Source organism: Leisingera sp. F5 (assembly GCF_001593695.1).
The window spans coordinates 1-115,343 of sequence record NZ_LUKH01000016.1 but is presented as its reverse complement, the minus strand read 5'-3'; the positions used below and the strand labels follow the sequence as shown (position 1 = coordinate 115,343).

At 62.6% G+C, this 115,343-nt stretch carries 97 protein-coding genes and 1 pseudogene (1 of these 98 running past the window's edge); 60 read left to right on the top strand and 38 right to left on the bottom strand.

Features of this window, described 5'->3' with window-relative positions:
* A protein-coding gene (locus tag A2I95_RS13325) for an AMP-binding protein (protein WP_291730308.1) crosses the window boundary here: on the top strand, positions 1–676 show its 3' end. Its footprint begins 1,865 nt before the window's first position; the window shows 676 of its 2,541 coding nt (coding positions 1,866–2,541); its start codon lies beyond the left edge, outside the window; it ends in the stop codon at positions 674–676.
* Here A2I95_RS13325 and A2I95_RS13320 read toward each other — a convergent pair.
* The 3 genes from A2I95_RS13320 to A2I95_RS13310 form a co-directional block, all read right to left on the bottom strand.
* Positions 673–1,881 carry a pyridoxal phosphate-dependent aminotransferase gene (locus tag A2I95_RS13320; protein WP_291730307.1) on the bottom strand — a complete coding sequence of 403 codons (1,209 nt, stop codon included), beginning with the start codon at positions 1,879–1,881 and terminating at the stop codon, positions 673–675. The genes A2I95_RS13325 and A2I95_RS13320 overlap by 4 nt on opposite strands.
* A 204-nt stretch (positions 1,882–2,085) precedes the next feature.
* Positions 2,086–2,973, bottom strand: a complete 888-nt coding sequence (locus tag A2I95_RS13315) for a LysR substrate-binding domain-containing protein (RefSeq protein WP_291730306.1) — start codon at positions 2,971–2,973, stop codon at positions 2,086–2,088.
* Between the two features lies 1 nt (position 2,974).
* Positions 2,975–3,865 carry a LysR substrate-binding domain-containing protein gene (locus tag A2I95_RS13310; protein ID WP_291730305.1) on the bottom strand — a complete coding sequence of 297 codons (891 nt, stop codon included), beginning with the start codon at positions 3,863–3,865 and terminating at the stop codon, positions 2,975–2,977.
* Positions 3,866–4,018: 153 nt separating this feature from the next.
* Here A2I95_RS13310 and A2I95_RS13305 point away from each other — a divergent pair, with 153 nt between their 5' ends.
* Both A2I95_RS13305 and A2I95_RS13300 read left to right on the top strand, forming a co-directional pair.
* Entirely contained in the window at positions 4,019–5,521 is a 1,503-nt protein-coding gene (locus A2I95_RS13305) for an aldehyde dehydrogenase family protein (RefSeq protein ID WP_291730304.1), read from the top strand.
* Positions 5,511–6,782, top strand: coding sequence for an FAD-binding oxidoreductase (locus A2I95_RS13300; protein WP_291730303.1), 1,272 nt, complete (start codon positions 5,511–5,513; stop codon positions 6,780–6,782). The genes A2I95_RS13305 and A2I95_RS13300 overlap by 11 nt, the downstream gene beginning before the upstream one ends.
* 31 nt (positions 6,783–6,813) lie before the next feature.
* Here A2I95_RS13300 and A2I95_RS13295 read toward each other — a convergent pair whose 3' ends face one another.
* Positions 6,814–7,887 (bottom strand): zinc ABC transporter substrate-binding protein, encoded by a 1,074-nt coding sequence (locus A2I95_RS13295; protein ID WP_291730302.1) that lies wholly within the window; start codon positions 7,885–7,887, stop codon positions 6,814–6,816.
* A 112-nt stretch (positions 7,888–7,999) separates the two neighbouring features.
* Here A2I95_RS13295 and A2I95_RS13290 point away from each other — a divergent pair, with 112 nt between their 5' ends.
* The 3 genes from A2I95_RS13290 to A2I95_RS13280 are packed head-to-tail and all read left to right on the top strand — an operon-like array spanning position 8,000 to position 10,034.
* Positions 8,000–8,482 (top strand): Fur family transcriptional regulator, encoded by a 483-nt coding sequence (locus A2I95_RS13290; protein WP_291730301.1) that lies wholly within the window; start codon positions 8,000–8,002, stop codon positions 8,480–8,482.
* A complete protein-coding gene (locus A2I95_RS13285; RefSeq protein WP_291730300.1) occupies positions 8,479–9,231 on the top strand; it encodes a metal ABC transporter ATP-binding protein in 753 nt (250 codons plus the stop codon). The genes A2I95_RS13290 and A2I95_RS13285 overlap by 4 nt, the downstream gene beginning before the upstream one ends.
* Complete coding sequence (locus A2I95_RS13280) at positions 9,228–10,034, top strand: metal ABC transporter permease (RefSeq protein ID WP_291730299.1); 807 nt, start codon at positions 9,228–9,230, stop codon at positions 10,032–10,034. Before A2I95_RS13285 ends, A2I95_RS13280 begins: the two co-directional genes overlap by 4 nt.
* Before the next feature lie 96 nt (positions 10,035–10,130).
* Here the strand turns inward: A2I95_RS13280 and A2I95_RS13275 are convergent, their stop codons facing one another.
* Both A2I95_RS13275 and A2I95_RS13270 read right to left on the bottom strand, forming a co-directional pair.
* On the bottom strand, positions 10,131–12,413 hold the full coding sequence (locus A2I95_RS13275; protein WP_291730297.1) for a response regulator: 2,283 nt from the start codon (positions 12,411–12,413) through the stop codon (positions 10,131–10,133).
* Positions 12,414–12,430: 17 nt separating this feature from the next.
* Positions 12,431–13,327: a PhnD/SsuA/transferrin family substrate-binding protein gene (locus A2I95_RS13270; RefSeq protein WP_291730296.1), complete on the bottom strand. Its 897-nt coding sequence runs from the start codon at positions 13,325–13,327 to the stop codon at positions 12,431–12,433.
* A gap of 410 nt (positions 13,328–13,737) precedes the next feature.
* On the opposite strand from A2I95_RS13270, the gene A2I95_RS13265 reads away from it, so the two are divergent.
* From A2I95_RS13265 to A2I95_RS13245, 5 genes are all read left to right on the top strand, one after another.
* Positions 13,738–17,595 carry a PEP/pyruvate-binding domain-containing protein gene (locus A2I95_RS13265; RefSeq protein WP_291730315.1) on the top strand — a complete coding sequence of 1,286 codons (3,858 nt, stop codon included), beginning with the start codon at positions 13,738–13,740 and terminating at the stop codon, positions 17,593–17,595.
* Positions 17,596–17,777: 182 nt separating this feature from the next.
* Positions 17,778–18,014 (top strand): type II toxin-antitoxin system ParD family antitoxin, encoded by a 237-nt coding sequence (locus A2I95_RS13260; RefSeq protein WP_291730294.1) that lies wholly within the window; start codon positions 17,778–17,780, stop codon positions 18,012–18,014.
* Positions 18,007–18,309: a type II toxin-antitoxin system RelE/ParE family toxin gene (locus tag A2I95_RS13255; protein WP_291730292.1), complete on the top strand. Its 303-nt coding sequence runs from the start codon at positions 18,007–18,009 to the stop codon at positions 18,307–18,309. Before A2I95_RS13260 ends, A2I95_RS13255 begins: the two co-directional genes overlap by 8 nt.
* Before the next feature lie 93 nt (positions 18,310–18,402).
* The gene (locus A2I95_RS13250) at positions 18,403–19,314 is read left to right on the top strand and encodes a MurR/RpiR family transcriptional regulator (RefSeq protein WP_291730290.1); all 912 of its coding nucleotides are present in this window, start codon (positions 18,403–18,405) and stop codon (positions 19,312–19,314) included.
* A 92-nt stretch (positions 19,315–19,406) separates the two neighbouring features.
* Positions 19,407–20,015: a LysE family translocator gene (locus tag A2I95_RS13245; RefSeq protein WP_291730314.1), complete on the top strand. Its 609-nt coding sequence runs from the start codon at positions 19,407–19,409 to the stop codon at positions 20,013–20,015.
* Positions 20,016–20,033: 18 nt separating this feature from the next.
* On the opposite strand, the gene A2I95_RS13240 is transcribed toward A2I95_RS13245, so the two are convergent.
* From A2I95_RS13240 to A2I95_RS13230, 3 genes are all read right to left on the bottom strand, one after another.
* Positions 20,034–20,468 (bottom strand): GFA family protein, encoded by a 435-nt coding sequence (locus A2I95_RS13240; protein WP_291730288.1) that lies wholly within the window; start codon positions 20,466–20,468, stop codon positions 20,034–20,036.
* A 66-nt stretch (positions 20,469–20,534) separates the two neighbouring features.
* Positions 20,535–21,809: a Vi polysaccharide biosynthesis UDP-N-acetylglucosamine C-6 dehydrogenase TviB gene (gene tviB / locus A2I95_RS13235; RefSeq protein ID WP_291730286.1), complete on the bottom strand. Its 1,275-nt coding sequence runs from the start codon at positions 21,807–21,809 to the stop codon at positions 20,535–20,537.
* 105 nt (positions 21,810–21,914) lie between these two features.
* Positions 21,915–22,598 carry a DnaA N-terminal domain-containing protein gene (locus tag A2I95_RS13230; RefSeq protein ID WP_291730284.1) on the bottom strand — a complete coding sequence of 228 codons (684 nt, stop codon included), beginning with the start codon at positions 22,596–22,598 and terminating at the stop codon, positions 21,915–21,917.
* A 551-nt stretch (positions 22,599–23,149) separates the two neighbouring features.
* Between A2I95_RS13230 and A2I95_RS13225 the strand changes: the two genes are divergently transcribed.
* Positions 23,150–24,454 carry an AAA family ATPase gene (locus A2I95_RS13225; protein ID WP_291730282.1) on the top strand — a complete coding sequence of 435 codons (1,305 nt, stop codon included), beginning with the start codon at positions 23,150–23,152 and terminating at the stop codon, positions 24,452–24,454.
* Complete coding sequence (locus A2I95_RS13220) at positions 24,451–25,551, top strand: ParB N-terminal domain-containing protein (protein WP_291730280.1); 1,101 nt, start codon at positions 24,451–24,453, stop codon at positions 25,549–25,551. The genes A2I95_RS13225 and A2I95_RS13220 overlap by 4 nt, the downstream gene beginning before the upstream one ends.
* 582 nt (positions 25,552–26,133) lie before the next feature.
* On the opposite strand, the gene A2I95_RS13215 is transcribed toward A2I95_RS13220, so the two are convergent.
* A complete protein-coding gene (locus A2I95_RS13215; protein WP_291730279.1) occupies positions 26,134–27,174 on the bottom strand; it encodes an OmpA family protein in 1,041 nt (346 codons plus the stop codon).
* 174 nt (positions 27,175–27,348) lie between these two features.
* Here A2I95_RS13215 and A2I95_RS13210 point away from each other — a divergent pair, with 174 nt between their 5' ends.
* A complete protein-coding gene (locus tag A2I95_RS13210) occupies positions 27,349–28,848 on the top strand; it encodes a caspase domain-containing protein (RefSeq protein WP_367151498.1) in 1,500 nt (499 codons plus the stop codon).
* Between the two features lie 262 nt (positions 28,849–29,110).
* Here A2I95_RS13210 and A2I95_RS13205 read toward each other — a convergent pair whose 3' ends face one another.
* From A2I95_RS13205 to A2I95_RS13180, 6 genes are all read right to left on the bottom strand, one after another.
* Positions 29,111–30,667 (bottom strand): DUF4384 domain-containing protein, encoded by a 1,557-nt coding sequence (locus A2I95_RS13205; protein WP_291730276.1) that lies wholly within the window; start codon positions 30,665–30,667, stop codon positions 29,111–29,113.
* Entirely contained in the window at positions 30,664–31,071 is a 408-nt protein-coding gene (locus A2I95_RS13200) for a biopolymer transporter ExbD (protein ID WP_291730274.1), read from the bottom strand. The genes A2I95_RS13205 and A2I95_RS13200 overlap by 4 nt, the downstream gene beginning before the upstream one ends.
* Positions 31,068–31,478 carry a biopolymer transporter ExbD gene (locus A2I95_RS13195; protein WP_291730272.1) on the bottom strand — a complete coding sequence of 137 codons (411 nt, stop codon included), beginning with the start codon at positions 31,476–31,478 and terminating at the stop codon, positions 31,068–31,070. The genes A2I95_RS13200 and A2I95_RS13195 overlap by 4 nt, the downstream gene beginning before the upstream one ends.
* Before the next feature lie 16 nt (positions 31,479–31,494).
* Positions 31,495–32,112 (bottom strand): MotA/TolQ/ExbB proton channel family protein, encoded by a 618-nt coding sequence (locus A2I95_RS13190; RefSeq protein WP_291730270.1) that lies wholly within the window; start codon positions 32,110–32,112, stop codon positions 31,495–31,497.
* A gap of 3 nt (positions 32,113–32,115) precedes the next feature.
* Positions 32,116–32,535, bottom strand: coding sequence for a hypothetical protein (locus A2I95_RS13185; protein ID WP_291730268.1), 420 nt, complete (start codon positions 32,533–32,535; stop codon positions 32,116–32,118).
* Between the two features lie 61 nt (positions 32,536–32,596).
* Positions 32,597–33,442 carry a hypothetical protein gene (locus A2I95_RS13180; protein WP_291730266.1) on the bottom strand — a complete coding sequence of 282 codons (846 nt, stop codon included), beginning with the start codon at positions 33,440–33,442 and terminating at the stop codon, positions 32,597–32,599.
* 181 nt (positions 33,443–33,623) lie between these two features.
* Here A2I95_RS13180 and tssA point away from each other — a divergent pair, with 181 nt between their 5' ends.
* From tssA to A2I95_RS13070, 22 genes and pseudogenes are all read left to right on the top strand, one after another.
* Entirely contained in the window at positions 33,624–34,697 is a 1,074-nt protein-coding gene (gene tssA / locus A2I95_RS13175; protein ID WP_291730264.1) for a type VI secretion system protein TssA, read from the top strand.
* A 70-nt stretch (positions 34,698–34,767) separates the two neighbouring features.
* The gene (tssB, locus tag A2I95_RS13170) at positions 34,768–35,283 is read left to right on the top strand and encodes a type VI secretion system contractile sheath small subunit (protein ID WP_027233793.1); all 516 of its coding nucleotides are present in this window, start codon (positions 34,768–34,770) and stop codon (positions 35,281–35,283) included.
* A 15-nt stretch (positions 35,284–35,298) separates the two neighbouring features.
* Positions 35,299–36,795: a type VI secretion system contractile sheath large subunit gene (gene tssC, locus A2I95_RS13165; protein WP_291730256.1), complete on the top strand. Its 1,497-nt coding sequence runs from the start codon at positions 35,299–35,301 to the stop codon at positions 36,793–36,795.
* Positions 36,796–36,862: 67 nt separating this feature from the next.
* Positions 36,863–37,363, top strand: a complete 501-nt coding sequence (locus A2I95_RS13160) for a type VI secretion system tube protein Hcp (RefSeq protein ID WP_027260173.1) — start codon at positions 36,863–36,865, stop codon at positions 37,361–37,363.
* A 91-nt stretch (positions 37,364–37,454) separates the two neighbouring features.
* A complete protein-coding gene (locus A2I95_RS13155) occupies positions 37,455–38,258 on the top strand; it encodes a type VI secretion system accessory protein TagJ (RefSeq protein ID WP_291730252.1) in 804 nt (267 codons plus the stop codon).
* Complete coding sequence (gene tssE / locus A2I95_RS13150) at positions 38,251–38,748, top strand: type VI secretion system baseplate subunit TssE (protein ID WP_291730250.1); 498 nt, start codon at positions 38,251–38,253, stop codon at positions 38,746–38,748. Before A2I95_RS13155 ends, tssE begins: the two co-directional genes overlap by 8 nt.
* A complete protein-coding gene (gene tssF / locus A2I95_RS13145) occupies positions 38,748–40,625 on the top strand; it encodes a type VI secretion system baseplate subunit TssF (protein WP_291730312.1) in 1,878 nt (625 codons plus the stop codon). Before tssE ends, tssF begins: the two co-directional genes overlap by 1 nt.
* The gene (gene tssG, locus A2I95_RS13140; RefSeq protein ID WP_291730247.1) at positions 40,589–41,644 is read left to right on the top strand and encodes a type VI secretion system baseplate subunit TssG; all 1,056 of its coding nucleotides are present in this window, start codon (positions 40,589–40,591) and stop codon (positions 41,642–41,644) included. Before tssF ends, tssG begins: the two co-directional genes overlap by 37 nt.
* A gap of 1 nt (position 41,645) precedes the next feature.
* Positions 41,646–44,369, top strand: a complete 2,724-nt coding sequence (gene tssH / locus A2I95_RS13135; RefSeq protein WP_291730246.1) for a type VI secretion system ATPase TssH — start codon at positions 41,646–41,648, stop codon at positions 44,367–44,369.
* 17 nt (positions 44,370–44,386) lie between these two features.
* Positions 44,387–45,484: a hypothetical protein gene (locus A2I95_RS13130; RefSeq protein WP_291730244.1), complete on the top strand. Its 1,098-nt coding sequence runs from the start codon at positions 44,387–44,389 to the stop codon at positions 45,482–45,484.
* A gap of 47 nt (positions 45,485–45,531) precedes the next feature.
* Positions 45,532–46,392: an ion transporter gene (locus tag A2I95_RS13125; protein ID WP_291730242.1), complete on the top strand. Its 861-nt coding sequence runs from the start codon at positions 45,532–45,534 to the stop codon at positions 46,390–46,392.
* A pseudogene (tssB, locus tag A2I95_RS13120) lies at positions 46,385–46,876 on the top strand (type VI secretion system contractile sheath small subunit); the annotation flags it as partial. The gene A2I95_RS13125 and the pseudogene tssB (A2I95_RS13120), both read left to right, overlap by 8 nt.
* Positions 46,877–47,386: 510 nt before the next feature.
* Entirely contained in the window at positions 47,387–50,914 is a 3,528-nt protein-coding gene (locus A2I95_RS42545) for a type VI secretion system contractile sheath large subunit (protein ID WP_367151508.1), read from the top strand.
* A 64-nt stretch (positions 50,915–50,978) separates the two neighbouring features.
* On the top strand, positions 50,979–53,090 hold the full coding sequence (locus A2I95_RS13110; protein ID WP_291730240.1) for a type VI secretion system Vgr family protein: 2,112 nt from the start codon (positions 50,979–50,981) through the stop codon (positions 53,088–53,090).
* A 9-nt stretch (positions 53,091–53,099) separates the two neighbouring features.
* Complete coding sequence (locus A2I95_RS13105; RefSeq protein WP_291730239.1) at positions 53,100–53,708, top strand: hypothetical protein; 609 nt, start codon at positions 53,100–53,102, stop codon at positions 53,706–53,708.
* 15 nt (positions 53,709–53,723) lie between these two features.
* A complete protein-coding gene (locus A2I95_RS13100) occupies positions 53,724–54,023 on the top strand; it encodes a PAAR domain-containing protein (protein WP_291730238.1) in 300 nt (99 codons plus the stop codon).
* An 8-nt stretch (positions 54,024–54,031) separates the two neighbouring features.
* Complete coding sequence (tagH, locus tag A2I95_RS13095) at positions 54,032–55,507, top strand: type VI secretion system-associated FHA domain protein TagH (RefSeq protein WP_291730237.1); 1,476 nt, start codon at positions 54,032–54,034, stop codon at positions 55,505–55,507.
* A 47-nt stretch (positions 55,508–55,554) separates the two neighbouring features.
* Entirely contained in the window at positions 55,555–56,895 is a 1,341-nt protein-coding gene (gene tssK, locus A2I95_RS13090; RefSeq protein WP_027260160.1) for a type VI secretion system baseplate subunit TssK, read from the top strand.
* Positions 56,896–56,909: 14 nt separating this feature from the next.
* Positions 56,910–58,337 carry a type VI secretion system protein TssL, long form gene (gene tssL, locus A2I95_RS13085; RefSeq protein ID WP_291730233.1) on the top strand — a complete coding sequence of 476 codons (1,428 nt, stop codon included), beginning with the start codon at positions 56,910–56,912 and terminating at the stop codon, positions 58,335–58,337.
* Positions 58,334–61,906 carry a type VI secretion system membrane subunit TssM gene (tssM, locus tag A2I95_RS13080; protein ID WP_291730231.1) on the top strand — a complete coding sequence of 1,191 codons (3,573 nt, stop codon included), beginning with the start codon at positions 58,334–58,336 and terminating at the stop codon, positions 61,904–61,906. The genes tssL and tssM overlap by 4 nt, the downstream gene beginning before the upstream one ends.
* Complete coding sequence (gene tagF / locus A2I95_RS13075; RefSeq protein WP_291730229.1) at positions 61,906–62,586, top strand: type VI secretion system-associated protein TagF; 681 nt, start codon at positions 61,906–61,908, stop codon at positions 62,584–62,586. Before tssM ends, tagF begins: the two co-directional genes overlap by 1 nt.
* Positions 62,586–63,308: a protein phosphatase 2C domain-containing protein gene (locus A2I95_RS13070; RefSeq protein WP_291730226.1), complete on the top strand. Its 723-nt coding sequence runs from the start codon at positions 62,586–62,588 to the stop codon at positions 63,306–63,308. The genes tagF and A2I95_RS13070 overlap by 1 nt, the downstream gene beginning before the upstream one ends.
* 78 nt (positions 63,309–63,386) lie before the next feature.
* On the opposite strand, the gene A2I95_RS13065 is transcribed toward A2I95_RS13070, so the two are convergent.
* Positions 63,387–65,549, bottom strand: a complete 2,163-nt coding sequence (locus A2I95_RS13065; protein WP_291730225.1) for a serine/threonine protein kinase — start codon at positions 65,547–65,549, stop codon at positions 63,387–63,389.
* Positions 65,550–65,593: 44 nt separating this feature from the next.
* Positions 65,594–66,169 (bottom strand): OmpA family protein, encoded by a 576-nt coding sequence (locus A2I95_RS13060; RefSeq protein WP_291730222.1) that lies wholly within the window; start codon positions 66,167–66,169, stop codon positions 65,594–65,596.
* Positions 66,170–66,351: 182 nt separating this feature from the next.
* On the opposite strand from A2I95_RS13060, the gene A2I95_RS13055 reads away from it, so the two are divergent.
* Positions 66,352–67,194: a M15 family metallopeptidase gene (locus A2I95_RS13055; RefSeq protein ID WP_291730220.1), complete on the top strand. Its 843-nt coding sequence runs from the start codon at positions 66,352–66,354 to the stop codon at positions 67,192–67,194.
* Positions 67,195–67,216: 22 nt separating this feature from the next.
* Here A2I95_RS13055 and A2I95_RS13050 read toward each other — a convergent pair whose 3' ends face one another.
* The 8 genes from A2I95_RS13050 to A2I95_RS13015 all read right to left on the bottom strand — a co-directional run bounded on the left by A2I95_RS13050 (position 67,217) and on the right by A2I95_RS13015 (position 73,765).
* The gene (locus A2I95_RS13050) at positions 67,217–68,716 is read right to left on the bottom strand and encodes a caspase family protein (RefSeq protein WP_291730218.1); all 1,500 of its coding nucleotides are present in this window, start codon (positions 68,714–68,716) and stop codon (positions 67,217–67,219) included.
* 129 nt (positions 68,717–68,845) lie between these two features.
* A complete protein-coding gene (locus A2I95_RS13045) occupies positions 68,846–69,172 on the bottom strand; it encodes a hypothetical protein (protein ID WP_291730216.1) in 327 nt (108 codons plus the stop codon).
* Positions 69,173–69,174: 2 nt separating this feature from the next.
* Entirely contained in the window at positions 69,175–69,561 is a 387-nt protein-coding gene (locus tag A2I95_RS13040) for a response regulator (protein WP_027260150.1), read from the bottom strand.
* A gap of 34 nt (positions 69,562–69,595) precedes the next feature.
* Positions 69,596–70,459: a protein-glutamate O-methyltransferase CheR gene (locus A2I95_RS13035; protein WP_291730213.1), complete on the bottom strand. Its 864-nt coding sequence runs from the start codon at positions 70,457–70,459 to the stop codon at positions 69,596–69,598.
* A complete protein-coding gene (locus A2I95_RS13030; RefSeq protein ID WP_039186445.1) occupies positions 70,456–70,938 on the bottom strand; it encodes a chemotaxis protein CheW in 483 nt (160 codons plus the stop codon). The genes A2I95_RS13035 and A2I95_RS13030 overlap by 4 nt, the downstream gene beginning before the upstream one ends.
* On the bottom strand, positions 70,928–73,105 hold the full coding sequence (locus A2I95_RS13025) for a chemotaxis protein CheA (RefSeq protein WP_291730208.1): 2,178 nt from the start codon (positions 73,103–73,105) through the stop codon (positions 70,928–70,930). Before A2I95_RS13025 ends, A2I95_RS13030 begins: the two co-directional genes overlap by 11 nt.
* A 1-nt stretch (position 73,106) precedes the next feature.
* The gene (locus A2I95_RS13020; protein ID WP_027260146.1) at positions 73,107–73,481 is read right to left on the bottom strand and encodes a response regulator; all 375 of its coding nucleotides are present in this window, start codon (positions 73,479–73,481) and stop codon (positions 73,107–73,109) included.
* A complete protein-coding gene (locus A2I95_RS13015) occupies positions 73,478–73,765 on the bottom strand; it encodes an STAS domain-containing protein (RefSeq protein ID WP_027260145.1) in 288 nt (95 codons plus the stop codon). Before A2I95_RS13015 ends, A2I95_RS13020 begins: the two co-directional genes overlap by 4 nt.
* A 412-nt stretch (positions 73,766–74,177) precedes the next feature.
* Here A2I95_RS13015 and A2I95_RS13010 point away from each other — a divergent pair, with 412 nt between their 5' ends.
* The 7 genes from A2I95_RS13010 (at position 74,178) to A2I95_RS12980 (ending at position 81,873) form a co-directional block, all read left to right on the top strand.
* Complete coding sequence (locus tag A2I95_RS13010; RefSeq protein ID WP_291730204.1) at positions 74,178–76,550, top strand: methyl-accepting chemotaxis protein; 2,373 nt, start codon at positions 74,178–74,180, stop codon at positions 76,548–76,550.
* A gap of 165 nt (positions 76,551–76,715) precedes the next feature.
* Positions 76,716–77,660 carry a CheB methylesterase domain-containing protein gene (locus tag A2I95_RS13005; protein WP_291730202.1) on the top strand — a complete coding sequence of 315 codons (945 nt, stop codon included), beginning with the start codon at positions 76,716–76,718 and terminating at the stop codon, positions 77,658–77,660.
* 26 nt (positions 77,661–77,686) lie between these two features.
* Complete coding sequence (locus tag A2I95_RS13000) at positions 77,687–78,250, top strand: chemotaxis protein CheD (RefSeq protein WP_291730199.1); 564 nt, start codon at positions 77,687–77,689, stop codon at positions 78,248–78,250.
* Between the two features lie 146 nt (positions 78,251–78,396).
* Entirely contained in the window at positions 78,397–79,134 is a 738-nt protein-coding gene (gene modA / locus A2I95_RS12995; protein ID WP_291730197.1) for a molybdate ABC transporter substrate-binding protein, read from the top strand.
* Positions 79,131–79,835, top strand: coding sequence for a molybdate ABC transporter permease subunit (modB, locus tag A2I95_RS12990; RefSeq protein WP_291730194.1), 705 nt, complete (start codon positions 79,131–79,133; stop codon positions 79,833–79,835). Before modA ends, modB begins: the two co-directional genes overlap by 4 nt.
* A complete protein-coding gene (gene modC, locus A2I95_RS12985) occupies positions 79,835–80,920 on the top strand; it encodes a molybdenum ABC transporter ATP-binding protein (protein WP_291730192.1) in 1,086 nt (361 codons plus the stop codon). Before modB ends, modC begins: the two co-directional genes overlap by 1 nt.
* A gap of 122 nt (positions 80,921–81,042) precedes the next feature.
* Positions 81,043–81,873 carry a bifunctional allantoicase/(S)-ureidoglycine aminohydrolase gene (locus tag A2I95_RS12980; protein WP_291730190.1) on the top strand — a complete coding sequence of 277 codons (831 nt, stop codon included), beginning with the start codon at positions 81,043–81,045 and terminating at the stop codon, positions 81,871–81,873.
* A 51-nt stretch (positions 81,874–81,924) separates the two neighbouring features.
* On the opposite strand, the gene bhcR is transcribed toward A2I95_RS12980, so the two are convergent.
* The gene (gene bhcR / locus A2I95_RS12975) at positions 81,925–82,758 is read right to left on the bottom strand and encodes an HTH-type transcriptional regulator BhcR (protein WP_291730188.1); all 834 of its coding nucleotides are present in this window, start codon (positions 82,756–82,758) and stop codon (positions 81,925–81,927) included.
* 198 nt (positions 82,759–82,956) lie between these two features.
* Here bhcR and bhcA point away from each other — a divergent pair, with 198 nt between their 5' ends.
* The 5 genes from bhcA (at position 82,957) to A2I95_RS12950 (ending at position 87,941) form a co-directional block, all read left to right on the top strand.
* A complete protein-coding gene (gene bhcA / locus A2I95_RS12970; protein ID WP_291730186.1) occupies positions 82,957–84,147 on the top strand; it encodes an L-aspartate--glyoxylate aminotransferase BhcA in 1,191 nt (396 codons plus the stop codon).
* Complete coding sequence (bhcB, locus tag A2I95_RS12965; protein WP_291730184.1) at positions 84,147–85,115, top strand: beta-hydroxyaspartate dehydratase BhcB; 969 nt, start codon at positions 84,147–84,149, stop codon at positions 85,113–85,115. Before bhcA ends, bhcB begins: the two co-directional genes overlap by 1 nt.
* Before the next feature lie 16 nt (positions 85,116–85,131).
* On the top strand, positions 85,132–86,295 hold the full coding sequence (gene bhcC, locus A2I95_RS12960; RefSeq protein ID WP_291730182.1) for a 3-hydroxy-D-aspartate aldolase BhcC: 1,164 nt from the start codon (positions 85,132–85,134) through the stop codon (positions 86,293–86,295).
* Between the two features lie 72 nt (positions 86,296–86,367).
* Positions 86,368–87,333: an iminosuccinate reductase BhcD gene (gene bhcD, locus A2I95_RS12955; RefSeq protein ID WP_291730180.1), complete on the top strand. Its 966-nt coding sequence runs from the start codon at positions 86,368–86,370 to the stop codon at positions 87,331–87,333.
* A 95-nt stretch (positions 87,334–87,428) separates the two neighbouring features.
* On the top strand, positions 87,429–87,941 hold the full coding sequence (locus A2I95_RS12950) for an AmiS/UreI family transporter (RefSeq protein ID WP_291730178.1): 513 nt from the start codon (positions 87,429–87,431) through the stop codon (positions 87,939–87,941).
* Between the two features lie 62 nt (positions 87,942–88,003).
* Here the strand turns inward: A2I95_RS12950 and A2I95_RS12945 are convergent, their stop codons facing one another.
* The 3 genes from A2I95_RS12945 to puuE form a co-directional block, all read right to left on the bottom strand.
* A complete protein-coding gene (locus A2I95_RS12945) occupies positions 88,004–89,440 on the bottom strand; it encodes a nucleobase:cation symporter-2 family protein (RefSeq protein ID WP_291730176.1) in 1,437 nt (478 codons plus the stop codon).
* Positions 89,441–89,508: 68 nt separating this feature from the next.
* Complete coding sequence (locus tag A2I95_RS12940) at positions 89,509–90,000, bottom strand: ureidoglycolate lyase (protein ID WP_291730175.1); 492 nt, start codon at positions 89,998–90,000, stop codon at positions 89,509–89,511.
* Positions 89,997–91,412 (bottom strand): allantoinase PuuE, encoded by a 1,416-nt coding sequence (gene puuE / locus A2I95_RS12935; RefSeq protein ID WP_291730174.1) that lies wholly within the window; start codon positions 91,410–91,412, stop codon positions 89,997–89,999. Before puuE ends, A2I95_RS12940 begins: the two co-directional genes overlap by 4 nt.
* 150 nt (positions 91,413–91,562) lie before the next feature.
* Here puuE and uraH point away from each other — a divergent pair, with 150 nt between their 5' ends.
* On the top strand, positions 91,563–91,919 hold the full coding sequence (gene uraH / locus A2I95_RS12930; protein ID WP_291730173.1) for a hydroxyisourate hydrolase: 357 nt from the start codon (positions 91,563–91,565) through the stop codon (positions 91,917–91,919).
* 65 nt (positions 91,920–91,984) lie between these two features.
* Here the strand turns inward: uraH and A2I95_RS12925 are convergent, their stop codons facing one another.
* Entirely contained in the window at positions 91,985–92,893 is a 909-nt protein-coding gene (locus tag A2I95_RS12925) for a LysR family transcriptional regulator (protein ID WP_291730172.1), read from the bottom strand.
* Positions 92,894–92,997: 104 nt separating this feature from the next.
* Between A2I95_RS12925 and A2I95_RS12920 the strand changes: the two genes are divergently transcribed.
* Together A2I95_RS12920 and A2I95_RS12915 are read left to right on the top strand one after the other, a co-directional pair.
* Positions 92,998–94,257, top strand: coding sequence for a urate hydroxylase PuuD (locus A2I95_RS12920; protein ID WP_291730171.1), 1,260 nt, complete (start codon positions 92,998–93,000; stop codon positions 94,255–94,257).
* 302 nt (positions 94,258–94,559) lie between these two features.
* Positions 94,560–94,763 carry a hypothetical protein gene (locus A2I95_RS12915; RefSeq protein WP_291730169.1) on the top strand — a complete coding sequence of 68 codons (204 nt, stop codon included), beginning with the start codon at positions 94,560–94,562 and terminating at the stop codon, positions 94,761–94,763.
* 57 nt (positions 94,764–94,820) lie between these two features.
* On the opposite strand, the gene A2I95_RS12910 is transcribed toward A2I95_RS12915, so the two are convergent.
* Positions 94,821–95,738: a LysR family transcriptional regulator gene (locus A2I95_RS12910; protein WP_291730168.1), complete on the bottom strand. Its 918-nt coding sequence runs from the start codon at positions 95,736–95,738 to the stop codon at positions 94,821–94,823.
* Between the two features lie 205 nt (positions 95,739–95,943).
* On the opposite strand from A2I95_RS12910, the gene xdhA reads away from it, so the two are divergent.
* From xdhA to guaD, 5 genes are all read left to right on the top strand, one after another.
* Complete coding sequence (gene xdhA, locus A2I95_RS12905; RefSeq protein WP_291730167.1) at positions 95,944–97,407, top strand: xanthine dehydrogenase small subunit; 1,464 nt, start codon at positions 95,944–95,946, stop codon at positions 97,405–97,407.
* Between the two features lie 12 nt (positions 97,408–97,419).
* Positions 97,420–99,738, top strand: a complete 2,319-nt coding sequence (xdhB, locus tag A2I95_RS12900) for a xanthine dehydrogenase molybdopterin binding subunit (protein WP_291730166.1) — start codon at positions 97,420–97,422, stop codon at positions 99,736–99,738.
* 3 nt (positions 99,739–99,741) lie between these two features.
* Positions 99,742–100,635, top strand: a complete 894-nt coding sequence (xdhC, locus tag A2I95_RS12895) for a xanthine dehydrogenase accessory protein XdhC (protein ID WP_291730165.1) — start codon at positions 99,742–99,744, stop codon at positions 100,633–100,635.
* A 31-nt stretch (positions 100,636–100,666) separates the two neighbouring features.
* On the top strand, positions 100,667–102,262 hold the full coding sequence (locus tag A2I95_RS12890; protein ID WP_291730164.1) for a xanthine/uracil/vitamin C permease: 1,596 nt from the start codon (positions 100,667–100,669) through the stop codon (positions 102,260–102,262).
* A gap of 63 nt (positions 102,263–102,325) precedes the next feature.
* Positions 102,326–103,630 carry a guanine deaminase gene (gene guaD, locus A2I95_RS12885; protein WP_291730163.1) on the top strand — a complete coding sequence of 435 codons (1,305 nt, stop codon included), beginning with the start codon at positions 102,326–102,328 and terminating at the stop codon, positions 103,628–103,630.
* Between the two features lie 161 nt (positions 103,631–103,791).
* On the opposite strand, the gene A2I95_RS12880 is transcribed toward guaD, so the two are convergent.
* Positions 103,792–105,126: a uroporphyrinogen decarboxylase family protein gene (locus A2I95_RS12880; protein ID WP_291730162.1), complete on the bottom strand. Its 1,335-nt coding sequence runs from the start codon at positions 105,124–105,126 to the stop codon at positions 103,792–103,794.
* A 122-nt stretch (positions 105,127–105,248) separates the two neighbouring features.
* Here A2I95_RS12880 and A2I95_RS12875 point away from each other — a divergent pair, with 122 nt between their 5' ends.
* Positions 105,249–106,739 (top strand): PLP-dependent aminotransferase family protein, encoded by a 1,491-nt coding sequence (locus A2I95_RS12875; protein WP_291730161.1) that lies wholly within the window; start codon positions 105,249–105,251, stop codon positions 106,737–106,739.
* Here the strand turns inward: A2I95_RS12875 and A2I95_RS12870 are convergent.
* Both A2I95_RS12870 and A2I95_RS12865 read right to left on the bottom strand, forming a co-directional pair.
* The gene (locus A2I95_RS12870; RefSeq protein WP_291730160.1) at positions 106,736–108,094 is read right to left on the bottom strand and encodes a HAMP domain-containing sensor histidine kinase; all 1,359 of its coding nucleotides are present in this window, start codon (positions 108,092–108,094) and stop codon (positions 106,736–106,738) included. The two genes, A2I95_RS12875 and A2I95_RS12870, sit on opposite strands and share 4 nt — an antisense overlap.
* On the bottom strand, positions 108,084–108,755 hold the full coding sequence (locus A2I95_RS12865) for a response regulator transcription factor (protein WP_291730158.1): 672 nt from the start codon (positions 108,753–108,755) through the stop codon (positions 108,084–108,086). Before A2I95_RS12865 ends, A2I95_RS12870 begins: the two co-directional genes overlap by 11 nt.
* A gap of 135 nt (positions 108,756–108,890) precedes the next feature.
* Here A2I95_RS12865 and A2I95_RS12860 point away from each other — a divergent pair, with 135 nt between their 5' ends.
* Positions 108,891–110,009 (top strand): trypsin-like peptidase domain-containing protein, encoded by a 1,119-nt coding sequence (locus tag A2I95_RS12860; protein WP_291730157.1) that lies wholly within the window; start codon positions 108,891–108,893, stop codon positions 110,007–110,009.
* Between the two features lie 127 nt (positions 110,010–110,136).
* On the opposite strand, the gene phnY is transcribed toward A2I95_RS12860, so the two are convergent.
* Genes phnY through A2I95_RS12845 form a run of 3 tightly spaced genes read right to left on the bottom strand, consistent with a single transcriptional unit; the run spans position 110,137 to position 114,055 of the window.
* Positions 110,137–111,585, bottom strand: a complete 1,449-nt coding sequence (gene phnY / locus A2I95_RS12855) for a phosphonoacetaldehyde dehydrogenase (RefSeq protein ID WP_291730156.1) — start codon at positions 111,583–111,585, stop codon at positions 110,137–110,139.
* A 15-nt stretch (positions 111,586–111,600) separates the two neighbouring features.
* Positions 111,601–112,848, bottom strand: a complete 1,248-nt coding sequence (gene phnA, locus A2I95_RS12850; protein ID WP_291730155.1) for a phosphonoacetate hydrolase — start codon at positions 112,846–112,848, stop codon at positions 111,601–111,603.
* 19 nt (positions 112,849–112,867) lie between these two features.
* Positions 112,868–114,055, bottom strand: a complete 1,188-nt coding sequence (locus A2I95_RS12845; RefSeq protein ID WP_291730154.1) for a 2-aminoethylphosphonate--pyruvate transaminase — start codon at positions 114,053–114,055, stop codon at positions 112,868–112,870.
* Between the two features lie 115 nt (positions 114,056–114,170).
* Between A2I95_RS12845 and A2I95_RS12840 the strand changes: the two genes are divergently transcribed.
* Entirely contained in the window at positions 114,171–115,073 is a 903-nt protein-coding gene (locus A2I95_RS12840) for a LysR substrate-binding domain-containing protein (RefSeq protein WP_291730153.1), read from the top strand.
* The last annotated feature ends 270 nt before the right edge of the window (positions 115,074–115,343 follow it).

The following is a 115,343-nucleotide window of genomic DNA, read 5'->3' as shown; positions in this document are numbered from 1 at the left end:
TCCTGAAACCCATCTGATGCTGCCGTATTTGTACTGGTTCATCGAGGCCTACCTGCAGATAACCCTTTTGGTGGCGCTGCCCTTTGCCCTGCCGCCCCTGCGCCGCTGGCTTGCGATCCAGGGCGCTTTCCGGACCGGCCTGTGTTTTCTGGCGTTTGCCGTGGCAATCCGCCTGATAGCACCCGAGGTCTGGCAAATCGGCGGACGGGCGCAGTTCACCGTGCCGTGGGTCTTCTACCTGTTTGCCTTGGGATGGTGCATCACTGCCGCGGGTACGCTGGCGCAACGGCTGCAGGTGCTGGCCGCAGCCTGCGTAATCATGCCTGCGGCGGCCTATCTTGGCGGCAACTGGTACGGCGGCTGGATCAAATACATGTGGCTGCTGGCGCTGATTGCCGGGCTGCTGTTCGTCACCCGCCTGCCGATGCCGCGTTTTGCGGCCCGCCCGCTGATGCGGCTGGCGCAGGCCGCCTTCCCGATCTACCTGCTGCACCGCTTCGTGCCGGAACTGCTGATGCCGATGATCGGGCTGGAGGGCCGCAGCCCGCTGAACGACGCGCTGGCAATCTTCGGCGGTCTCGCCCTGGGTCTTGCCGCCGCCGCCCTGCAGCGCCAGCTGATGCAGGCTTGGACCAATGCCCGGAACCGCCGCCAGCCGGCGGTGGCACAGGCCTAAACCAACGCCGCTGCCGCACCGGCAATCCGGCTCAGCGCCTCGCGCAATTCCGCCTCGGACGTCGCATAGGAAATCCGGAAATAGGGCGAGATGCCAAAGGCCCGGCCCGGCACCACTGCCACATGGTGCTGATCCAGCAGATAGGCGCAGAAATCCGCGTCCGTCTCCAGCACAGCCCCCTGCGGCGTTCGCTTGCCCAGCACCCCGGCGCAATTGGCAAAGGTGTAGAACGCGCCCTCCGGCACCGGGCAATCAATGCCGTCGATACCGTTCAGCGCTTCCACCACAAGGTCGCGCCGCGCCTGAAAGCCGGCCCGCCGCTCTGCCAGCACCTCCTGCGGCCCGTTCAATGCCGCCACCGCTGCCGCCTGCGAAATCGAGGACGGGTGCGAAGTCGATTGCGACTGCACCACTTTCATCGCATCAATCAGCGCCTTCGGCCCGCCCGCATAGCCCAGCCGCCAGCCCGTCATCGCATAGGCCTTGGAGACGCCATTGACGGTCAGCACCCGCTCCTTCAGCCGCGGCTCCACCTGCGCAGGCGTGGCAAATTCAAACCCGCCATAGGTGATGTGCTCATACATATCATCCGCCATCAGCCAGACATCCGGGTGCCGCAGCAGCACCTCCAGCAGGGGGTGGTAGTCACTGGCGCTGTAGCCGGCGCCTGCCGGGTTCGAGGGGGAGTTCAGCAGCAGCCAGCGGGTACGCGGGGTGATCGCCGCCTCCAGCTTTTCCGCGGTCAGCCGGAATCCCGTGTCGTCACCGCAGGGCACCAGTACCGGCTCGCCGCCTGCGATGCGGATGATGTCGGAGTAGGAGGTCCAGTAAGGCGTGGGCACAATCACCTCATCACCGGGGTTAAGGCTGGCCATGAAGGCATCAAACAGGATTTCCTTGGCACCGGTACCAGCAATGATTTCATCCAGCGCATAGTCCAGCCCGTTGTCGCGCCGGAACTTCGCCTGGATCGCCTGCCGCAGCACCAGCGTCCCGCCGAGCGGGGTGTATTTGGTCTCCCCCGCCCGCATCGCGGCCACGGCGGCGTTCTTGATGTGGTCCGGCGTGTCGAAATCCGGCTCTCCGGCGCCAAGGATGATCACCGGCGCGCCCTGGCGCTTCATCTCTGCCGCCTTGGCGCCGATGGTCAGGATTTCGGAGACCTCAAGCGGGTCAAGACGGGCGGCGCGGCGGAATTGGGCCATGGCGGAGGCTCCCTGCTGGATCTGCTTCGCCAGCATGAAGCAAATGCTGCACTTCGGAAAACCGGCACTTTGCGACACAACCCATTCCGGTTTGGCATTGGTCCCGTTTCTGCCACAAAGGGCTGTGCCTGCCTGGGTAGGTGCGAATGCACCTGCCGGGGGGGCAGGCAGGTGCAGCCCGGCCTATCGGCCGGGTAACAGGTCTCAATCACACTTTGTTCGCAGTTGCTTCTTCAGCCACCGTTCAAACTTCTGCACCGCTTCCGGCACCGGTCCATGCGGGCGCACCAGGTAATAGCGCTTGCGCGAAACCAGCGCAGGCCCGGGAATCCGCTTCAGATCCCCAGCGGCAATCTCCCGCGCCACCATGTCAAAGGGCACAATCGCCGCCCCCAGCCCTGCCGCCGCTGCCGCAATCACCATCGAATGCTGATCGAAATAGCGCCCGTCCTGCCGCGGCGCGCCTGCCAGCCCGGCCCGCTCAAACCACTCCGCCCAGGACCCCGCCCGGCTGTCCAGGTGCAACAGCGGCGCCTGCGCCAGGTTGGCCGCCAGCTCCAGCTGATGCGCGGCATAAAACCCCGGCGCGCAAACCGGCACCATCTCCTCGCCGAACAATGGCGCCATATGGGTGCCCGGCCAGTTGTCCAGCCCGTAGTGCACCGCCAGATCAAAGTTTTCGCGGGCAAAATCAAACGGCTCCAGCCGGGTGGAGAAACTCAGCTCCACCTCCGGATGGCGGGCAAAGAAATCCGGCAGCCGCGGGATCAGCCACAGGTTGGCAAAAGCCGGCAGCACCGCGATCCGCAAGGCCGAGCGGCCCGCACCGGCAGCAGCAGCCTTTTGCAGCGTCGCCCGCAAACCTGCCAGATCCAGCTCCAGATCTGCAGCCAGCCCCTGCCCTGCGGGCGTCAGCACCACACCCCGTCCCGAACGCTGGAACAGGTCGAAGCCCAGATCCGCTTCCAGTTCCTTTACCTTTTTGCTGACGGCGCTTTGCGTGAGGCCCAGCTCCTCCCCCGCAGCGGTGAAGCTTTGATGCCGTGCAGCGCTCTCAAAGCAGCGCAGATGGGTCAGGCCTGGCAAGCGCATCTCAACCCTCCCCCAGCTGCGACAGCAGCCACTCGCGGAATTTGATCAGCGGATACTCCTCTGCCTGATCCGCAGGCCAGACCAGAAAATACTCACCCAGACTCACCGCCGCTCCCTCCATCGCCAGCGCCAAACGGCCTTGCGCAATTTCATTCTCCGCCAGGAAATCAGGCAGCAAGGCCACGCCCAGCCCATGCACCGCCCCCTGCGTCATCGCGGAAGACTGGTCAAACAGCATCCCCCGCAGCTTGGCAGCCGGCACATCATGCAGGTGAAACCACTGCTCCCAGCAATCGGGATGGGTCTCCAGATGCAGCAGCGGATAGTTCAACAGGTCTGCAGGCGAGGAAACCGGCCCCGCCATCAGCCCCGGCGCGCAGACCGGCAGCACATGTTTCGGCATCAAAGACAGATACGCCACCCCTGGCCAGTCCCGCGTGCCATAATGGATCGCCGCCTGCGCCGTACCGGCCTCAAAACTGAACGGCAGATTATGCGTATGCAGGTTCACCGTGATGCCGGGATGGGAGGCGGCAAACTCTTTCAGCCGCGGCGCCAGCCAGTGCAGGCCGAATGACGGCAGGATCGACAGGGTGAAACTGCCCCCGTCCGGATTGGCCCGCAGCTTGACCGAGGCCTGCGCCAGCCGGGTCAGGATCGCCCTGGCCTCCTTGGCAAATCCGGTCCCCGCCGGCGTCAGCTGCATCCGCATCTGGTCGCGGGCAATCAGATCCACCTCCATCTGCTCTTCCAGCTGCTTCAGCTGGCGGCTGATGGCGCTTTGCGTCAGCGACAGGTCCTCTGCCGCGGCCGAGGCGCTGCCCAACCGGTCCACCGCCTCCAGGGCCAGCAGCGAGGGGATCGAGGGCAGGAAACGGCGCGGCGCAATCATATGATGTTAACTCATGGGTTCAGGATTTAGTTTCAATAGCAATCCGGGCCGGGTGGTGCAAATCCTATATCAGACAAACGCCCGGCGGGACATTTGCGAAATTCACCCTAAAGTTTTGCTCATGACCTGCCCTCGCATCAAAAGGACACCGATATGCCCCATTCCGATATCCTCGCCGCTGCCGGCCTGACCCAAGCCGAACTCACCGGCGGCAGCCTTTCTGTCACTACGCCTGTGGACGGCAGCGAAATCGCCCGGCTGAAAACCCACACCGCGGCTGAGGCCGAAGCACAAATTACTGCGGCCAAAGCCGCCTTCAAATCCTGGCGTCTGGTCCCCGCCCCGCGCCGCGGCGAACTCGTCCGCCTGCTGGGCGAGGAACTCCGCCGCGAAAAGGAAAACCTGGGCCGCCTCGTCACCCTGGAATGCGGCAAGATCTACCAGGAAGGCCTGGGCGAAGTGCAGGAGATGATCGACATCTGCGACTTTGCCGTCGGCCTCTCGCGCCAGCTATACGGTCTCACCATCGCGTCTGAGCGCCCCGGCCACGCGATGCGCGAAAGCTGGCATCCGATGGGCACCTGCGGCATCATCACCGCCTTCAACTTCCCCGTCGCCCCGTGGTGCTGGAACGCAGCGCTGGCGCTGGTCTGCGGCGATCCGGTGATCTGGAAACCGTCGGAGAAGACCCCGCTCACCGCCCTCGCCGTGCAGAAAATCTGCGACCGCGCCATGGCGGCATTCGGCGAAGATGCGCCGCAAGGCCTGATCCAGGTGCTGATCGGCGAGCGCGATCTGGGCGTGGTGCTGACCGCCTCCAAGGACGTTGCCATCATCTCCGCCACCGGCTCGGTGCCAATGGGCAAGGCGGTAGCGGCGGATATGTCGAAACGCCTGGGCCGCACTATTCTGGAGCTTGGCGGCAACAACGCGATGATCGTGGCCCCCTCTGCCGATCTGGAAATGGCCCTGCGCGCCATTGTGTTCTCTGCCGTCGGCACCGCCGGTCAGCGCTGCACCAGCCTGCGCCGCCTGATCGTGCATGAAGACATCTATGACTCGCTGATCCCGCGCCTGATCAAGGCCTACGCGGGCCTGCCCATCGGCGATCCGCTGGCGGACAGCACCCTGGTCGGCCCGCTGATCGACCGCAACGCACTGGACGCCATGACCAGCGCGCTGCAGCGTGCACAAAGCGAAGGCGGCACCGTGCATGGCGGCAGCCAAACCTTGACGGACACCTACAGGGATGCCGCCTATGTGCATCCGGCCATCGTCGAGATGCCCGCCCAGACCACGATCATGCACACCGAAACCTTCGCCCCGATCCTCTATGTGGTGAAATACAGCGATCTGGACCAAGCCATTGAAATGCAGAATGAAGTACCGCAGGGCCTGTCATCCTGCATCTTCTCGACGGACGTGCGCGAATGCGAATATTTCCTCTCGGCAGCGGGCTCGGACTGCGGTATTGCCAATGTGAACATCGGTCCCTCCGGCGCTGAAATCGGCGGCGCTTTCGGGGGCGAGAAAGAGACGGGCGGCGGCCGCGAAAGCGGTTCCGACGCCTGGAAAGGATACATGCGCCGGCAGACCAACACGGTGAATTATTCACGCGAGCTGCCGCTTGCACAGGGGATCAAGTTTGACATCTGATCTGGCGTCCTGCCTCTGGCACCAAACCTGCCAGGAAAATCCAGCCTTCCCGGAATTCACCGGGGAGGCAGAGGCAGACCTCGTCGTAATCGGCGGCGGCTACACCGGCTGCTCTGCCGCGCTGAAGGCCGCGGAAACGGGCGCCTCGGTCCGTCTGATTGAGGCAGACGAAATCGGCAGCGGCGGCTCAGGCCGCAACGTGGGGCTGGCAAACGCCGGCCTCTGGCTGCCGCCCGAAGACATCAACGCCGAACTGGGCACGGAAACCGGCAGCCGCCTCTCCCAGCTTCTGGGCTCCGCACCGCAGATGGTGTTTTCGCTGATCAAAAAACACGCCATCCAGTGCGAACCCGAACGCAACGGCACCCTGCACTGCGCCCATGCCCCTTCCGGCTTGAAAGACCTGCAGCGCCGCCACGCCCAGCTCACCGCCATTGGCGCGCCGGTGGAGATGCTCTCCCGCGACGAAGCCGTTGCGCGCACAGGTTCAGATACCGTGCATGGTGCCCTGTTCGATCCGCGCGCCGGCACCATCCAGCCACTGGCCTATGCGCGCGGCCTCGCCCGCGCCGCCGCCGCTGCAGGCGCGCAGCTGCACAGCCAGTCCCCGGCCAGCGCCATCAGCCGCGAGGGCAGCAGCTGGCATGTGGCAACCCCCAAGGGCAGCATCCGCGCCAAACACCTGATCATGGCCACCAATGCCTATGCCCGCGACATCTCCGGCTATGACGCGCCACAAGTGATCCCGGTGCATTACTTCCAGGCCGCCACCGATCCGCTGCCTCCCGCCCTGCTCGAAAAACTTCTGCCAAAGAAAGAAGGCTGCTGGGACACCGCGCTGGTGATGTCCTCTTGGCGGCTGGATCAGGCCGGGCGGCTGGTGATCGGCGGCATGGGTGCGCTCAACCATTTCGGCAGTACCCTGCACCGCAACTGGCTGCCCCGCAAACTGGCCGCGCTTTACCCCGAATTGAAAGACGCGACGCTGCACAGCCATTGGCACGGCCGTATTGCCATGACCACCGAACACCTGCCCAAGATCATTGACCTGAACGGCGGCCTCGCCTGTTTCGGCTACTCAGGCCGCGGCATCGGCCCCGGCACTCTGTTCGGCACCGCAATGGCCGAGGCAGTTCTGACAGGCGACCAATCCTGCCTGCCGGTCCCGCCCGCGAAAAGCCACGCGATCCCCTTCGCAGGCTTGCGCAGCGCCTATTACGAAACCGGCGCCACGCTCACCCACCTGATCAGCGACAGATGAAAAAGGCGGGCCGCACCGGCCCGCCCGCCCCTCATTCGCAGCCGGCAATCGCCGCGCCGATATCCTGCAGCAGCGCCGGGTAGAACTGCGGCCCTGCCTCCAGCTTGGCGCCCAGCGGATCCAGCACCGCGGTGCCCGCTCCGGTGCCATCCAGCACCGTGGCGACCATGCCCGGGTTGAACTGCGGCTCCGAGAAGACGCAGGCCACCTTCAGATCCGCCACCACATCACGCACTTCGGCAATCCGCGCCGGGCTTGGCTTGGAGGCATCACCGATCGAGATTGCCCCGGCGGCATTCAATCCAAATCCGCGCTCGAAATACTGATAGGCATCGTGGAACACGATGAATTGTTTGCCCTGGAACGGCTCCAGCGCAGCCGAAACGCTGGCAACAGTGTCCGCAATCTCCTGCTTTCCGGCTTCGGCATTGGCCTTGTAAGCGGCGGCATTGCCGGGGTCATGCTCTGCCAGCTCCTCCGCGATCACATCCAGCCAAGCCTGAGCATTGGCCGGCAGCAGCCAGGCATGCGGGTCGGCACCGTCATGGTGATGTCCATGGGCATCAGCATGATCACCGTGATCGCTGTGGCCATCCCCTTCAGCATGGTCTTCATGAGCCTCATGATCGTCGTGATCATCATGGCCCTCAGCATGCTCTGCATGACCGTGATCATCATGATCTTCACGCGCATCGTGACCGTCATGATCCGCATGATCCTCTTCATCGCCATCATGCGCATGCGCCTCAAACCGCGCGCCCTCACGGAAAGGCATCACCACCGTGCCTTCAGCCTCCAGCAGTTCTACCCGGTGTGCGTCGCTGGCCAGCTCCTCCAGCGGCCCTTCCAACCACGGAGTCAACGCCTCACCCAGCCAGAACACCACATCCGCCTGATCCAGCGCGCGCGCCTCCGAGGGGCGCATCGAATAGCCGTGCGGCGAGGCACCCGGCGGCACCACAAGGGCCGGTTCGCCCAGGCCCTGCATCACCCGCGCCACCAGCCCGTGCACCGGCGTGATATCCGCCGCCACACGCGGCACCTCCGCCCAGGCCGTCCCGGTTCCCGCCAGCAAGGCCAGTACCGCCGATCCACTTCTCCACATGCCGGAATTCCGCATATCACGCCTCATGTAATCTTATAACATCACGCGGTTGATAAACGTCATAACATAACATATCAAGAGGCAAATCAGTCTCCGCCCAAAGGACCCCGCAATGGACTCCATCGGTTTTGAACCGCATGATCACAGCAGCTGCATTCACGATTGCATCGCAGCGGTGGACGCCCAGTGCCGGACGGCCGGGCTGCAATTCACCCCTGTGCGCCGGCGGGTGCTGGAGATCCTGCTGCAGGAACACCGCGCGCTTGGGGCCTATGAAATCCTTGACCGGCTGCGCGAAGAAGGCCTCGGCTCGCAGCCGCCGGTCGCCTACCGGGCTTTGGATTTCCTGGTGAAAAACGGCTTTGCCCATAAGATCGAACGCCTGAATGCCTTCATTGCCTGCACCCATCCCGGCGAGCATCACGCGCCGGTCTTCCTGATCTGCCGCGCCTGCGATGCGGTGGCTGAATCGCAGCGGGAGCCGACCCAGGGTCAGCTCGGCCAAGCCGCCCGCGAGGCGGGATTTGTCATCGAACGCGCGGTGATCGAGGCCGAGGGCCTATGCCCCAAATGCCAGCACGCGGGCGCTGCATGAGCCTGATTTCCCTCGAACACCTGACGGTCTCTTATGGCGGAAAGACAGTGCTGTCCGGCGTCAACCTGGCCATTGAATCCGGCGAGATCGTCACCGTGGTCGGCCCCAACGGGTCCGGTAAATCCACCCTTCTGCGCAGCGTGATCGGCGCGCTGAAACCCTCGCGCGGTGCGGTCAACCGCGCGCCCGGCCTGCGCATCGGTTATGTACCGCAGAAACTGCACATCGACCCGACCCTGCCGCTGACCGTGCGCCGGTTCCTCAGCCTGCCCGCGCGGGTATCCGACGCCCGCGCGTCCGAGGCGCTGGAGCAAGCCGGCGCCGGCGATCTGGCGGCCCGGCAGATGTCCGCCCTGTCGGGCGGTCAGTTCCAACGGGTTCTGCTAGCGCGTGCCCTGCTGACCGATCCGCAACTGCTGATCCTCGATGAAGCCACCCAAGGCCTGGACCAGCCCGGCTCCGCCGCCTTTTACCAGCGCATCGAGAAGGTCCGGCAAGAGGTCGGCTGTGCGGTGCTGATGGTCAGCCACGAACTGCATGTGGTGATGGCGGCCTCGGACCGGGTGATCTGCCTCAACGGCCATGTCTGTTGCGAAGGCGCGCCCGAACATGTCGCCTCGGCACCGGAATACCGCGCCCTGTTCGGCACCGGCACCCAGGGCGCGCTGGCGCTCTACCGGCACGAGCACAATCACAGCCATGATCAAGATTGCAATCATGACCATCATCATCACGAGGCCGCGGAATGACCCTGCTCGACGATTTCCTGATCCGCGCAGCCCTTGCCGGCATCGGCGTAGCGCTGGCCGCGGCACCTTTGGGCTGTTTCGTGGTCTGGCGGCGGATGGCCTATTTCGGCGATGCCACGGCGCATGCGTCGATCCTGGGCGTGGCGCTGGCGCTCAGCTTTGATGTGTCGGTCTTTGCCGGCGTGCTGGCCACAGCGCTGGCCATGGCCACCACTGTGTCGGCCCTGGCCGGGCGCGGCTTTGCGATGGACACGCTGTTGGGCGTGCTGGCGCATTCCTCGCTGGCTTTCGGCCTGGTCGCGGTGTCTTTCCTGCAGGGCGTGCGGATTGATCTGATGGCCTATCTGTTTGGCGACATCCTGGCGGTGGGGCGCAGCGATCTGGCGGTGATCTGGGGCGGCGCAGCTCTGGTTCTGGCGCTGCTCTGGTGGCGCTGGTCCGCGCTGCTGACCGCCACGCTGAACCCGGATCTGGCCCATGCAGCGGGCATTGATCCCCGGCGCGAACAGATGGTGCTGACACTTGCCCTGGCCCTGGTGGTGGCGGTTGCCATCAAGGTGGTCGGAGTTTTGCTGATTGCCGCCATGCTGCTGATCCCAGCTGCGGCCGCCCGCCCCTTTGCCGCAACGCCAGAGCGGATGGCGGTGATTGCCGCGCTGCTGGGGATGCTGGCGGCCTCTGGCGGGCTGCAGCTGGCGTTTGTGTTCGACACCCCCGCCGGTCCCAGCATCGTTTGCCTGGCGGCGGCTCTCTTTGCCGCGTCCAGCCTGGCCGGCCTGGTGCTGCAGCGGCATCGCGGCTGACCGCCGCCAGTGACAGCAAAGAGCTTTAGTCCGGGCAATAGCCCATAAGCCGGGCCTGCCTGCGGCAACACCCTTTGCCGGCCCGCGCTGGTGGCCTCAGCTGCCAGTGCGCTGCAGGTCATCACCGCAGGTCCATTTGCTGACCGCTTCGGTGAGCGCCTTCTTGTTGATCGGCTTGCTGAGGAAATCATCCATCCCCGCCTCCAGGCATTTTTCCCGGTGGCTCTGAAGCGCATTGGCGGTCAGCGCCACGATCGGGCATTTTCGGCCGCCGGTCTCCACTTCGATCCGGCGCATCTCGGCCGTGGCCTCAATCCCGTCCATCTCCGGCATCATCATGTCCATCAGGACAAGGTCGGGCCGCTCTGCCTGGAACTGCGCAACAGCCTCCACACCGTTTTTAGCAACGCTGATTTTCAGCGGCGCATCTTTCAGCATCTTGGTGACGACCAGCTGGTTGGTGCGGTTATCCTCGGCCAGCAGAACTTTCAGCAGCCGGCCCTGCGGCGCTTCGTCTCTGCCGCCGCTGTCAGCAATCGCCGGTTTTTGGTCCTGAACGCTCAGCACCCGGGTGATCACCTGCCGCAGCTGTACTGCCCGCACAGGTTTCAGCGCAAACTCGCAAACCCCGATGGTCTCGCAGTCCGAACGGCTCAGCGCGTGTTCCACCGAAGACAGCACAATCAGCGGCACAGCTTCAAAACCCGGCATCGCGCGGATCCGGGCCGCCAATTCCCGCCCGTCCATCGTCGGCATCTGGTAGTCCAGAATGATGAAGTCAAACTGGCGCCCGTCCAGCTGCGCATCCGACAGGATCTCCAGCCCCTCATGCGCCGAGGCTGCCAGCGTGCAGGTCACCCCCCAAGAACTCAGCCGTTCAGACAGGATCACCCGGTTCAGCTCCAAGTCATCCACCAGCAAACCGTTGAGCCCGGCAAAGCTGAGCGGACTGCCCGCCCGTGCGGAGGCGACATGGCCGCCGGCCTGCAATGGTATCTCGATGGTAAATACAGAGCCTTTGCCCAGCTCCGACTGCACCTGCACCGAACCGCCCATCAGCTCCAGCAGCCGTGCCGAGATTGCCAGCCCCAGACCAGTGCCCTCGAAATTGCGGGTGGCGGCATTGTCGGCCTGCTCAAAGGCGCGGAAAATCTGTCCTGTCCGCTCCGGCTCAATGCCTATGCCGGTATCGGTGACCTGCAGCGTCAGCATATGCCGGCCGCCCTGTTCGCGGCCGGTTAAGTCGATGTAGACATAGCCTTTGCGGGTGAACTTGACCGCGTTGCCGGCGATATTGGTGATCACCTGGCGGATCCGCCCGGCATCACCCTCAAAGATTTCCGGCAGCGCGGGATCGTACCGCATGGTAATCTCGACCCCCTTTTCCGCCGCCTTGGGCGACAGCAGGGTGACCACATCCTCCAGTGCCGTCTGCAAGTTGAACGGAGCAAGGTTAAGTTCGACCTTGCCGGCCTCAATCTTGGAGAAGTTCAGGATGTCGTTGATAATCGTCAACAGCGCGGTGCCGGATTTGGCAATGGTCTCTGCATACATCCGCTGGTCTTCGTCCAGCGCGGTGTCCTGCAACAGCTCTGCCATGCCGATCACCCCGTTCATCGGCGTGCGGATCTCATGACTCATATTGGCCAGGAATTCGGACTTGGCGCGGTTTGCAATATCTGCGGCCTCACGCGCCTGCTCCATTGCAAATTCCCGCTCATCGCGCTCGGCGAACGTGTCTTCCAGCACACCGACCGAAAAATCCAGCGCCCGGAATTCCCGGGATGCAAACCAGGGCAGCGGCCGCAGCGGACTGCGCAGCCCTGCAATGGCGTCAGACATCCGGTTATGGATCATATGCAACGGCCGCAGCGCCAGGATATGCACCAGCAACAGCACCAGAAGCGACAGCGCCAGCACCGGCACAACTGTCCAAATGATGATCTGGCGCACTTTGGCCGCGACCAGCGCTTGACCGTCCTGGGTCGACCAGTCCACCACCATGGTGCCGAAGGAGGCGCCTTCAAGTTCAATCGGCCGTTCATAGATCACATGCGCGTCCGGCGGCGGGGCACCCGGCGCGCTGGCCGCAGCCAGCAGCTTGCCCGCGGGGCTGCGGATCTGGATCGACACGATCTGCGGGTTCCGGGCGACGGCCTCGATCAGCCCGGTCTCCAGGACCGGAACATCCTCCACAATAATCGATTCCAGCATCAGCCCGCTCAGCAGGGAAACCGTCAGGTCGGCCTGACCGGCAAGCTGCTCTTCAAGCCGCTGCACCTCCTGGCGCTGCGCCATGTTGCCAACTGCAAAGCCAACCGCCGAAGCAGCCAGCAGCAGCGACAACACGATCTGAAAAAGGATGCCTGTACGTTTCATATCTTCACTGCGGCGCCTCAGAAGGCCAGGCTTCGCTCCATCGCCCGGCGGATGATGTCATAGTCGTCATCAGCCCCCAGCAAGAAGCCGTTCTTTGAAATCCGGCGCACGATTTCCTCGTTGTCCGAGGACAGCATGACCTTGCGCATCGCTTCCAGCACCGCTTGCGGCATCGCCTCTGAGGCCAGCCAGGGTTTGGTCACATTGTCAAAGGAAGCCAGCACCCGGATCGGCACGCCTTTGGCGACCAGCTTTTTGAACGTGCTTTCCTTGAGGGCGCCCGCGGAAAATTTTCCGGCGCCCACTGCTTCGCCGACCAGATCGTGACGGCCGAGATACGCGTATTCATGCAGATCGGCGCTGCTGATGCCGGCCTCCAGCAGGTATTCCTGCGCCAGGTAGCGGCCGATCGTCGACAACTCGTCGCCGAAGGCAAAGCTGAGCCCGGCCAGATCTTCGACCGACAGCACACTGCTGTCCTTGTGCACCACGATCACCCCCTTGAACCGCTTTCCGCCGTTCTTGGATTCCATCGCGACAATCCGGATTTCCGGATTCTCCTTCATCACATGCACATAAGACGCCGGGCCGAAACGGGCAAAATCCACCTCGCCGCTGGCCAGCTGGCGGATGCCCTCGCCATACTCCTTGGCGATCTTCAGCCGGATGGAAACCGGCTCGCCCAACTCTTCGCTCATCCGGCTGGACAGGAAAGACAGGAAAGGCTGGTATTTTTTGACCGTTGCGGTAGGTTTATCCGCTGCATAAGTGCCAAATACCAATTCGGTCCCGGCCTGACCCGCACCGGGCAGAAGGGCTGCAAGTCCAACCGCCAGAACAGCCCCAAGGGCTGCTGCCCGCAGGCGTGTCCTGAAAAGCTCAATGATACCAAAGGTCCACTCAAAAAGTGTCACGGTTCTAGCCTCCTGACTGCGATCGGCTGGCACGGCAGGCGGGCCGCCATACTTCGTTACATGGCACATGGTTAAGAATACAATGTTAACGCACCTGCAATTCATTAAAAAATTTTACGGTTCTTTTATTCTCCGCCCGCTATGTTAACCCTTCAGTAAGTTTTTCGTAATCTTTTAGGCAAATTCGCCATAATGTCAGAATATCAGCCTCAACTGGCTCAACAGGAACTGCCGTGAAGAATAGCACTTTGCCCTCCAGGACCTCCCGGTCCTTTCGCCACTCAGCACAAGTCACTGTGCTTGCATCGCTTTTTCTAGCGCTTCCCGTCGCGGCCCTAGCCATTCCATCGCCGGAACTGGTGATCGGCTCGGTGTCTTCGCTATCGCAGGTTCTGGCCGTAGGAATTGCCATGATTTCCGGCCTTGGCGCAGTCATTGCAGCGAAACTGGGTTTTACCCCCAAACCGGGCGGCTCTCCACGCCGCTACCCGGTCAAGCTGATCTCCGTCCTCGTGCTGGCGGCCATTGCACTGGCTGCAGGAAACTATTGGCAATACTCCTCGCATGCGCAGGCCGAGCTGACAAGGCTGCAGGCCACTTTGACCCGGCCGGCGCAGTTTGACGGCACCACCATTAAGGACGCCACCCTCAAGGAGACCAGTTTTTCCAAGCAGGAAGACCACCCGCTGGCGATGAGCACCACCGACGCCGCCGCGGCGCTGGAGGACGGCTCAACCCTGTTCTACGACATCCGCGAGACCGGCGAGAACGCCATGGGCACCCTGCCCGGCGCCACCCATATCCGGTTCCCGGACTTCCTGCAGAGCCGCCCGGTGCAGCCGGGCCAGAAGGTCGTTTTGTTCTGCCACAACGGCAACCGCAGCTCGGAAACCTGCGCCAAGCTGGCTGCGATGGGCATCGACTGCAGTTTCATTGCCGGAGGTATCGAGAAATGGATCGTCGAGGGCCGCGACTTCTCCGACAAGGACGTGAAAACCCTCTCCGACCTGCGCGCCATTCCGCAATACCCGGGCAAGGACGTGCTGCTCAGCACCGCTGATTTCGAGGCGCTGCTGACCACCGAAGACCTGCAGGTCGTCGACACCCGCTATCCCGGCGACTTCGATGCCGGCCACCTGCCCGGTGCCGTCAACATCCCGATCCGCAAGATGACCACCGCCGACCTGATGGACCGCATTGCGCAACTGGACCCCGGCAAGCCCACTATCGCCGCCTGCTATGACCGCCGCAGCTGTTTCATGAGCCAGGTGCTGGGGCTGGAACTGTCGCAGCAGGGCCTCGATTTCCGCGGCCGTTACACCCTGCCCTGGGAATATTTCGTCGCACCCAAGCCGAAGCCGCATGTGCAGGACTGGCTGGCCGACCAGCAGACCGGCCTGTGGGACAAGGCGATTTCCGCCCTGGCAACCGCCCTCCTGTGGGTGCATGAGCGCAGCCATATCCTGTTGGGCCTCCTGGCACTGTCGATCGTGACCCGCATCCTGGTGCTGCCTGTCGCGCTGAAATCCGAACGTGATCAGATCATCACCAATGACACCGCGGATGAGATGAAGGCGCTGAAGGCAAAGCTGGCCCATGACCCGGTGCGCAAGGCGCGCGCGGTGCAGGCTTTCTATGCCGACAAGGGCCTGACCCCGATGAAGAACCTCACTGCGCTGCTGTTCCTGCCGGTGATGATGCTGGGCGTCTCTTCCGCACAGGAAGCCAGTGCCAGCTTGCAAACGCCTTTCCTCTGGATGGCTGACCTGGGCATGCCCGATCCGCTGTTCATCATGCCGGTACTGTTCTGCGCCCTGGCCGCCGTCTACCTCTTGTGGGCCGTCGCCAAGACCAAGCGCCAGAAACTGCTGTGGATGCTGCTGGGCATGCCTGCGCTCTTTGCCATGGTGTTTTCCCTGACAGCCGCCGCCAATGCCTATCTTTGCTTCAGCCTGACCCTGCTGCTGGTGCAGCGCGCCTATGTCACCGGCATGCACCGCAATCTGGCCGAAGCGCTGTCGCTGCGCGCCCATAAGCGCAAGCTCGCCAAACTGCCGCGCGGTGTGATCCCGATGGGCTACACCGAGGAGCTGGCAGAGGCCGGCAACAAGGCCCTGCGCCTGTCGATCCTCAAGAATGCAGGCCTGCCGGTGCCCGGCGGCGTGATCGTGCGCTCGGACGCAATTCACGATTACCGCGCCATGTCTGATGCACAGAAAGATGCATTTGCCGCACAAGTATTCACGCTCGCAGGCGGCAAACCCGTCGCCGTGCGCTCCTCTGCCAGCAACGAGGACGGCGCCGATCAAAGCTTTGCAGGCGTCTTTGAATCCGTGCTCGACGTGACCGCCGGCACCATGCGCGCCGCACTGGACGAAGTGGTGGAAAGCTTCTCCTCCGCGCGTGCCGCCAGCTATTCAGGCGAGGGCGACAGCACCGATCAAGGCAATATCGTGGTGCAGGAAATGGTGCAGGCCGAATACGCCGGCGTCCTCTTCACCCAGGACCCGATGGCGCCCGGCATGGCGATGATCGAATGGGTCGAAGGCTGCGGCGAGGATCTGGTTTCGGGCCGCGTCACCCCGACCTCTCTCCGTTTTGGCCGCTACACCGGCCTGCCCGCGGCCGAGGATCAGGACCAGACGCTCGACATGGCGCCGCTCCTTGCCCTTGGCAAACAGATCGAGGCGGCATTCGGTGCCCCGCAGGACGTGGAATGGGCCTATGCCAACGGTGAATTCCAGATCGTGCAAAGCCGCGACATCACCACCTTGTCGCTTGGCACCAAGCAGGAGCAGACCCGCCTGGCCGAATGGCGCGACGTGCTGGACCGCTACGGCGATGCGGACCCGGATCAGATCATCCTGGAACAGGACGAAATGTCCGAAGTCCTGCCCCGCCCCGCCCCGCTTTCCTTCTCGCTGATGAGCGATCTGTGGGCGCCGGGCGGCAGCGTTGACCTGGCCTGCCGCGAGCTGGGTGTTCCCTACGGCCTGCCTGAGGGGCGTGACGGCCATCTGGTCAACCTGTTCGGCAAGACTTACGTCGATGTGGCGCTGAAACAGGGTATGACCCTGAAACTGACGGCCTCCAAGGCCAAGCAGCTGCGCAAGCAGGCGCATCCGATGATCACCCGTTTCCGGGCTGAGGTGATGCCGGAGCTGAAGAACAAGCTGGCGATCTGGCAGGCCGTGGATTATGCCGCCCTGCCGCAGGACAAGCTGCTGGAGGCGATCTCAACCCTCAAGGAGCTGTTCATCCGCGAGGTCTATCTGGAGGCCGAGAAGATCAATATCCTGGCCGGCTTCACCATGGGCGAAGCCGGGACTGCCACCGCAGGCGATCCCGCCCTGCGCGCCCATCTGATGCACGCCGAGCTGCCCAATGCGCCGTCCAGCCTGATTGCCTCCTGCACCGGCAAGGACGCCCAGACGCGTGCCATGCAGCTGATGGGCCATCGCTCGATCTTCGATTACGAGCTGTCCTCGCCCCGCTACGCCGAGGCGCCCGCACTGCTGCACTCCCTGCTCGGCAACTCAGTGGAGCCGATCGGCGCAGTGCCGGTTCCGGCCAACCTGCCGGATGAGCTGGACGATACCATCGGCATCGCCATCGCCTATCAGGACCTCAAGGAACAGGCCAAGCACGAAGCCCTGCGCGTCGTTGCCGAGCTGCGCCGCGCCCTGCTGGCACTGGGGCAGATCAGCGGGCTGGAGGATCTTGTGTTCAGCCTCACCTTCGACGAGGTGCTGGACAGCAACTGGTCCACCCCCGACGCTCTGCGCGACCTGGCCGAGACCCGCGCCGAAAAAGAAACCCTGCGCAAGAAATCCGCGCCCACGGCGGTCACTCTTACCCTGCGCGACTGCGAAATGCTGTCGCTGGGCGCCCAGGCCCATGCCGGCGACGGCACCATGGGCGGCACCTGCGTCGCGGGCAGCGGCAGCGCCACCGCCCGGGTGTTCTGGATGGAAGACGACAGCGACATCAGCCCCGAGGCCTTTGCCGGCTTCCAGGACGGTGACATTCTGGTCTGCCGCATGGTCAATCCGGCCTGGCTGCCATGGGTCCAGCGTTCCGGCGCGGTGCTGTCTGAGGTCGGCGGCTGGCTCAGCCACATGGCCATCGTCGCCCGCGAAAAGGACGTCCTGATGCTGGTCGCCTGCAAGGGCCTCGACAGCCTCAGCCACGGCGAACGGGTGACCGTCAGCGAGGACGGCTCCATCCAGCCGCTGGAGGAAAAAGGCCTCAAGGCGGTCTCCGCCTGATCCGGCCAAACAAAACTTGAAACACCCGCGCCTTACGGTTGCGGGTGTTTTTCTGTGTTGAGCGGAATGGCCCATAATTCGCGGGGCGGGCGAAATCGCCCAGCATTCCCCCTGGCCAGTCCCCCTCCCTTGCACTATTGGCAAAGATTGCCATATGCTGGTCCAGCAAAAGGAGACCGCCTATGGCCACCATGAACGTATCCCTGCCGAACCAGATGAAAGACTGGGTCGAAGAACAGGCCCGCACCGGCACCTATGCCAATTCCAGCGATTACGTCCGCGACCTGATCCGCCGCGACCAGGCCCGCACGGCCGCCATAGGTGAACTGCAATCCGCCATCGACGCAGGCCTCGCCAGCGGCCCGGCAGAGGCGCTGACAGCCGAAGGTTTCAAGGCCGCCATGCGCCGCAATGGCTGAGCCGCGCTGGCGGATCCGCCCCGCCGCCCGCGCCGATCTTGCTGCCATCTGGCGCTTTGGCCTGGAAAGCTGGGGTGAAACACAGGCGGATGCCTATGCCGACAGTCTCTTTGCCTTGTTCGACCTGCTGGCCGACTTCCCGGAATTGGCCCGTGAACGGGCTGAATTCACTCCGCCCGTCCGCATCCACCCATCGGGCGCGCATCTGGTGATTTACCGGCTGGAGAACTCCCGCCCCGAGATCATCCGCATCCTGCACGCCCGCCAGGACCTGATGGCCTTCTTGTCCGAGTAGGGTGGGCAATCTGCTCATCACTCCTTGCCGGAACCTATGCAAAACACCCGTTCCGCTCTTGCCATTTTCCGCACATATGATCTGATACGTTGTATGGACCCGCATCTCGCCCCCCGGAAAACCGCCCGGCTGATCCAGCACCTCAAGGACCAGATGGAGCAGCTGCCGCCCAAGCTGAAGGCGGCGGCGAAATACGTGATCGATAATCCCGGCGACTTCGGCCTTGATACCGTCCGGTTCTCGGCGCAGAAAACCGGCATCAGCGCCAATGGATTTGTCCGCCTCGCCCAGCATCTGGGCTATGACACATTCGAGGCCTTCCGCGCCCCCTTCCGCGCCGCGCTGACCACCGCGCACGATGCGGACCTCGGCCAGGACTGGCTCGACCGGATGCAGGACGAAGGCCCCGCCGGCGCACTGCAGGCCGCAGCGGCCCGCAACCAGCTCAACATCACCTCCCGCTCTTTGCGGCTGATGACGGCGGAACGCACGCAAGCGATTACCGAAACGCTCCTTTCCGCCCGCCGCTGCTTCGTTACCGCCACCCGCTCGTCTTATGCACTGGCCTATTACTTCCACTACGTCGGCCGCATGGCGCTGCCGGGGCTGGAGCTTGTCCCCCGCCACATGGGCGCCGCGCTGGATGATCTCCTAGAATTAGGCGCTGAAGACTGCCTGATCGCCCTCACATTCGCCCCCTACTCCGCCGGCACCATCCAGGCGCTGCGGTTCGCGGCTGACCGCGGCGCCAAGGTGATCCTGATCTCCGACAGCGAAGTCATCGCCCCCGGCATCCGCACCGATCATGTGCTGGCGGTGGCCGCCAACTCGCTGCACCCTTTCGGCGCCATCGGCGGCGCCATGGCGGTGCTGGAATGCCTGCTCACCCATCTAGTCAAAGCCGGCGGCGAGGACGCCCTGCGCCGGATCGAGGCCTATGACACCCTGCGCCAGGACAGCGGCGCCTATTGGAGCGGCCCGAAACTGCCGCGGGTCAGCCGCTAGGGAACTAGCGTGAAGCGGTTCGTCAGGGCTTGCCCGCCGCCGCATTCGCGCGTCTTATGCCTGTATAACGAATGGAGGATCCCGCCGTGGATATGATGATGGCATTGGCGCTTGCGGGCGCAACCGCGCTGCTGGTCGCCGTGCCAGGGCCGAATGTGGCGCTGATCATCGCCAATACGCTGGCCCGCGGCTTCCGCCTTGGGGCGGTCACGGTGATTGGCACCACCGCAGGCGTGGCCCTGCAGCTTGCCGCTGTGGTGCTGGGGCTTGCAGCCGTGCTGGAATTTGCGGCCTCCGCCTTCCTGTGGCTGAAATGGGCCGGCGTGGCCTATCTGCTCTATCTCGGTGTGCGCTCCTGGCGGCAAGGCGTTGCCGGCATGGAAGAGGCCAAGGCCAGCCGCAAACCGCTGCGCATCATTTTCTGGCAAGGGCTGCTGCTGGCCATCATCAACCCGAAAACCCTGCTGTTCAACGCGGCTTTCCTGCCGCAGTTCGTCGCCCCCGGCGCAGGTTCAACCGCCCTGCTCACGGCAGCGATGATCTACTTGGCAGTGATTTTCGCAGGCGACATGCTCTGGGCCGCTTCGGCGCAATCCGCGCGGCCCGCGATCCTCCGGCTGGGCCGCCTGCGCCACCGGCTGACCGGCGCGCTGTTCGTCACCTCCGGCCTTGGCCTGGCACTGGCGCGCACGGACCGCTGAGGGACGATACCTTTTCCCTCAGACATCACCGTCAATGAACGGGTTCTGAGCCTCATATTCGTCCCGGGTGGCCCGCTTGTGATCCCCTTCCAGCCGCACCGCAGCCATCGCCCGGTCCGTATAAATCTCCGATCGCAACGGCCAGCTCAGAGCCGCCTCAAACAGCCCCGGCATCAAGTCATAGCCTTCATCTTCGCCATCCGTGTCCCGCATCCACAGATGCGATCCGCAGGTGCTGCAAAACGCCCGTTCCGCAAAGGCCGAGGATTGATACCGGGTCACCGGCCCTTCAACCGAAACGGCCTCCGCAGCGGCCTCAAAGCACAGGAACAAACCGCCGCTCCAACGCTGGCACATCCGGCAATGGCAGGCGCCGGGGCGCGGATCATGCGCGCCTTTTACACCGATCTTAACTGCACCGCACAGGCAGCGGCCTTCCAGAACATCACGCATCACTGAACTCCTTGCCAACGCCGGCAAGGATACAGCACTTCATGTTTCAGCGGGAGTATTTCCCGGCTACAGCCGCAGATCCGCCTGATCCGGCGCAAGCACATATTTCAGATCATAGACCAGTGCGTCCTGCGTCCCGAGACCGCGGATCGCTTCCGATCCCATCTCCCGGAACTCGGAATGAGCAACCGCCAGCACCACCCCGGTATAGGCGCCCTGCCCCGGCTCGGACAGCAGCGAAATGCCGTATTCCTCCTGTGCCTCCGCCGGATCGGCATGGGGATCAAACACATCCACCTTTGCGCCGTATTCCTCAAGGCTGCGCACCACATCGATCACCCGCGTGTTGCGCAGGTCGGGGCAGTTCTCCTTGAACGTCAGCCCCATCACCAGAACCCGCGCGCCCGAAACCGGCAGGCCCCGCTTCAGCATCGCCTTCACCATTTCGCCGGCCGCATAGGCGCCCATGCCGTCATTCAGCCGCCGCCCGGCCAGCAGGATCTCGGGATGATAGCCCAGCTGTTCCGCCTTGTGGGTCAGGTAATAGGGATCCACGCCGATGCAATGCCCGCCAACCAGACCGGGGCGGAACGGCAGAAAATTCCATTTGGTTCCAGCGGCTTCCAGAACAGCCTGGGTATCAATCCCCATCTTGTTAAAGATCTTGGCCAGCTCATTCACCAGCGCGATATTGATGTCCCGCTGGCTGTTCTCGATCACTTTGGCGGCCTCTGCCACCCGGATGCTCGCGGCCTTATGGGTGCCCGCCGTGACCACCTCGCGGTACAGCGCATCCACCCGTTCCGCCACCTCCGGCGTGGAGCCTGACGTGACCTTCACTACATCTTTCAGCCGCCGATTCTTGTCGCCGGGGTTAATCCGCTCCGGGCTGTAGCCGGCAGTGAAGTCCCGGTTGAAGACCAGCCCCGAGCGCACCTCCAGAATGGGCACGCAATCGTCCTCGGTGGCACCGGGGTAGACAGTGGATTCATAAATCACCAGATCGCCGGGCTTGAGCACGCCCCCCACGATGGCCGAAGCCGCCTTTAGCGGGCCAAGATCGGGACGGTGGCTGCTGTCCACCGGCGTCGGCACGGTGACAATATAGATGGAGCTATCGGCAATCTCAGCCGGGTCGGAAGTAAAGCTCAGAAACTCTGCTTCGGCCAGTTCCTGCGGTTCCAGCTCGCGGGTGCGGTCCGCGCCCTGGCGCAGCTCCGCGATACGGCCCGGATCGATGTCAAATCCGACAACTTTCCGGTGCTGCCCGAATGCAGCCGCCAAGGGCAGCCCCACATAGCCAAGGCCAATGACACAGATCTTATCCTGCACGCCGCTCATCCGGGCTGCTCCTTGCTTTTGCGGGGCGTCCTAAGCCAAGCCCCCTGCCCGCCCACATAATGCCGCGCCGCACATGGGTTCAACCGCTGCAGCGCAGATTAGGCTTCACGCCTCAACAACAATCGCCGAAACCCCGCCATCGACATCCCGGCAGGCCGCCAGCAGCCGCGGCATCAGATGCGACATCACGTAATTCGCATGGAACCGGCTTGGCGCCTTCAGTACCAGCCGCCCCCCTGCCCGGCCTGCGCGTTCCAGTCCCTGCACCCAGGACGCATAATTCGCCGGGTCCTCCGCATGCAGCACCGCCTTGGCCAAGCTCCATTCGCTGCCGTCCGAGATATCCGGAGCAGGCGGTGCAGCACCTGGACGCAAAGGCACCACATTCGGCGCCGGCTCATCATTGTTTTGCATCCGGTGTTCAAAGTCCGGCCCCACAGCCCCCCACCGCTCTTGCGTGTCCGCCAGCAGCCGCTCCAGGTCGATGCCGTATTCCGTGACCCGCCCGCGCGCGCCCTGGCGTTTCACCACCAGCCAGCCCCAGCCCCGCAGCTTGGCCATCTCTCGTTTCACCGTGCGCTCGTCCACGTCCCACAGCCGGGCAATTTCGCGCTGGCCCACTGCCAGCTCATCACGCTGCCAATTGTAGCGCGCCGTCATCAATGTCATGAACCGCAGCACCAGCTTCTGCGCCCCCTTGCCCTGGCCAAGCGCATACGCCCCCATCGCCGTGAGGATGTCATACTTCAATGCAGAGGCGTTGCGCCCCGCAGGCCGTTTGGCAAGCATTGCTGCCCCCGTTTCTCCCTCCCTGCCCTCCCGGGCCGGGATATGCTGCCTCAAGTGCTCTCAGCTTGTTTGCTGAGAATTGCGCTGGCCGGTTTGCCTGGAACTCAACGCTATTCGTTTGTTGTATCTGATTTGCGTCCGGAATTCCGATTCTGTCAAGCGCTGCTGCGAATTGAATTCCGACCCAATCCCTTTTTCGAAAGAAAAATTGGTATCAATGGTATGGGGGGACATTCAGTGTGTCCCCTATTTCAGCAGAAATGTCCCCCAATCTGCTGTGTCCGGCGCGGGGGTGTCCCGCTAAATCTGGCCCCCAAACGCCAGAAAAATCCAATGAAACGAATCGTTTGGCCGTCACCTTCCGAATCGGTTCCGCCCTTGTATTGCTGGGCCTTTTGCAGATGTGTCCCCGCGGGGACAGGACGCTGTTCCCAACCATATTTGCTTTTGCGTTTTTTGCAAATTCGGCGTAAATGAGTATTGAGGCTGAATTAGCGTCCGCAAGAAATGGACGCTGCCAAATAGAAAACGTGTGAGGCTAAGGAGCAGCGATGTTTACGCACGAAGACCTGTCAAAAATGCAGGCCCAATCTCTCAAGATGCAAAGCTGGATCCGCCAGCAGACCTTCTCCCCCGAAATGGAAAAGACCCTGCGCCGGTTCTCCTCCTGGGAGGTGGCCGAGCTGATCTTCCGCGTCAACCAGTCGACCCTGCGGGGACGGCTGTCGGCGGACCCCTCCCTGCCCCAGGGCCATGTCGAGGAAGACGGCCGCCAGCGCTGGTATTCGCTGGAGGAGATCAACGAGCTGCGCCGCCGCATCAAGATCAACCGCAAATCCCTGCTGCCCAAACGCCCCGCGGGGAAACGGGCGCTGCGGGTGGCGATCTCCAACTTCAAGGGCGGCGCCGGCAAATCCACTGTGGCGCTGCACTTCGCCCATGCCGCGGCGCTGGACGGCTACCGGGTGCTCTGTGTCGACTTCGACCCGCAGGCCACACTCTCGCACTCCATGGGTCTCAGCGATGTCACCGAGGATTACACCGTCTGGGGCATCATGGCCCGCGACCTGGTGCGCGAAACCGAGCGGATGAACGCCGTCCCGCAGGGCGCCGAGTCCGGCACAGCCCTGCCCCGGCGCCAGCTGCCTGACGCCATCACCGGCATGGGGCTGCAGGACCTGCGGGTCAGCGACTTTGTCAAACCCACCAGCTGGCCGACCATCGACATCATCCCCTCCTGCGCCAATGCGGCGTTTGTCGAGTTTGCCTCTGCCCAGTACCGCCACCTCAATCCGGAGTGGTCGTTCTTTGCTGCGGTTTCCCGCTACCTCGACCAGCTGCCGGCTGAAGACTACGACCTGATGATCTTCGACTGCCCGCCCGCCATCGGCTACCAGTCGATGAATGCGGTTTTTGCGGCTGACATGCTCTATATCCCTTCCGGTCCCGGCTATTGGGAATATGACTCCACCACCTCCTTCATCGGACAGCTGTCCGAGGCGCTGGAGGATTTGTCGGCCTTTAACGGCGTTGTCCCCGCGGGGACATTCACCTTGCCCAAGGTGTTCCAGGACGTCCGCTTCCTGCTGACCCGTTACGAATCCGGTAACGATTTGCACCGTGCGATGCGTTCGGCATTTATGAAGGTGTTCGAGGGTAGGATGACTGAACACCCGATCGAGATGACCCGCGCAGTCGAACAATCGGGCAGGTTCTTAAGTTCCATCTATGAAATCGATTACCGGGATATGACACGCGAAACCTGGCGGCGCGCACGTGCGTCGTTTGATCAGGCCTATGACGAATTCAGGTCTTACGCGCTGGAAGCCTGGGAAAACCTGGAGGATGAGGCATGAGCAAACGCAGAGTCTTCGACATCGACTTCCCGTCTGAACCAGAGGTGTTCCCCGCGGGGACAGCCGCAAAAAATCCCGACGACAAACCGTCCGAATCCCGTCGCGGGCCGATGGCCACCGCGATTTCCGAAAACGCCGATGCGTTGCGCACCCGCGCTGAGGCCGAGCAGAACATCCGCGCCGAAAACGACCGGCTGGCGCATGAGTTTGTCCGCCTGAAAAAGCTGGGCCTGGTGGTCGACCGGATCCCGCTTGGCATGATCCGCATGGATAAGCTGATCCGTGATCGCAAGGATGAACGCGATCCGGACCTGGGGGAACTGAAGGAGTCGATCAAGGCGGTTGGCCTGTCGAATCCGATCCGGGTCGAAGAACGCGGCGACGGAAAATATGAGCTGATCCAGGGCTACCGCCGGATGCGCGCCTATTTTTCGCTGCTGCAGGAAACTGGCGACGAAAGCTATGCCGCGATCCCCGCGGGTTTGGTGGCCAAGGGCGACAGCTTGCAGGCTCTCTACCGCCGGATGGTGGATGAAAACCTGGTGCGCCGCGATATCTCCTTTGCCGAGATGGCCCAGCTGGCACTGCGCTATGCCGAGGACACCCAGACCGGGGCCGAGACCACCGAGGATGCGGTCAATGATCTTTATGCCTCTGCCGGGCGTCAGAAGCGGGTCTATATCCGCCATTTCGCCCAGGTGCTGAAGGCGGTGGGCGAGGTGCTGAAGTTCCCGGAGGCGATCCCGCGGGCGCTGGGGCTGGATCTGAAGAAACGGCTGGAGGCGGATGCGATGAACGCCCAGGTGCTGCGCGATACGCTGGCGCGGGTGCAGCCGCAAACCGAAGAGGGGGAGCTGGATGTGCTGCGCAGTTTTGCCGAGGGCAAGCGCAAGAACGCCCCCCGCACCCCCGCCGCCCCGCGGGCCGGTGTTGCCAAGACCACCCTGCGCTGCACTGTCCCCGCGGGGACAGTCCGCTGCCAGGCGCGCGACGGCAAGATCGAGATGGCGATGGAGCGCGACTTCTCCGAGATCGACCGGCACAAGCTGGAGGACGCCATTGCCGCGTTTTTTGAAGCATTGGAACTGGAAGACTGACGGGCTTGTCCCCGCGGGGACAGCACCGGAAAATAGCGAAGGCCCGGCAGAGATGCCGGGCCTTTTTTGCGTCTGCTGCACCTGCCCGCCGGAGTTTTCAGCACCTGTCCCCGCGGGGACAGATGCAAAAAGCGGATCGTTTTCCCGCCGGACGGCCGGTGGTGATCCCAACCCTGCGGCTTTATTCCTGCCGGCCTTGTCTCCGGAAATTCCGGACTGTCCCCGCGGGGACAAAGGTGCAAATCCGCGGCGGCGGCCTGCAGAGGCCAGCCTGGTCCAGCGGAATTTCCGTCGCCGAGTGTAAAAAGACCGCGTGTCCCCGCGGGGACAAATCTGCGGGGGGAGCGGATGCAGTGCGCAATAACGCCTGGTGTTCGCGTTGGAAATGAAACCTGCAGTGCAGGCAATCAGGCCAGTCGGAGGGCCGGAATTCCCGCCTGTCCCCGCGGGGACAGAGGCGCAAATGATCCGCGGAAGAAAGGCGCTTGGCGGCAAAAAAAGACCCGGCGCGGGGCCGGGTCCTGGGAGTGTCAGGCGCTGTCCCCGCGGGGACAGGCAGGTATTTTCAGGATCAATGGCGGTTCAGTTCAAAATCTTGAACTCAATCCGCCGGTTCTTGGCCCGGTTCTGCACCGTGCTGTTGGGCACCAGCGGCGTGGTTTCACCATAGCCGACGGCCACCAGGCGGTCGTCCGGAATGCCCGTTTTCTGCAGATACCCGTTGACTGCCGCGGCGCGTTTTTCGCTCAGCTTCATGTTCCAGGCGGCTTTGCCCTGGCTGTCGGTGTGGCCGCCGACCTCCACCACCATGCCGGGGCAGCGGCGGATGATGTCCGACAGGCTCTCCAGAAAGTCGCGGGAGCTGGCATCCAGCCGGGCGGTGGAGGGCGCAAAGTTTACGCTGCGCCCTTGCGACAGGATTTCAAACCGGCCGGCACAGGCCTCGCGGCTGAAGTCGCCGCTGGATTCCAGCGCGGTGGAGGCGCCTGCGGTGGCTGTCCCCGCGGGGACAGATGCACCGCCGGGGGCGGAGCGGTCAAACATCAGGTCCATGCTGACCAGCCCGACCGGGGTAATGGTGACACCTGCGGCTTCCTCCAGCTTTTCGCGGCCCGGGTTCAGATTGAAGGCCTCCAGCTTGAGGATGACCGGCTGCACAGTGGCAACGGCGACGCGGTCGTTGCCAAGCAATGTTACCGCTACAGGTACGGTCAGATCTGCCGTGACCCCGTGCAGCGACAGGGTGACCGGCAGGTCAATCTGTTTCCGCTGCAATGCAGCAAGATCCGAGATCATGGCCGGATCGATCCGGGCGGTGATCTCGGCCTCGGGGTAGGTGAAGGTCTCAAAGAACAGGAACCGCATCCGCACGTTGCGCAGGTCGATGGAGGTATCAACAGAATCCAGCGCGATGTGGATCTTGGCATCGCCCTGTTCGGAAATACTGCCGGAAAAGGCGGCAAAGCGGCTGGATTCCGCAATGCTGCCCTTTTTGATCGATATAAAGCGGATGGCAGAGGATTCGGGATTGAGCTGCCAGCCGTGTTCAAACGGGCCGGCGGCCAGGGCCGGGCGGATGAGGAGAAAAAAAACTGTTAAAAACGAAAGGGTTATACGGAGCATGCGCGATCCATTTGGGTTGCCAGCGTGAAATCCCTGCCGGCAGGCAGGGACAAAAGAGATGGGCCCAGACTAACAGCACACTTGCTGCCGGGCGCAAGGGCACGATAGTTTCGTAACCAAATACCCTTAACAATTGGGAAGCTGCCCTGAAGGGGCGAGAATTGGAGCAGGTGCGTGCGTGGTTTGATGATCTGGGTCCGGCTGGTGCTGCTGGCTGTTGCGGCGGCCTGCTGGGGTGCCAAAGTTCTGGCGGAAGAGCGGCTGGCGCTGGTGATCGGCAACTCGGCCTATGGGTCGGTGCCGTCGCTGGACAATCCGGTGCGCGATGCCCGGCTGATTGCGCAGACGCTGGAGGGGCTGGGCTTTGATGTCACCCTGGCGGCGGACGCCAAGCAAATCGAAATGAAGCGCGCCATCGGCCAGTTCGGGCGCAAGCTGCGCGGGGCAGGGGAAGACGCGACCGGCCTGTTCTATTATGCCGGCCACGGGGTGCAGAGCTTTGGCAGCAACTACCTTTTGCCAGTGGATGTGGCGCTGGCGGATGCGGCGGATCTGGACCTGATGGCGGTGGAGGCGCAGTCGGTTCTGCGGCAGATGGCCTCGGCCCGCAACCGCACCAACATCGTGATCCTGGACGCCTGCCGCAACAACCCGTTTGAGGCGGTGGCGGATCTGAATGCAAGCGGTTTGGCGGAGATGAAAGCGCCGACCGGCACGTTCCTGGCCTATGCCACCGCACCGGGGGATGTGGCGCTGGACGGCACCGGGGAAAACAGCCCGTTCACCGAGGCGCTGGCGCGCGAGATCGTGGTGCCGGGAGCGCCGGTGGAGCAAGTGTTCAAACAGGTGCGCCGGGCGGTGCTGGAGCAGAGCGGCGGCGGCCAGACACCCTGGGACACGTCCTCGCTGGTGAGTGATTTTGTCTTCGCAGAGGGTGAGCCCGAGGTGGTGATGAGCGCCGCAGAGGTGCAGGAAACGCAGATCTGGGCCTCGGTCAAGGCATCGCGCGATGCGATGCAGATCATGCTGTTCCTGCGCGGTTACGGCGATGGCAAATATGCGGATGAGGCGCGGGGGCTGCTGTCTGATCTGATGGCGGAAGAGCTGCAGGGCGGAGCGGCCCCGGCAGCGGCTTCGGCGGCTTCCGCACCGGCGGTTGCGGATGCTGAAACGGCCATGTTCGAGGCCGCACAGGGTGATGGCAGCAAGGCAGCGTATGAGGCCTACCTGATGGCTTATCCCGAAGGGCAGTTTGCCGAGATGGCGGTGGTAGAATTGGCCGCGATGCGCACCGGGGCAAGCCAGGATCCGGAGGCCGGCGGCGAGGCGGTTGCCGCGGCGCCGAAGGCTGACCCTGCGCCGGCGCCGCTGGCCGAAGCAGGGCCGGTGACCTACGCCAGTCCGCTGCACTCGGAAACGCCGCAGATTGCTGGGCTGACCCTGGCCGAAGCGGTCACCCGCTCACCGGCGTTTCCGCCCATTGAGGGCCTGCCGGAAAGCTATTGGAAAGACCAGACCTGCAGTTCCTGCCATCAGTGGACGCGCGCGCGGCTTTGCACCCAGGGGAACACCTATCTCAGCCTCAATATGCAACGCTCGCTGGGCAAGCAGCATCCCTTTGGCGGCGCGCTGAAACAGGCGCTGAAGAGCTGGGCGGCAGGCGGTTGCCAGTAGCGGCTGAGGGTCTGCTGAAACAGGGCAGGGGGCTCCCGCCTGCTCCGGTGCATTTGAAAATGCACCTTTGCCAAGGATAATCCGCCCTTTTCCGCATCAAGGGTGAACCGCGCAGGATGCGTGGCTGCTGCGCAGCCCTTGACCCGGAAAAGGGCGGGAAGGCGCTGTGCGTCAGCGCAGCGCCGGGCCCAAACCCGCCAAGGCCTGGCGGCGTCAGCCGCGGGCCTGCGGGCGCGGGAGTGCCGCCGCTGCTGACCTGGGGTTATTGGGCGTGGGTGGTGATCAGGAAATAGACCCATTCGCCCTTGAAATCAGGGTGTTGAGCGCGGGCCCGTGCCACTTGGGCGCGCAGGAACGCAAGGTAGGGTTCTGCGGGTTCGCTGAGCGGCCTGGTGCCCTCATACAGCGGGTGCGAGGCGGCAAAGGCCACCGCGATTTCCTGGCCGTAGGGCGGGGCGACGGTGATCTGCAGGCCGGGGTCCCCGGCCTTTTTGGCACCGACCCGCAGGGCGCTTTTGGGCGTGGTCTGTGCCAGCGGCACCAGTTCGTTGGGCGCAAGATGCAGCACCGCGCCGCCGGCGTCGAAATAGTCCACATAGACATAGGCCGGGTAGTCCGGCGCGGTGAGGTCGAAGAACAAGCGCTCACCGCCGGAATAGTCGAGCACCCGGGCATGGGCGTCGGCGCCGACCAGCAGCGGATTGGTGATCTGGTCGGTGCTTTGCGGCAGGCCGACGTTCGAGATCCCGGCCAGCGCGCCGCATTGCGGGCGGGGCAGCAGGCGCATCTGATCCGAGACCGTGATATCGGCGCCCATCTGTGCTTGCAGCGCCGCGAGGACGGGGGGGCGCAGCCCGTCCTCGGGCAGGTGGCCGCGCACCTCCAGCGTGGCGGTTTCCGGAACAAAGGCGACTTGCAGGCGGGAGCAGGGGACGGCGGCGAGGATGCCGGAGACACCGTCGCGCAGCGGGTCGCCCTCAGCCAGGGCGTCGCCGGGCTGCACAAAGCTTTGGAAGGCCGCGAGGGAGGCCGGGTCGATGTCGCCGCGGTCTGTGCCTTGGAAGGCCAGTGCCGCTTTGATGCGGGCGGCATCGGGAACGGCGGCAGGGGTCTGCAGCGGATTGGGGGCGGTGTCCGGAAGCGCAGCGCTTTCAGGCTGTGCTTCCGGGCTGGGCAAACTGGCCGGGGGTGTTTGCGGCAGCGCTGCGGGGGTTGGTCGCGCGGTGGCGGCTGGGATCAGCGGAGCTGTTACGGTTGCAAGCGGAATTGCAGCCTCCTGTGCTGCGGCCAGCAGGATTGGAGAGGCCGCGGCGGCCTGCGCCTGCTGCGGGGCTGCTGCTGCGGGTGCCGCCTTTTCTGAGGCAGGTTCGGATGTTTGAACCTGCTGGGGTTCAGGGGCGTAGCCGGGAAGGCCGGCCGCCGGAACATTGGCGCTCGCCAGCTTGTTTCCGGCAACTTGCGCTGCGGCCACCGCGACGGCTGGGGCTGCGGCGGACGGGAGGCTGGCCGCAGCGGGCACGGCAGAAGCAAGCGGGTCCGCCTGCGGTGCTTGCGGCCTGGCGTTTGATTGCGGGATGGCACCGGCAGAGAGGCCCTGGCTTTTTGCCTCGCTTTCAGGGGCTTGTTCCCCTTCTGCCGCTTGCGGCACGGCCTGGGAGCGCGGGATGCGGTGGGCCTGCAGGTTGAGGCTGCTTTCGGGATTGGGCTGTTGCGGCACCGGGTCCGGTACCAGGGAGATGAGCAACGCGCCGGCGCCTGCCGCGTGGACCAGCGCAGAAGCCGCAAGACCCAGCGCCCATATGCCCGGAGCGCGGCTCACCCGTCCGTTTCCGGGGTGACCACCAGCACCACGTCCCTAAATCCCAGTGCCTCGCCCTGGGCCACCAGCGGCAGCACCCGGCGCAGCTCAGCCGCGCGGTGGGCGTTGATGCGCAGGCGCAGGTCCGGGTTGTCCGACAGCAGGGCGGAAAGGGCAGGGGAGAGGGCGCCGCGGGCGATGGCATCGCCGTCCAGCGCCAGATCCCCGGTGGCCGAGATGGCCAGGGTGATGCCGCCCGCAGGCATGTCGCGGCCGGCGACGGCGGTGGCGGGACGCACATCAAACGGGGCGGTGGCGTCCATCCGGCCGATCAGCATGAAGAAGACCAGAAGGAAAAACACCACGTCGATCAGGGCGATGATAGTTTCCGAATGGGGGCTGGGGGCGGGGCGCTTGAGCTTCATTGCGCTGCCTCCAGCCGCAGCACGCGCAGACGGGTGACGTCGGCCAGGGCGGCGCTGTCCATCACGGTGATCAGCGCCTGGGTTTGGGCGGCGCCGGAGGGCAGGATGACGACCTGGGTCAGAGGTTCTTCGGCGACGGCTGAGGCGAGGACTGCACGCAGGGATTCACCGTCCAGCGCGGTCCCGCGCATTACCGGCACGCCGTCGGCGCCGAGGCGGATCATCAGGGTGCCGGCCGGGGCCTGGATGTTGCCCGCGGCGCCTTTGGAAGGTTTCACCGCCGGGATCATGTCAAGGTTCAGATAGGTAGAGGTCACCATGAAGAACACTAGGAGGATCAGCATGACGTCGATCATCGGCACCAGCGATATCAGGGCGCGGGGGCGGGCGGGCCGGTTGATCATCATGGCATCCTCTCCCGTGTCAGCGCGACCCGTCGATCAAGAGCAGGCGGCCGGCGGCGCTTTCGATGGCTTGCGCCGCGGCGTCGATGCGGGCGGCAAACAGGCCTGCGGCGACAGCGGCGGGGATGGCGACCAAGAGGCCCGCGGCGGTGGTCAGCAGCGCTTGCCAGATACCGCCGGCCAGCACCGAGGCGTTGGCGGCGCCCTGCGCCAGCTCCAGTTCCTGGAACGATTGGATCATGCCGAGCACGGTGCCGAGAAGGCCGAGGAGGGGCGAGACCATGGCGATCAGTTCCAGCAGGCGGATGAGGGAATTCATCCGGCTCACTTCCTCGTTGCCGCGGCGCTGCAGTTCATCCTGCAGAAGCGGGCCGCGCAGGCCTTCCTGCAGGGCTTGCATGGCGTAGGCCATGACCCGGTCGGCGGGGGATTTTCCGGCTGAAACACTGCTCTGCGCCTGCGTGCGGTCGCCGTCCTTCCACAGGGTCAGAGCCTGTTCACGGGTGTCCTGGCCGGAGCGGACCGGCCAGAGCTGGATCAGTTTGACGGCGATCACGGCGAGCGACAGCAGCGACATCAGCGCCAGGAGCGCAATCACCGGGCCGCCGGTACCGAGTATATCCCAGGTGCCGGCCATGGCTTATTTCACCAGCGGGGCGGCGGCGCGGGAGCCCAGTTCGAGGACCGGGAAACAGTCCATCTGCGCCTCGTTCTGCGGCTGGCAGGAGGTGATGTCATGCAGCAGAATTTCGGAGATGTTGCTGCAGGCGATTTCCGGAATCTCAAACAGTTTCAGCGTGGTGCGCTGAACGGGCAGAGGGGCGGCGTCGATCGACAAGAGCCGGTCGATCACCCCCTGGCCGTCGAGGATCGCCAGCGACATCTCGAATCCCTCGAAGCTTTTGCCGGTCTGGTTGCGGAACAGGAAGAACGCGCGGCAGCCGCCGGTGTCGATCTCCTCGATCTTGTTCAACTCGACCCGCAAGGGGCCGGTTTCGGCAGCCGCCGCCAGCGGCAGGGCCGCGAGGGCGAGGGCAGATAGCGCGTGTTTCAAAGGCATCACTGTCTCCGGGTTCCGGTTATCGTCGGCCAGCCCGCGGCGCGCGGATTGGGGTGTTTGGTCAGACCAGGGCGGTCAGCGCCTTTTCGATCTTGTCCATGGCGTCGCGGGCCGAGTCGAGGTCGCGGCGTTTCAAATGGCGGGCGGCCACATGCAGGGCGCGGCCGAGACGGTCGCGGACCTTGCCTGGCGCGCGGGCGACATTGGCCTGCAAGGATTGCGCGCGTTTGACCTGGGCGCCCAAAGAACGCTGGTCCATCTCGCGCTGGCCGCGTTTCAGGGTCTTGGCCTCGTCCTCGCGGTCCTGGCCGATGCGGGCGACGGCGCGTTCGATCACCACAACCATCGTCTCGGCCTCCTGCAGACGGCCATCGTTGATCAGGCTGACGGATTTGGCGAGGGCGCGTTTGAGTTTCAGCTCGAGAGGGCCGGGTGCCAGGCCGATACGCGGCTGGATGCGTTTCAGCCGCCGTTTCAGCGGTGCGATGGCGCTGGCGTCGATGCCGGAGGCGGAAATGTCGGAGGTGTCCTCTTCTGTCACCTGGCCTTCGGGTTTTTCCGGTTTGAGACTGTCGAGCAGGTTGCCGCCGTCATCGTAGAACAGCACGTTGACCTGGGGCTTGTTGCGTTTAAGAAAATTCTTCAGTTCGGTGACCATCCGCTGCGGCGCGGTTTCGCAGGTCATTTCCATCTCGCCGGAGCGCACCACATAGGTGCCCCAGGCCATCGGCGGGCCGCCGCCCTCCTTTTTCATCGGGTTCTTCAGGGTTTCGGGTTTCTTGCCCGGCTGGATCATCAGCAGCGGATCTTTGCCTTGGTCCAGACAGAAGGCGAAACTCATCCGTTTCTTGGCCCCTTCGCGAACCATCGCTTTGACTTCCTTGCCGGAAATGCGCTCAATACTCATTATTCGCCCGCCGCAAAAAGCTGTGAAAACATTTGACTTTAGGATGCCGATAAGGCTCTCTTGGGGTCAAGTTTTAGTTTGAGATTAGGGCAACCTTAACCACCGGACCTGAAAAGGGTGGGGGTTTGCTTGACGTTACGTCAATAAGGCCGCAAAACCGGAAAAAACGGGGGGCACATACATGGATCCAGCAGCATTACTGCAATCCAAAGGGGGCGACGCACCCAGCGGCGAGAACCTCGAATACGATCCAGCCTTCACGGAGATGGAGCTGGCCGCCCAGCCGGGTGAAGAATCGGTTGTGGGCAACGAGACGATCGAGGCGACGGATCCGGATTACCGCGAAGTTCAAAAGAAAGCGCTGGAAGTGCTGGAGCGCAGCCATGACCTGCGCGCTGCAGTGTTCCTGGGCGATGCGCTGCTGCATTCCGAAGGGCTGACCGGTTTTGCCGATGTGACAGCCTATGTCCGCGGCTGCCTGGAGGAGTTCTGGGAAAGCTGCCATCCGGAGCTGGATGAGGACGACGGCGATCCTACTATGCGGATCAACGCGGTGCAGGATCTGTGCGGCCAGCCCGACGGCATGGCGGGGGCATCGCCGCTGTACCGCTCGCTGCGCCGGGCGCCGCTGTCCGAAAGCCGCGGCTTCGGGCGGTTTTGCCTGCGCGACATCGAGATTGCCGAAGGGGTGATGACCGCCCCTGAAAGCATGGAGCACATTCCGGACACCGCGACCATCGGCGCCGCGTTCCAGGACAGCGACGAAGATATTGTGGCGGAACGTCTTGCGGCGATTGAAGCGGCAGAGGAGAATGTCCGGGCGATCTCGGCGGTATTTGACGAGCAGACGCCGGGGCAGGGACCGGATCTGAGCGGGCTGATCAAACTGTTGCAGCAAATCGCCAAGCGCATTCGTGACTATGGCAATATCAGCACAGGGTCAGAGGCCGCTGATGAAGAGGCTGCCGAAGACGGCGCCGCCGAGGACGGCGGGGCGGATGCACCGACGGCAGGCGGGCGGGCGGCGCCCGGCGCGCCCGGGGTGATCAATTCGCCCGCGGATGTGTCCAACGCGCTGGACCGGATCATCGGCTATTACCGGCGGGCGGAACCCTCAAGCCCGCTGCCGATCCTGCTGCACCGGGCGAAAAAGCTGGTGGGGGCCGACTTCCTCACCATTATGAATGACATGGCGCCGCAGGGGGTGGAGAATGTCCACCTGATCGGCGGGATCGACGAAGATGACGACGACTGACGGACGCGGGATCTGCAGCGGCGGAACGGGCCGCGGCAACCGTGAAAGCAAGACGAGTAAGGAGACCTAGATGGCCGGAAGTTCACAGAAATTCATTGCCCGCAACCGGGCACCAAGGGTCCAGATCGAATATGACGTGGAGCTGTACGGCGCCGAGAAGAAGGTGCAGCTGCCGTTTGTGATGGGCGTGATGAGCGACCTGGTGGGCAAATCCGAAGTGGAGCAGCCCGCCGTTGCGGACCGCAAGTTCCTGGAAATCGACGTGGACAACTTCGATGACCGGATGAAATCGATGGCGCCGCGCGCCGCCTTCACCGTGCCCAACACGCTGACCGGCGAGGGCAACCTGGCGGTCGATATCACGTTCGAGAGCATGGACGATTTCAAGCCCGCCGCGATTGCCGCCAAGGTGGAGCCGCTGCGCGAGCTGCTGGAAGCCCGCACCCAGCTCAGCAACCTGATGACCTATATGGACGGCAAGACCGGCGCCGAGGATCTGATCTCGAAGATCATTCAGGACCCGAGCCTGCTGAAGACGCTGGCAGCGCAGCCGAAACCCGGCGGCGACGCCGAGAGCGAAGAATAAGAGAGGAGGACAAAGATGGCTGAAGAAGAACTCCAGGCGGAAGCCGCTGGTGGTGAAGCCGCCTTTGGCTCTGCCGAATTCGCGAGCCTGCTGCAAAAGGAATTCCGCCCCAAATCGGACCAGGCCAAGACAGCCGTTGAAAGCGCGGTCAAGACCCTGGCCGAGCAGGCGCTGGCAAACACTGCGCTGGTGTCCGATGACGCGCTGCGCTCGATCGAGAGCATTGTGTCGGCGATTGACGCAAAGCTGACCGAGCAGGTCAACCTGATCCTGCACAACGAGGATTTCCAGCAGCTGGAAAGCGCCTGGCGCGGTCTGCATTACCTGGTCAACAACACCGAGACCGATGAGCAGCTGAAAATCCGGGTGATGCCGATCACCAAAAAGGAAATGTCCAAGACCCTGAAGAAATTCAAGGGCACGGCATGGGATCAGTCGCCGCTGTTCAAGAAGATCTACACCGAGGAATTCAGCCAGCTGGGCGGCGAGCCCTATGGCTCCCTGGTGGCGGATTACCATTTCGACCATTCGCCGCCGGACATCGAACTGCTGGGTGAAATGTCCAAGATCGCCGCAGCCGCGCATGCGCCGCTGATCACCGGCGCCAAGCCGACGCTGTTCCAGATGGACAGCTGGGCGGAATTGTCGAACCCGCGCGATCTGACCAAGATTTTCCAGACCCCGGAATATGCCGCCTGGCGCAGCCTGCGCGACAGCGAGGATGCGAAATACGTCGGCCTGGCCATGCCGCGGTTCCTGGGCCGTCTGCCCTATGGCTCCAAAACCGATCCGGTGGACGAGTTTGCCTTTGAGGAAGACACCGCAGGCGCCACCAGCGAGAAATACGGCTGGGTCAACGCGGCCTATGGCATGGCGGTGAACATCACCCGGTCGTTCAAGATGTACGGCTGGTGCTCGCGGATCCGCGGTGTGGAAAGCGGCGGCACGCTGGAAAACCTGCCCTCGCATACCTTCCCGACCACCGATGGCGGCGTCGATCAGAAATGCCCGACCGAGATTGCCATCGACGACCGGCGCGAGGCGGAACTGGCGAAGAACGGCATGATGCCGCTCATTCACCGCAAAAACACCGATGTCGCCACCTTTATGGGCGCGCAATCGCTGCACAAACCGGCCGAATATGACGATCCGGACGCCTCTGCCAACGCCAATCTGGGCGCGCGGCTGCCATATCTGTTCGCCACATGCCGGTTTGCGCACTATCTGAAGTGCATGGTGCGGGACAAAGTCGGCTCGTTCAAAAGCCGTCAGGACATGGAGTCCTGGCTGCAGGACTGGATCAACAACTATGTTGATTTCAACGCGGATATCTCTTCGGAGAACGAGAAGGCGCGCAAACCTCTGGCCGCAGCCGAAGTGGTTGTGGAAGAGGTCGAGGGCAATCCGGGGTATTATACCTCAAAATTCTTCCTGCGCCCGCATTACCAGCTTGAGGGGCTTTCTGTCTCGCTGCGGCTGGTATCCAAACTGCCCTCGGAAAAGGGAGGCTGATTTTCCACTCCCCAGCCTCAAACGATCATAGTGCAGTAGAGATCTTAGTTATTGAAAGGATAGAAAAATGGCTGCTAACATGTTTGTGCAAATCTCGGATGTCGAGGGTGACGCCACCGAAGAACAGCACAAGAAATGGATCGTCATCCAGTCCGCAAGCTGGAATGTCGAGCGTGCCGTTGAAATGACCGATCTGGGGTCGACCCAGCGGATGCATGCGAACTCGAACTTCGGCAAGATCGAGCTGACCTCGCAGATGGGCAAAGCGTCCAACGGTCTTGCGCTGTCGGTGGCCAACGGCACCGTGCGCCCGGAAATCATCATGCATTGGTGCCGGTCCGGCGACAGCGCCAGTGCGGGCCTGCTGGTCTATTCGGTCTGGAAGCTGAAAGACGTGGTGATCGACAGCTATTCAATTTCGGGCAGCGAAGACGGCATCCCAGAAGAGACTTGGTCGCTGGCTTATGCCTCGATCGAGCATGAGTACAAATCGACCAACCAGAAAACCGGCAAACTGACCACTGAAGGCACCTTCAAGTGGAACGTTCAGACCGGCAAGGTCGAGTAAAACCAATGGCTGGCCCCGGGCGTATTTGCGGCCGGGGTCCGTTTTTTCCGGCGTATTTGCAGCATCCACCCTAGTTTCGGAGTAGACCCCCATGACACCCGAAGAGCATCTGAAAGCTGGTGATCCCAGGGCGGCGCTGGAGGCGCTGCAGCAAAAGATCCGGGGTGATGCGAGCAACGCCAAACTGCGGGTTTTCCTGTTTCAGCTGCTGTGTGTGCTGGGCGACTGGAACCGGGCGATTGCGCAGCTGAAGGCGGCCGCAGGGTTGGATGAAGGCGCCACCGTGATGGCGCAGGCCTACCGCGAGGCGATCATCTGCGAGGTTTACCGCGAAAAGGTGTTTGCGGGTGAAAAGTCGCCGCTGATCCTGGGCGAGCCTGAGGAATGGCTGGCGCATTTGATCGAGGCGCAGAAACTTCTGGCGCAGGGCAAGGCGACGGAAGCCGCTGAACTGCGCACAAAAGCGTTTGATGCAGCCCCGGCCAGCTCTGGCGAGGTCAACGGCAAGAAATTCGATTGGATCGCCGATGCCGACATGCGGCTGGGTCCGGTACTGGAGACCGTGGTCAACGGCAAATACTACTGGCTGCCGTTTTCCCAGATCGTCTCGTTTGAGGCGGAGGAGCCGAGCGATTTGCGCGACGCCGTCTGGACGGCCGGCACGCTGACCCTGGCGGGCGGCGGTTCGGTGGCGGCGATGATCCCGACGCGCTACCCCGGCTCGGAAAAAGCCGACGGGCTGTCGATGCTGGCGCGTGCCACCGTGTGGGAGGATGCCGGCGCGGAAACCTACACCGGTCTTGGCCAGCGGCTGCTGGCGATCGGCGATGAAGATATTGCCATCATGGATGTGCGCACACTCCGGATGGATGGGCATGACATAGAGAATGGCTGACAAAACTCTGGCCGAACGCCTGCAGCCATCGCTGCTGGACCGGCTGACAGACAATGCACCAGGCGATCAGAAGGAAACCCGCGAGAGCCGGGTTATCGATCTGTCGCGCCTGCGGGAAATCATCCAGCGCGATCTGTCCTGGCTGCTGAACACACAGAATGTCGAAAGCCATTTTGACGCGCAGAAGTATCCATCGGTGTCGGCGTCTGTGCTGAACTACGGGCTGATCGAAGTGGCCGGCGAAGCCTCGACCAGTGAAAAGGCCGAGGCGATCCGCCAATCAATCAAGCAGGCGATTGCCACCTATGAGCCGCGGATCATCGAAGGCTCGGTGGATGTGCGGCTGCAGGATGGCACAGATGCCACCGAGATGACCGTAGGGCTGGAAATCCGCGCCGACATGTGGGCGCAGCCGATGCCGCTGGAGCTGTATTTGCGCAGCAAGGTCGATCTGACCACTGGCGAAGTGCAAATGGAAAGGGCCATGTGATGGATACACGGCTGCTGACCCATTACGAGAACGAGTTGAACTACCTGCGCGACATGGGCGGGGAGTTTGCGGCGGCCTATCCCAAGATCGCCGCGCGGCTGGGGATGGAAGGGGTTGAGGTTCTTGACCCCTATGTGGAACGGCTGCTGGAGGGGGCGGCGTTTCTGACTGCCCGTGTCCAGCTGGAGCTGGAACTGCAGTATCCGAACTTCACCTCGAATCTTCTGGAGATCATCTATCCGCATTACCTGGCGCCGACGCCGTCGATGATGATTGCGTCGTTTGAGCCGGATGTGGCCAATTCGGCGGTTAAAAGCGGTTACGTGCTGAAACGCGGATCGACCCTGCGGTCGCGGCTGACCGAGGGCGAGCAGACGCCTTGCGAATTCCGTACCTCCGCTGATCTGACCATGTGGCCGATCCAGATCACCGAGGCGCAGTATATTGACGGGCGCGGCGAGCTGGTCGCGGCGGGGGTTGCTGCGGGATATGATGCCCGCGCTGGCATCCGGTTGCGGATCAAGCGGATTGATGGCGATCCGATCAGTAAGCTGGGGATGGATGATCTGTCGCTGTATCTGACCAGCGAGGCGGGCAACAGCTGGCCATTGCTGGAGCTTTTGTGCACCCAGGTGCAGGGAATTGTCGCGCGATCCACCGACCGGCGCGCGGATTGGCAGCTGCCGCTGCGCGGTGCCAAAGTGGTGCAAAAGGGCTTTGGCCCGGAGGAGGCGCTGCTGCCGCTGCCGCGCCGGGTCTATGACGGCTACCGGTTGCTGCAGGAATATTTTGCGATGCCGGAGCGGTTCCGGTTTGTTGAACTGCAGGGGCTGCAGGCGGGATTGGCGAAATCCGCTGGCGATGAGGTGGATCTGTATATCCTGCTGCGTGAAGGGATGCCGGAGATCGCCCCGATCGTGGTGCCGGACGTGTTCAAGCTGAACACGGTGCCGGCCGTGAACCTGTTCGAAAAACGCTGCGACCGGGTGCGGATTGCGCCGATTGATACCGAACACCACGTGATCCCGAACCGGACCGCCGGTTTGGATTTTGAAATTTACGGGCTGAACAGCGTGACCGGGATCAGCGGCGAGGGGGAGGAAGATGTGATCTTCCGCCCGTTCTATTCCGCCAATGATTTCACTGCTGCGGGCGAAAGCCACCCGGCCTATTACACCGTCAAACGGCGGATGCGGCAGCGCTCGGAGAAAGAGCGCTTGCGCGGGGTGCGCAGCTCCTACCTGGGGTCGGAAGTCTACCTGACGCTGGTGGACCGGTCGCAGGTGCCCTATTCCTCGGGGCTGGAGCAGCTGGCGGTCAACGCGCTGTGCACCAACCGCGACCTGCCGATGCTGCTGGCCACCGGCAATGACGATGTGTTCCACCTGCCCGAGGGCGGCCCGGTGCGCAAGGTGACGCTGCCGGTGTCCCCGACCCGTCCGCACCCCACCCTGGCACAGGGCGATACCGCCTGGCGTCTGATCTCGCACCTCAGCCTCAACTACGTGTCGATTGCCGAGACCGGCAAGGGCCAGTCTGCGGAGGCGCTGCGCGAGCTGGTCGGGCTGTATGCGCCCTTGGGCGACCGGGTGACGGAGAAGCAGCTGGAGGGGATCCTGTCGGTGGGTGCACGCCCCATCGTGCGGCGGATGAGCGACGAGATCCTGTCGACTGCGGTGCGCGGGCTGGAAATCACCCTGGGCTTTGATGAGAGCTATTTCGAGGGCAGCAACATCTATGTGCTGGGGGCCGTGCTGGAGCGGTTCTTCCGCGGCTATGCCAGCATCAACTCATTCACGGAGACAGTCCTGAAGACTGAAAAACGCGGGGAAATTGCCAGATGGCGACCGGAAAAGGGCCTCGGCCGGACGATCTGAGCCTGTATGGCCGATTGGCCACGGCGCCTGAAAAGCACCATGTTTTTCAGGCCCTGCGGGTATTGGAGGCGCATTTCAATGACGCCCCGCGCCTTGGCGAAAGCCGCCGCCCGCGCGAGGACAAGCTGCGTTTGGGGCAAGAGGCCGAGCTGGCGTTCCCGCCCTCGACCATTGCGGATTTCAAACCGGCCGAGGGTGGCAAGCCGGCGGTTCTCACCAACCGGTTCTTCGGGTTGTTCGGCCCGCAGGGACCGCTGCCGCTGCATCTGACCGAATATGCCCGCGACCGCAAACGCAACCACCGCGACCCGACGATGGTGGCCTTTGCCGATATGCTGACGCACCGGCTGATGAGCCTGCTGTACCGGGCTTGGACGCAGGGGTCTCCGGCGGTCAGTTTTGACCGGGCGGATGATCCGATGGCGCGCAAGGTGTCGTCGCTGATCGGCTATAACGGATTTAAGTTCGGCGACCGGGACGACATGCCCGATCTCGCCAAGCTGCATTTTGCCGGCCATCTGGCCAAGGGTGCCAAGAATGCCGAGGGGCTGGTGTCGATCCTGTCGGCGTTTTTCGAGGTGCCGGTGCAGCTGGAGGAATTTGTCGGCAGCTGGCTGGAGCTGGAGCCGGACGACCGCTGGCAGCTGGGCTATGGCGGGCTGGGGCAGACCACCAGCATCGGCGACCAGGTCTGGAGCCGCTCGGCTAAGTTCCGCATCCGGATCGGGCCGTTGAAACTGGAAGATTACGAACGCCTCTTGCCGGGCGGCGAGGCGTTGAAACGGCTGCGCGCGATTGTGCGGTCTTATGCCGGCGATTTTCTGGATTGGGATGTGAACCTGATCCTGGCAGGCGACGAGGTGCCGCGCGCATCCTTGGGCGGCACCACCCGGCTGGGGCATACCAGCTGGGTCCGGTCGCGCCCGGACCCGGATGCGGACCAGCCGGACGTGAGTGATTTATACCTGTACCCGGGATTTGGCGCCGGGGCTGAAGAGCGAGTAGAGGGAGGGATTTAAGATGACCGAGATCAGCCGCGTGGCGCTGTTTGGCAAGCTGAACAAGCTGGGATACCAGGCCGTGGAAAGCGCAACCGTGTTCTGCAAGATGCGGGGCAACCCCTATGTGGAGCTGGTGCATTGGCTGCATCAGCTTTTGGCGCAGCAGGACAGCGACATTCACCGGATCATCCAGCATTACGATCTGGATGCGGGAAAGATTGCCACCGAGCTGACCCGGGCACTGGATATGCTGCCGCGCGGGGCCTCGACGATCTCGGACCTGTCGGATCATTTGATGGATGCGATGGAACGCGGCTGGGTCTGGGGGTCATTGCTGTATTCGGCTGGGCAGGTGCGCAGCGGCCATTTGCTGCTGGGGATGCTGAAGACGCCTGCGCTGCGGAACATCCTGTCGAACATGTCGCCGGAGCTGGCGACGATCGGCGCTGATGATCTGGCGGATAACTTCAATGATGCCACTGATGGCTCGCCCGAGGAACGGCTGGGCGCGCAGGATGGCACGAACGTCACCGGCGGCGGCGCGGAACCGGGGGAGGCTTCCGGCTCGATGGCGCCGGGCGCGATGGGCAAGGGCGAGGCGCTGGAGCAATTCTGCACCGATCTGACCGAACAGGCACGCAATGGCGAGATCGATCCGATTGTCGGCCGCGATGAGGAAATCCGCCAGATCGTCGATATTCTGATGCGCCGCAGGCAGAACAACCCGATCCTGACCGGCGAGGCCGGGGTGGGTAAAACGGCTGTGGTCGAAGGCTTTGCGCTGCGGATTGCCCGCGGCGACGTGCCGCCCAGCTTGCAGGACGTGCGGCTCTTGGTGCTGGATGTGGGCCTCTTGCAGGCTGGCGCCAGCATGAAAGGCGAATTTGAAAACCGTCTGCGCCAGGTGATTGACGAGGTGCAGGCCAGCCCGGTGCCGATTGTGATGTTTGTCGATGAGACCCACACGCTGGTGGGCGCGGGCGGTGCGGCCGGCACCGGCGATGCGGCCAACCTGCTGAAACCAGCGCTGGCGCGCGGCACGCTGCGGACTATCGGCGCAACCACCTGGGCCGAGTACAAGAAATACATCGAGAAAGACCCGGCGCTGACCCGGCGTTTCCAGGTGGTCAAGATCGACGAGCCGGACATTCAGAAGGCGATCCTGATGATGCGCGGCATCGCCTCGATGCTGGAAGGCCATCACCGGGTGCAGGTTCTGGACGAGGGGATCGAGGCTGCCGTCAGCCTCTCGGCCCGTTACATCCCGGCGCGGCAGCTGCCGGACAAATCGGTGAGCCTTCTGGATACCGCCTGTGCCCGCGTGGCGGTCAGCCAGCACGCAGTGCCGGCCGAGGTGGATGACAGCCAGCGCCGGATTGAGGCGCTGACCACCGAACTGGAGATTATCGGCCGCGACGAGACCGCAGGTTACGAGGTCGCAGACCGGCGCGAAGCGGTGCAGGCCGCCAAGGCCGCAGAGGAGGAACGGCTGGCCGGGCTGACCGAACGCTGGGACAAGGAAAAGGCGGTTGTCGAGGGCATTCTGGACCTGCGCGCCAAACTCCGGGAGGGGGCCGCGCCCGTGGACGCTGACCCGGATGCTGGGGATGACGCAGCGGAGGGCGCTGCCGATAGCCCGCTGTCCGATGAAGACCGCGCCAAGCTGATGCAGGAGCTGAAAGACAAGAATGCGGAACTGGAAGCACTGCAAGGCGACAGCGCGCTGATCCTGCCGATTGTCGACCATCAGGCCGTGGCGAGCGTGGTGGGCGACTGGACCGGTATTCCGGTCGGCCGCATGGTCAAGGACGAGATCGAGACGATCCTGAACCTGGAGGAACATCTGGCGAAACGGGTGATCGGCCAAGATCATGCGATGAAGATGATCGCCAAACGCATCCAGACCAGCCGCGCCGGGCTGGACAACCCGAACAAGCCGATCGGGGTGTTCATGCTGGCGGGCACCTCAGGCGTGGGTAAGACCGAAACGGCGTTGGCGCTGGCTGAGGTTCTGTATGGCGGCGAGCAGAATGTCATCACCATCAACATGTCCGAATATCAGGAAGCCCATACCGTCAGCAGCTTGAAAGGCGCGCCTCCGGGCTATGTCGGCTATGGCGAAGGCGGGGTGCTGACCGAGGCGGTGCGGCGCAAGCCCTATTCCGTCGTGCTGCTGGATGAGGTTGAGAAGGCGCATCCGGATGTGCATGAGATCTTTTTCCAGGTGTTCGATAAAGGGGTGATGGAAGACGGTGAGGGCCGGATTATCGACTTTAAGAACACGCTAATCCTGCTGACCTCAAACGTTGGCACCGAAACGATCATGGATCTGTGTTCGGACCCGGATCTGATGCCGGAACCGGAGGGTATGGCGAAAGCCCTGCGCGACCCGCTGGTCAAAGTGTTCCCGCCAGCGCTGCTGGGGCGCCTGGTGGCGATCCCCTATTATCCGCTCAGCCCTGACATGATCGGCGAGATCACCAAGCTGCAGCTGGGCCGGATCCAGAAGCGGGTGCAGGAAACGCATGGGGTGCCGTTCGAATACTCGGATGCGGTGGTCGAGGAAATCGTCAACCGCTGTCAGGAGCTGGACAGCGGCGGCCGGATGATCGACGCGATCGTCACCAACACCATGCTGCCGGATATCTCGAATGAGTTTCTTAAGCGCCTGATGGAAGGCGAGGAAGTGCAGAAGGTCGGAGTAGACGTCAAGGACGGGGAGTTCACATACGCATTCGATTGAGATGAGGAGGCTATGCTATGCAATTTGTAATGGAAACAACCGGTTATAAGATCGTCGAGAAAATGAAAATGACGAGCTCGAAGAAGTATGTCGAGCTCAAGGGAGACGTTGCGTTTAGCTGGAAGAACGGTGGCCTGACGAAGATCGGCAGCCAGAGCAAAGACACATACCTGGTTGAAGTCGGGAAGACGATCCAGGCAGCGTACAAGAAAGCGCTGGCTAGCCTTATCAAGTCGATCCAGAAGCTGATTGATGGCGTCGAAAAGAAGATGATCGCGCTGGAAAAGGCGTTTGAGAAGAAATACGCAAAGACTCCGCCAACTGGCAAACAAGTCGAAACGGCCACAAATGAAATGAATGCCTTCAAGGACAGTGAGCTGCTGAAAATTCAGCAGCAAGCGCAAAATCTGTATCAGGAGGCCATTGCCAAGCTGACCAAGCCCGCACATGAGGCGGGCTGCAAAAAGATTCAGGAAGGCGCCAAGATAAAGAAAGATAACGGCAAGCTGATTTGGACTATCATCAAGTTCGTCGTGGTGGCGACGGCGATCGCCTTTGCGGTGGTTGCAACGGTGGCAACCGCCGGCGCAGCGACCCCGCTGCTGATCGCGACGATTGTTGCCGGGGTGGCGCTGCTGACAAAATCTGTCTCGCTGGTGGTCTCCACCGCCAAGGATATAGCCGAATGGGCCAAGCAGTACCGGGCCAACGTCAAAATCGCCGCCGAAGAAGTCTCAAATGCGGAAAGTGCAATCGACAAAGCGCTGACAGCTATTGAGGCTGCCAACAAGAACCACGAGGCGATGACCCTGAAAGTTGGTCAGATGAAGGAAGAGTTTCTGACTGCGATTTCCAAGCTCAGCGGCGACAAAAGCGGCGACAAGAAAATTCAGGAGGCGCGCAAGGACCTCGAGAAAGGTCAAGCCGATCTTCTGAAGTTCGAAACCCAGTTGGGGGGTAAACCTGTCGATGTGCTGGCGGCGCTGAAGAAGGCCAAAACCGATCTGGTCAAGGCGCAGCCCAAGAAAATCCCCAACCTTGATACGTCCAACCGCTGGGCGGACTTTTTCAAGAACGCTGCTGACGTCGCCTCAAGCGCAGTCAAAGCATTCTGACAGTCGGCAAGACGGCAGCTGCAGGACCAAGGAGGAAAACCCGCAAAGTGGAACAGCAAATTGACAGCCGGACAGACACCAGCCTGCGGAAGCGGGCCCGGTTGTTTGTTGAACGCCAATGGGTAACCAATACCATTCTGGGCATCATCATCTTCAATGCAATTACTCTGGGCCTAGGCACCTCTGCTGCGGTGCGGGCGCATGCGGGCGGTCTGCTGGATGTTATCGACACTGTTGTTCTGGGCATTTTTGTTCTGGAACTGGCGCTGAAGCTCTTTGCCTATGGCCTGCGCTTCTTTGCGTCGGCTTGGAATATCTTTGATCTGATTGTGGTCTCTTTTGGCTTGTTCCCCGACAGCCAGGGCCTGTCGGCACTGCGCGGGCTGCGGGTGGTTCGGGCGCTGCGGCTCTTGTCGGTCATCCCGCAGATGCGGGCCGTGGTGCAGGCGCTGCTGGATGCCTTGCCGGGCATGGGCGCGGTGATCGTGATGATCTCTATCGTGTTCTATGTCTTCGGCGTGATGGCGACGATGATGTACGGACAGGCCTTTGATGAATGGTTCGGCACCCTGGGGCGGTCGCTGTATTCGCTGTTCCAGATCATGACCTTGGAAAGCTGGTCGATGGGCATCGTGCGGCCGGTGATGGAACAGTTTCCCTTTGCCTGGTCGTTCTTTGTGCCGTTCATCGTGATCACTGCGTTTTCGGTTCTGAACCTGTTCATCGGCCTGTTGGTCAACACCATGCAGACCGCAGTGGAGGCGGACGCCGAGGCCGAATTCGAGAAACTGCGCGATCTGGTGAAATCGGAGACCGATGTGGTGGACGCGCATGTGATGGAGCTGCATGAGGAGATCAAGGCGTTGCGGTCGGAGATTGCGCAGCTGAAAGGGCATGGAAATGGCTGACAGCTCGCAAAAGTTCATTGCCCGCAACCGGGCGCCGCGCGTTCAGATCGAATATGACGTGGAGCTTTATGGCGCCGAGAAGAAGGTGCAGCTGCCCTTTGTGATGGGTGTGATGAGCGATCTGGCGGGCAAATCCACAGTTGAACAGCCTGGTATTGCCGACCGCAAGTTTCTGGAAATCGACGTCGACAATTTTGACGAACGGATGAAAGCATTGGCGCCGCGCGCCGCTTTTACAGTGCCCAACACGCTGACCGGCGAGGGCAATCTGGCGGTCGACCTGACGTTTGAGAGCATGGCGGATTTTTCGCCCGGCGCCATTGCCGCCAAGGTGGATGCGCTGCGTCCGCTGCTGGAGGCGCGCACCCAGTTGCAGAACCTGATGGCCTATATGGACGGCAAAACCGGCGCCGAGACGCTGATCGAGACGATCCTGAACGACCCGTCGCTGCTGGCGGCAGTGTCGGCGCCGGCGGGGGACGCTGGCAGCGCGGCCGCTTTGGACAGCCTGCGCAATCTGGAACTGCCCGCGGAAGAAGCCGATACCAGCGACGATGTGCTGGCCGGGCTTGCGGCTGCGGCTCCGGAGTCTGCAGCGCCCGCGGATGCATCCGGCGGAATTCTGGACGCGCTGCGCGACGCGGCGCCGGAAGACCAGGCGGTTGACGACGCCTCGGCGGGGGTGCTGGAAGGATTGCGGGGTGCTGCCGCGCAGGAACCTGCACCGGAAGATACAACCGCTGATGTGCTGTCGGATCTGAGCGCCGCCGCACCGGCAGATCCCGAACAGCGGGATGATACGGCGGATGCCTTGGCGGCTTTGGCTGCAACTGATGTGCCAGACCTCGAAGAAGAGGACGGCGCAGCCTCTGTTCTGGAGGAACTGGCGCAGGCGGATGTGCCTGAAACGGAAGACGCAGATACCTCCGGTGATGTGCTGGCAGGGCTGGCGGCGCAGGAACCCGGGGACGCCGGCGCCGAGGATGTGTCCGGTATGGTGCTGGACAGCCTGGCAGCCGCGGACGTGCCGGAGGATGAAACGGAAGATCATTCCGGTGTCCTGGATGCGCTCGCGGAGATTGACGTGCCAGAGCAGGCAGACACGGCAGCGGATGATGCGCTGGAAAGCCTCGCGGCGGTTGAAACTGCGGAGCTGTCCGCGGAGGATCACGCCGGCATTCTGGACGGTCTGGCGGAACAGGCGCCGGCGGATGAAGCGGAAGATGATACCGCGGGTTCTGCCTTGGAGAGCTTGGCGGCGGCAGAGGTTCCGGACGCGGATGTCTTTGATGAGTCTGCATCGGTGCTGGACGGGCTGGCTGAAACTGCGGTCGAAGACGGCACTGAAAACGACGAGCTGGATGGCGGCCTGGACGATGTTCTGGACGGGCTGTTGGACGATGCTGCGGTGGAGGAAGCCGGCGGCAGCGCGGCGGCGGATGCACTGGGCAGCCTCGCCTCGGTTGAGACTGTAGAAACGGCGGAAGACGGCTCCGGTGATGTGCTGGAAGGGTTGCTGGCGGGCGGCCCGGAGCAGGATGAGGACACAGGTGAAGACCTGAGCGCGGTGCTGGACGGCCTTGAGGCGCCTGAAGAAACGGACGGTGAAGACAGTGCCGCAGACGTGCTGGCCGGGCTGGCAGAGGATCTTCCGGAGGACGCGCCAGTGGAGGAGGACGACCTGGACGGCATCCTCGGCGGGCTGGAAGAACCGGAGGATGAGGCCGAGGACAACGAATTGAGCGCTGCGCTGGACACGCTGGAGGCGCCTGCAGAAGATGAGGCCGGGGATGGCGGTCTGGATGACTTGCTCGCGGATCTTGGCAGCGATACGCCCGAAGAGGCCGCTGTGGAGGGTGTCTCTGATGACATACTGGCGGGCCTTGCCGAAGACGATAGCGCCGGCGGGACAGATGGCGCGGAGCTGGATCCGGACGCCTTGCTGGATGCGGGGAGTGATGCGGAGGTTGCCGCCGGCGATGACGGTCTGGACAGTCTTCCGGGTGAGCTGACTGACGAGGATGATCCCGATGCGCTTTTGAGTGATCCGGGCGACGAGCCATCTATGGAGACGGCGGATGACGGCGGCAGTTTGGATGATTTGCTGGGGGATTTGGACAGCCCAGAACCTGCAGACGACGACAGTTCCGAGCTGAATGCGCTTCTTGAAGGCGGGGATGACGGCGATGATCTGGACAGCTTGCTGGGCAGTCTGGACGAGCCGGAAGATACCGCCGCTGAAGAGGGCGAAGACAGCAGCCTGGATGATCTGCTTGGCGGATTGGGCGGTGATGGCGGTGCTGACGATGAAGCGGCGGGCGGTGATGATCTGGACGCGCTGCTGAGCGGGCTTGATGAGGACGGCGCAGAGGAGGCGGAGGACGCCAGCCTTGATGATCTTCTGGGGGACCTTGGCAGCGAGGAAGAGGAGGGCGATCTGGACGGTCTGCTGGCAGACCTCGGCGAGGAGGCCTCGGCGGAGGAGGCAGCAGACGACGGCGGTGCTGAGGATGAATTGGATGCGCTGCTGGGCGGGCTGGGTGATGCGGACTCCGATCTGGACAGCCTGATGGGTGATGATGGCGATATGGACCTGGACGATTTGCTGGGGGATCTCGGCGGCGATGACGAGGATGAAGAGGAAGACGGGGGCGCGGGCGGTGATGATCTCGACGCGCTGCTAGGGGATTTGGACGCCGGCGGTGATGAACCCGCGGCTGAGGCTGCAGAGGTCGAAGTATCAGAGGATCCCGAGTTCGCTTATGGCACCATGAGCGCGGACCGTCCTGACCCGCAAAAGCTGGAGCGCAAGCGGTTCCGCTTGGCCATTCTGGGCGATTTCTCGGGAAGAGCAGCCAAGGGGCAACTGGAGGTTGGTGACGACCTTGCCGGGCGTAAGGCAATCCTGCTGGACCCGGATACGGTCGAAGATGTGGTTGAGAGCTTTGCCACCGAGCTGGTGCTGCCGATCGGCAAGGACGGCGCCGGGATTGCGGTGAAGCTGGAGGACCTGGACAGGCTGCATCCGGATGAGCTGTATGAAAACGTTGAACTGTTCTCGGAACTGGTGGGCTTGCGCAAACAGTTGCAAAGCGGCGCGACGGCGGATCATGCCGCGGGCACGCTGAAGGCCTGGGCTGAAAAATACGGCACCAGGGCGCGGGCGCCGAAGCGGACGTCGGCGGGCAATTCGGTACCGGCAGACAAACGGCTGAGCGCCTTTCAGCAGCTGATCGGGGCAACCGGCATCAGCCCGCGCCCGGCTTCGCCGGTGGAGGAGTTGCTGGCGCGGGTGGTCGGCCCGCATATCCGGGCGCTGCCGGACCCGGATGTTGCCGCGATGCAAAAGGCGGTGGATGAGGCGCTGTCAGATGCGATGCGGCTGGTGCTGCACCATCCGGAATTCCAGTCGGTGGAAGCGCAGTGGCGCTCGCTGGATCTGATGGCGCGCTCGATCGAGGACGATGATACGCTGGATGTGATGCTGTATGACATCTCGGCCGAGGAATTGGCCGTGGATCTGGCAGCAACAGAAGACCTGTCGAAAACCGGTTTTGTGCGGCTGCTGACCGAAGAGCCGTTGGACGAGGAGAACGGGCGCGGCGGTTATTCAGCGCTGATCGGTATGTATCAGTTCGAGGAAACCCCGCCGCATGCGGAACTGCTGGGCCGCATCGCGCGGGTGGCCGCGCATGTGGATGCACCGTTCTTTGCTGCGATTTCGCCGGAGTTCCTGAAAACGCCCAAAGCAGAACGGCCCAAGCTGGTGGCGGACGCCTGGGATACGCTGCAGGGCATGGCGGAGGCCGGGCATCTGGGGCTGGTCAGCCCGCGGTTCCTGCTGCGGCGCCCCTATGGTGAGAAGACCGAACCCTGTTATGAGTTTGATTTTGAGGAGTTTACCGAAACCGAGGGTCTGAAGGGTATGCTTTGGGCCAATCCGGTGGTGCTGGTGGCAATCCTGCTGGGGCGGTCGTTCCGTCAGAACGGGCCGTCCCTGCAGCTGGGTAAAATCATGACTTTGGGGGAGATGCCCTATCATTATGTGAACGACAAGTTCGGTGATCAGGTGGCCCTGCCCTGCACCGAGCGCAATATTGACCTGGACAAGATTGCGCTGGCGCAGGAACGCGGGTTCATGGCGGTGAGCGCGGTCAAGGGGCGGGACGAGGTGCGGCTGACCTCCTTCAATTCTCTGACGGGCAGCGAGATTCTGGGGCCTTGGTCCGGATTGCCGGCGCCGGAACCCTCGCCGCCTGATCCGCGCGGGCTGCCGGAACCGGGAGCAGCTGCGGGCGGCGGTGAAGACGGCGATGATCTGGGTCTCGATTTGGATTTGGGTGGAGATGATGGGGATGATCTCGGCCTGGATGATCTGGATCTTGGAGACGGCGGCGGGGATGACGATGGTCTCGGGGACCTGGACGATTTGCTATCGTCGTTCGGGGACGACAGCGATGACGACGATGATGACGACGGAGAAATGGATGCAGACCTCGCCGCGCTTTTGGATGATTTATGATGCGAATGTTTGAGAACACTGCCGGCGATTTCCGGCCCGGTTCCCGTCGCGGAAAGGAGGACCCATGGTTGTAAGTAAGGGCCATGAAAACGACCTCGCCTGGATGTCGGGGACATATTCCACCGACGGTCTGATGATGAGCCGTGCGATTGTGCGCGAGGGGCTGAGCAAGCTGACCGAGACCACAATCGAATTTGCCGCGACCAAGAGCCAGCCCGATCTGCAGGATCTGGTCGGCAAGCAGATGAATGTGCATGTGATGCGCCAGAAAACCGAGCATCAGTTCAACGGGCTGTGCATTTCGGTCGAGTATCTGGGGTTCCGCAACGGGTACGAGATGTATGTGGCGGAGGTGCGCCCCTGGTTCTGGCTGCTGACGCGGACCAGCGATCTGCGGGTGTTTCAGGAAAAGACCTCGGTCGATATCATCACGGATCTGTTCAATGAGTACGGTTTCAGCGATTTCACCGACAAGCTGAGCGATTCTTACGAAAAACGGGAATACTGCCTGCAATACCGCGAGAGCGACTATGCCTTTCTGTGCCGGCTGATGGAAGAAGAGGGGATTTACTTCTACTTCGACAGTCCCCTTGGCGATACCGCGGTTGAAAAGCTGGTGCTGTGCGATGGCGTCGGGGGGCATTCTCCGATCAAGGGCGGCGCGGGCATTGAGTTCCACGCCCGCGATGACAGTGACCGGCGGCGCGAGGAGCATATTTCGGAATGGACCAAGGAGGAAATCCTGACCCGCGGCAAGGTTACGCTGAATGATTTCAACTTTGAAACGCCCTCGGCGGATCTGAAGGCGGCCACTGAAATAGTCAAAGGCAGCCATTCTTACGGTGCATACGAAGTCTATGACTACCAGGGCCGCTATCCGTCCAAGACCCCATTGGGGGACAAGCGGTCGCGGGTGCGGATGGAAGCGGAGGCGGTCAGGCACATCCGCTGGCGCGGTGCGTCCAGTGTGGCGACCCTGGGCACCGGCAGCACCTTCACGATGGAAAAACATCCGGTGAAGGAGAACAACAAGGAATATCTCGTCATCGAGACAGAGCATCATGTCAAGGTGGCTTGGGATTATGGCGAGCGGGAGAGTCAGAAGAAGAAGGAGGTTGCCACCAAGGGGGCGATGCGGCGCGACCTGAAGGCGCGCAATATGGATGTGCCCGAGGAGATGGAGCACGACGTCTATGCATCGACCTTCAGTGCCATTTTGAAGGCTGATCAGTTCCGGGCGCCGCTGGTGACCCCCTGGCCGGAAGTGCAGGGGCTGCAGACCGCAACCGTGGTCGGCCAGAGCGGCGAAGAGATCTGGACCGACAAGCATGGCCGAATCAAGATCCAGTTTCATTGGGACCGGGAAGGCAAGAAGAACGAGACCTCGTCTTGTTTTGTGCGGGTAGTGACGCCCTGGTCCGGCAAGAACTGGGGCATGGTGGCGATCCCGCGCATAGGTCAGGAGGTTGTGATCCAGTTCGAGGACGGCAATCCGGACCGGCCGATCTGCACCGGCATGCTTTACAATGCTGAAACGATGCCGCCCTATACCTATCCCGACGATCAGACCCAGCTGGGGATCAAGACCAATTCCTCCAAGGGCGGCGGCGGTTACAACGAACTGATGTTCGATGACAAGAAAGACAGCGAGCTGATGCGGGTGCAGGCCGAGAAGGATCACCAGATGCTGGTCAAGGACCGCTCAACGGTGACAGTTGGCATGGATGCGCCCGACCCGGAAGTCACTGAGGCGGACGAGAAGAGCTATGTTTTCACGGTCCAGCAGCACATGACGGAAACCGTGCATGAGGGCGACCGGACCGAAGTGGTGGAGACCGGCGACAAATCCGAGACCATCCAGACCGGCAACATGACCCTGAACGTGGACACCGGCGACCTGACCGAAACCATTTCAACGGGGAACCATACAGAGACCGTGTCGATGGGCGATCTCACCGTGGATGTGACTGCGGGCAAGATTGCGATGTCGGCGGGGCAGGAGATCACGCTCACCGTCGGGCCATCTGAAGTAAAAATCGACAATTCCGGTGTTACGATCAAGGGGCCGATGATCAAGATCGAAGGCTCTGGAATGGTTGAGGCCAAGGCGCCGATGACCACCGTGAAAGGTGAGGCCATGCTGACCCTGAAGGGCGGCCTCACGATGATCAACTAGGTGGTGCAGATGTCGGCAAGATTTGAAAAGCTGGTGAAAATGCCCGCTGACCCGGTGGCCAAGCTGTTGTCACGGGCAAATGTCATCCTGAAAACACCGCTGGAGGCGCCCCCGACGGCGCAGGCGGGAATGGTGCTGGAGGAGCTGGACCGCAAGGGCGCGCTGGTCGATCTGCTGCGCACGCTGGCGGTACTGCTGCCCCCGCGGGAGCGGGTGTGGTGGGCCTGTCTGGCAGCGCGCGATTACATCGGGCCGCGCTCGGACCAGGATCCGGCCTCGCTGACGGCGTCGGAGGCCTGGGTGTTTGAGCCATCCGAGGAAAACCGCGATAAGGCGCGCATCACATTGGATCATGCTTATGTGGATGATGACACGGTGAATTGCGCGCTGGCGGTGCTTTATGCGGCTGGAACGCTGGGGCCGGGTGAATTGAACCAATATCCCGCCCCGGCGGGCGCGTCCGAGGCGGCGGCCTTTGCCATGAATATGGTGGCCTTGGGTCAATTGTCTGATAAGTTTGAAGAACACGGCGGTGTTCTGATAGAGCGGGCGCTGGATATTGCACGTGGCGGCAAGGGGCAGGTGGTCCAGGTGCCGGAAGCGGCAACGCAGAGCTGAGGAAGGATGTAAGTTATGGGAATGCCACAGGCCCGGATGACGGATCTGCATGCCTGCATGCTGCCCTCAACCCCGCCGCCGCCGGTGCTGCCGGTGCCGACGCCGATCCTGCCGCCCTGCGCGGTGACTGTTCTTGTCGGCAGCCTGCCTGCGGCGCGGGTGTCTGACATGTGCACAGCGGCACCGCCTCATCCGATCGTCAAGGGGTCTGGCACGGTGCTGATCAACAACCTGCCTGCGGCGCGCATCTTGGATACAGCAGCCTGTGGCGGGATGATCACCATGGGACAGGTCACCGTACTGGTGGGAGGATAAGCCCAGGTATGGGAGTAACACTGAAATTCCAAAGCTCGGGCGCAATGCCCGGCGATGCGGCCCCTGTTCCGATGCAGGGGCCGAGCCTGACCGTGGGGCGGGGCGCCAGCTGCGATCTGGTATTGCCGGACCCGGACCAGCTGCTGTCGCGCAATCACTGCGTGATCGAGGATCACAACGGCAATGTGGTGGTGGTTGACCTCAGCTCCAACGGCACTTTTCTGAATTATTCCAAAATCCCGCTGGGCCGCACGCCGACGCCGCTTAACAACGGAGATGTGCTGTGCGTCGGCAACTATGAGCTGGTGGTGGAAATCCGCGATGATCTGGCGGATGTCGGCGGCATGATTGCTGCCCCCGCCGCGCAGGGGCCGGCCTCGCACGGCAATGCCGCCAATGCGCCGGATCCGCTGCAACTGCTGGAGGACGCGGGGCCGGGCGGTGATTTCCTGGATGATTTGCTGGGTGAGGGGCTGAAGGGGCCTGCGCAGCTGAATCCGGTGGATCCGATTGATGAGCTGCTGCCGCCCCTGGGCGAGGAAGAAGATCCGTTTTTTCAGAAAGCCAGCGACGGGCGCGAAGGGGAGGGGGCCAGTCTGGCCAACCACAACCCGACCGCTTCGGACGGGTTTGCGGTGCCTGCAGCGCAGTCGAGCATGATCCCGGACGATTGGGACGATGATTTCCTGTCGGGAATAGGCGAGCCGGAAACCCCGGTGCCTGCTCCCGATCCGCAACCCGCGCCGCCGCCGCGGGAGGTTCCGGGCCCGGTGCCGGAAACCCCGCCCGCAGCGCCGCCGCCGGAAGTGCCGCCCGCACCGCCGACCGAGATACCGCCGGTGCAGGATACGGCTGCCGGGGAAGAAAAAACCATCGCATCCGCGGCACTGCCGTCAGCTGAGTCGCAAGACGCGGTGGCTGCGTTCCTGAAGGGTGCGGGCGCCGAAGTCAGCCTTGATCCGACGGAACACGCCAGCACCATGGCGCGCATGGGCCGGGTGATGCGGACGCTGGTCACCGGCCTGCGCGAAATCCTGATGACGCGGACCTCGATCAAGTCTGAATTCCGGATTGAACAGACGATGATCTCGGCGGGCGGAAACAACCCGCTGAAATTCTCGATTACACCGGAGCAGGCGGTTGAAGCGATGGTGCGTCCGGCGACCAAGGGCTACTTGTCGCCAGAGACGGCTGCCGAAGAAGCGCTGCGCGATATCAAGGCGCATGAGGTGGCGATGGTTACCGGCATGGAAGCGGCGCTGAAAGGTGTCTTGAAACGGCTCGACCCCAAGGCGCTGGAAAGCCAGATCGAAACGAAGGCCGGCCTCAAGGGCCTCCTGCGTGGCAAGAAGGCGCAGTACTGGGACGTCTACGAACAGCTGTATGCGGAGATTTCCGATCAGGCTGAGAATGATTTTCACGACTTGTTCAGCCGCGAGTTCGCGCGTGCCTACAAGGATCAGCTGGACAGGCTGAAGGACTGATGCGCACCGCGCCGCTGGCGCGTGCCCGCAACTGAGAGGAGATCCCGGTGTCCTGGGACAGTAAAGTACTTTGGACGGAGGGGCTGTTTCTGCAGCCGCATCACTTCCAGCAGTCCGACCGGTATAACGAGGCGCTGGTTGCCGGGCTGGCGCGGCGGCTCAGCCCCTATGCCTGGGGCGTGAACGGGCTGGAGATCGACCATGAGGCGCTGAAGATCGGCCAGTTCGCAGTGAAGTCCTGCGAAGGGCTGACCCATGACGGCACGGTGTTCCGGGTGCCTATGGCGGATCCGCATCCGCCGGCGATGGAAGTGCCGTCGACAGTCAAGGATTGCATCGTCTACATGACCGTGCCGCAGCGCCGCCAGGGCGCCACCGAGGTCGATCTGAGCGGCGCCGAACGTTCGGCCAGCCGGTTGCGCCCGGACAAGCAGGAAGTGACCGATGTGACCTCGACCGAGCGTAAGCCGGTGGAGCTGGATGTGGGCAAGATGCGGCTGCAGTTCGCGCTGGAGGTGGACGATCTGGCCGATCTGCTGGCGATCCCCGTGGCGCGCATCATCGAGGTGCGCCCGGACAAGGAGATCGTGCTGGATCAGGCCTTTGTCCCGGCTTGCCTGGATGTGCGGGCGGCGCCTGCGCTTAGCGGTTTCCTGCGTGAGCTGGAGGGGTTGCTGGCGCACCGGATGGAAGCGCTGGCGGGCCGCTTGTCAGAGGCCGGCGGCGCCCGCGGGGTGGCGGATGTGTCGGATTTCATGCTGCTGGCCGTGGTCAACCGGATGCTGCCGCAAGTACGGCATCTGCGCAATATCGAGAACCTGCATCCCGAACGGCTGTTCACCGCCTGTGCCGGGCTGGCCGGGGAGCTGTCGGTGTTCATGTCGACCGAAAAACAGGCGCCGGAGTTTCCGCCCTATACCCATGACAATCTGGTGGAATGCTTTGCGCCGGTGATCCGGGTGCTGCGCCAGTATCTGAGCTCAGTGCTGGAGCAGACCGCGATTCCGATCAAGCTGGAGGCGCGCAAATACGGTATCTCGGTGGGGGTCATTGCCGACCGCAAGCTGCTGGGCAATGCTGGTTTTGTGCTGGCGGTCAGCGCGGATATTCCGGCCGAGGATGTGCGCAAGCATTTCTCGGGCCAAGCCAAGATCGGCCCCGTCGAGGAGATCCGCCAGCTGGTGAATTCGGCATTGCCGGGGATCACCCTGCGGCCCTTGCCAGTGGCGCCGCGGCAGATCCCCTATCATTCCGGCGTGGTCTATTTCGAGATGGATGCGGATAGCCCCTATTGGCGCAAGATGACCACGTCGGGCGGCATCGCGGTGCATGTGTCGGGCCAGTATCCGGGGCTTAAGATGGAGCTTTGGGCGATCCGTAATGCGTAAGGGAAGATGCTGAGATGGCTGATTATGACGATCCCTTTGCGGAACCGGGGGATACCGACAAGACGGTGATCAAGCCGAACCCGGGCGGGCGGCGGACGGCCACGCCGGTGCAGCAGCCGGAGACACCGCAGGTCCAGCCGGGAGCGGAACAGCAACCGGCCGAGGCCGGTCTGGACGCCTATGGCGTGCCGCAGGCAGCGGCACCCAGACCGCAGGCCGCTGCGGGCGGGGCGAAGGCGCCGAAAATGGCGCTGACGGGGATGAACCAGCTGACCGCCTGTGCCTCGACCCTGTTTGCGCTGATTTCCCGCATCCGGAACCGGGCCCAGCACATGGACCCGGATGGGCTGCGCAAGAATGTTGTGGCTGAGGTACGTGCGTTTGAAAACCGCGCCCTGCAGGCGGGCATTGCCGCGCAGACCGTCAAGATTGCGCGCTATGCGCTGTGCGCGACGCTGGATGACGTGGTGCTGAACACGCCCTGGGGCGGGCAATCCGCCTGGGGGCTGCAGTCGATGGTGGCGACTTTCCACCGCGAAGTGGTGGGCGGCGACCGTTTCTATGACCTGCTGGCACGGCTGGAGAAGGAGCCGGGCGGCAATATCGATATGCTCGAGTTCCTGTACATGTGCCTGTCGCTGGGGTTCGAGGGACGCCTGCGGGTGGAGCAGGGCGGTTCCGAGAAGCATTTGCAGATCCGCGGCGCGCTGGCCCGGATCATCCGCAATCAGCGCGGGCCCATCGAGCGCGATTTGTCGCCGCATTGGGAAGGGCTGATCAAACCGTTCAAGGCGTTGTCGGTCTGGCGGCTGGTGTGGATCACCCTGGCGGCCACATGCGTGGTGCTGGCATTGCAGTTCCTGGGTCTCAGCTGGATGCTGTCGAACCAGACCGAGAATGTGGTCGGGCAGCTGACGATTGTCGATTCCGGCCCCAAGGCAGAGCTGGAGCGGCGTGCGCCGCCGCCGCCTCCGCCGCCGCCTGCGCCGACGACCGAAGAACAGATCGCCAAGGTCTCGGGCTTCTTGGAGCCGGAGATCAAGGAAGGCATCGTGCAGGTCTTCCAGAAGGGCAACACGCTGATTATCCGGCTGGCCGGTTCAGGCATGTTCGGTTCGGGGTCGGACCAGCTCAGCAGTAAATTCCGGTCTTCGGTGAACCGGGTGGCTGAGTCGCTGAATGACGAAAAGGGCAAAATTATCGTGGCTGGCCATTCCGACAATATTCCAATCCGCTCCTCCCGTTTTCCGTCCAATATGGCGCTGTCACTGGCGCGGGCGAAATCGGTGATGGCAGGCATGGCCAAGGTGATGACAGATCCGGACCGGCTGTCGGCCGAGGGCCGCGCCGACAAGGAACCGATTGCAGACAACAGCACCCGCGCAGGGCGGGCCAAGAACCGCAGGATCGAAATCCTGCTGGTTCAGGAGGTTGAAGGATGATCCGCCGTTATATCTTTCCCCTGTTCCGGTCGATCTACACCATCCTGCTGGTCCTGGCAGCGGTGCTGTCGGCCTGTGTGTGGTTTTTCGCGCCCTTCATCGGCAGTCAAGACTGGCGCCCGTTTGACAGCGTGACGGCGCGGTTGATCACCATCGGGGTGATCTTCCTTCTGTACTTCATCATCATCGGCATCATCTTCTGGCGCCGCCGCCGCAAGGACAAGGAGATGACCGAGGAGATCGCCGAGGCGGTGGATACCTCGGAAGATGATGTTTTGTCAGAGGAAATCGGCGAACTACGCGGCAAGTTCAAGGACGCGATGAAAGAGCTGCGCAAGTCCAAGGGCGGGCGCCGGCACCTGAACGATCTGCCGTGGTACATTATGATCGGCCCGCCGGGCGCGGGCAAAACCACGGCGATTGTGAATTCCGGCCTGCAATTCCCGCTGGCGGAAAAACTGGGCAAGGCCGCGATTGGCGGCGTCGGCGGCACCCGCAACTGCGATTGGTGGTTCACCAATGACGCGGTGCTGATCGACACGGCGGGGCGTTACACCACGCAGGAAAGCGACGCGGAGGCAGACAACGCCGCCTGGCTGGGTTTCCTGGGGCTGATGAAGAAATACCGCAAGCGGCAGCCGATCAACGGCGCGATTATTGCAATCTCGCTGTCGGATCTGTCGCTGCAGGATGAAATCACCCAGAAAAGCCACGCCGCCGCGGTGCGCCGCCGTCTGGCGGAGCTGCGCGAGAAGCTGGGGGTGCGGTTCCCGGTCTATGTGCTGTTCACCAAGGCGGACCTGATTGCAGGTTTTCAGGAATTCCATGACGCTTTGGGCAAAGAGGACCGCGAACAGGTCTGGGGTTTCACCCTGCCGTTGCCCAAGGGCAAAAAGGACGCCGCGCCGATTGCCGGGTTTGACGAGGAGTTCGGGCTGCTGCTGGGGCAGGTCAATGCGCAGCTTTTGGAGAAGATGCAGACCGAGACCGACCATCAGCGCCGCGCACTGATTGCCGGTTTCCCGGCGCAGGTGGCCTCGATGCGGGGTGTTGCGCGTGAGTTTCTGACGGAAGTGTTTCAAGACAACCGTTATGAGCAACGCCAGATGCTGCGCGGGATATATTTCACTTCCGGCACCCAGGAAGGCACGCCGATCGACCGGCTGATGCTGGGCATGGCGCAGACTTTTGGCATCGGCCGGCAGGCGATTGGCACCGGGCAGGGCACCGGGCGCAGCTTCTTCCTGACCCGCCTGTTCGAGAGCGTGATGTTCCCTGAGGCCGGACTGGTGTCGGCGGATGACAAGGTGGAACGCCGCTACCGCTGGACCCGCCGGATTGCGATCACCGTCACCGTTCTGGTGGCGATTGGAATGGGTGCGCTTTGGGTGCGTTCCTACCTTAAGAACACCGATCTGATTGCTCAGGCCGAAGGCCAGGTTTCTGCCTATCAGGCCGCTGCGGCGCAGCTACCGCCCAGCCCGGTCGGCGATACCGATCTGGTGCCGGTGGCCGCAGCGCTGAACAACCTGCGCGACATGCCGGGCAACCCGGTACTGTCCGACCCGGATCCTGACGGGGCGATGACATATGGCCTATATCAGGGCGAGGTGATTGGTACCCAGGCCGCGCAGACCTACCGCACGGCGCTGAACCAGCGTCTTCTGCCAAGGCTTCTGGTGCGGCTGGAGCAGCAGATCGAAGGCAACATCAACAACCCCGACACGCTGTATGAGGCGCTGAAAATCTATCTGATGCTGGGCCTGCAGGGGCCGATGAACCAGGACCTGGTCAAAGAGTGGATGCGGCTCGATTGGGAGCGGATCGCCTATCCCGGCATCGCCCGCAACCAGCTGCGTGCCGATCTGATGGACCATCTGACCGCGCTCTTGTCACAGCCGATGGAGGAGATTGCCCTTAACGGTCCGCTGATTGCCCAGGCGCAGAACATTCTGTCGGAAATGCCGCTGGCACAGCGGGTCTACAACGGCATCTTGAACTCCAAGAAGGCCACTGCACTGGCGAAATGGCGGATCACGGACGTTGGCGGCCCGTCGGTAAAGCGGGTGCTGGTGCGCAGCTCCGGCAAGCCGCTGAACGAGGGGATTGAGGGGATCTTCACCTATGATGGCTTCCACAACGTGTTCCTGCCGGAGGCGGTCAGTGTCGCCGAGCGTGTTCACCGCGAGGCCTGGGTGCTGGGTGAGCAGAACGAAGCCGCCCAGAACGAAGCGGTGCTGCTGAAACTCAGCCGCGATGTGCTGGATCTTTATTACAACGACTACATCAGCCGCTATGACCAGATCCTGGGGGATATCGACATTATCCCGCTGGAGTCGCTGTCCCATGCGGTGGAAGTCACCAATGTTCTGTCCGGGCCGACCTCGCCGATCGTCAACATTCTGACAGATGTCAGCAACGAGACCCGGCTGAATGAGGATAAATCTGTGCTGGATGCGGGCACTCTTGCCGCGGGTGCCCAGAACGTGGCCGCGATTGAGGCGCGATCCAACCTGTCGATCCAGGGCCAGATCCTGCTGGAAGCGCTGGTCGGCTCTGCTGAAAATGCGCCCGGACAGGCCGCCAAGCCGCCGGGCGCCTATGTGCAGGAGCGGTTTGAATGGCTGTACAATCTGGTGAACCGGCCCGAAGGCCAGCCCTCGCAGCTGGATGATCTGATGGGCCAGCTGCAGCAGGTCTATCAGGAGCTGAACAAGATGTCCTTCTCGGGCGTGGCCACCGGCGGGCAAAGCGGCCAGGCGCTGCTGCAGTTCCAGCAGACTGCCAGCCGGATGGGCGGGCCGCTGCCACGATGGGCAACGCAGATTTCTGCGGGATCTTCGGGGATCACCTCGGAAGGCACGCGGGCCTCGATCAATGCGCGCTGGCAATCTGCGGTGCTGCCGTTCTGCGAGCAGGCGCTGGGGAACCGCTATCCGTTCAACCGCTCGGCTCGCGCCGATGTGGCAATGGCGGATTTTGCCAAGCTGTTTGCGCCCGGCGGGATGATCGATGGCTTCTTCAACGATCAGCTGTTGAAATACGTCGATACCCGCAGCCGCCCCTGGACCTGGAAGCGGGTGAACGACGTGGATCTGGGCATCAGCCCGGCGGTGCTGCAGCAGATGCAATATGCCGCCGAGATCAAGGAGGCGTTTTTTGCCGGCGGTGCCCAGCCTGCGGTGCAGTTCCAGATCACCGTTAATGCGCTGGACCCCAAGGCCAAGGAGGTTGTGCTGGAAATCGATGGCTCCAAAGTGGCCTATAACCACCGGTCCGGTGCGCCGACGCCTGTGGCTGTGACCTGGCCGGGGTCCGTCGGGCTGGCGCGGATCACCCTTTTGCCCAAGAAGCGCGACGCCGAAAACGTGATGTCGCGGGACGGGCCCTGGGCCTGGTTCCGGCTGCTGGATGCGGCAGAGGTGCGGCGCACCAATGTCTCTGACCGGCGGCGGGTGAATTTCCGCGTCGGCGGACGTCTGGCGTTGTTCGAACTGCAGTCCGGGTCTGTCATCAACCCCTTCGCCCTGCCGGCAATGGCAAAATTCAGCTGCCCGAAGTCGATGTAATGGCGGGGTTCGGCGCATTCGGTAAGATGCCTTCAGCCGGGGACTTTTTCCGGCTGAATACGCCGGGCGGATTTGTGCGGGTTTGGGATGCCTGGCTGCAACAGGTTATGCTGGACGGGCGGGGTGAATATGGTCCGGGCTTTGACGCCCACTACATGACCGCCCCGATCTGGCGGTTTACCCTGCCTGCCGGTCTGGCCGGTGCGCAACGGGTGATCGGAGTGCTGATGCCTTCGGTTGACCGGGTCGGCCGGCGGTTTCCGCTGACGCTGATGGCGGCGCTGCCAGGGAATGGTTTGGCCGCCGCGCCTCACTTTGGCGAGGGGGCGCTGTTTGAACGGCTGGAAGACGTGGCGCTGGATGCATTGGAGGATACGATGACCAAGGACAGGCTGGCGGAAGCGCTTGCGGGTATTCCAGTGCCGGACATTCGGACGGCGGATCCGTTACCGGCTGCAGGCCCGGGTCTTGTATTGGCCGGTGCCCAGGGACCGGAAGTGCTGCCTGGCGCATTGCCGGGTGCTGCGCTGGAAGGGAAGCTGACCGGCTGCAGCCTGTGGACGGCGATGCTGGATGGCGTGCCGCGGAGACTGGCCTGCGCGGATCTTCCGCAAGGCGGCACCGCACTGGGGCTTTTTGATCTCGGGGCGCCGGTTTGGGCGGGCGCGGAGGGGCTGTGATGAACCAATTGCGCCAATACCGCTACACTGCGCAAACCCATGTGGGACTTAAGCGCAAGGTCAACGAGGACGCCGTTCTGGCCCTGCCTGAGCATGATATCTGGCTTGTGGCCGACGGAATGGGGGGGCACGACGCAGGGGATTATGCCAGCCGGCTGATCGCCGATGCGGCGGCCATGATCCCGCTGGGGCTGGATCCCGCGGCGCGGATGCATGCGCTGCGGGAGGCGATACAGGCCGCGCACAAGGCGATCCGGACTGAGGCGGAAGCCCGTGGCGGCGGCACAATCGGATCGACAGTTGCGGCGCTGGTCATGGCTAATCAGCATTTTGCCGGGCTATGGGCCGGCGACAGCCGGATCTACCGGCTGCGGGACGGGCATATCGAAATGCTGACCGAGGATCACTCGGCTGTGGCAGAATTTGTGCTGGCTGGAAAAATGACATGGGACGAGGCGGAACAGCATCCGCAATCCAACGCGATCACCCGTGCTGTGGGTGTTGGGGAGGAGTTGGAGATCGATAAGATCCGCGGCGACACGGAACCTGGCGACCGCTTCCTGATCTGCTCGGACGGGCTGACAAAATATGCCACCTTCAAGATTCTGGAGGATGCGCTGACCGGCACGCCGCTGGAGACCGTCGGCGATCAGCTGATCCAGATCGCGCTGAATGGGGGCGGTGCGGATAACATTACCGCTGTGGTGATTGACGTCCTGTGACGCCGCCGTTTCGGTACGAACAAACAACCCGGAAAACACGCGTCTGCCGGGCCGCGGGGCGAAAATCCGGTTTCCTGATCAGGGCCTGGCGGTGACCAGAATGCGGCTGTCCAGCGAGCGGATGCGGCTGGAATCACCTTCGTAGCTGGCCTGCAATGCTTCGGCAAAGCCAACTGCGCTTTCGGAGGTTGGGCGCATGCCGTCAAACAGCGGTTCCGACGAGTGCAGGACCAGCACTTTGCTTTTGCCAAGGGTACTGTCATCAACCTTGAAAGCAATGCCGCCGCCGGTGGCGGATTCTTCCAGACTATAGGCGACCCGCACGGGAACCGCGCCGACGGCACCATCCCGCAGACTGGCAACGGCATTGTCTTCGCGCGAGATGTTGGGCAGCAGGTGGAACACATTGCCTGAAACATCCAGGATCGACACGGTCAGGTAACCCTCGGTCACATCACCCGGCAGCACGATGTCGATGACCGGGTTTTCGCCGACAAAGAACCGGCCCGAGGGGTTGGGCTCCACCGTTGTTCCGCCAACAGCAAATGCCACTTCGGCGCCGCCGGAGGGGGCTTTGGGCAGGTGCTGTTCGACAACACAAAGCGCGTCGTTCAGCACCTCCACATCCAGTACCACCTGGCGTTCATGCGCCAGCGCGCGCAGCGCATCGAACAGTTCCAGCCGGGTGGCGGTGCTGGCGACGCGGCCGCTGATCAGCACCGGGTCGCTGGGCGCGTAACCGTCGTAATGGCCATTGCCGTCCCGCAGCAGCGGGCCGCAATCGGCAAAAGCCTCCATCACCGCCTTGACCTCGGCCACCGGCAGCATCGGCAGCTCAAACCGGATCTCGGCCTTGCCTTCCAGGGCGCCGGGCAGGCCGTTGCGGAACAGCTCGTTCAGCATTTCGGCGACGTTGGTGTCGTCGGTGGTGCCGGTGAGCCGGGCCTTGTTGTTGCTGACGACCAGACGCCATTCGCGCAAGCCCTCAAGCGGCTTGACCGTGTCCAGCACATCGACGCCCCAAGTGTCGGATATCGCGCCGGAGGCCAGCGTCAGATCGGCATCCTGAGACAGCGCCAGAAGGGCATCGCGTGCCGCTTCGGACGGCACATTGCCAACGATCTGGACCGGGCCATCAACGGGTTTTTCGGCGATGAAGGAATAGGGGCGGGCCACAGGGTAGGAGGGCTGGAGAACATTGTCGAACATACCGCTGAAGTAGGCGCCGGCCCCGCCGCCGCCGAGCAGAAGCAAAACCGCCAAGGCCGCCCATAGACCGCCGCGGCTGCCTTCCTCTGCCTTGCCCTGAACCGGATTGGCGGGGGGTTGCGGCGGCGGTGCGGGTTTGCTGGTCTGCGGGACGATAATAGTGGCGTCCTCAGCCGGGTCATCCAGCACATCCCCCAGACTGCCGCCATCGGGATTGTCCAGAAAGGCCAGAACTTCCCCTGCATTCTGGAACCGCGCGTTCGGATCCGGGGCGCACATCCGCTCGATCAGGGTTTTGAAGGGTTCGGGCAAGCCATCCGTGTCGAGCGGTTTTTGCTTATTTTCAACCACTTCCATCGGATTGGCGCCAAGTTTCGGCGCCGCGCCGCGGAAGTTGGCCAAGAGCAGCGCCCCCAGCGAGTAGATATCCGAGCGGGCGTCGGTGTCACCGCTCATCTGTTCCGGTGCGGCATAGGAGTATTTGCCGGCAAACTCATTTCCGACAATGGTCTGAGCGCCCGGATTGGTGTCTTTGGCGATGCCGAAATCGATGATGACGGCTTCGGCCGGATCCCCGCCGCGCAGGATGATGTTGTCCGGGCTAAGATCGCGGTGGACGATGTTGCGGATATGCGCCGCCTGCAGACCCTGGGCCACCCGGCGGCAAATCACCAGCAGGTCGTCAGCCGCCATCGGCCCCTGTTTCAGGCGCTTGTCAAGACCGGGGCCTTCGACATAGTCCATCAGAAGATAGATATGCCCGTCCGGCGTGCGGTGATTTTCCGAATAGCGCACCACAGCAGCATGGCGGATTTCGCGGATATTCTCCTCGCGCGCCATCAGGACGGTGAAGTCCTCATTGGCGGCAAGTTCCTGTTTCAGCACCTTCAGGGCCACCAGGTTGCCGGAAATTTCCGAGCGTGCCTTATAGACATGAGACGTGCCGCCGCGGCCCAGCAGGCATTCGATCCTGTAGGTATTGTTCAGCAGGTCACCCGGCTGGAACAAGTCGCCAGGGCGCGATTCAAGCATGGAAGTCTCCCTGGCCTCTGGTCCGCCGCGGGTCGGGGCTGTGGTCAGCCCAGAGCCTGGAATTCAACACGGCGGTTTTCATCGGCGCGCGTATTGTTTTCGTTGTAGGGCGCGGTTTCACCCATGCCGATGGCCTTGAGCATTTCCTCGCCCACACCGCAGGAACTGATCAGGTGGCGGCGCACTTCCTGCGCTCGCAGCAGCGACAGCCGTTCATTATAAGCGGCGGACCCAGAACTGTCGGTATGGCCGATGATCTGGAACACGGTGCCATCCAGCGCCTTCATCGAGGCGCACATATTGGCCAGTTTCGGCGCCTGATCGGCGCGCAGCGCGGCGCTGTCGAAGTCAAAGGAGATCTGGACATTGATCTGGGTTTGCCGGTCGACCGGATTGTATTCCTCGGCTGCGGCGGCAACGATTGCGGTTTCCTCCGCAGGATCCTCGGCCGCAGCTGTGCTGCTTGGCACGATCACCAGGCCGCGTGTCTTCTGCTTCTTGAAGGCTTCGGTGATTTCCTCGACCGACAATTCGCCGCCATTCGACTGCGCCTGAGCCAGCGGGGCAAAAATCAGGCCCGCACCCAGAACACTTGCAAAAATTCCCTTAAGGCGGATCATGCCCGGCGCCCTCCCCTGCCATTTCAACATGGCTGGCAGTCTATACCAGCACCTGCGGCCTGCCAATGGCACGCAGAGTGAAGCGCGGGAAAAAAACACGGTGTTTCCGGCAAGTTGTAATCAGGGGGTTTACTGCCGCGCGGCGACGGATTGAAATGGGTGCAAATGATCCGGGAGGGAAAATGCGGGTTCTGCCAGCAGTGATAATCGCCATTGGCCTTGTGCTGGCTCCGGCGGTTTGGTTCGGGCTCAGCTGGCTGCTGAGCGAAGAAGACTTCCAAGGGTCGGGCGGTGTTGATTCGACCGCGCGGATCGAGATTGAGATGCTGCGTCAGCAGGTCGAGGATCTGCAATCCCGGATGACGGATCTGCAGAGCGAGATTGCCAGCCTGCCCGCCGGAGGGGCAGGCGGCGGAACCCCTTTTACCGATGACGCGGCAGGCGAGGCCGCAATCTGGAACCAGACCGGCGGCGCCGATCTGGATTACGCCCAGGTGGTGCTGATTGCCGACCGGTTGAATGTGAACCGGGGCCTGCGGGTGACAGGCGGTAAGTATCTAACAGAGAAGCTGGGCCGCCCGCGGGAGAATTTGAACGATACCTGCCAGCCGATGACCAATGCGAACCTCAAGGAAAAGCTGGTGACCGAACAGGTCGGGCCGATCCGGGTCAGCATGCTGCGCCCGGCGATCGAAAGCCTGAAAGTGGTGTTTGAGAACATCCGCCAGGCGGATCCGGATCTTTATGCCCGCATCAACACCGCCGGCGCGCTGTGTGTGCGCCGGATCCGCGGCACCGCGAATTCATTATCCACCCACAGCTATGGCCTGGCCGTTGATCTGAATATCGACGGTAAGCTGGATAATTTCACTGACGGCAAGACCCAGCTGGGCCTGACCATCATGGCGGATTTCTTTTATGATCAGGGCTGGGTCTGGGGCGCCGGGTTCCGGCGCGAAGACAGCATGCATTTCGAGATCAGCCGCCGCCAGCTGGATGCGTGGATCGCGGACGGTCAGCTGTGACGGTGTTCCGCAGTTCTGACTGTCAGCCTTCCAGCCCGTAAGCCTGCCGGATTCCCCGTTGGGTTCCGGGCCCGAAGTCCCCGTCAATAGCGCCGGCATAGAAATTGTTCTCCTTCAGTTTCAGCTGAAGGGAGCGCCGTGTCTGCTGAGTGAACATATTGGGCCGCTCGCTCAGCAGGTTGAGCACATCAGAACTGCCGCTGCGCAGAGCCGCATAAAGATAATGCGCTGAATCTTCCGGACCTTTCGACGGGATCAGGCCGTCATCTATGAGGGCCGCGAAATTGAACTGGGCCTGCGGATGGCGCAAGTCCGCAGCGCGTTCAAAGAAAGTCAGGGCTTTTTTCGGATTGGCAGGCAAGCCCAGCCCGCCCTGATAGTGCAAGAAGCCAAGGTCGTTGATCGCATCCGCGAAGTCCTGAGCTGCAGCAGCCTGGTACAATTCCAGCGCCTTGGCCGGGTCTGTTTCGACACCTGTGCCGCGTTCATAAAGCTTGGCCAGTTCGAACTGCGCCTCTGGGGAGCCGGCATCCGAAGCGCGCTGCAGGAAGCCGACCGCCGCGGCAGGATCAAACCGGCCTTCATTCGGGTTGAGCCGGATATAGGCCAGGCCCAGCATCGAGCGGGTATCGCCAAGATCCGCCAGCGCCAGCAGCTGTTCTTCCTGATCTGGTTTCAGCGCCGCCCAGGCCTCGGAGGCATCTGCGACCGTGACCGGAGCATCATTTTTGCCCGGGCCGGCCAGGTAGAACGGCACGCCTGTCAGTGAGCCATAGGTATGCGGTTCCTGCAGATTGGCAGTGTTTTCCATCACCCGGTCGCGCACCTGACGGAACATCAGGCTGATCTCCAGCCCCGGCTGCACCATTTTTTCGATCAGCGCAGCGGCATAGGGCGAATTGCTGCCGGAGCCGTCCAATGCCACCTGGCCGTCCTTGGCGGCAAAGGCCACCAGGGTGCCGCGGTCCGGATCGGCTGCTGCCATGCCGCCGCCGCCGCGGGTTGCGGCAGTTGTTTCGGCGGTTTCACTGCTGCTTTGTTCTAGCGCAATGGAATCGCCCAGCGGGTTGTCGCGGCAGCTGTCGAGGATCACAATCCGCATCTTGCGGGCCCGGTCCACTGCCGCCAGCAATTGCTTCAGCGACAAGGACTGGCGCTGCACATCGCGGTTGCTGGCCACCTCGGCGTCTGCCGGGATCAGAAAATTCTCGCCCTGCACCTCAATCCCGTGGCCGGCGAAATAGACCAGCGCCAGATCGGCCACTTCGGAGCGGAAGGTGAAATCCTCCAGCAGTTGCACCATGTCGGAGGTGCCGGGGTCCAAAGCAAGGCTGACGTCAAAGCCGATCCCTTCCAGCGTGTCCGCCATTGCCACGGCATCGTTGCGGGTGTTTTCCAGTGGCGGCAGGTACTGGTAATCCGCCACGCCGATAACCAGCGCAATGCGGTCGCTTGCAGCCTGTGCACCCGCTGCAACAAGCAGGCAGGCTGTGAAAATCAAAGGTTTGATGAGGAAAGACATGCGGATACCCGGGCTGGCAGTTTCAGCTATGGCCCAATGTAGTCCGTTGCGGCAGCAAAGAAAAAGGAAATTCGCCGCTGCTGAAGGGGATAAAGCAGCCCCGCCCTGGTCGGACGGGGCCGCTTGATTTCAGGTGCTTGCCAGGCTGCCTGCGGTGCGCAGCCGGTCGCGCAGCTTTTCCAGGGTGACCCCGGCAGCTGCAGTCGGCAGGTCAGCCGGTCCGGATTCATCAACTTGCGCCTGCACGCGCCTGTAGAAACCGGACAGCCCGGACAGAGTCTGGATCACCAGATCAAAGTCCTGCAACGAGCGCAGCTCCTGACTGGTTGGGGCGGTGCCGCGTTCCAGCACGTCCAGGACAACGTCTTCCAACGCTTGCATCTGGCTGCGCAGCTGCTCCATTTCCCAGGCCGACGCGGCGCATAATTCGCCTAGGGCTTTGTCAGGGCGTTCCATGGTTATAGCCGCCCGACAACCTGTTCGATGGCCTGTTTCATCGTGGCCACCGTGAACGGCTTTCGGACAATATTGTTCAGACCCAGCTGTTTGCCCATCTGGATCATCTCCGGAGTCGGCTTGCCGGTGACCAGAATGAAACCAACCCGTTGGGTCACTTGATGGCCGCGCACTGCCTGCAGCAGCCCCAGCCCGTCCATGCCCGGCATGTTGTAGTCCGACAGCACCAGATGCACCGGTGTCTGGGTCAGCTTTTGAAAGGCGGATTGGCCGGCGTTCTCGACCATGTAGTTCTTGATGCCGATCTCATCCAGGCTTTGTGTGATGATCCCCCGGCTTGTCGACATGTCGTCAACGACCATAACGCGGAGAGAGTCTTTCAAGCTCATTTTTTCTTTCCTTCTGCTCTGCTTGCAGCCGCGGTCAGGTTTTCCTGCCTGCGGGTGAGTTGACATAAGTGGTGATCCCGGCCGTCTTCAGCTGCTGCGCCGCCGGGCCTGACATGCGCTCGGAATGACCGATGAAGAGGTAACCGCCCGGGTTCAGGGCATTCTGAAAGGCGCTCCAAACCTTCTGCTGGGTTGGGTTGTCGAAATAGATCGCAACGTTCCGGCAGAAAATCGCATCGAACCTGCCGCGGAACGGGAAAGGTTCAATCAGGTTCAGCACCCCGAAAGTGATCAGCTTGCGCAGACTATCGGGAAAGCGCCCGCCGGGATCGCGCTTGGGCACCAGTTTGCTGTATTTTGCATCAATCTGGGCCAGCTCGTCCTCGGGGTACTTCGCCGCCTGGGCATGCTGCACCACAACCGGATCGATATCGGTGCCCAGGATCTTGAAATCCAGCTGCGCCGCTTCGGGACAGATGTCCAGCACCGTCATGGCGATCGAATAGGGCTCCTGCCCGTTCGAGCAGCCCGCCGACCACAGCCGCACCCGGCCGCCGCGGCGCGCCTGTTCGATCAGCGGCGGCAGCACGTCGTTGCGCAGCGTCTCGAAATGGTGCGGCTCCCGGAAGAAATGGGTCACATTGGTGGTCAGCAGCGACAGCAGCCCGCTGCGTTCCTGGTCGGCATTCGGGCCGTCCAGGCTGGCAAGGTAATCCTTGAACTTGGTGATGTTGCGCTGGCGCAGCTTGCGGGCCAGGCGCGAAGACACCAGGGGCTTTTTGCTGGCCGCCATGGCCAGGCCGAAGTGTTTATGCGCGAATTGCGCAATGGCTTCGAACTCCTGGTCCGACAGCGAAAAGCTCTCTGTGTTGGGGGAGATGGAACCTTCTGCGCTCACGGCATCACCTGCTCCGGAGCCGAGATCACCGCATCGAGATTGATGATGCGCACCATGGTGTCATCATGCGAGATGATGCCCTGGATGTACTCCATCGTGTTGCGGCTATCGACCGGCGGGGTGTCCTGGATGTCGTCCGGATTGATCGAGATGATCTCGGACACCGACTCGGCCAGCAGGCCAACCGGCTTGCCATGCACCGAAACGACGATGACGACGTTGCGCTCGCTGGCTTCGGTTTGCTGCAGGCCGAAACGGGCGGACAGATCGTAGATCGGGATCACTGCACCGCGCAGGTTCATCACCCCCAGCACGTCGGCCGGAGCATGCGGCAGGATCGTCACCGGCGACCAGCGCCTGATCTCGCGAATTTGGGTGATCTTCAGGCAGAAGGCCTGCCCGGCCACGGTGAAACTGACAAACTCGCTGTGTTCAGCGTGTCTCACTTCCTGATCGGTTTGCTTCGCTTCAGCTTGCATTGCTCATTCTCCGCTCGGTGTCAAAGGCGGCCGCTGTGGGCGAGGCCGCAATGATGCTTTCAGGGTCCAGGATCATGGCGATCTTGCCGTCGCCAAGGATGGTTGCTGCGGCAACGCCGGCGATTTCCCCGCAGACGCCGTCCAGGCTTTTGATCACCACTTGGCGCTGGTCGTGGATGTCATCCACTGCCAAGGCGCAGCGCTGGCCGGTTTCGGTTTCCACCAGCAGGTAGACGCCGGCCTGCTGGTCGCTTTCGCGGTACAATCCAAGGCTGCCGGCAACGTCGCAGATGGGCACGAAATTGCCGCGGATCGACAGCAAGGTGCCGTCGGCGCCGAGACTGTTGATCATGTCATCGCTGCCACGCATGGTTTCGACGATCGAGGTGATCGGCACCACCATGGTCTGGTCGGCAACCGACACCACCATGCCGTCCATCACCGCCAAGGTCAGCGGCAGGATGATGGTGAACGTCGATCCCTTACCGGGTGTGGAGGAGATATTGATGCGGCCACCTAGGCCGGTCACCGCGTTCTTCACCACATCCATGCCCACACCGCGGCCGGAGAGGTTCGACACCTCCTTGGCGGTGGAGAAACCAGGCGCGAACAGCAGATTGTCGATCTCGCCGTCAGTCAGCTCGGCATTTTCCGGGATCAGGCCCTTCTCAATGGCAATCTGCTTGACCCGCGGGCGGTTCACACCGGCGCCGTCATCCTTGATTTCAATGCAAACGCTGCCGGACCGATGGGAGGCCGAAAGCTGGATTTCCCCAACCTTGGATTTCCCGGCGGCTTCCCGATCCTCAGGTTTTTCAACCCCATGGTCGACCGCATTGCGCAGGATGTGCGTCAGCGGGTCGGACAGCCGCTCGATTACGGTTTTGTCCACTTCGGTATTTTCACCCACATTCACCAGCTTACAGGTTTTTCCTGTCGCAGCCGAAGCTTCACGCACGATCCGCGCCATACGCTGGAACAGCGGTTTCACCGGCTGTGCACGGATGGCCATGACACCTTCCTGGATGTCGCGTGCCAGGTTTTTGAAACCTTCCAACTCTGTTTCAACGTCCCGCGTATCAGAGACGTCGAGGTTGGCGATCTGCTGTGCCAGCATCGAATGGTTGATGATAAGCTCCCCGACAGCGTTGATCAGCCGGTCCACCCGCTCGAGTTCGACACGGAGCGTCGGCTTGGGACCGCCGCGCTGCTCCTGCTTGCCGCTCTCGGCTTTCGGGGCCGATGCCTTTTCTTCGGCAGGTGCCGGCTTGGCTTCGGGTTCTGGTGCGGGGACCGGCGGCTCAAAAGGGACTGCGGGTGCCTCTCCCTCTGCTGCGTCCGCTGCCGGCGGCGCGGGAGGCGCATCAGGTGCGCTGAACATAGCGTCCAGGGCGGCCAGCGCATTGGCTTCCGCTTCAGCGTCGCCTTCGCCGTCGATCGACAGTTCGCAAAGACCTTCGACAAACTCGAAGACAGCCTCGACCATCGACCGGGAGTCCTTGGTCACCAAGGTGATGTCCCAGGCCAGGTAGCTTTCGCTCATGTCCATTGCGTCAAAGCCGGGCAGCTCGTTTTCGTCAAGCTTCACGGTCAGATCGCCCATGTCCTTGAGCGCCTGGAACAGGAAGAACGGTTCATTGCCGGTGCCGTACATTTCCTTCAGCGGCTGGAACCGGATCCGGTAAGTTTCCTCCTGCGGCTCTGCCGGTGCTTCCGGCACAATGCCAAGATCGGCCACCGGCGCCGGAGCGCCAAGCCCCATCGGCTCGAAAGTGAGGTCTTCCTCTTCTTCGGGGATGTATTCATCCAGCGCTGCCAGCAGCGTATCATTGTGCGCTTCGTCTATCTCGCCACCGTCCCGGGCGACTTCGACCAGCGCCGACAGTTGATCGCTGGAGCGCAGCAGCAGCTGGATCAGCTTTCCGTCCAGTTCCATCCGGCCGGCGCGCACTTCGTCAAACACGGTTTCAAACCTGTGGGCAAAGGCCACCAGGTCGTCCAAGCCAAAGGCCCCGGCACCGCCTTTGATCGAGTGCACGGCGCGGAAGATTGCATTGACTGTCTCAGGGTCGTGATCGCCTCCTTCGATGGCGGTCAGCCCCTCATCCGTTGCTTCAAGGAGCTCTTCGCACTCCTCAAAGAAGGTATCCTGAATCGAACCCGACATCTTAGGCCGCAGCTCCTGTCACACGCTTGAGAGCGAAGATCAGAGAGGCATCGTCAAACGGCTTGGTGATCCAGCCGGTGGCGCCGGCGCCGCGGGCGCGGGATTTCAGCTCAGGCGCGCTTTCAGTGGTCAGCACCAGGATCGGCACCTTGGAATTTATTCCGGTGCCGCGCAGCTCCTCGATCACGCCGAAACCGTCGAGGTTGGGCATGTTGATGTCGGTGATCACAACGTCCGGATCCACATCCGGGTACATGTCCACACCTTCACGGCCATCGACCGCGCAGTGGTATTCAAATCCGGCCTCTTCCAGGGTCGCGGCCAGAAGATTCCGGATGGTGCGGGAATCGTCGATTGCCAGAACTTTGGTTTTCATGCTGTTTCCTCGTCTTCAAAACGGTTGGGCTCCAGCCCCAGAAGCGTCAGGGACTTGCGGCAGGGTTCGGTTATATTGGTGACTGAGAAGCCCACCCCCTCGGACCGCCATTGCTGCTCTGCACCGAGCAGGAGCTGCAGACAGCGCGAGGGCATCAAGGCAACACCGCGGCAGTCGACTTCGACTGCTTTGGAGCGTGCCCCTTGAAGAAAGGCGATCAGCGGATCCAGCTCCGCGAAGGCGTTGGGCAGATCCAAAATATGCTTTTGCGTTTCCGTAGTCATTGTCGGCGATTCGCACCCCCGTTGTCGGCGATCAGTTCGAGTTTGATGATGCAATTGATATGCGCCGGGCCTTAACATTTGATTGCCGGCCCACCCGCGTGGAGGGGGATTCATAAGGAGTTCGGGGGTAATTCGGCCGTGGAAATCCCCTCAATTTTTAGTCGTGCTGTCGGGAATGGGGAATCACCTGCGGGCCGCAATCATTGAGGGGTGCAATCTGCGTGCAGCCTGCGCGTGTATCTTTACCCGGCCTTTACAGAGTGACGCTTTTGCGCAGCAGAATTCAGCATCTTTTTGCGTTGTCACAAGAAGGATCCGCGCCTCCGTAAGCCGCAAATTAACATATGCGGCGCATCCTGAGAGACATCATCTTTTGCGGGAGCCTAGACCGCAATGCTCTTAGGAGGACGGAATGAAAGCGCTAAAATCGCTCAAGCTGGCACACAAATTGCCGCTGTTTATTGTTGGGTTCGGTGTTCTGGTAACGGCGATTCTCGTCACGATCAGCACGATCAGCTTCCAGAACAGTGCAGAAAAAAATGCCGAAGACCAGTTCCGCTCCATGGTGGCTGACCGGAAGTATTCGGTACAGACACTGTTGGATGGAATCCATGCGGATGTGCAGACACTGGCGGCCGTGCCGTCGACTGCTACCGCGATCGAATGGCTGACGATGACCTGGAACGATCTGGACGGAAATCCGGGGGAAGTTCTGCGTCAGGCCTATATTGATGATAACCCGAATCCGCTCGGACAGAAACATCTGCTGGCGCGTGCAAAGGGTGACTCACCTTACCACATGCATCACGAAAGCTTTCATCCGGCGTATAAAACTCTGATCGAAAGCAAGGGTTACTATGATGCTTTCCTGATCAATCTGGCCGGGGACATCGTTTATTCGGTGTTCAAGGAAAGTGATTTCGGAACCAATATGATGACCGGCCCGTATAATGACTCCGGCCTGGCAAAAGTGTACCGCTCTGCCTTGGAAGGCAGCCGCGGCGAGGTGTTCTTTGCCGACTTGGAGCCCTATGCGCCTTCTGCCGGCGCAGCCGCGGCCTTTGCTGCAGTGCCGGTTGTGAACGACGCCAATTTGACGGTCGGCGTGCTTGCGGTGCAGATTCCGGTAAATTTGCTGGGGGCCATTGTCAACAATGAGCAAGGCTTGGGGCAGACCACCCAGATCTATCTGGCAGGTTCTGACATGAAAGCGCGGACCAGCTCACGGTTCGACGGCGGGTTTGAAGTGCTTTCTCAATTGCCTTCGACGGAGCAGGTGACAACAGCCTTTGATGGTGAATCCCATGTGCAGAAAGGCGTTCCGGGCCTGAACGGGCATCCAGTACTCGCCTATTCCGAGCCGCTGCCGCTGGAATTTGCAAACTGGGCCATCATTGCCGAACAGGACTGGGCCGAACTGATGGCTCCGGCAGTCAAGAAACGCAACATGCTGCTCCTTGCCTCCGTAATCTGCGCGGCCGGCATGTCCTTCTTCGGCTGGCTGTTCGCCCGCTCCATCACGCGGCCGATCGACCGGATCTGCAGCAATATGGAAGCGGTGTCGTCGGGTAATCTCGACACCGATATCGAAGCCGCAAACCGCAGCGATGAAATCGGCAAGATCGGCAAAACCCTTGTTTCGATGCAGGACGACCTGAAACTGGCCCGTGCAGCCGAAGAGGAACGCGCAGAAATGCAGCGACAGCAGCAAGATGTTGTCGAAAGCCTGAGCGCCGGGCTGATGCAATTGGCCGAAGGCGATTTTTCCCAGCCGATCAAGAACGCATTCCCGCAGGAATACGAACAGCTGCGGGAGAACTACAACAGCACGGTCAGCAACCTCAGCTCCACGGTCCGGCAGGTGGTTGAAGCTTCGGGGAGCATCCGCAATGGCGCTGCTGAGATCAGCCAGGCGTCGGACGACCTGTCGCACCGCACCGAAAGCCAGGCGGCTACGCTGGAACAGACAGCTGCGGCTTTGGATGAGCTGACTGCGTCGGTGAAATCCGCCGCCGAAGGCGCCCGCAGCGTTGAAAGCACCATGGCCGAGGCCCGGACGGAAGCGGAGAACAACCGGGAAGTTGTGCAAAGCGCCGTGTCCGCGATGACCGAGATCGAGCAATCCTCGAACCACATCTCGCAAATCATCTCGGTGATTGACGACATCGCCTTCCAAACCAACCTCCTGGCGCTGAACGCCGGCGTTGAGGCGGCGCGGGCCGGCGAGGCAGGCAAAGGGTTTGCCGTGGTTGCCTCTGAGGTGCGCGCTTTGGCGCAGCGGTCCTCGGATGCAGCGATGGAGATCAAGACGCTGATCGGCGACAGTTCCAAACAGGTGGAGCGCGGCGTCGATCTGGTCGGCAAAGCCGGCGAGGCGCTGCAAAGCATCGTCGAGCAGGTCACTCATATCTCGCAGCTGGTTTCCGGCATTGCCGAAGGCGCGGCCGAACAATCAACCGGCTTGCACGAGATTAACACCGGCGTCACCCAGCTGGATCAGGTGACACAGCAGAATGCCGCGATGGTGGAAGAAGCCACAGCCGCCGGGCACATGCTGAATACGGATGCCGGCAAGCTGTCCGAACTGGTTGCCCATTTCCGGGTGGCCGGCGGCAGCGCAGCACCCGCTCCGGCCCGTGCCGCCGCTTCAGCGGCACCCGCTCCGGCGGCCAAACCTGCGCCCTCGGCACATGGCGAGGCAGACTGGGAGATCGAGGCCAGCCCGGTGCCGGCCGCCGCGGCCGCCAGCGGCAACGCCGCGCGCGATCTCTGGCAGGACTTTTAAACACACACCGAATGCGCCGCGGCCCTGGCTGCGGCGCATTTACATATGTCAACCTATGCCTGCAATTCTGAGGGCATTGCAAATTGACTGGGGATCCCATTGTCTTCGCGAAACTTATTGATCATTACCACTGACCGCAGCTTTGCCCGGAATTTGCAAAGCTACATGGAATCTGCCTATCCCGGCATGAAGGTTCTTTTGGCCAACAATCTGATGATGGCCTACAATCAAGCAGAGGCCGCGCAGCCGGTTTTTGCCTTTGTGGAAGACGGTTTTTCCAGACTGCCCGAATTTGAAATGATGATGGCGCTGTTTTCTGCCATGGATACCCGCTGGGTGGCTGTCATGGACACTCAGGGCGCGATGCCAGCCAGAAAATCCTCGCCGCTGCTGGATGTCGGCGCGGGCATCTTCGAACTGACGAAAGCGGATCATCCCAGCCAGTTTGCCCAGTATTTTGACATGATGATCAATGCGCCGCGGCGCAGCGCCCGTTTGGCTCCGGGCACCTCTGCCGCCCGGCCTTCTGCCGCGGCGGCTGCCAGCAAGAAGCTGATCCTGATCGGGTCTTCTACCGGCGGCGTCGAAGCCTTGCGCAGCATTCTGGTCGGCTTCCCCTTTGACTGTCCACCGACGCTGATCGTGCAGCATACCGGCAAAAATTTCGGATCCGGCCTGGTATCGCTTCTTGACCGGCTGTGTCCGGCGCGGGTGCGTGCTGCCGAAGATGGAACAACGCTGGAGCCGGGCCATGTCTATATTGCTGCAGGCCAGCGCTGTCATATGGGGCTGAGCAGCCGCAAACCGCTGCGCCTGCGGATGAAAGAAGGGCCTGATATTTCCGGTCATACTCCATCTGTTGACGCTCTGTTCACCTCTGCCGTGCCATATGGAAAAGACATTGTAGCCACAATTCTGACGGGTATGGGCCAGGATGGCGCCCGAGGGCTATTGGAGTTGCGCAAGGCCGGCGCGAAAACATTTGCCCAGGACGAAAAGTCTTCGGTTGTCTACGGGATGCCCAGGGTTGCCTGGGATATCGGCGCCGCACAGCAGCAGGTGCCGCTGCCGCGGATGGCCAGCACTCTGCTACAGGCAAGCAAAGCCTGAACGCACCACAGGAAGGAACCAAAACATTGACCACTGTTTTCGCCAACTCGAAGTCTGTAACGGTTCTGCAGGGGGAGTACCGGGTGGCCACAGATCCGAAGATCGTGTTTTCAACGGTGCTCGGATCATGTATCGCCGCTTGCATTTATGATCCGGAAAATGGTGTGGGCGGAATGAATCATTTTCTGCTGGCCAATGCCCGCCAAGGCGGCGCTGCCAATGCCCGTTACGGCATCCATGCAATGGAACTTCTGATCAACGGCGTTCTGAAGAAGGGGGCGATCCGCTCCAATCTGAAGGTCAAAGTGTTCGGCGGCGCCAAGATGTCTGCAAATCTGTCGGACATCGGCGCGGCCAATGCCGATTTTGTGCAGCGGTTCCTGCGGGATGAAGGCATCCCCTGCATCTCTTCCAGCGTTGGCGGCACCTCGGCCCGCCGGGTGCGGTTCCATGCGTGCTCAGGCGCAGCCCAGCAGACCCATGTTAAGGACGACCGCAAGCTCGGCGAACTGGAACAGCGCGCAGCCGCACGATCAGTTCCGGCCCCGGCTCCGGCTGGCGGAAGTGCAGGTGCGGTCGACCTTTTCTGACTCAGACTGCCGGCAAGGAACAGCTTGGGCATCCGAAATTTTCGTTTGCCCGTGCCTGCCTGCAGGGGTAGGTCCTAAGAGTGATGACGACAATCCAGGCTGCAGTTTTGGCATTCCTGGTTCCGCCTGCCTGGCGGGGCCTTTTGATGCCTGTTGCCTTGCTTCTCGGCTTGGCATCCATGGTGCAGGCGCAGATCACGGTCTTCGCGGCTGCCAGCACCAAAACAGCGCTGGATGAGGCCGCAGCTGCCTACATGGCTGAAACCGGCCGGGTCGCCGTTTTGTCCTACGCGGGTTCACCGGCTTTGGCACGGCAGATCCAGCTTGGCGCCCCAGCGGATGTCTACATTTCAGCCAATCCCGGCTGGATGGATGATTTGCAGCAGGACGGGCTGATTGTTCGGGCCTCACGGCTGGATCTTCTGACAAACCGGCTGGTTCTCATTGCACACGGAACAGATGCCGCGCCGCTGGACCTGGAAACCGCCGACCTGGGCGCGCTGCTGGGGGAAAGCCGGCTTGCCATGGCGCTGGTCGATGCCGTGCCGGCCGGGATCTACGGCAAAGCCGCGCTGGCCACGTTGGGGCAATGGCCCTCCGTTGCTTCCAAAACCGCCCAGGCCGCCAATGTGCGTGCCGCTCTGGCGCTGGTCGCATCGGGCGAAGCGCCAATGGGCGTGGTCTATGCCACGGACGCAGCTGCAGGCAGCAATGTCACGGTGGTTGCGGTGTTTTCGCAGGACAGCCATCCCCCGGTCATCTACCCCGCCGCGGCAATCTCAAGCGGCAATGCGGCTGAGGCCCAGGCGTTCTTAAACTATTTGCGCAGCCCGGCGGCCCGCCGCATCTTTCTGCGCCACGGGTTCGGAGTGTCTGATCCGTGAACGCTGAGGCCGCATGGCTGGGTCCCGAGGAGTGGCAGGCAGTGATGCTGTCACTGCGGGTCTCACTGTGGGCAACACTGGCCGCGCTGCCGCTGGCGGTGTTTGTGGCCTATGCGCTGGCGCGCTGGCAGTTTCCTGGCAAGCAGCTCGTGAACAGCTTGGTGCATCTGCCGCTGATCCTGCCGCCGGTCGTGACCGGCTATCTGCTTTTGATGGTGTTCGGCACCAAGGGACCGGTTGGCGGTGCGCTGCAGCAGATCGGTATTGTTTTTGCTTTCCGTTGGACCGGGGCAGCGCTGGCCGCAGGTATCATGGCCTTCCCGCTGATGGTGCGGGCGATCCGCTTGTCGGTTGAGGCGGTGGATCCCAAGCTGGAACAGGCTGCAGCCACGCTGGGTGCCTCGCGGGCGTTATGTTTTGCCACCGTTACCCTGCCGATGATCCTGCCTGGCCTGATTGCCGGCACTGTGCTGGGGTTTGCCAAGGCAATGGGAGAGTTCGGGGCCACAATCACCTTTGTTTCCAGCATTCCGGGGCAGACCCAAACGCTGCCGTCGGCGATTTATACCTTCCTGCAGGTGCCAGGCGGTGAGACAGCAGCACTGCGGCTGACGCTGGTGTCGATTGCCATCGCATTGACAGCGCTGCTGCTGTCAGAACTGCTGGCGCGCAGGGTTGCTGACCGGGTTAGGGGGCGCTGATGCTGACTGTCTCGCTGCGGCATGCGCTGCCGGGGTTCCGGCTGGATGTGCGGTTCGTGGCGCCGCCGGGCGTCACCGTGCTATTCGGCCGCTCCGGTACCGGCAAGACAACAGTGATACAGGCGGTGGCCGGCCTGTTGCGCCCGGATCAGGGGCGGGTGGCACTGGACAGAGAGGTGCTGTTTGACACCGCCCAGCAGCACTGGCTGCCGCCGCACAAGCGCCGCATGGGCTATGTGTTTCAGGAGGGGCGGCTGTTTCCGCATCTGACGGTGCGGCAGAACTTGGCGTTCGGGCAATGGTTTGCGCCGAGGGGTGCCAAGCGGGAGAGTCTGGACCGGGTTGTGGAGCTGCTGGGCATTGGCCCTCTGCTGCAACGGCGGCCGGGTCTGCTGTCAGGCGGCGAGAAGCAGCGGGTGGCACTTGGCCGGGCGCTGCTGTCGGCGCCGCGGATGATCCTGGCGGATGAGCCGCTGTCAGCATTGGATGAGGCGCGCAAGGCGGAAATCCTGCCCTATTTTGAGCGGTTGCGCGACGAGATCGGCATTCCGATGCTTTATGTCAGCCACTCTGCGGCGGAAGTGGCACGGCTGGCCACCACGGTTGTGGTGCTGCAGGACGGCAAGGTGCAGCGGCAAGGAACCGCAGCAGAGGTTCTGGGCGACTCTGCCGTCATGCCCGCAGGGGTTCGGGCCGCCGGGGCGCTGCTGGAGGCACGTGTTGCCAGTCATCACAACGACGGGCTGACAGAACTCGATGCGGGCGGTGTACCGCTGTTCCTGCCGCAGATTGCAAAAGCTGTGGGCAGTGTGGTGCGGGTCAGGATCTCGGCGCATGAGGTGATCCTGTCCGGGCAGCGTCCCGAGGGCCTGTCGGCGCTCAATATCCTCCCGGGTACGGTTGAGCATGTCCGCACCGGCAGCGGTCCTGGAGCCATGGTCTCGCTGCAAACGCCCGCCGGGCGGGTGCTGGCCCGGGTCACCCGGCGTTCTGCCCAGACCTTGGGGCTGGAGGCGGGAGTGGCGTGCTTTGCAGTGGTCAAGACCGTGTCCATCGCGCCGGAGGATATCGGCGGGGGCGGATAGGGCAGCCTGCGTCTTCAAAAATACCAAAACAATCCTTCAAGCATTCTTGATACGGAATTAAGTTCGGTTGCGTGGCGCAGGCAGTTATCAAAGTGGCAGCAGTTCAGCAGGAAAGGCAGCCCATGACCAAACGATCCTATTATGCACCCGAAGGCGGGCTGCCGCCGCAGACCCAGCTGCTGACCGACCGCGCGATGTTCACCGAAGCCTATGCGGTGATCCCCAAAGGCACGATGAGTGACATCGTGACGAGCCTGCTGCCGTTTTGGGACAAGGCACGGTTCTGGGTGCTGTCGCGCCCGTTGTCCGGATTTGCCGAAACGTTTTCGCAGTATATCGCCGAGGTTCAGCCCGGCGGCGGCAGTGATCGTCCCGAAACCGAACCCGGCACCGAGGCGGTGCTGTTTGTGGTGCAAGGTGCGATGACCCTGACCATTGATGGCACTGCGCATGAAATGGAGGAGGGCGGCTATGCCTTCCTGCCGCCGCATGCCAATTGGAGCTTGCGCAACACTGGCGATGCGCCGGTCCGGTTCCACTGGATCCGCAAGGCTTATCAAGCTGTTGCGGGCCTGGATGCGCCGGAAGCTTTTGTCACCAGTGACAATCACGCCGACCCGACCCCGATGCCGGAGACCGAGGGGAAATGGGCGACGACCCGCTTTGTAGACCCCAGTGACCTGCGCCACGACATGCATGTGACCATCGTCACCTTTGAACCGGGCGCGGTGATCCCCTTTGCCGAAACCCATGTGATGGAACACGGGCTGTATGTGCTGGAAGGCAAGGCGGTCTACCGTCTGAACCAGGACTGGGTTGAGGTCGAGGCCGGCGACTACATGTGGCTGCGCGCCTTCTGCCCGCAGGCTTGTTATGCGGGCGGTCCGGGCAAATTCCGCTATCTGCTGTATAAAGACGTCAACCGGCACATGCCGCTGGCCCCGCTGCGCTGAGCGGCGGGGGAGCGCCCGGCCCTGATATGTGCCCGGGCGCTGCCCGGCCTGTCAGCCGGGCGGGGTTTCCTCCGCAGCGGGCGCGCCCAATCCATTCGAAAGTTTCTGTGCGGCGTCCTTGACCAGGGTGCCGATGCCGTTGATGCCGCCGTCCGGCATCCGCGCGGTGGGGCCGGAGATGGAAATCCCTGCCAGCACCTCGCCCTGCATGCCAAAGACCGGGGCTGCGACGCAGCGCATGCCCGGCGCCTTTTCCTCGTCATCGAAAGACCAGCCGCGGCTGCGGATCTGTTCCAGATCTCCGCGCAGGGCCTCGGGGGAGGTCAGTGTCTTGGCAGTGAATTGCTCCAGCACCCGCCCGCGCAGGAAACGGGCCAGCTGGTCTTCGCCGAAACAGCTGAGCAGCGCCTTGCCGATGCCGGAGGCGTGCATCGGCGAGGTGGTGCCGGGCGGAAAGAAGGCGCGGATCGATTCATGGGTTTCCACCTGGCTCACAAACATCACGTCGCCGCCGCGTTCGATGCCAAGGTTAGAGGTCTCGCCCGTCGCTTCCATCAGTTCCCGCATCACAGGCCGGGCGCGTTCAATCACGCTGGAGCGGCGCAGGAAGGCGGAGCCGAGGCGGAAGGCCATGGCACCGATGTGCCAGGTCTGGGATTGCGGTTCCATCTCGACAATCTGGCGCGCCTCCAGCGTCGTCAGCACCCGGTACATGGTGGCCGCCGATTGATCCAGCGCCGTGGAGAGTTCCGTCAGCGTCATGCCGCTGGCCCCGGCCAGCGCATCCAGCACATCCAGCGCCCGGTCGAGCGACTGAATGGTGGTCGGCTGGCTGGCGGAACCAAAGCTCTTGGGGCGGCCTTTGCGGCGCGGAGGTTCGGGCATTTTCAGGTCTTCCTTGGCAATTCAAGCAGCAGTTTATGGATAAAACTGAAAATCACTTCTGTACAGTGAAAAAAGTAAAGTATTTGTTTTTATGTATTATTTCTCCATTCCGAAGTTTTTTGAAAGCTTTTTTCAAAAAAATTCCCCTGTGGACAGCTTCCCCTTAAAGTGAAGGAAATCGCCACAGGAGGGCACGACATGAGCTTTCAAAATCCGGTTTTCATCCCCGGTCCGACCAATATGCCCGAAGCGCTGCGCAAGGCAGTGGACATGCCGACGCTGGACCACCGCTCGCCGCTGTTCGGTCAGATCCTGCATCCGGCGCTGGCCGGCGTGAAGGAGGTTCTGAAAAGCGAAACCGCCGAGATCTTTGTGTTTCCGTCGACCGGCACCGGCGGCTGGGAAACCGCGATCACCAACACCTTGAACGCAGGCGACAAGATTCTGGCCGCGCGCAACGGCATGTTCAGCCACCGCTGGATCGACATGTGCCAGCGTCACGGTCTGGACGTTCAGGTCGTCGAAACCCCTTGGGGCGAAGGCCTGCCCGCCGACCGCTACGAGGAAATCCTGACCGCCGACACATCGCACCAGATCAAGGCAGTTCTGGCGACCCACAACGAGACCGCAACCGGCGTCAAATCCGACATCTCCGCTGTCCGCCGCGCGCTGGATGCGGCAGGCCACCCGGCGCTGCTGTTTGTGGACGGCGTGTCATCCATCGCTTCGATGGACTTCCGGATGGATGAATGGGGCGTCGATATTGCCGTCACCGGCTCGCAGAAAGGCTTCATGCTGCCGCCGGGCCTGGCCATCGTCGGCTTCTCGCCCAAGGCGATGGAGGCTGCCGAGACCGCGACCCTGCCGCGCACCTTCTTTGACATCAAGGACATGGCCGCCGGTTACGCCAACAGCGCCTATCCCTACACGCCCTCTGTCGGTTTGCTGAATGGTCTGAACATGGCCTGTGGTATGCTGCTGGACGAAGGGCTGGAGAACGTCTTTGCCCGTCACCACCGGATTGCCGAGGGTGTTCGCGCCGCGGTCCGGGCCTGGGGGCTGGAGTTGTGCGCCGTGTCGCCGGACGTCTATTCCGACAGCGTCAGCGCGATCCGCACACCGGACGGCTTTGACGCCAACAAATTCGTGAGCCTGGCGGCGGAGAAATACGGCGTCGCCTTTGGCACCGGCCTGGGTGAAGTCGCGGGCAAAGTCTTCCGCATCGGCCACCTGGGCAGCCTGACCGACGTGATGACGCTGTCAGGCATTGCGACCGCTGAAATGGTCATGGCCGACCTGGGGCTGGACATCCAGCTGGGTTCCGGCGTGGCAGCGGCACAGGATTACTACCGCGGCAACACCACCAACAGCGCCAAGGCCGCCGCTTAATGAAGGATACCGCTATGTATATCCCGACTTACGAGGACATGCTGGCCGCGCATGCGCGCATCCAGCCGCATATCCGCCGCACGCCGGTGCGCACCTCCGCCTATCTGAATGAGCTGGCAGGCTGCCAGATGTTCTTCAAGTGCGAGAACTTCCAGGAGCCGGGCGCCTTTAAGGTGCGCGGCGCCAGCAACGCGGTGTTCGGGCTGGATGAGGCGCAGGCCGCGAAAGGTGTGGCAACGCATTCTTCGGGCAACCATGCCTCCTGCCTGTCCTACGCGGCGATGCTGCGCGGCATTCCCTGCAACGTGGTCATGCCGCGCACCGCGCCGCAGGCCAAGAAGGACACCGTGCGCCGGTACGGCGGCAGGATCACTGAATGCGAGCCCTCGACCTCCTCGCGAGAGGAGACCTTTGCCAAGGTGCAGGCCGAGACCGGCGGCGATTTCGTGCATCCCTACAATGACCCGCGGGTCATCGCGGGGCAGGGGACATGTGCGAAGGAGTTCGTGGAGCAGACCGATGGCCTTGACATGGTTGTCGCCCCCATCGGCGGCGGCGGCATGATATCGGGCACCTGCCTGACGCTGTCGACGCTGGCGCCCGAAACCCAGGTAATCGCGGCGGAGCCGGAGCAGGCCGACGACGCCTACCGCAGCTTCAAGGCAGGTTACATCATCGCTGATGATGCGCCCAAGACCATCGCCGACGGGCTGCTGGTGCCGCTGAAGGATCTGACCTGGCACTTCGTCAGCAACCACGTGAGCGAGATCTACACTGCGTCCGACCCGGAAATCATCGATGCGATGAAGCTGATCTGGAAGCACCTGCGCATTGTGATGGAGCCGTCCAGCGCGGTTCCACTCGCCACCATTCTGAAAAACAAAGACGCCTTCGCGGGCAAACGCGTGGGCCTGATCGTCACCGGCGGCAATGTCGACCTCGACAAGCTGCCTTGGATGAACAGCTAAACTGGGGAATAGAACGATGAACGCACAGACCAAATTTGACGATCTCGAAGTTGGCTTTGACGTCCCGGCCGTGCCGGGCATGGATGAGGCCGACATCCAGACCCCCTGCCTGGTGCTGGATCTGGACGCGCTGGAGCGCAACATCAAGAAGATGGGCGATTACGCCAAGGCCCACGGCATGCGCCACCGGGTGCACGGCAAAATGCACAAGTCGGTGGACGTGGCCAAGCTGCAGGAAGAACTCGGCGGCGCGGTTGGCGTCTGCTGCCAGAAGGTCTCCGAGGCCGAAGTCTTCGCCCGTGGCGGCATCAAGGACATTCTGGTCTCCAACCAGGTCCGCGATCCGCAGAAGATCGACCGTCTGGCCCGCCTGCCTAAGCTGGGCGCCCGCACCATTGTCTGCGTCGATGATATCGACAATGTGGCGGATCTGTCGGCGGCGGCGCAAAAGCACGGCACCGGGCTGGAAGTCCTGATCGAGATCGACTGCGGCGCAGGCCGCTGCGGTGTGACCACCACCGAGGCCGTTGTGGACATCGCCAAGGCGCTGAACGCGGCAGAGAACCTTAAGTTCACCGGTATTCAGGCCTATCAGGGCGCAATGCAGCACATGGACAGCTATGAGGACCGCAAGGCCAAGCTGGACATCGCCATCGCGCAGGTTGCCGATGCAGTTGAGGGCCTCAAGGCCGAAGGCATCGAATGCGAACTGGTTTCCGGCGGCGGCACTGGCTCCTACTACTTTGAATCAAACTCCGGCGTGTACAACGAACTGCAGTGCGGCTCCTATGCCTTCATGGACGCGGACTACGGCCGCATCCTGGACAAGGACGGCAACCGGATCGACCAGGGCGAGTGGGAAAACGCCTTCTTCCTGTTCACCCAGGTGATGAGCCACGCCAAGACCGACAAGGCCATCGTGGATGCCGGTCTCAAGGCGCAATCCGTGGACAGCGGCCTGCCCTTCATCTTTGGCCGCGACGACGTGGAGTACATCAAATGCTCGGATGAGCATGGCGTGGTGGCCGACCCCGAAGGTGTGCTGAAAGTAGGCGAGAAGCTGCGCCTGGTGCCCGGCCACTGCGACCCGACCGCCAACGTGCATGACTGGTACGTCGGCGTCCGTAACGGCAAGGTAGAAACCGTCTGGCCGGTCTCGGCCCGCGGCAAGGCCTACTAACCGAACCATCCCCGAACTGGCGGAGGTGCGCATGCCGCCCTCCGCCGGCTTTTTTGTTGAGGAGAAACAGACATGTATATCGTTCCGGAAAAGGCGATTGCGGACCTGGTGACCCGCGAAGCCTCGTTCGACGCGGTCGAGAAGGTCTTTGCCGCCATGGCCTCTGGCGATGCCTACAACTTCCCCGTGGTGCGCGAGGCGATCGGCCACGAGGACGCGCTTTATGGCTTCAAGGGCGGCTTTGACCGCGCGGGCCTGACCCTGGGCCTCAAGGCCGGCGGCTACTGGCCGAACAACCTGGAAAAGCGTGGGCTGATCAACCACCAGTCGACCGTCTTCCTGTTCGACCCGGACACCGGCAAGGTGAAGGCGATGGTGGGCGGCAACCTGCTGACCGCGCTGCGCACCGCTGCGGCGTCCTCGGTCTCGATCAAGCATCTCGCCCGCAAAGACGCCAAAGTGATCGGCATGATCGGGGCTGGCCACCAGGCCAAGTTCCAGCTGCGCGCAGCACTGGAACAGCGCAACTTCGAAAAGGTCATCGGCTGGAACCTTCACCCGGAGATGCTGCCGAACCTTCAGGAAGTGGCCGACGACGCGGGGCTGCCGTTTGAAGCGGTCGAATTGGACGGTATGCGCGAGGCGGATGTCATCGTCTCGATCACATCGTCCTTCGACGCGATCCTGAAGGCAGGCCAGGTTAGCCCTGGCACCCATGTCGCCTGCATGGGCACTGATACCAAGGGCAAGCAAGAGGTGGATCCCCAGCTGCTGGTTGCTGCGGACGTGTTCACCGACGAGGTCGCTCAGTCCATCTCAATCGGCGAGGCGCAGCATGCGGTGGCGCAGGGCCTGATCCAGGAAGGTGACGTGGCCCAGATCGGCGCGGTGATCAACGGCACCAATCCGGGCCGCACCTCGGACGGCCAGATCACCCTGTTCGACGGCACCGGCGTCGGCCTGCAGGATCTGGCCGTCGCGGCCTCTGTCGTGGAAGTGGCGGTGGAAAAGGGCATCGCCATCGAGGTGGATTTCTAAGCCCCGGCCAGAAACACATTCTGCAAATATCCGCATAGCGGAGGGGCAGGAGAGAGGTGTACCTCTCTCCTGTTTTTTGTTGAGGGACTGAACAAATGTTTCTGGGATTGAGCCTTCTGGTGGTCGGCGTGGTGCTGTGCCTTAACGGCATCTGGCAGCTGGGCCGGATCGAAGACCGCGAGATCATCCTGATCAACGCGGTTGCAGCACTGGTGTTCTTTGCCACCGTACTGCTGATCGCGCTGGCGGCGCAGCAGCCAGTGGACCTGCTGGACGCGGGCATGACGCTGCTGTTCGGTACCACCTACCTGTGGGTCGCCTACAACCGCGCAGTTGCTTCCAGCGGCGCAGGGCTGGGCTGGTTCAGCGGCTTTGTGGCGCTGACCGCCGCGCCCATGGTGCTGCGGGTGCTGGCGCAGGCGGATGGTCTGTTCGATATCTGGCTGGCCGGTTGCTGGGCCGCCTGGTCCGGGCTCTGGTTCCTGTATTTCCTGAACCTTGCCCTCAACCGCGGCAGCCCCCGGCTGACCGCCCCAGCAACGCTTTTGTGCGGAATCTTCACCGGCTGGCTGCCGGGGTTGGCAGTGCTGCACGGCTTGACCGGCTGAAACCGAAAAAGCCGGCCCTTTGCGGACCGGCTCCTCTTGTCGATACATCGCATGTGCCTGCGTCAGGCGCGATCCTCCTGCGGCAGTGAACCCTTGCCGTGGCCCCTCATCCCGCCTGAGACTTCTTCGGTGGCCTCACCTGCCAGTTCCTGCGGCAGCACCAGGTTCAGCACGATGGCAATCAGCGCCGCCGGCAGCAGGCCGCTGGTCAGCAGGATGCGCGCGGTGTCCGGCATGTGCTGCAACGCGCCGGGCTCCAGCTGCAGACCGAGGCCGATGGACAGGGAGATCGCAAAGATCACCATGTTGCGGCGGTTCCAGTCCACGTCCGACAGCATCGAAACGCCGGCCGCAACCACCATGCCGAACATCACGATCACGCCGCCGCCCAGCACCTCGATCGGCACCGTGCGGATCACCGCGCCAACCTTGGGCACCAGACCGCAGACGATCAGGAAGATCGCGCCGCAAGTCACCACATGGCGGCTCATCACGCCGGTCATCGCAATCAGGCCGACGTTCTGGCTGAACGAGGTGTTCGGGAAAGCGCCGAAGAAGCCCGCCACTGCGGTGCCCACACCGTCGGCGTAGGTCGCACCGGCAATCTCCTCCTCGGTGGCCTCGCGGCCCGCGCCGCCTTTGGTCACGCCAGAGACGTCGCCGACGGTTTCAACCGCAGAGACAAAGCTCATCAGGCAGAAGCCGATGATGGCCGCGGCGGAGAACTCAAAGCCGTATTTGAACGGCTGCGGCAGGGCAAAGGCCGCGGCCTGCGACCAGGAGCCGGAGATGGCGCCAAACGTCAGCATGCCGGTCATCAACGCATAGATGTAGCCAACGATCAGCCCCAGCAGCACGGCCGAGACCGACAGCATCCCCTTGGTGAAGAACTTCAGCCCCAGGGTCACCAGGATCACCACCAGCGCGGCGGACCAGTTCAACAGCGAGCCGTATTCCGGCGTGCCAATGGCCGGAACCCCGCCGGCGGCATACTGGATGCCGACCTTGACCAGCGCCAGACCGATCATTGTCACCACCAGGCCAGTGACCAGCGGCGGCAGGGCAAAGCGGATCCTGCCGATCACCGTGCCGAGCATTCCGTGGAAAATGCCGCCCACGATGACGCCGGTAAACAGTGCCGCCAGCCCGTCCACGCCCTTGCCCGCAACCAGCGGGATCATGATCGGAAGGAAGGCGAACGAGGTACCCTGCACGATCGGCAGCGCCGAGCCGACCGGACCCAGGGTGATGGTCTGCAGCAGCGTGGCAATGCCGGCAAACAGCATCGACATCTGGATCAGGTACAGCAGCTCTGGGAAATCCGGCGAGTTGGAGCCGAAGCCGAAACCGGCGGCGCCGGCAACGATGATCGCGGGCGTCACGTTCGAGACGAACATCGCCAGCACATGCTGGATGCCCAGCGGGATCGCCTTGTGCAAAGGCGGGGTGTAATTCGGGTCGCGCAGCTGTGCCGGCGTCCCAATGGAAGTATCAGCCATGTCTTCTCCTGTCGGTCATGGGGATCTTGCCGCTTCTTTTGTTTTTTTGGCGGCTTCGGGGTGAGTCGTTAGTCTGAAACCACGGTGTATGGGTTCTGGAACCAGTGTTCTTCCAGGTTCGGGGTCTGTCCGATGCGGTCGACCACGATGTATTGCCCGGGTGCGCCCAGCGGGGCGAGCACCCCGTGCCAGGTGCCCCGGTGCAGGTTGATGGACTGGCCCGGCTGGCTGATAAAGGCTTTCAGCCCGACCGGGATGCCGCCGGCATCTTCAGCCACCACCACCAGCATCGGCACGCCGCTGACCGGCACAAAGGCCTGGCTGCCGTCGGGGTGGCGCTCCACCATGTCCACCTTGTGCGGCAGGTGGCGGGCCCGGGCGTCGAACAGGCTGATGCCTGCCCGGCCGCCCTCGCCGAAATCCAGGCGGGCGCGGTCGTGATGACGGCCGCACATGCCCTGATTGATCAGCTTGTCAGGTGCGCCAGAAACCTCCATCACATCGCCATAGCGGGCAAAGGCCTCCGCAGTCAGCGGCGCGGCGGTCAGCAGCCGGCTCATGGCAGCAGGTCCTGCAGGCGGAACTGAGCGATGCGCTCGACCTGGCGGCAGGCCTCGTCGAACTCGGTTTCCCTGTCGTTATGGATCCGGCGGTGAAACGCCTCCGTGATCGATGCCTTGTTGTGGTCGCGCACCGCGATGATGAAGGGAAAGCCGTGCTTCTCCACATATTCGGTGTTGAGCCGGGTAAAGCTTTCGCGCTCGTCATCCGTCAGCATATCAAGGCCGGCGCTGGACTGTTCCGAGGTGCTCTCGGCGGTCAGACGCCCGGCGGCAGCCAGTTTACCTGCCAGATCCGGGTGCGCGGTCAGTACGCCCAGGCGCTCTTCCTCGGAAGCGGTGCGGAAGATCCGGCACAGCGCGTTATGCACGCCGGCAGCGCAGTCATGCGCAGGACCCAGTTCCAGATCAAAGGCACGGTCGGCGATCCAGGGGGAATGCTCGAAGATCGAACCGAACTTGGCGACAAAGCTATCGCGGTCCATCCGGCTGGGACGCTCGCGCTGGACCGGCGGATTGGTCTCTGCCCAATGCTCGGCAATGTCGATCCGGCGCGGGCACCAGACGCCCTCGAAGCCCTGGATATACTCGATGAAGCGCTTGAGACCGGCAATCTTGCCCGGTCGGCCGATCAAGCGGCAATGCAGACCGATGGTCATCATCTTCGGCGCACCGGCCTCTCCCTCCGCATAGATCACGTCGAAGGCGTCTTTCAGGTACTGAAAGAAATGCTCGCCGGTGATCCAGCCGGGTGAATTGGCGAAGCGCATGTCATTGGCTTCCAGCGTATAGGGGATGATCAGCTGATCGCGTCCGCCGGTCTCCAGCCAATAGGGCAGGTCGTCGTCGTAAGTGTCTGAGATATAATCGAAACCGCCTTCCTCGGCCACCAGCCGCACGGTGTTGGCGCTGCAGCGCCCGGTGTACCAGCCGCGCGGGCGGTCGCCGGTGACCTCAGTGTGCAGACGCACCGCCTCGGCAATTGCGGCGCGTTCTTCGTCCTCGGCCATGTCCTTATGCTCGACCCATTTCAACCCGTGGCTGGCGATCTCCCACTCTGCGTCCTTCATCGCCTGCACCTGTTCGGGCGAGCGGGCCAGCGCAGTGGCGACGCCATAGATGGTCAGCGGAATGCCGGCGCCAGTGAACAGCCGGTGCAGCCGCCAGAAGCCGGCGCGCGATCCGTATTCATAGACCGATTCCATGTTCCAATGGCGCTGGCCGGGCCATTGGGCGGCACCGGGAATGTCGGACAAAAAGGCTTCAGAGGCCGCATCCCCATGCAGGATGCAATTCTCACCGCCTTCTTCATAGTTCAGAACAAATTGCACGGCGGTCTTGGCCCCATTGGGCCACTGCGGGTCAGGTGCGGCAGCACCGTATCCGCGCAAGTCACGGGGATAGCGCGTCACGTCAGGTCTCCTGTCTTTTTAATATGTATAGAACAGATAATCCCCTTCAGCTTTCAGTATATTTTTGAAAGAACTTTTTGACTCTTCCTTCTGTATGCACCGGGCTGAACAGCGCATACCTTAGGGCAACAGAATTGAATGGAGGCTGGGATGACCGGATTTCTGACCACCCATGTGCTGGACACCGCCCGCGGCTGCCCGGCGGAAGGGCTGAAAATCGATCTCTACCGGATCGAAAGCGGCGAGCGCATCCATCTGCGCAGCCTGACCACCAATGACGACGGGCGCACTGATGAACAGATCCTGCCGGCAGGTGAATTCGCCACCGGCACCTATGAGCTGGTTTTCCACGCCGGCGGCTATCTGCGGGCCACCGGTCAGGCCGGCGCGGACCCGTTGTTTCTGGACGAGGTGCCGCTGCGTTTCGGCATCAGCGAAGCAGACAGCCACTATCACGTGCCGCTCTTGCTGTCGCCCTACGGCTATTCCACCTATCGTGGCAGCTGACCTACCTCTCCTCCCGCTTGGCATCAGCCGGCGGTTCCCGTCCCAGGACACTGGGGCGGGCTTTTTTATTCCGAAGGCAGGGAAGCCAGGATGTGATCCACCATGAAATCCATGAACAGCCGCACCTTGGGGTCCTGATGGCGACGGTGGACATAGAGGCAAGCCATCTGGATCGGGATCGGCGGCTCCTCTGGCAGCACCGGCACCAGCCGGCCTGAGGCAAGGTGTTCAGAGATTTCAAACACCGGCTTCAGAATGATCCCATGCCCGTCCAGCGCCCAATTGGTCAGCACGTCGCCATGGTCTGACTCAAACGGCCCGGTGACGGTCACCCGCTTGACCCCGTCCTGGCTGCGCAGCGGCCATTGGAACTCCGGCGCTCCAGGATAGCGCAGGTTCAAGCAATCATGCGCGAGGGTCTTCAGCTCGTCGCTGCTGGCGGGCTGGCCGCGTTGCCTGATGTAATCCGGTGAGGCACACAGCACCCGGGCACAATCGGCAATCTTGCGGATCCGCAGGTTCGAATCCTCCGGCACACCGAGGAAAAACGCGGCATCCAATCCCTCAGCGGCTAGATCCAGCTTGCGGTCCGACAGCCGCAGCCTGATCGAGATCAGCGGATACGCCTCGTTGAACTTCGGCACCGCCGGCGCGATCAGCCGCTGCCCCAGCCCCAAAGGCGCCGCCACATACAGCGTGCCGCGCGGGGTTTGCGTCACGTTGCTGATATCGGCTTCGGCCTCGTCCACCGCCTCCAGGATCTTGACCGCACCGTGATAGAACAGGTTGCCCTGTTCGGTCGGGTTGAGCAGCCGCGTCGTGCGCTGGAACAGCCGCACGTTCAGGTGATCCTCCAGCTGCGAAATCCGCGACGACGCCACCGCCGCTGAAATCCGCATGTCGCGCGCTGCGGCGGACATGTTGCCAAGTTCGTAGACACGGACAAAGGTACGGATGTTGTCGAGATAGGCCAATCAAGTATTCTTTGTGTTATTTTGAAACAGCTTGGGTTTTTTACCTAATACATGAAAATAGCGGCATACTCTAGTCTCGGGTCAAAGCTTATGAGGAGAGAACAATGGAAGAGCTAGTGATCATGTGGGACTGGCTGGGCTTTGCGGTCCGCTGGCTTCACGTCATCACCGCCATTGCCTGGATCGGGTCGTCCTTCTACTTCGTCGCGCTGGACCTTGGCTTGCGGAAGGTTCCGCATCTGCCGGTCGGCGCGCATGGCGAGGAATGGCAGGTCCATGGCGGCGGTTTTTATCACATCCAGAAATACTTGGTGGCGCCGGAGAACATGCCGGAGCATCTGATCTGGTTCAAATGGGAAAGCTACGCCACCTGGCTGTCGGGGGCGGGCCTGTTGATGATCGTCTACTGGGCCGGCGGGGAGCTGTACCTGATCGATGCCAGCAAGGCCGATCTGGCGCTGTGGCAGGGCATTCTGATTTCCGGCGCGTCGCTGACCATCGGCTGGATCATCTATGACTTCCTGTGCAAATCGCCCTTGGGGGAAAAGCCGACCTTCCTGATGGTGCTGCTGTTTGTGCTGCTGGTCGCGATGGGCTGGGGCTACAACCAGATCTTCACCGGCCGCGCGGTGATGCTACACCTGGGCGCCTTTACGGCTACCATCATGACCGCAAACGTTTTTTTCATCATCATGCCGAACCAGCGCATCGTGGTGAAAGACCTTCAGGAGGGCCGCACGCCGGATGCGAAATACGGCAAGATCGCCAAGCTGCGCTCAACCCACAACAACTACCTGACGCTGCCGGTTGTGTTCCTGATGCTGTCCAACCACTACCCGTTGGCCTTTGCCACCGAGTACAACTGGCTGATCGCTGCACTGGTGTTTCTGATGGGCGTGACCATCCGTCACTACTTCAACAGCAACCACGCGGGCACCAGCAACCCGACCTGGACCTGGCCTGTAACCGCGATCCTGTTCATCGGCATCATGATCCTGAGCCAGGCACCCCTGCAGCAGGACACCTATGAAGAGTCCGAGGCGCGGGAGCTGAACAAAAGCGAGCAAGTCTTTGCCAGCAATCAGCATTTCGACGATGTGATGAATGTGGTGCCGGGCCGCTGCGCCATGTGCCACGCGCGGGAGCCCTACTATGACGGCATCCGCCGCGCGCCCAAAAACGTGCTGCTGGAAACCCCGGCCGATGTGGCGAAATACGCCAAGGAAATCTACCTCCAGGCCGGTGCCACCCATGCAATGCCGCCTGCCAATGTGACCTACATGGAGGACGAGGAGCGCGCCCTGATCCGCCGCTGGTACGGCAGCGCCTCCAAGGACCTGCCGCTGACGCTGGCTGCGAACTGACGCAAAAGCACCGGACCTAACCAATGGCCCCGCCCCCAAGGCGGGGCCATTTTTCGTCCGGCACCATCCGTGCACCCCCCGTGCACCGCCCATGCAGCACGGCGATGGAACCAAACAGCCCTGCCGTGTGTTATACTGGCACAGGGTGCGCCCACTTGCGCCGGATCTCCGGGGCCTTCCGGCCTGTTCAACCACAGTGCCAATCCCTTTCGGGCACCCTTCGCCCGGCAGCACAAGCCGGGGACTGGCCGTTTGGGACCGCGGCAGAACTGCGGGGTTTGGACGTTGAAGGAGGTAACACGATGTTTGGGAAAACTATCGCTATCGGATTTGCACTTTGCACCACACTTGCGGCCTGCGGTGACACCACCGGCGAGCGGCTGGTCTATGGCGCCGGCGCCGGCGCTGCTGGTGCTGCTGTGCTGGACGCAAACCTGGTGACAGGTGCTGCTGTCGGGGCTGCGGCCAACCTGGTTTACTGCGAGGAAAATCCGCACCGCTGCTAACGCGAGAACCCTCGCTATTGAGAGGCGGGCAGCGGTGCCCGCCTTTTTCTTTGGCGCCTATCCGCCCGCGTCGCTGCGCCGGAAGGCTGCCAGCCCGTGTTTCACAGCGTAATCCACGAACAGGCGGATCTTGGGATCCTGCAGTTTCCTGTGCGGGTAAAGGCAGCCGAAGATCGTCGGCTCTGGCGGTGTGTCCGGCAAAACTTCCACCAGCGCGCCGCTGCGAAGATGCGCGGCCACATCAAACCGCGGCTTGTTGACGACGCCGCGCCCGTCCAGCGCCCACGCAGTCAGCACATCGCTGTCATCGGCATCGTATTTACCCGACACTTCCAGCTTGCGCGGCCCCTCTGGCGTCGACAGCGTCCAGTAATATTCGGGCGAGCGCGGGTAGCGCAGCAGCAGGCAATTGTGGCCGGTCAGCAGATCCTCCGGGAGCTGCGGGGTGCCGTGGCGCTCCAGATAGGCCGGCGCGGCACACAGCACCCGGGCGCAATCGGCAATCTTGCGCATCTTCAGGGTCGAGTCGTGCGGGGTGCCGATAAAGAACGCCACATCCAGCCCGTCGGCCAGTATATCGACCTTGCGGTCAGACATCCGCATGCGGATTTCGGTGGCCGGGTAGTCCTCGACGAAACCCGGCACCAGCGGTGCGATGATGCGGCGGCCGACGCCCAAGGGCGCGGTCACCCGGATCACCCCGCGCGGCGCTGCGGAGAACTGCGAAACCACCGCTTCGGCGTCCTCAATCGATTCGAGAACCTTCTTGGCCTCGGCGTAAAACAGCTGTCCGGCCTCGGTCGGGGTCAGCGATCTCGTGGTGCGGTTGAACAACCGCACGCCAAGATGCTTTTCAAGCTCCTTGATCCGCTTGCTTGCCACGGCGGGAGTCAGCCGCAGGTCACGCCCGCCCGAGGTAATGCTGCCCAGTTCGACGACTCGGGTAAAGACCCGCAGGGATTCCAGATAAGACATGGTTCACAGACCTTTACGGGGGCATTTGCCGCTTGCCCATCAGGGTATCAGGCAGCAGAAACGCCGGTTCCGGCATCCTTTAGCCTAATCATTTTCAACAGGGTGTTGAAAGCCTTTCGCGATTGCGCCCATTAACCGTGGCAGTCAGACAAGGTAAAAAAGACATAAGCGGGCCAGCACGGCCCACAGACATTCCGGAGGCCAGATGACACATCAAACCGACATCCGCTTTCTTCTGAACGGCAAGGACATTGTGCTGGACGACGTGAAGGCGACCACCACCCTGTTGGATTTTCTGCGGCTGGAGCAACGCCTGACCGGCACCAAGGAAGGCTGCGCCGAGGGCGACTGCGGCGCCTGCACCGTGCTGGTGGGCCGTCTGCAGGGCGGCGCTCTGCGCTATGAGGCGATCAACGCCTGCATTCGTTTCCTAGCGTCACTGAACGGCTGCCATGTAGTGACGGTCGAACATCTGTCTGGCCCCAAAGGCCGTCTGCACCCGGTGCAGCAGGCGATGGTGGAATACCACGGCAGCCAGTGCGGCTTTTGCACCCCCGGTTTTGTGATGTCACTGTACGCACTGTGGATGGAAAACCCGCAGCCGAATGAGGCTGAGGTGGAAACCGCCGTTCAGGGCAACCTCTGCCGCTGCACCGGCTATGAGCCGATTGTGAAGGCAGCACTTGCGGTGAACCAGTACGGCACCCCCACCAATGATTACCTGACCACCGAGCGCGACAGCCTGACCGCCAAGCTGAAGGCGATCCAGCCGCAGGCCCGCGTAGTGACCGGCCCCGAGGACGACCGCGCGATCCTGCCACTGGATGCGGCGGATCTGGCGCAGGTGCTGGCAGAGTACCCCGAGGCGACCATCGTGGCAGGCTCCACCGATGTGGGCCTGTGGGTCACCAAATTCATGAAGCCGATCTCGCCAGTTGTGTTTGTCGCCCACTTGGAGGACCTGAAGACGGTTGAGCTGGCGGATGATGCGCTCACCATCGGCGCCGGTGTCACCTATACCGAGAGCGAAGCGGCAATCCGCGATGCCTTCCCGCATCTGAGTGCATACTGGGACCGCATCGCCGGCTGGCAGGTGCGAAACATGGGGACCATCGGTGGCAATATCGCCAATGGCTCGCCCATCGGGGACACGCCGCCGGTGCTGATTTCGCTGGGTGCTGAGGTGACGCTGCAGAAGCAGGGCGGTTCGCGCACCCTGCCGCTGGAGGGTTTCTTTATCGACTACGGCAAGCAGGACCGGGAGCCGGGCGACTTTGTGGCCTCGATCCGCATCCCGCGGCCTGCGGCGGGCCAGATTGATGCCGCCTACAAGATCTCCAAGCGGCGGGACGAGGATATCTCCTCGGTTGCCGCCGGGGTCAGCGTCACCGTGAAGGACGGCGTGATCACTTCTGCCCGCATCGCATTCGGCGGCATGGCGGCAACGCCCAAGCGCGCCGCAGGTGCCGAGGCCGCACTGGTTGGCCAGCCCTGGGGCGAGGCCGCGTTTGACGCGGCAGCGGAAGCGGTGAAGCAGGACTTCACCCCGCTGAGCGACTGGCGGGCCTCTGCCGATTACCGCGCGCTGTCGGCCAGTAACCTGCTGCGCCGCTTCTATCTGGAACATGATGCGGGAACCGCCGGTGCTGTCCGGCTGGCCGTCGCTTGAGGAGGATTTGAGATGAAAGACCATCAGACCATCAGCGGCGCCGTGCACCATGACCGCCAGCATGACAGCGCGATCAAGCATGTCACCGGCCGCGCCGAGTACACCGACGATATCGCCGAACCCTATGGCACGCTGCACGCCTATCTGGGTGTGTCCACCGTGGCGCATGCCAATATAAAGGGCATCGACCTCAGCGCCGTGCGCAACGCCCCCGGCGTGGTGGATGTGCTGACCGCCGAAGATGTGCCCGGCGTGAACGACATCAGCCCCACCGGCAAACATGACGAGCCGGTTTTCCCGACCGACAAGATCGAATTCCACGGCCAGCCGATGTTTGCGGTGATCGCCGAGACCCGCGACGCGGCCCGCCGTGCGGCGGAGCTGGCGCAGGTGGATTACGAAGTGCTGCCGCACGCGTTGGACCCGGTCCAGGCGCAGGAGGCCGGCTATCCGATGATCACCGACCCGCTGAAGCTGGAGCGCGGCGATGTGGAGGCGGGCCGCAAGGGCGCCCCCCACCGCATCCAGGCGCAGATGACCGTCGGCGGCCAGGACCACATGTATCTGGAGGGCCACATCGCCTTTGCCATCCCCGGCGAGGATGAGGATGTCACCGTGCATTGTTCCACCCAGCACCCCAGCGAGGCGCAGCATATGGTGGCGCATGTTCTGGGCGTGGCGAACAACGCGGTCACCGTCAACGTGCGCCGCATGGGCGGCGGCTTTGGCGGCAAGGAAAGCCAGATGAACCTGTTCTGCGCGGTGGCAGCAATTGCCGCAAAGAAACACAACAGACCCGTAAAGATCCGCCCCGACCGCGATCAGGACATGACCGCCACCGGCAAGCGCCATGATTTCGTGATCGACTATGACGTGGCCTTTGACGACGCGGGCCGCATCCAGGCGGTTGAGGGCAGCTTTGCCGCGCGCTGCGGCTATTCCTCGGACCTGTCCGGACCGGTCACCGACCGGGCGCTTTTCCATGCGGATAACGCCTATTTCTACCCGAACGTGCTGCTGAAAAGCAGACCCATGAAGACCAACACCGTCTCTAACACCGCCTTCCGCGGCTTTGGCGGCCCGCAGGGTGTGGTTGCGGCGGAACGGATGATCGAAGAGATCGCCTATGCCCTGGGCAAGGACCCGCTGGATGTGCGCAAGGCCAATTTCTATGGCGAAGAGGGCCGCGACCTGACGCCCTACCATCAGAAGGTGGAGGACAATATCCTCGACCGGCTGATCGGGGAACTGGAGGAGAACGCAGAATACCGCAAGCGCCGGGAAGAGATCATCGCCTTTAACAAGGAGTCGAAGATCATCAAAAAGGGCATTGCCCTGACGCCGGTGAAATTCGGCATCTCCTTCACCGCGACCTGGTACAATCAGGCGGGCTCCTTGATCCATGTCTACAATGACGGCTCGATCCACCTGAACCACGGCGGCACCGAGATGGGGCAGGGCCTCAACACCAAGGTGGCGCAGGTTGTGGCCGATGCCTTCCAGGTGGACTTTGAACGTATCAAGATCACCAAGACCACCACCGAGAAAGTGCCGAACACCTCTGCCACCGCGGCCTCGTCCGGGTCGGACCTCAACGGCATGGCGGCGCTGGATGCGGCGGAGCAGATCATTGCGCGGCTGAAGAAATTTGCCGCTGAGAAGTGGAAAGTGTCTGAAGAAGACGTCGAATTCCTGCCCAACCGCGTGCGCGTTGGCAGCGAAGAGATCCCCTTTGATACGCTGGTGAAGGCGGCCTATATGGCCCGCGTCCACCTGTCGGCGGCGGGGTTCTACAAAACGCCGGAAATCCATTGGGACCGCGCGGCGGGCAAGGGGCAGCCGTTCTTCTACTACGCCTATGGCGCATCCTGCTCGGAGGTCTCTGTCGATACGCTGACCGGCGAATACCGGGTGGAGCGCACCGACATCCTGCATGACGTGGGGCGCTCGCTGAACCCGGTGCTGGACAAGGGCCAGGTTGAGGGCGCCTTCATCCAGGGCATGGGCTGGCTGACCACCGAGGAGCTGTGGTGGGACGGCGAGGGCCGCCTGCGCACCCATGCGCCCTCGACCTACAAGATCCCGCTGGCCTCTGACCGGCCGCGCATCTTCAACACCCAGCTGGCCCAATGGTCGGTGAACAAGAAGCGCACCATCAAGCGGTCCAAGGCTGTGGGCGAGCCGCCCTTTATGCTGGGCATCTCGGTGTTCGAGGCGCTGTCGATGGCTGTCGCCAGCACCGCGGATTACCAAGTCTGCCCGCGTCTTGATGCGCCGGCCACGCCGGAACGCGTGCTGATGGCGATCGAAACCCTCAAAGGGCAGGGCTGAGCCATGGCCCGCCGCCTCTCCCTCCAGGACTTTCTGACCAGCCACAAACATGTGGTGCAGGTCGTGCTGACCCGCGTCCGCGGGTCCTCCCCGCGCGAAGCCGGCACCTGCATGTTTGTGGCGGCAGAAGGGTTGTGGGGCACCATTGGCGGCGGCCAGCTGGAATACATCGCCATCGACCACGCCCGGCGGATGCTGAAACAGCACGTGATCAGCGACACGCTGGACGTGCCGCTGGGGCCGGAGATCGGCCAGTGCTGCGGCGGCCGGGTGGAAATGTCGCTGGCGCAGATGCGTCAGGCCGACCGCGAGAACGCGATTGCCAAAACCCGGGCCGAAGCACAGGCGCTGCCGCATGTCTATGTGATGGGTGCAGGCCATGTGGGCCGGGCCCTGGCGGATCTGTTCCAGCATATGCCGGTGCGCTGCATCCTGATTGACCAGCGCGCCGAAGAACTGGCCTTGTGCCAGGCGGATGTGGAAATCCGCCAAAGCGCCATTCCCGAGATCGATATCGCCGCCGCGCCTGCGGGCAGCGCCTTTGTCGTTCTCACCCACGATCATGCGCTCGACTTCCTGCTTGCCTCCGCTGCGTTGCAGCACGGCGATGCGGGCTATGTCGGCCTGATCGGATCGGCCACCAAGCGGGAGAAGTTCCGCCGCTGGTGCCGGGACCATTGCGACGGTCTGGGAACCGACCGTCTCATCTGCCCCATCGGGGCAGGCGGCAGCCGCGACAAGCGGCCCAGCGTCATCGCGGCCTTCGTGGCCGCAGAAGTGATCGCTGATTTGACCTCTGAAACTGCCGCGTCCGCTCCCGCAAGGAGCACAGACCTGCCTGAAACGGGCAAGCAACCGGACGCAGAGGGAGACACGGCTGGGATGATCAGCCGTTAAGGACTGCGTCCTCTGATAGGAGGAGGCCGCCATGACCACAGGGCGGAGCTATACGTACAAACTGTTCGCGCGGAATGACTTCAGTGCATTCTGGGCGCTGTTCACCGACAACCTGATCAACCTGATTGTGCTTTCGGGCATCTGTCAGTTTGTGTTCAACATGCCGGCGGACATTGTGTTCGGCCGCATCGTGCCGGGTGCTGCGGTGGCGATCCTGGCCGGGATCGCGGTCTACACCTGGATGGCCAAGCATTTCGCCGAGAAACAGGGCCGCGACGTGACCGCGCTGCCTTATGGCATCTCGACCCCGGTGATGTTTGTCTACCTGTTCGGGGTGATTGGGCCGATCTACTGGTCCACCAATGACGCCATGCTGGCCTGGCAGGTGGGCATTGGCGCGGGCTTCATGGGCGGTATCGTTGCCGGCCTTGGCGCCATCGTCGGTCCGTGGCTGAAACGGGTGACCCCGCGGGCCGGCATGCTGGGCACACTGTGCGGTATCGCGCTGGTGTTCATCGGCACTGTGCCGCTGGCAACGATCTTTGAAAACCCGTTCATCGGCTTTGCCTCGATGATCATCATCCTGTGGGGCCTGGTGGGCCGCCACCGGCTGCCGTTCAACATTCCGGCGGGCCTGTTGGCGCTGATCGTCGGCACTGTTGTGGCGCTTGGCATGGGCGAGGCCTCGGTCTCCTTCGAGGGTGTCGGTGTCTACCTGCCGATCCCGTATTTCGGTGACCTGATTGCCGGTATCCAGCATCTGTTTGCCAACCCGGAGCTGTTCCTGGTTCTGGTGCCGGTGCAGATCTACAACTTTATTGAGACCATGAACAACGTCGAAAGCGCCGAAGCGGCGGGCGACCACTACCCGGTCGGCCTGTGCCAAGTGACCGATGGCGTTGGCACCATGATCGGTGCGGTCTTCGGCTCGCCGTTCCCGACCACCGCCTATATCGGCCACCCGGCGTACAAGCGGATGGGCGCGCGCTCGGGCTATATCATCGGCGTTGGCCTGGTGATCCCCTTTGCTGCCTTCTTTGGCCTGCTGGCGTTCCTCAACAACCTGATCCCCGTGGCCGCTGCCGCGCCGGTGCTGGTGTTCGTGGCCCTCAGCCTGGTGACCAATACCGCGCATTCGGTGAAGACCGACCATATCGCCGCGGTGACCATTGCGATGATGCCGCATGTCTCTGCCTTTCTGGTGATCAAATGGGGCGCACTGGCGGGTGCTCTGGGCGCATTGGGTGCCACCGGCATGGCGCAGCTGGGCGATCCTGAGCTGACCGCGGCCCTTCTGCAGCAGGGCGCGCATTACGAAGGCCATCTGGCCCTCAGCCAGGGCGCGATCCTGACCGGCCTGATCTGGGGCGCCATTGTGGCTAGCGTGATTGACGGCGACTTCCGCAACGCGGGCGGCTTTGCCCTGGCGGCGGCGGTGATGTCGCTGGTCGGCGTGATCCACTCTGCCAGCCTGCATTGGCCGGAGTTCAGCGGTGTCGCGATGGGCTACCTGATCGCAGCTGCCTTCCTGTTCATCTACCCGATCTTCTACAAGGCGGATGAACATGAGGAAGCCGGGGACGACGCTGCCAAGCCCCATGTGCCGCATCTGCCGGCGGGCGAATAATCCCAAATGACAAGGGTCAGGGGGCATCGCGTCCCCTGACTGCAATCAAGGACACATAAGACCATGACATCGAAACAGACGCTGCTGCGCGGGCGGGTGCTGACCTTCACCGCCGAGCCGCAAGACCCCGAAGACACCAGCGCCTATGAGTTCATCGAGGACGGCGCGCTGCTGGTGGCGGACGGCATGATCCTGGCCAAGGGCAGCTACGATGCGCTCGCCGCGCAGGCCGCAGAGGCGGACGTGATCGACCACCGCCCGAACATCCTGATGGCCGGCTTCATCGACACCCACCTGCATTTCCCGCAGGTGCAGGTGATCGCGTCCTGGGGTTCGCAGCTCTTGGAATGGCTGAACAATTATACCTTCCCGGAGGAGGTCCGGTTTGCCGATGCAGGCCACAGCGCCGAGATGGCGGGGCACTTCTTTGACCTCTTGACCAGCCACGGCACCACCACTGCGGTGGCCTATTGTTCGGTCCACAAGACCTCAGCCGAGGCCTATTTCGACGAGGCCGCGCGCCGCAACATGCGGATGATCGGCGGCAAGGTGCTGATGGACCGCAACGCGCCGGAGGGTCTGCTGGATACCCCGGTCAGCGGCTATGACGACACCAAGGAGCTGATCGCGAAATACCACGGCAAGGGCCGCGGAATGTATGCGATCACGCCGCGGTTTGCCATCACCTCCACCCCCGGTCAGATGGAAATGGCGGGCGCGCTGGTGAAGGAGCACCCGGACTGCTACGTGCAGACCCACCTGTCGGAAAACCACGACGAGATCGCCTTTACCGCCGAGCTGTACCCGCAGGCGCGGGATTATCTGGATGTCTATCAGTCCTATGGGCTGCTGACCGAAAAGATGCTGCTGGGCCATTCGATCCACCTGCAGCCGCGCGAGATCGACGCGCTGGCGGAGACCAAGGCCAAGCCGGTGTTCTGCCCGACCTCGAACCTGTTTCTGGGCAGCGGGCTGTTTGACGATGCAGGCCTGCGCGGCCGCGGCATCACCAATGCCATTGCCACCGACATCGGCGCCGGCACCAGCTATTCGATGCTGCAGACGCTGAACGAGGGCTACAAGGTTCTGCAGCTGCAGAACCAGAAGCTGCACCCCTTGCGCGCCTTCCACTGGATCACCCGCGGCAACGCGGTGGCGCTGGGGCTGACAGACAAGATCGGCACGCTGGAAGCGGGGACCGAAGCCGATATCGTGGTGCTGGACTCCCGCGCCACTCCGGCGATGGATCTGCGGATGCAGCGGGCCGAGACCCTGTCGGAGGAATTGTTCATCCTGCAGACCCTGGGCGATGACCGCTCCATCGCCCAGACCTATGCGGCCGGCCAGCCGATGAAACCGGCGGCCTAAATACGCGACGGAAAAGATCCGCCGCCACGCTGACGCCTCTGAGCTCCGGTGGAGGCCGTTGCCATTTTCCGGCAGCGGAGAACGGCCAGGAAAAATCGATTTTTCCTGGCCGGAATTCTCGCAGAATTCCGGCTGATGAGCCCCGGTAGGGCGTGATGCTCTCAATCCTTGCGCTGGATCGGGCCGGCGCCATAAACCTCTTCCAGAATGATCTCGACCAAGTCGAACTGCGTGTGCAGGTTGACGTCCTCGAAATAGATATGGCTCGGCCAGGCCTGGCTGACGTAGTTGTCCTCGGGCAGGTCCACATGGGCGCAGACGTTGCGGATTGCCGCCACGTGAGAGCGCGCCATCTCGCGGGTTTCGGCCTTGGTAGCGTCCAGATCCTCGATGCTGTTGCGGTCGATTTCGGGTGAGCCGATGCCCGAGGTCAGCGGCATGTTGCGGGCAATCGCCTCCTGTTCGTAGAACGAAATATCCACCTTATCCGCAGCCAGCCGCATGATGAAAACCGGGTTCGCGCTGACCTTGGCTTCGGTCAGTGCCAGCAGTGCCGGGTTTTCCGAGGGCGCCAGCTCAGGCGTTGCTGCAGCGCTCGCCTCGGTGCCGCCGCGGCGGCGGGAGCGGCGGACTTTCTTCCTGGCCAGCGTCACATGGTCGCCGCGGTAGTTGTTGTCGAACACCCGGTCCGCATAGGGCTTGTCCCGCAGCATGTGGCGGATCGAACGGATCGACATGTTCTTGCAGTTTTCGGGACCGATGAAGAAGGGCGAGCCGGAGGCGTCCGACAGCTCGACCCAGCCGTTCGGGAAAGTGGCGATATGGTGGTCCATCCACGGACCCAGAACCACGTCGCCCAGATGGTCCAGCAGCGCGTTCACCTCGTCCGGGTCGTTCACCACGTCGCCCAGCAGCGGCTCTTGCCCATAGATGTCGGCGGCCAGGCTGTAGGGCGCGGTGATCTGCAGCAGCGGCGGCAGGCCGGTCAGCTCCTCGTGCACCCGCAGGATTTTGGTGATCGCCAGCGGCACCCCGGAGGTGAAATCCGGCGTCTTCAAATCGCGCCAATTGTCTTTGTTGATCAGCATGTTATCGGGGTCGGCGCCCGGCGGGTATTTGTCCGGGTACATCATGGTCTGGCCCAGCGGCTCGCAGGACCAAGCATACAGCGCCCAGGTGATGTAGAACTTGTTCACCCCCAACAGGCGGCTGACTGCGAGGTTGGCGCGAACATAGCGGTAGGGGTCCTCGTGATAATATTCGCGGGTTTCGATACCGTAAAGGTCATTCAGCACCGCCAGCGCCAGCATGTGGACCGAGGCGACGCTGTTGACCCGGTTCGGGTCCGCCTTTTGCCCGAAATTCGCATCGAACGCGCCGTCGATAGCGGCGTCAAACACCCGCTTCATTTCTGCTTTGGCCTCAGAACCGCCCGCCTGCCAGGCCCGCAGCAGGTCAAGCCCTTTGGGAAATGCGTAATCTTCGATTCTTGTCATGGATCGGCCTCAAACCTTGGTGAACCCGTAGCGCGTTTTGCACCCGTTGGGATTGAGGCTACCCAAAAGTGGGCACATCAACTATACCCGTTATAGATCCAACTATAGACCCAATTAGATCCATGCCAAAATCCCCGGGCGGCGCGTTGCTGCAAGGTTTCACCATCGAACGCGGCTCTGCGGTGCCGATCTACCGGCAGCTGGACGCATCGCTGCGGCGGCTGATCCTGGACGGCTCGCTGGCGCCGGGGCAAAAGCTGCCCTCGACCCGCGAGCTGGCGCAGGAACTGGGGATTTCGCGGATCACTGTGAAGAACGTCTATGAACAGATCATCGCCGAGGGTTATGCGCAGGCGCAGACCGGGGCGGGGACTTTTGTGGCGGACGGGCTGGATACCGAGGCCTTTCCGCAAATCCGCACACCGCGGCGCAAGGACAAGCCCACGGGGATCGAGATTTCGGGACGGGCGCGGACCATCGCGGCGTCAAAATCGGTGGCGCGCTATGGCGAAACGGCGCCGTTCCGGCCCGGGGTGCCGGCGCTGGATCAGTTTCCGGTCAAGCTGTGGAACAAATACATGGCCGAGGCGATGGCGCGCGACGGGCGCCGCAGCCTCAGCTACGGGCAGGTGAATGGCAATGCGGCGCTGCGGGAGGCGATTGCCCGGCACCTGGCGGACGCGCGCGGCATGAAGGTGGATTCTGCGCGAGTGATCATCACGTCGGGCGCCCAGCAGGCTTTTGTTCTGATTGCCTTTGTGCTGCTGAATCAGGGGGATACAGTCTGGTACGAGAACCCCGGCCATATCGCCGGGCGCGACGTGATGCAGATCATGGGCGCCAATGTGGCCCCGGTGCCGGTGGATGGCGAGGGGCTGGACCTGGATCATGCGATCCGCCGCCGCCAAAGGCCTGCACTGATCTTTACCACGCCGTCGCACCAGCAACCCTTGGGCACCACGATGAGTCTGGGGCGGCGGCTGGCGTTGCTGAATTACGCGCAGGAAAACAACGCCTGGATCATCGAGGACGATTACGACAGCGAGTTCCGCTACCGCGGGCGGCCGCTGCCCGCGCTCAGCGCCTTGGACAGCGCGCAACGGGTGTTCTATGTGGGCACGTTCTCCAAGTCGATGTTTGCGGCGATGCGGCTGGGCTATGTGGTGGTGCCGCCGGAGTTTGCCGAAACCTTCGCCACCGCGCGCAATCTTCTGGGTCAGAACTCCTCTGCGGTGGTGGAAGAGGCAATGGCGCGGTTCATGGAGGACGGGCGGTTTACCGAGCACATCCGCAAGATGCGACGGCTGTACCGGACCCGGCGGGATGTGTTGTTTGAGAGCCTGGCACGCGAGTGCAGCGAATTCCTGGAACCGCAGCGCACCGATGCCGGCATGCATATGGTGGCCTGGCTGAAGGGCGGCATGGATGACCGGACCGCGCATGAGGCACTGCTGGCGGCAGGCATCGACTCGCTGCCGATCTCGGTCTACTGCATCGAACCAATTGGCCGAACTGCGCTTGTGCTTGGCTTTTCCGGCGTGGATGAACGGGTCATTCCGCGGCTGGTCAAGCGGCTGGCGGAGGCGCTGAAGGGACTCAGGTCAGCGCGCTAACCGCTGAAGGCCACCTCAACTTGCAAGCCGGGATTTGCATCGGACAGGGTCAGCCTGGCGCCATGCAGCTCGGCAATTGCCGCCACCAGGCTAAGGCCGAGGCCGCTGCCCGGAGTGGTGCGGCTTTTCTCCAACCGGTAGAGGCGGCGCAGCACGTTCTGATGTTCAGCATCGGCGATGCCGGGGCCGTGGTCGCGCAGGGACAGGATCGTCTCCCTGTTGTGCTGCAGCGACAAGCTGATGCCGGTGCCCTCCGGCGTGTGGCGCAGGGCGTTTTCGATCAGATTGGCCAGCATCTGGCCGATCAGCGCCCGGTCGCCGCTGACCAGGACCGGCGCCTGCGGCAGGCTGAGCGTGAACGTGCGGTTCTGCTCTTCGGCGGCCGGCTCATAGATCTCGGCAAAGGTGGCTGCGATTTCGCAGAGGTCCACCGGTTCGAACCGCGATTGCGGCGTGCCGCCTTCCAGCTGGGCGATCTGCAGCAACGCCTGGAAGGTGCTGGTGATGCCGCGGGTTTCCGCCAGCGCCTGATCCGCCAGCGTTTGCGCTTCTGGCGGCAGGTCCGGCATTTCCTGCAAGCGGGCAAGCTGCACCGCCACCCGCTGGATCGGCGTTTTCAGGTCATGGGCAATATCTGCCGAGACCTGCCGCAGCGCCTCGGTCGATTTCTGCTGTGCCCGGGCCATGCGATTCACGCTTTGGCCGATGCGGGTGATGTCGCTGGGCCGCGCTGTCTCCGGCACCCGCGCAGCAAGATCGCCGGAGGTCAGCGCTGACAGGGTGCGCTCGATCCCCGCCAGCGACCGGGCCGAGCGCCGCGCCAGCAGGACGCCGCCCAGCACCGCGATGGCAATGGCCGGCAGCAGGCTGAACAGGAACACCCGCAGGTAGGTCTGGCGCAGGTCGTCCAGCGGTTTGGCGGTCAGGGCGACGGTCAGCAGCCCGCCGTGAATGTATTCGCTGAGCGAGATGAAACGGCCGGTGATCTCTACCGGGTCCGGCCCCAGCGCCACCACCCGGAACCCTTCCTGCTGCTGCATGATCGCCGCATTGCCCGCCACCACCCGCCCGCCGGGGCGGCGGTAGCTGAGCAGACGCCGTTGCGGGTTGGTTTCCGTGGTTTCAGCATTGACCAAAGCGGCCAGCGCCGCGGCGGAAGGCGTGGCCCGGAAACCAGCCATGTCCTGGGTCAGGCTTTCCTCGATCGCCTGCCGCTGGGCGCCATGGGCGACATAATAGGTAATGCCGAGACTGAGCGAGCTGGCCGCCACGAACAGCAGCGACAGCCACAGCGACTGCCGCATCGGCGACGAGCGCAGCAGGACCCGCGCCCGGGTGCTCAGGTTATTCGGCAATCCGGTACCCCGCGCCGCGCACGGTTTCGATCAGGTCTTTCGCAAACGGCTTGTCCACCTTGGCGCGCAGGCGTGAGATATGGGTCTCCACCACATTGGTCTGCGGGTCGAAACTGATGTCCCAGACCGCCTCCAGCAGCATGGTGCGGGTCTGCACCCGCCCCTTGCGGCGCAATAGATGCTCCAGCAGGCGGAATTCGCGCGGCAAGAGGTCGATCTCCTGCCCTGCACGGGTCACCTTGCGGCGGACCAGATCCATCTCCAGATCGCCAGCGCGCAACACTGTTTCCTGAGTCTGCAGGCCCGGACGGCGGGCGAGGGCGGCAACGCGCGCCGCCAGCTCGCCAAAGGCAAAGGGTTTCACCAGGTAATCATCCGCCCCGGCTTCCAGCCCTTCTATCCGGTCGTTCACACCGCTGAGCGCGGTCAGCATGATCGCGGGCGTGCGCACCCCGGCGCCGCGCAGAGTCTTGATCAGGCTCAGCCCGTCGAGGCCGGGCAGCATCCGGTCGATGATCAGCACGTCGTAGTCGGCAGCCGTGGCCTGCAGCAGGCCGTCGCGGCCATCAGTCACCAGATCAGCGGTGTGGCCTTCCTCGCGCAGGCCGGATTGCACGTAAGGCCCTGTCGTGGCGTCGTCTTCTATCACCAGGATCTTCAAGGCTACCCCCGCATTACTGCCGCCCCGGTGTTGCACCGAACGGCGCCTCAGCACACATTACAGATCTGTATAGAAGACGTCAGGACATTGAAATCCGGCCCTGCCATCTGCTTTGCATCACTTCAACGCAAGGAAATGAAGATGCCCAATACCCACGCTCCCAAACGGTTTGCCTTTGCCCTGACCGTTGCCGCGTCAGCAGCGGCGGTGTTCACCCTGGCCCCTGCGCCCGCACTGGCGGTGCCGGCGGGCGGCTATGCGGATCTGGTCGAAACCATCTCACCTGCGGTTGTGTTTGTCGAAGTCACTGGCAAAGCGCAGCCAGCCTCTGACCGGCAGGCCATTCCGAACGACAAGTTTATGGAAGAATTCATGCGCCGGTTCGGCGGCAAGATGCCCCGGTTCGACGACAGCCGCCCGGTGAAGGGTGCTGGCTCCGGCTTTGTGATCTCCGGGGACGGGCTGATCGTCACCAACCACCACGTGATCGACAAGGCCCAGACCGTATCCGTCACCCTGGCCGACGGCAGCAAGCATGATGCCACTGTGATCGGCGCCGACCCGCTGACTGATATTGCGCTTTTGAAGGTTAAGGCCGCCGCGCCGCTCACTGTGGTCGAATTCGGCGCGTCCGATGAGCTGCGTGTGGGGGATGAGGTGCTTGCGATGGGAAGCCCCTTTGGCCTGGCGGGCACGGTGACTTCGGGCATCGTCTCGGCCACCTCCCGCAATATCAACGCCGGGCCGTTTGACGACTTCATACAGACTGATGCGGCGATCAACCGGGGCAATTCCGGCGGTCCGCTGTTCAACGCCGAAGGTGAAGTCGTCGGCGTCAACACCATGATCTATTCGCCCGGCGGCGGTTCGGTCGGGATCGGCTTTGCCGTGCCCTCGGACATGGTGCAGAAGATTGTCGCTGACCTGGAGGATGACGGCGAGATCACCCGCGGCTGGCTGGGGGTGCAGATCAAGCCGCTGTCCGAAGACGCCGCAAATGTATTGGGCCGCGAGGCAGGCAAGGGCGTGGTGATCGAAAGCGTGGCGGCGGACAGCCCTGCGGCCGAAGCCGGCCTCAAACCTGGCGACGTGGTGCTGCGGTTTGGCGACAGCGGCATCACCGAATTGCGCGACTTGACAGCTGCGGTGGCGGCGAATGCCCCGGGTGAGGCAGCACAGATCAAAGTGCTACGCAGAGGCAAGGAAGTCACCCTGGATGTCACCTTGGGCGACCGCGCCGGCCAGGACGCCTGATTACCTTTTAACCGCCACTCCCTGCCCGGTGACGGGCAGGGGATGGGACGGCCAAGGCTGTTTCCCCTCCGGCAGGCAGGGAGTGTCTCTGCCGGGCCTTGGCCGGACCCCCATCACTCAGGCGTTGCTATTCCGGCCATGGCAGAGAGTAGGTCTTGACGTTTGTGAAAAACTTCATGGCTTCTATGACGCCTTCTTTGACGCCGTTGCCAGAGTCCTTGATGCCGCCGAAGGGGGACATTTCGATGCGATAGCCGGGCTGTTCCCAGATGTTGCAGGTGCCGACGTCCAGACCGTTGATATAGGCGATTGCCCGGTTCAGATCATTGGTGCAGACACCCGATGACAGGCCGAACTCGGTGGAATTGGAAATCTTCATCACCTCGGCGTCATTGTCCGGCACCCGCACAATCGGCACGATGGGGCCAAAGGTTTCCTCCATCACCAGTTCGCTGCCATGCGGAACCTTGTCGATCACGATCGGCGGCAGCAGCGCGCCCTGGCGGCCCGGATTATACAGGATCTCGGCGCCGTCCTTTTCGGCCTGCAGCACACGGTTTTCGAACAGTTCTGCCGCCTTATCGTGGATGACGCAGCCCAGCTCGGTCTCCGGATCCTGCGGATCGCCGAATTTGATCGCTCGGGCCTTCTCCAGCACCAACGGCACAAATCTGTCGGCGACGCTTTCCTGCACCAGGATACGTTTGATCGCGGTGCAGCGCTGGCCGGAATTGCCGGTGGCGCCGGCCACCGCGATGGTGGCGGCCTTTTCCAGATCGGTATCGGACAGGTCATTGCAAACGATCAGCGGATCGTTACCGCCCAGCTCCAGCGCCTGGCGCTTGTAGACGCCTTTTTCAGCAATCATCTTGCCCACAGGCACGCCGCCGGTGAAGGTGATGATGTCGATGTTTTCATTGGTGATCATCTCGTCTCCGATGTCCTGCGGCCAGCCGGTGACCACCTGGAACATCTCCTTGGGCAGGCCGGCCTCATAGAGGATATCGGCCAGCGCAATGCAGGTGAGCGGCGTGAGTTCCGTCGGCTTGCAGACCATGCAGTTGTTGGTGGCAATCGACGGCGCGATCTTGTGGCTCACCATGTTGAGCGGGTGATTGAAAGGCGTTATCGCCGAGATTGCCTTGACCGGTTCGCGCTTGGTGAAGATCTTGCGCGCCTTGCCGTTGTGGGTAAGATCGCAGGAGAAAATCTCGCCATCATCCTTCAGCGCCTCGGCGGCGGCGAACTGATAGACGTCCTGGGCGCGCTTGGTTTCATAGATTGCGTGCTGATGACAGATGCCCAGCTCCAGCGTCAGCCATTTAGCCAGCCACTCGCGCTTTTCCCCGATCAGCTCACCCGCGCGCTGCAGGATCTGGCTGCGCTCGTAACGGGTCAATTTGGGGGTGTAGTTCGCGGCCACCTCAAACGCCATGCGGGCGTGTTCGGCCTTGCCTGCGGGTACATGGCCGACCACCTCGTTGGTATAGGGGTAGTGGACCGGCACGGTCTCGTCGGTAAAGACGATCTCGCCGCCGATGCGCATGCCTTCGTTGCGGATTTCTGTGTTGCTCATAGTCTCACCCATGGATCAGAGGGCCGCCGCAGTGGTGGCGTAGAAAAAGGCGTCAAAGTTGCGCAAGGACGCGGGGTCGTCCGGCAGATCAATCACACGGTTCACGATAAAGGGCACTTCCTGTTCGGTCAGCCCGCCATGGCTGCGCAGCGGTTCCTTCAGCGCGGCCAGGTCGTGGCGGTGGGCGGAGGTGCCGATGCAGATGTTCTCGCCCGAGATCATCACGATGTCGCCGATGCGGTCGCCGGGCAGCTCGAAGCGCCTGATGGCTTCTTCCTTGCTGACAACCAGGATCAGCTCGTCGCGGGCGTCCAGCTTGGCCATCACTTCGGCCTTGTCGGCGCCTTCGGGCAGATAGGCGGTGGCAAAGGCGCCAAGCGCGCCGTGGTGCACCACATAAGGATCGGTGATCGGCAGGATCACCCGCGCCGCGTCCTTGCCCAGCCACTCGTCCAGCAGGTCCTGCGCATAGATCACATTAGGGGAGCCGTCGGCGTGGTGCTTAGGCTTCATGCCATGGTCGGCGGTCACAACAATCGCCGCGCCCATTTCGTCGAGCTTCGCCAGGTATTTGTCGAACATCGCATAGAAATCCAGCGCGCCCTGCTGCTCCGGTGCGAACTTGTGCTGGATGTAGTCGGTGGTCGACAGATACATCACGTCCGGCTTGAACTCCTGCAGCAACTTCACACCGGCGGCAAAGACAAACTCGGACAGTTCCGCCGAATAGACCTCCGGCACTTCCATGCCCAGCCACTGGCTGGCGTTGTCGATACCGTGCTCTGCCTTGGTCGTCCCACCCGACCTTTCGGAGGAGAAGGCGACCGCGCGGTCTTCATCGAACTTCAAGCCGGCCCCCAACAGCGCGCGCAGCTTGTCCTTGGCAGTGACCATGGCAACGCGATAGCCGGCCTCGTAGAACTGCGAAAAGATGGTCGGCGCGCGCAGGAAGCGCACGTCGTTCATCATCACTTCTTCGCCGCTGTCCGGGTCGATCAGGTAGTTGCCGCAGATACCGTGCACGCTGGGCGGGCGGCCGGTGGCGATCGACAGGTTGTTGGGGTTGGTAAAAGAGGGGATCACCGAATGCGCCAGCCGGTCGGTGCCGGTCTCGCGGATCCGCTTCAGGGTCGGCATCAGCCCTTTGGCGATGGCCACCTCCAGGTATTCCGGCTCGCAGCCGTCCAGGCAGATAGCAATCGCGCAGGTCTTCGGCGCCGGATAACTGCGCTCGTTTGCTGTAACGGGGGTTCCAGTGGTCATTTCTCGGGGTCCTTTGTCTTCAGGCAGCCAGTTTGGCGCGTTCTTCCAGCGCCGCGGCGGGCGGGGCCGCACTGGCGACGCCCATCTCGGCAAGCGTTTCCTTGGCGGCCGTCACAACCCGCCGCATCACATGTTCATCCATCTGTCCGATGCAGCCGATGCGGAAACTGTCCACAGCGGTCAGCTTGCCAGGGTAGAGGATAAAACCCTTCGCCTTCATCAGATCGTAAAAGCAGCTGAACAGGAACTTCTCATCCGCAGGGCAAAAGAATGTGACGATGATGGGCGACAGCCAGCGGCTGTCCAGCAGCGTCTCGAAACCCAGTTCACGCATTCCGGCGATCATCACATCGCGGTTGCGCGCATAACGGGCGCCGCGGCCAGCAACACCGCCTTCGGCTTCATGCGCCTTAAGCGCTTCCAGAAACGAGGCCACCGCATGGGTCGGCGGTGTGAACCGCCACTGGCCGGTCTTTTCCATATTGGCCCATTGCGCGTGGACGTCCAACGACAGCGAGTGGCAGTTGCCCTTGGAGGCTTCAATCTCAGACGTGCGGGCGATGACAAAGCCGAAGCCCGGCACGCCCTCAATGCATTTGTTGGCCGACGACACAATTGCCTCATAACAAATGTCCGAGGGCCGCAGATCAATCGCACCAAAGGCCGACATGGAATCAATCAGAAGCTTACGGCCCGCAGCATACACGGCCTTGGATATCTCAGCGATCGGGTTGAGGATGCCCGAGGACGTCTCGCAATGGATGGCCATCACATGGGTGATCGCTGGATCAGCACCCAGAATTTCCGCCACCTCCGCACCGCGCGGCGGCAGATAGTCGCCCTTGTCCAGCACCACATGATCGCGGCCCAAGTATTTCAGCGTTTGAGCCGAGCGCTGCCCATAGGCCCCATTGGCCAGCACCAGGGCCTTGCCATCGCGGGGAATGAAGGACCCCAGCATCGCCTCCACCGCAAAGCTGCCGGAGCCCGGCATCGGCACACAGTCGAAATCCTCCGCGCCGTCGCCGAGCAACGCCAGCAGGCGGCTGCGGATCTCGCGGGTCATGGCGCGGAAGTCGTCATCCCAGCTGCCCCAATCCCGCAGCATTGCCTGTTTCACTGCGTAGGAGGTGGTCAGCGGCCCCGGCGTCAGCAAGTAGGGTTCGCCCAGCCTGGGTGGTTCAATCGGATCCGTGGAAGCACTCATCTGCACTCTCCCAAGAGGAATTTGAACACATCATTGCCGTCCTCCAATCCATATGTAAAATTGCAAAAAACAATTCTATTATAGGCTCAGCCTATGTATTCCAGCGGGGGATCAGATGCGCCACAGCCAGCTTCGCGCCTTTCACCATGTCGCGCTTCTGGGCGGTTTTTCCCGCGCCGCGAGGGCGCTGCATCTGACCCAGCCGGCGGTCTCCGAACAAGTCCGCAAGCTGGAGCAGGACCATGACGTTCTGCTGTTTCGCCGGGAGAGGAAGCAGATCGCATTAACCCCTCAAGGCAAAGAGCTGCTGCGGCTGACCAAAGGCTATTTCGAGGCTGAAGCGCAGATCGGCGAGTACCTTTCCGATTCCAGTGCGGCGGTGGAGGGTGAGCTGCGGATCATTGCCGACTCGGCCCTGCATATCACCGCTCTCCTCGGGCCGTTCCGCAAGAAACACCCGAATATCACCATTCTTCTAAGGGCCGGGAACACCGAAGACGTTCTGGAAGAGCTGCGCAGTTACACTGCTGAAATCGGTGTCATAGGCAGCTTGGCCCCGGGCCGGGACATGACCGGGCTGAACCTGGGTGCCACCGGTATCACCGCTTTTGCCGCCCGCGGTTTTTTGCCTTCAGGCCGGCCGAGCCTGAGCCTTGCAGACCTTCCGGGCCTGCCGCTGGTGTTTCGCGAAGCGGGCTCAAAAACCCGCCAAAAGATTGAATCTGAGGCGCGAAGCAGGGGCGTTACTCTGAAACCCGCGATTATAGCCGAGGGCCGCGAAGCGGTACGGGAACTGGTTGCCTCGGGCGCCGGCATCGGGTTTGTCTCCGAGGCGGAGTTCGGACATGACAGCCGGCTGGTGAAGATCAGGCTGGAGGATGCCGGCCTGACGATGAGCGAGAGCATTGTCTCGCTCTCTCAGCGGCAGGATGTGCGGGTGATCCGCGCCTTCATGGAGTTTGCCGCAACCACATTGGCACGGCAGGAAATGCCCGAAGCCAGCCCGCCAGCTGGATGAGGCCGCCAGAAACACTGCCGCTCAGACTGTGCTTCACGGTCTTTGCTGCGGCCTCAACAACCAGTCAGTAAGCAGACCGCGGGTCTGTGTAAAGAAATTTAACATAACCATGATTACAGGACTCACGTATGTACCCGGGTGGATTCACATCCGAAGTGCAAATTCTGTATCAAAACAGATGTTTGCATGGAGGTTATTGAATGGGACGCAGTTACCCTCACCTGAGTTTGGAAGAACGCCGGAAGATTGCCAAGTGGCGTGAAGCCAAAA

What these genes read in the sequence shown, in the direction of transcription:
- A2I95_RS13320 (WP_291730307.1), bottom strand. Translation starts at nt 1,881, where the DNA reads ATGGCCCAATTCCGCCGCGCCGCCCGTCTTGACCCGCTTGAGGTCTCC.
- A2I95_RS13315 (WP_291730306.1), bottom strand. Translation starts at nt 2,973, where the DNA reads ATGCGCTTGCCAGGCCTGACCCATCTGCGCTGCTTTGAGAGCGCTGCA.
- A2I95_RS13310 (WP_291730305.1), bottom strand. Translation starts at nt 3,865, where the DNA reads ATGATTGCGCCGCGCCGTTTCCTGCCCTCGATCCCCTCGCTGCTGGCC.
- A2I95_RS13305 (WP_291730304.1), top strand. Translation starts at nt 4,019, where the DNA reads ATGCCCCATTCCGATATCCTCGCCGCTGCCGGCCTGACCCAAGCCGAA.
- A2I95_RS13295 (WP_291730302.1), bottom strand. Translation starts at nt 7,887, where the DNA reads ATGTGGAGAAGTGGATCGGCGGTACTGGCCTTGCTGGCGGGAACCGGG.
- A2I95_RS13290 (WP_291730301.1), top strand. Translation starts at nt 8,000, where the DNA reads ATGGACTCCATCGGTTTTGAACCGCATGATCACAGCAGCTGCATTCAC.
- A2I95_RS13285 (WP_291730300.1), top strand. Translation starts at nt 8,479, where the DNA reads ATGAGCCTGATTTCCCTCGAACACCTGACGGTCTCTTATGGCGGAAAG.
- A2I95_RS13280 (WP_291730299.1), top strand. Translation starts at nt 9,228, where the DNA reads ATGACCCTGCTCGACGATTTCCTGATCCGCGCAGCCCTTGCCGGCATC.
- A2I95_RS13275 (WP_291730297.1), bottom strand. Translation starts at nt 12,413, where the DNA reads ATGAAACGTACAGGCATCCTTTTTCAGATCGTGTTGTCGCTGCTGCTG.
- A2I95_RS13265 (WP_291730315.1), top strand. Translation starts at nt 13,738, where the DNA reads ATGATTTCCGGCCTTGGCGCAGTCATTGCAGCGAAACTGGGTTTTACC.
- A2I95_RS13260 (WP_291730294.1), top strand. Translation starts at nt 17,778, where the DNA reads ATGGCCACCATGAACGTATCCCTGCCGAACCAGATGAAAGACTGGGTC.
- A2I95_RS13255 (WP_291730292.1), top strand. Translation starts at nt 18,007, where the DNA reads ATGGCTGAGCCGCGCTGGCGGATCCGCCCCGCCGCCCGCGCCGATCTT.
- A2I95_RS13250 (WP_291730290.1), top strand. Translation starts at nt 18,403, where the DNA reads ATGGACCCGCATCTCGCCCCCCGGAAAACCGCCCGGCTGATCCAGCAC.
- A2I95_RS13245 (WP_291730314.1), top strand. Translation starts at nt 19,407, where the DNA reads ATGATGATGGCATTGGCGCTTGCGGGCGCAACCGCGCTGCTGGTCGCC.
- A2I95_RS13240 (WP_291730288.1), bottom strand. Translation starts at nt 20,468, where the DNA reads ATGCGTGATGTTCTGGAAGGCCGCTGCCTGTGCGGTGCAGTTAAGATC.
- tviB (WP_291730286.1), bottom strand. Translation starts at nt 21,809, where the DNA reads ATGAGCGGCGTGCAGGATAAGATCTGTGTCATTGGCCTTGGCTATGTG.
- A2I95_RS13230 (WP_291730284.1), bottom strand. Translation starts at nt 22,598, where the DNA reads ATGCTTGCCAAACGGCCTGCGGGGCGCAACGCCTCTGCATTGAAGTAT.
- A2I95_RS13225 (WP_291730282.1), top strand. Translation starts at nt 23,150, where the DNA reads ATGTTTACGCACGAAGACCTGTCAAAAATGCAGGCCCAATCTCTCAAG.
- A2I95_RS13220 (WP_291730280.1), top strand. Translation starts at nt 24,451, where the DNA reads ATGAGCAAACGCAGAGTCTTCGACATCGACTTCCCGTCTGAACCAGAG.
- A2I95_RS13215 (WP_291730279.1), bottom strand. Translation starts at nt 27,174, where the DNA reads ATGCTCCGTATAACCCTTTCGTTTTTAACAGTTTTTTTTCTCCTCATC.
- A2I95_RS13200 (WP_291730274.1), bottom strand. Translation starts at nt 31,071, where the DNA reads ATGAAGCTCAAGCGCCCCGCCCCCAGCCCCCATTCGGAAACTATCATC.
- A2I95_RS13195 (WP_291730272.1), bottom strand. Translation starts at nt 31,478, where the DNA reads ATGATGATCAACCGGCCCGCCCGCCCCCGCGCCCTGATATCGCTGGTG.
- A2I95_RS13190 (WP_291730270.1), bottom strand. Translation starts at nt 32,112, where the DNA reads ATGGCCGGCACCTGGGATATACTCGGTACCGGCGGCCCGGTGATTGCG.
- A2I95_RS13185 (WP_291730268.1), bottom strand. Translation starts at nt 32,535, where the DNA reads ATGCCTTTGAAACACGCGCTATCTGCCCTCGCCCTCGCGGCCCTGCCG.
- A2I95_RS13180 (WP_291730266.1), bottom strand. Translation starts at nt 33,442, where the DNA reads ATGAGTATTGAGCGCATTTCCGGCAAGGAAGTCAAAGCGATGGTTCGC.
- tssA (WP_291730264.1), top strand. Translation starts at nt 33,624, where the DNA reads ATGGATCCAGCAGCATTACTGCAATCCAAAGGGGGCGACGCACCCAGC.
- tssB (WP_027233793.1), top strand. Translation starts at nt 34,768, where the DNA reads ATGGCCGGAAGTTCACAGAAATTCATTGCCCGCAACCGGGCACCAAGG.
- tssC (WP_291730256.1), top strand. Translation starts at nt 35,299, where the DNA reads ATGGCTGAAGAAGAACTCCAGGCGGAAGCCGCTGGTGGTGAAGCCGCC.
- A2I95_RS13160 (WP_027260173.1), top strand. Translation starts at nt 36,863, where the DNA reads ATGGCTGCTAACATGTTTGTGCAAATCTCGGATGTCGAGGGTGACGCC.
- A2I95_RS13155 (WP_291730252.1), top strand. Translation starts at nt 37,455, where the DNA reads ATGACACCCGAAGAGCATCTGAAAGCTGGTGATCCCAGGGCGGCGCTG.
- tssE (WP_291730250.1), top strand. Translation starts at nt 38,251, where the DNA reads ATGGCTGACAAAACTCTGGCCGAACGCCTGCAGCCATCGCTGCTGGAC.
- tssF (WP_291730312.1), top strand. Translation starts at nt 38,748, where the DNA reads ATGGATACACGGCTGCTGACCCATTACGAGAACGAGTTGAACTACCTG.
- tssG (WP_291730247.1), top strand. Translation starts at nt 40,589, where the DNA reads ATGGCGACCGGAAAAGGGCCTCGGCCGGACGATCTGAGCCTGTATGGC.
- tssH (WP_291730246.1), top strand. Translation starts at nt 41,646, where the DNA reads ATGACCGAGATCAGCCGCGTGGCGCTGTTTGGCAAGCTGAACAAGCTG.
- A2I95_RS13130 (WP_291730244.1), top strand. Translation starts at nt 44,387, where the DNA reads ATGCAATTTGTAATGGAAACAACCGGTTATAAGATCGTCGAGAAAATG.
- A2I95_RS42545 (WP_367151508.1), top strand. Translation starts at nt 47,387, where the DNA reads ATGGTGCTGGACAGCCTGGCAGCCGCGGACGTGCCGGAGGATGAAACG.
- A2I95_RS13110 (WP_291730240.1), top strand. Translation starts at nt 50,979, where the DNA reads ATGGTTGTAAGTAAGGGCCATGAAAACGACCTCGCCTGGATGTCGGGG.
- A2I95_RS13105 (WP_291730239.1), top strand. Translation starts at nt 53,100, where the DNA reads ATGTCGGCAAGATTTGAAAAGCTGGTGAAAATGCCCGCTGACCCGGTG.
- A2I95_RS13100 (WP_291730238.1), top strand. Translation starts at nt 53,724, where the DNA reads ATGGGAATGCCACAGGCCCGGATGACGGATCTGCATGCCTGCATGCTG.
- tagH (WP_291730237.1), top strand. Translation starts at nt 54,032, where the DNA reads ATGGGAGTAACACTGAAATTCCAAAGCTCGGGCGCAATGCCCGGCGAT.
- tssL (WP_291730233.1), top strand. Translation starts at nt 56,910, where the DNA reads ATGGCTGATTATGACGATCCCTTTGCGGAACCGGGGGATACCGACAAG.
- tssM (WP_291730231.1), top strand. Translation starts at nt 58,334, where the DNA reads ATGATCCGCCGTTATATCTTTCCCCTGTTCCGGTCGATCTACACCATC.
- tagF (WP_291730229.1), top strand. Translation starts at nt 61,906, where the DNA reads ATGGCGGGGTTCGGCGCATTCGGTAAGATGCCTTCAGCCGGGGACTTT.
- A2I95_RS13070 (WP_291730226.1), top strand. Translation starts at nt 62,586, where the DNA reads ATGAACCAATTGCGCCAATACCGCTACACTGCGCAAACCCATGTGGGA.
- A2I95_RS13065 (WP_291730225.1), bottom strand. Translation starts at nt 65,549, where the DNA reads ATGCTTGAATCGCGCCCTGGCGACTTGTTCCAGCCGGGTGACCTGCTG.
- A2I95_RS13060 (WP_291730222.1), bottom strand. Translation starts at nt 66,169, where the DNA reads ATGATCCGCCTTAAGGGAATTTTTGCAAGTGTTCTGGGTGCGGGCCTG.
- A2I95_RS13055 (WP_291730220.1), top strand. Translation starts at nt 66,352, where the DNA reads ATGCGGGTTCTGCCAGCAGTGATAATCGCCATTGGCCTTGTGCTGGCT.
- A2I95_RS13050 (WP_291730218.1), bottom strand. Translation starts at nt 68,716, where the DNA reads ATGTCTTTCCTCATCAAACCTTTGATTTTCACAGCCTGCCTGCTTGTT.
- A2I95_RS13045 (WP_291730216.1), bottom strand. Translation starts at nt 69,172, where the DNA reads ATGGAACGCCCTGACAAAGCCCTAGGCGAATTATGCGCCGCGTCGGCC.
- A2I95_RS13040 (WP_027260150.1), bottom strand. Translation starts at nt 69,561, where the DNA reads ATGAGCTTGAAAGACTCTCTCCGCGTTATGGTCGTTGACGACATGTCG.
- A2I95_RS13030 (WP_039186445.1), bottom strand. Translation starts at nt 70,938, where the DNA reads ATGCAAGCTGAAGCGAAGCAAACCGATCAGGAAGTGAGACACGCTGAA.
- A2I95_RS13025 (WP_291730208.1), bottom strand. Translation starts at nt 73,105, where the DNA reads ATGTCGGGTTCGATTCAGGATACCTTCTTTGAGGAGTGCGAAGAGCTC.
- A2I95_RS13020 (WP_027260146.1), bottom strand. Translation starts at nt 73,481, where the DNA reads ATGAAAACCAAAGTTCTGGCAATCGACGATTCCCGCACCATCCGGAAT.
- A2I95_RS13015 (WP_027260145.1), bottom strand. Translation starts at nt 73,765, where the DNA reads ATGACTACGGAAACGCAAAAGCATATTTTGGATCTGCCCAACGCCTTC.
- A2I95_RS13010 (WP_291730204.1), top strand. Translation starts at nt 74,178, where the DNA reads ATGAAAGCGCTAAAATCGCTCAAGCTGGCACACAAATTGCCGCTGTTT.
- A2I95_RS13005 (WP_291730202.1), top strand. Translation starts at nt 76,716, where the DNA reads ATGGAATCTGCCTATCCCGGCATGAAGGTTCTTTTGGCCAACAATCTG.
- modA (WP_291730197.1), top strand. Translation starts at nt 78,397, where the DNA reads ATGCCTGTTGCCTTGCTTCTCGGCTTGGCATCCATGGTGCAGGCGCAG.
- modC (WP_291730192.1), top strand. Translation starts at nt 79,835, where the DNA reads ATGCTGACTGTCTCGCTGCGGCATGCGCTGCCGGGGTTCCGGCTGGAT.
- A2I95_RS12980 (WP_291730190.1), top strand. Translation starts at nt 81,043, where the DNA reads ATGACCAAACGATCCTATTATGCACCCGAAGGCGGGCTGCCGCCGCAG.
- bhcR (WP_291730188.1), bottom strand. Translation starts at nt 82,758, where the DNA reads ATGCCCGAACCTCCGCGCCGCAAAGGCCGCCCCAAGAGCTTTGGTTCC.
- bhcA (WP_291730186.1), top strand. Translation starts at nt 82,957, where the DNA reads ATGAGCTTTCAAAATCCGGTTTTCATCCCCGGTCCGACCAATATGCCC.
- bhcB (WP_291730184.1), top strand. Translation starts at nt 84,147, where the DNA reads ATGAAGGATACCGCTATGTATATCCCGACTTACGAGGACATGCTGGCC.
- bhcC (WP_291730182.1), top strand. Translation starts at nt 85,132, where the DNA reads ATGAACGCACAGACCAAATTTGACGATCTCGAAGTTGGCTTTGACGTC.
- bhcD (WP_291730180.1), top strand. Translation starts at nt 86,368, where the DNA reads ATGTATATCGTTCCGGAAAAGGCGATTGCGGACCTGGTGACCCGCGAA.
- A2I95_RS12950 (WP_291730178.1), top strand. Translation starts at nt 87,429, where the DNA reads ATGTTTCTGGGATTGAGCCTTCTGGTGGTCGGCGTGGTGCTGTGCCTT.
- A2I95_RS12945 (WP_291730176.1), bottom strand. Translation starts at nt 89,440, where the DNA reads ATGGCTGATACTTCCATTGGGACGCCGGCACAGCTGCGCGACCCGAAT.
- A2I95_RS12940 (WP_291730175.1), bottom strand. Translation starts at nt 90,000, where the DNA reads ATGAGCCGGCTGCTGACCGCCGCGCCGCTGACTGCGGAGGCCTTTGCC.
- uraH (WP_291730173.1), top strand. Translation starts at nt 91,563, where the DNA reads ATGACCGGATTTCTGACCACCCATGTGCTGGACACCGCCCGCGGCTGC.
- A2I95_RS12920 (WP_291730171.1), top strand. Translation starts at nt 92,998, where the DNA reads ATGGAAGAGCTAGTGATCATGTGGGACTGGCTGGGCTTTGCGGTCCGC.
- A2I95_RS12915 (WP_291730169.1), top strand. Translation starts at nt 94,560, where the DNA reads ATGTTTGGGAAAACTATCGCTATCGGATTTGCACTTTGCACCACACTT.
- A2I95_RS12910 (WP_291730168.1), bottom strand. Translation starts at nt 95,738, where the DNA reads ATGTCTTATCTGGAATCCCTGCGGGTCTTTACCCGAGTCGTCGAACTG.
- xdhA (WP_291730167.1), top strand. Translation starts at nt 95,944, where the DNA reads ATGACACATCAAACCGACATCCGCTTTCTTCTGAACGGCAAGGACATT.
- xdhB (WP_291730166.1), top strand. Translation starts at nt 97,420, where the DNA reads ATGAAAGACCATCAGACCATCAGCGGCGCCGTGCACCATGACCGCCAG.
- xdhC (WP_291730165.1), top strand. Translation starts at nt 99,742, where the DNA reads ATGGCCCGCCGCCTCTCCCTCCAGGACTTTCTGACCAGCCACAAACAT.
- A2I95_RS12890 (WP_291730164.1), top strand. Translation starts at nt 100,667, where the DNA reads ATGACCACAGGGCGGAGCTATACGTACAAACTGTTCGCGCGGAATGAC.
- guaD (WP_291730163.1), top strand. Translation starts at nt 102,326, where the DNA reads ATGACATCGAAACAGACGCTGCTGCGCGGGCGGGTGCTGACCTTCACC.
- A2I95_RS12880 (WP_291730162.1), bottom strand. Translation starts at nt 105,126, where the DNA reads ATGACAAGAATCGAAGATTACGCATTTCCCAAAGGGCTTGACCTGCTG.
- A2I95_RS12875 (WP_291730161.1), top strand. Translation starts at nt 105,249, where the DNA reads ATGCCAAAATCCCCGGGCGGCGCGTTGCTGCAAGGTTTCACCATCGAA.
- A2I95_RS12860 (WP_291730157.1), top strand. Translation starts at nt 108,891, where the DNA reads ATGAAGATGCCCAATACCCACGCTCCCAAACGGTTTGCCTTTGCCCTG.
- phnY (WP_291730156.1), bottom strand. Translation starts at nt 111,585, where the DNA reads ATGAGCAACACAGAAATCCGCAACGAAGGCATGCGCATCGGCGGCGAG.
- phnA (WP_291730155.1), bottom strand. Translation starts at nt 112,848, where the DNA reads ATGACCACTGGAACCCCCGTTACAGCAAACGAGCGCAGTTATCCGGCG.
- A2I95_RS12845 (WP_291730154.1), bottom strand. Translation starts at nt 114,055, where the DNA reads ATGAGTGCTTCCACGGATCCGATTGAACCACCCAGGCTGGGCGAACCC.
- A2I95_RS12840 (WP_291730153.1), top strand. Translation starts at nt 114,171, where the DNA reads ATGCGCCACAGCCAGCTTCGCGCCTTTCACCATGTCGCGCTTCTGGGC.